A 106,527-nucleotide genomic window follows, 5' to 3' on the forward strand; every position below is an offset into this window, starting at 1 on the left:
TGGATCCAAATACATATTCTCTGCATACCCTGCTTCATGGGCTGCTTCTAGAGCATGCAAGCTCATAGCATAGTTCAAACCCGCTTTAATATGACCTGTACCATGTGGTGCTGCACGGTCAAAATCGGAGATTTGGATTTTCAGCGGTTTCACACCGCCTTTGAAATAATCCCCTACTGGAGTACCAAAAATACGGAATTGGAACTCATCTGCCGGTTTAACACCGATAACACTGTTCGTACCCATCAAGAATGGACGAAGATACAAACTACCACCCGTGCTGTATGGAGGAACAAAGTCTTGATTCGCTTTTACCACTTCTTTCACAGCCTCGATAAAACGATCCGTTGGAAATGGTTGCATCACAAGATATTTTGCAGAATCATGCAAACGCTGTGCATTTAAATCTGGACGGAAACACACAATATGAGCATCCTTCGTGTAATAGGCTTTCAAACCTTCAAAAATTGTTTGCGCATATTGGAATACACCAGCACATTCATTGAGGACAATATTCGCCTCATCCGTCAAACCGCCTTCATCCCATTGACCATCCTTGAAATTAGACACATAACGGAATGGCGTTTCTTTATAACTAAAATCTAAATTGTTCATATCAATCTTTGCCATACTGTCCTCCTACTATTCCATACCTGTGAAAGCCGTGAACGTGTACGTATATCTATCCTTCTAGCCCTTCACATCATATGAATATTCACTGATTTGTATTTTAGATAAAAACTATTATACACCCAACACGGAAAATGTACAAGAGTATATATAGAATAGAAAAGACTCTCGAGGGAATGTCCCCAGAGAGTCTTTTCGTCTTGCAGTATGTTGTCATCCTTAGATGACTATATAATAACTTCGTTCAGCAGCAAACCAACTTACACATTCGCTGACTCACCGGAGTTGAAGTTACTAACTAAATTATTCCGGCTTTTTAAATTTTGGAGATGTTGGACATGTTTCAGGAGTCACGTCTTTACGAGCTCCTAAGTCACTGCTGCGATCTACATAGGTAGTATGTAACAATTCATGCGCAATATGTCCCAATGGTTTTTCCAAGAAATTAGCGTATGCATCTTTAATTTCAGGGTTTTCATAGGAAGAACGAAGCTTCATGTTGGAGTCCCAATTATAAAGACCTTCAATACGTTCACCTTTTACTTTATTAGCCACTGGTAATTTAGCACGTGGTTGTCCACCACCGCCGATACAGCCGCCTGGGCATGCCATCATTTCGATGAAATCATATGTTTTACCAGATTCTTTCAATTCGTTCAAGAATTCACGGATGTTTTTACCACCATGACACACAGCCACGTTGATGGTATGTCCACCGATTTCTACGCTTGCTTCTTTCACACCGTCCATACCACGCACATCTGTTAAGTTAAGAAGTGGAGCTGGAGATGGTTCATCACCAGTGATGAATTTGTAGGATGCACGCATCGCTGCTTCCATAACACCACCAGTATTACCGAAGATAACACCGCCACCAGTAGCAGCACCGATGAATTTATCGTATGCAGAGTCTTCTACTGCGGCAAAATCTAATTCTGCTTCACGAATCCATTGTGCAAACTCACGTGTAGTGATACAGATATCTGTATCTGGGCCTAAGTCTTCGCCAGTGTAACGAGACGCATTGTTTTGCTCAGGACGACGAATTTCCGCTTTTTTAGCAGTACAAGGAGCGACAGACACGGATACAATTTTCTTAGGATCAATGTTCATATTTTTTGCAAAATATGTTTTTACCATAGCAGATTCCATAGCAATACAACTACGAGCGGAAGAAATATGGGATACGTATTCTGGGAAGAATGTTTCACAGAATTTTACCCATGCTGGACAACAGCTAGTGAATTGTGGCAATGGACCTGTGCCATGTAATTTACGTTCTAATAGTTCATTTGCTTCTTCCATGATGGTTAAGTCCGCACCAAAGTTAGTATCTACTACATAGTCAGCACCTAACGCACGAAGAGCACCTACCATTTTGCCTTCTTGGTATGTACCAGGCTCGAATCCAAATTCTTCACCGATAGATACACGAACAGCTGGCGCTGTTTGGATAACCACAATTTTCTCTGGATCTGCAATGGCTTCTTTTACTTTATCTAATTCTGTACGTTCGTACATTGCACCAAATGGGCAAATTACCGCACATTGACCACATTGGATACAAATAGGATTATCTCCTGTTGCTTCCAAATCATAGTAATCAAGTACGCTCATAGTGTCAGCACATGCTTTACGACAAAGAGTACAGTTCTTACATTTTTCTAAATCATGAATAATCGCCACATTATCCTCAGCAATCGGGGCACGGCGATCAAGATGTTGGAATCGACTTTCGAAACTCATTATTATGCACCTCACATAGTGTAAACAATACTATTTATGTATTCATTAACTTTCCGTCATATTATAACAAATATTCAGGCTTGTGAAAAGAAAGGTATATGCCATTTATCTTTCTATTCTTTTAAGTTCTAATAAAATTTTACACATCCATATAGAATATACATTTATATTGTTTTTATGTTACTTTTGTCACACATGTAGATTTTTATCAAATATTTTTCATTATGTATCTTTCAAAATTCATATACCCTAAAATCTACTAGGATTTAGCCCTCAGTAGCACAAAACAGGAGAGTTCCCCCTCCTGTTTCTATTTTATTTCAGCTCAAATAATGGGGTGTTCTTTGCTTGATCCCCCAAAGCTGTTTGTGTAAATGTATTAATGAATTGTTGCACCGCCAATGTTGGTGTTAAGCGGCCCTCGATGACAGCATCTTCGATGCCACCCCGACACGCTACAATTTCTGGTGCACGATAGAACAAGTTTTGTAAATGTTCTTCTACCATAGAATATACCCACGATAAAGTTTGGTCACGGCGACGTGCTTGTAGCACTCCATTACCTTTACATTGTTCCATGAATTTTTCAATGACACCTTGCCACAATTCCATGATGCCATCCCCAGTGTAGGCAGAACATGTGTAGGCATGGGTTGTCCATTGTTCCGTGGCATCACGAATAAACCATAGAATACGTTCGTATTCTTGGCGTGTCACTTTTGCCCGTTGTAAATTGTCACCATCAGCTTTATTAACCACTATAGCATCGGCTAATTCCATAACACCTTTTTTCATGCCTTGCAATTCATCACCAGCGCCAGTAAGCACTACGAGCAAGAAAAAATCTACCATGGAACGTACTGTCGTTTCACTTTGTCCGACCCCTACGGTTTCTACTAGGATTGTATCGTACCCTGCCGCTTCACATAACAGCAAAGTTTCTCTACTTTTACGAGTCAACCCGCCCAAAGTGCCACCTGATGGGGATGGGCGAATGAATGCATTCGGCTCCCGTGAAAGTTGTTCCATTCGAGTTTTATCCCCCAGGATAGAGCCACCTGTCACTGTACTAGATGGATCCACCGCAAGAACCGCTACTTTATGACCGTTTTGACATAGCTTTGTGCCTAGCGCTTCAATTAAAGTAGATTTACCAGCCCCAGGCACCCCTGTAATCCCTACACGGGTGGACTTACCTGTGTACGGCAACAAACGTTGAATCACTTGCTGTGCCATTTCAAAATGAGCTGCTGCATTACTTTCAATTAATGTGATGGCACGGGATAAAATCATCCGATTACCAGCCAGTACCCCCTCCACATAGTCATCGACTGTCAGTTTTTTTCGTTTTACTACTTTAGGAGCTACCGGCTTTTGTGGTGCATGGGTATGTACATCCATCCCATCATGACCACCATCCACACCACGCATAACGCGGCATGCAAATTTATCATCTTTCTCCTCAGGAACCCAAGAAGGCTTATAGGTATCATCACTCATAAGACACCCTCCTTTCACCGATTCGAATATGACAAACACGCAATCAGTAGCCAGCTACAAAGTAGCACGAGGCACTGACTACGTGTCATGTCTTACCTATTTACGAGTTTAGAATCGTCTAATCAGATTATTCTTCCTCTTCTAAGCGTTCGTCTAATAATTCGAGAACTTTTTTAGCACAAACTGGAATGATTGTACCAGGTCCAAAGATCGCTGCTGCACCATGCTCATAGAGATAATCATAATCTTGAGCTGGAATAACGCCACCGATAACAACCATAATATCTTCACGGCCTAATTTTTTAAGTTCTTCACACAATTGAGGCATCAATGTTTTATGACCTGCTGCTAAGGAACTCATACCTACGATATGTACGTCATTATCTACTGCATCTTTTGCTGCTTCTTCTGGAGTTTGGAATAAAGGTCCGATATCTACGTCATAGCCCATATCTGCGAAGGCTGTAGAAATTACCTTAGCTCCGCGGTCATGACCATCTTGACCCATTTTCGCTACGAAAATACGTGGACGGCGACCATGTTTTTCTTCAAATTTTTCAGTCATGCTGCGTACTTCTGTGATTACATCGTCATCGCTGAATTCGCTGCTGTATACACCGGAAATAGAGCGAATGATCGCTTTATGACGGCCACATACTTTTTCTACCGCATCAGAGATTTCACCTTTAGAGGCACGAGCACGAGCTGCTTCTACGGCTAATTCAAGCAAGTTTCCTTCTCCTGTTTCCATCGCTTTTGTAATCGCATCCAAACAGCTGCGTACTTTGTCATTATCACGATTAGCACGCAATGTTTTTAATCGTTCGATCTGTGCCAAACGTACAGCTGTATTGTCTACTTCCAAGATATCTAACGGATCTTCTTTATCAAGGCGTAAGTAGTTGACACCGACGATTTTTTCACTACCAGAGTCAATGTGCGCTTGGCGACGAGCTGCCGCTTCTTCGATACGCATTTTTGGAAGACCTGTATCAATCGCTTTAGACATACCACCCAAAGCTTCAACTTCTTGAATATGAGCCCAAGCTTTACGGATCAATTGATTTGTCAAGAATTCTACGTAGTAAGAACCGCCCCATGGGTCGATAACTTTACATACATTCGTTTCATCTTGGATATACAATTGCGTATTACGAGCGATACGCGCCGAGAAATCTGTAGGCAACGCAATCGCTTCGTCAAGAGCATTCGTATGTAAGGATTGGGTATGACCCAAGGCTGCTGCCATCGCTTCGATACAAGTACGAGTGATGTTATTGAATGGATCTTGTTCTGTTAAAGACCAACCAGATGTTTGGGAGTGAGTACGCAATGCCATAGATTTAACATTTTTTGGGCCAAAGGATTTAACAATTTTAGCCCATAACATACGACCTGCACGCATTTTAGCGATTTCCATGAAGTAGTTTTTACCCATTGCCCAGAAGAAGGATAAGCGCGGTGCGAATTGGTCAACTGTAAGACCCGCTGCCACACCTGTACGCAAGTATTCCAAACCATCGGCCAAGGTGTAACCTAATTCGATATCCGCTGTAGCACCTGCTTCTTGCATGTGGTAACCAGAAATGGAAATACTGTTGAATTTAGGCATGTATTTGGATGTATACGCAAAGATATCACCAATAATACGCATAGAAGCTGCTGGTGGATAAATATAAGTATTACGCACCATGAATTCTTTCAAAATATCATTTTGGATCGTACCTGCCATAACGGATTTATCTACGCCTTGTTCTTCACCGGCTAAGATATAGAAGGCCATAACTGGTAATACGGCGCCATTCATTGTCATAGATACAGACATTTGATCCAATGGAATACCAGAGAACAAGATTTCCATATCTAGAATGGAGTCTACCGCAACGCCGGCTTTACCAACGTCACCGACTACACGAGGGTGGTCAGAGTCGTAACCACGGTGAGTCGCCAAGTCGAAGGCGATAGATAAACCTTTTTGACCTGCCGCTAAGTTACGGCGGTAAAAGGCATTGGATTCTTCCGCTGTGGAGAAACCTGCATACTGACGTACTGTCCAAGGACGTTGTACATACATTGTGCCATATGGTCCACGAAGATACGGAGGAATACCCGCTACATATTGTAAATGGTTACATTGATCATAAATGGAGGCATCATACACAGGACCCACATCGATTTGTTCCATAGTACGAATGAAGTTGTCATCATAGGACTTGCCAGTTTCAGCCTGTAATTGCTCTTTCCATGCATCGAAATCGGATGCTTTTGGGCTAGCAGCTGTAAAAGGAATATTTCTAAAATCCGGAATCATCTACATCATTCCTTTCTCGCGTTGCATTGCTAATAATGTTTGATAGCAATTGGAGCGTACACTAATATAATCATCCATGCCTGCTGCATCGCAAAGTTCTTTCAACTCTGGAGATGGAGCCCCTGCCAAGAATACTTTCATAGCTGGGCGAGCGGCTTTGATTGCTTTTGTCACTGCTGGTGCCAATTCTGGATATGTATCGTCAGTGGAACATACAATTGTCACATCTGCATTCGATGCTAAGGCAGCTGCTACTGCTTCGTCCACAGTTGGGAATCCATCATTTGTAAGCACATCAAATTCAGCTACTTGCATGAAAGAAGTAACGAAATCGGCTCTCGCTTTATGTTGAGGAATTGGACCCATGTTAGCCAAGAAGATTTTAACATTATCCCCATTATGTGTTTCTTTGAAGTTTTCAGTGCGCATACGCAATTCTTCGTATTGTTCTGTCCAACGATGAGATAGAATTGCTTTCACAGTGATACCTTCACTACCATCTGCTAAGGCTTCAAAAACTTGTCCAAAGCTAGCGCCCGCTACTAATGCAGTATACGCAGCACTTACCAAAGAACCAATTTCACTGAAGTCGGATTCTTGTAATTTTTTTAGAGCTAATTCAGCTGCATCAGTTGTACCCACATTAGCTAATGCTGCTACACGAGCTTGGCGTAAGCCCTCAAAATCTACCACTGGTACTTCTAGTAATTCTTCCGTCATATTTGGATACATGTTACTACCAACGGCACGATCTTTACGGGTTGCCAAGTTTTTAAAGCGGCTTTGTAAAATAGCATCCACGGCTTCTTGCGTTTCACCAGATACTAATGTTTCTAAGATGCCACCTTTACCTTCTAATTCTTGGAACAATGCCCAAGATTTTTCAGTCAACTCTTGTGTCAATGGTTCTAAGTACCAGCTACCACCGGCAGGGTCAACTGGTTGAATGAAGTTGAACTCTTGTTGCTCCATGATTTGAATATTACGGGCAATACGGCGAGAGAATTCATCACTTGGACGAATGCAGCCATCAAGAGGTCGTACAAACATACCATCCATACCACCTACTACTGCGGAGAAGGATTGAGAACCAGCACGTAATAAGTTTACATATGGATCAAATACAGTTTGTGTAAAGTGAGATGTACTTACGAACAAGTTAATTTTCTTCGCTTCTTCATCACCGCCACAATGTTCAATAATTTGAGCCCATACCATTTTTATAGCACGTAGTTTAGCTATTTCCATGAAGAAATTAGCTCCTACACTGACATGAAAACGAATTTGTTTTGCAAATGTATTCACATCGATACCACGGCGTTCCATCTCACGTAAATATGTCACAGCCGTAGACATAGCAAAACCCAATTCTTGTACGTCATTGCCACCGCCATTATGGTATACATCTGTATCTACCAAAACTGTGCGCAATTGTGGTGCATGTGCAGATGCCCAAGCAATGGTATGTGCCATATCATCGAAATATTCGTCCATAGGGCGTGATAAATGACCATCTTGTGCCAAAGTACCGATTGGATCTGCCCCAATCATACCGGACAAGGATTTTACATCCACCCCTTGAGATTCGCAAAGCGCATGTAATGCAGCCGCCCAGCATACGCTACTAGCACCTGTACGAATATCTAATTCTTTTGTAGTTAAGTCCATGCCTTTTAATAAAGCTTCCACTTCTTCTACAGTAGACAAAGACACCCCTGCGTCAGCCACATCTTTAGCTTCAGCTTTCGTAGCATCTTGTCCTTTCCGTGTAGCACTGTCCAGTGTGAAACTGATAGCTGTGCTACCTTTATCTAATTCAAATTGTAACATGTCATGCATGTCAGCAATTGTTTTTCCGTCACAACGTTGTGCAATTGTCCAAGGTGTATGGATATATCCACTAGCTTTCGCACCCCGTAAATTGCTATCACGACCAGGATATGTCAAGTTTTGAGTCAATCCCTCTTGGTCGCTCAACCAATACATTGGTTGTAAAGTAATTCCTTCGTATGTTTTTGTATACATACTTTTTTGGAAATCTTTCCCTTTCAAGATACCTTCTACCGTCGTTTTCCACTCCTCGTAGGTAGGGATAGAAAACTCATCAAACGATACATCTGGTAGCTCAAACTGTTCTTCGTGAACTTGTGGTTCATGATGCTTGTCTTGTCCCATAGTCTAGCTTCCTTTCTCTGACCACATAGGCATACGTTCCCTTACTCAAACCACTTTTCTAGTGAGATTTGCCTCATCATAGAGATTCTAATAGCTTATGTAATCGTTGCAGCTCTCATAAAATAAAATAAACAATTAGAAACTGGGTATACCCTACCCATCCCTATAACTCATCACCCTACCTAGTCTCTTACTGAAAGATATAACTATCATTCATAAAAGAAAAACCGTTTTCGATTGAAAACGGTAGGTTATGATTTAGCGTATGCACTTAGCGCAAAACCATCTCTACCCGTCTCTCGCGGATCTAACGACATGCTTCTTACGGCAGTTCTTCTGACTCAGGATCTTCGCTACGCTTCGCCTTCCCAGTTTCCCAGTGACGCTACATGAAGTTTCGCTCCCCTTTACAGCGGCGGGACCGTGTTGGCTTTTCACCAAGCTTCCCTATTAAGCCTCGCGGCACCAGTAAGGCGAATATAAAGTTATACCTTGATTATAAACTGTTTTCTGAAAGAATAGAACGGTCTTTATGAACTATAACAATATTTCACATTTACATAATTTTCAGTTATCACAAGATACTTATAACGCATTTTACAGTCTTACTAACGCAATGATTAGCATCTATCTCATAATAGACCACCTATTCATTACTAATAGTTATTTAATGTATAATCTATATTTATTCTCAATAGACTCGTTACATTCTAACATATGCACATCTCTCTATATCCCTAAGTCTCTCTACACACTGTCTACTAACTCGCCTCTCTTTCATCTTCTTACAGGCCTTCACTCTTCTACCATCACTCACTCCTTTTTCAAAAGAACTTCCCATTCTATGCAATAGCACCTACTAGATATGCAAAAACAGAGATACGCCTACAGTAGCATACCTCTGTTCTATCGCTTATATTCTATTACAAAAGCTTATTTCTTTTTCCATTCCATGACTTCAAAACCATAGTTACGAATATGTTCTTTCAAGAGTTTTAAATATTTTTTCGCAATGGGACTTGGCTCTAGCATATGTGGCATTAAGTAACCCATAGTCATCGTATCTTCTACATCTAGAGGAATGGCGATGATCTTATCATCGTTTAATTCACGGCTCAAAATACCAGAACTAATAGTATATCCATTCAAACCAACCATTAAATTGAAAATAGTAGCACGGTCAGATACTTTAATAGTCATTTTTCTGTCCAAAGTACTTAAAATTTCCTCTGAAAAATAGAAGGAATTATCTTCTCCCTGATCATAGCATAAATAAGGGAAATCCTCTAGTTCTTCCAAGGTAATTTTATCTTGGTTTGCCAAGGGATGTTCTCGGCACAGAAATACATGCGGTTCCGCTTCAAATAATGGGTAGAATGTCAATTTATACTCTTTAAATAACTTTTCCATTACTTGACGATTAAAACTATTCAAATACAAAATACCCAATTCGCTTTTAAAAGTAGCTAAATCTTCAAAAATATTTTGTGTTTCTGTTTCCCGCAAACCAAATTGATATTCATCAGTATCTACACTTTTTATAAGCTCTACGAAAGCATGCACCACAAAGGCATAATGTTGAGCAGAAATAAAGAAATGTTCTTTTCGTTTGGTATTCGATTTATATCGCTCTTCTAATAATTGAATTTGATCTAGTACTTGTCGAGCATAAATCATAAATTCACGTCCATCATGGGTTAAGGTTACCCCTGACTTAGTGCGCAACAATAGTTGAACACCCATTTCGTGTTCTAGTTCTTTTACCGCATTGGATAAGCTAGGTTGGGATAAATATAATTCCTTAGCCGCTTCATTAATAGATCCTTTTTCTGCAATTTTTTCTAAATATTGTAATTGTTGTATTCTCATCTGTTTTGGCCTTTTCTATATCTATCATGAAGTATATCCTTTTTCATTACTTTCATAGGAATGAAAAACCTAACGAGTAAGCTACAAATACTTACACGTTAGGTACTTCATGTTGTTAACGATTCCATTATTCACCCTCAGGGGGTAATAGTCTTGTACAACTATAATACATAAAAGACCACTCATCGTCAACATTTAATTTCTATCAAATCCTTAGGAATTATAATCAATCCCTATCTTATGCATCTTTCACTCATTAATGGAAAATTAAAATACAAATCGTAGAGGTAATGAATGTAATCAATACTGGCACTGCAGTTCGTTTTACTAAATCAAAACTAGAAATATTTGCCACACCAGCTACTGCAATCATAACCGCACTAATTGGGCTCAACAAACGTCCAACAGAGGCCGCATTTTGCATACCTAGTAGCATGGTAATCGCATTACCACCTAATTCTTTAGCAAAATTTGGCACTAATGGTGAGAATGCAAACATAGATGCTACACCAGAGCCCATAACAATGCTCAATACTAAGATAATCACAGATACGATAACACCCACCATATCTGCTTGGATAGAGAAGGTTTTAATGAATGCTACAAACTCATTCACAATCCCTAAGGATGTCAAACCGAATGCAAAGGTTTCCCCTGCTACAATCAACGTTACCGTATTGGTAAATTGGTCCCCCATACCTTTAAAGAAAGTTTGAATAGACGCAGCTACTTTTCGGAAATCACGCAAGCGAATCAATTCAAATATCATGGCGATGAATAAGCTTAGGAACATAGCCAAGTTAACATTCATCTTAATGCCTGCAATACCATATTTACTAAATCCTAACATAAATACAAGTGGCAAGAATGGCAATATTAAATACGCAAGAGGTCCTACTGCTACTTCTTCTTGTAGTTCTGTATGTACAACTTCGGAAGGAACATGACCGGATTTTTTATCCATGTATTGTTGCCATATGTAATGCGCAATAGCTGTCACAATACCACAAATAATGTATACTTTCAATTGATAGCCTACGAAGTATTCTTCTACTCCTAAGCCCACTGTTTTAGACACTAATAAGCTTGTAGCAGAGGCTGGTCCAATGTCCAACAAATGGCCAGTAGCTACCGCTGCCGCTGCCCCTACTGGGCTTACGCCTAAACGCACCAAAATAGGGAAGATGGTCACCATCATCAACATAGCTAGACCAGATGCGCTTGGGATTACCAAGGACATGAACATATTTAATAAGAATGTTAAAGATAATACTACATAAGGAGCTTTCATCGCTTGCAAAGGTTTTATCGCAGTTGTAACCAAGCGAGAGCTAGCACCAATGTGATCCATGTATTTAGCAAAGCCAGTACATGTCATAATCATGAGACCCAACCCTGCTGCATCCTTTGCAGTAGTATTATTAATCCACTCAAAAGCATCAAAGAACATCATGCCTGTTCCTTTTTTCGCATCTACAAACTCCGTTGTATAGCCAAGGAAATACGCCCCTAGCATCATGATTAAACCGCCTAACAACAATACTGTTTGTGCTTTAAACTTTTTAATCACCAATGTACCTGCGCATAAAATTACGATAGCGCACAACAATAAATTCATAACTACTTCTCCTTTACCTATGAAGATAGGCTAATTAATAATTTGCTTTCGACTGTTGAAAGTCTTCTTGAATCTGAGCCAATAAGCCCGGTGTGGTGAGAATTTCCTCTACTGTAAGAGCAACCCCCTTGGCTCCGTACATAATAGCATCCTCTGCTAATTGAGTTTTCCCATTATCTAGCCATTCTTGAGAATGACTAGTCACTCCTCTACCTACAAATTTAACCCGTAAACAAGCTCCTGGTACGCGGAACGTAACACTGGAAAAGTCAGTAGAACCAGTTACCTTTCTCGGTTCTGAAATATCTGGAGCGCCTACGATTTCCGCATTCTTTAAGAGTAAATCATTTAAACTTTGTACATTGACCTTGTTATCATAGGCTTTTACTTCGTCCCATTCCATAGTAGCTCCCACTTGCAAAGCTGCCCCTTGAGCCACTTGTTTCACGCGCTCCACCACTTCATCTAAGCGAATACGACTAGAGGAACGAATATACCACTGTGTACACGCATAATCTGGTACGATATTCGCTGCCTTACCACCATCTGTAATAATCCCATGCATACGTACTTCTGTAGGCACGTGTTCTCGAAGATATTCCATGCCATTAAAGAATAACAACACTGCATCCAAAGCACTGATGCCTTTTTCTGGAGCAATCGCTGCATGAGCCGATTTGCCATGGAACTTAATATTCACTAAATTAAGGGCCAAGGACTTGCCATCTACCGTTGTAGAATCACTACCGTGCATCATGAAAGCTACGTCTAAATCGTCAAAAACGCCTTCTTTTGCCATCACCAATTTACCAGATGCCGTTTCCTCTGCTGGCGTCCCATACACCACCAATGTAGCTGGCACTTGCAAGGTACGACGTAAACCAATAGCTGCTGCACAGATGGAAGGCCCTTGCAGATTATGCCCACAAGCATGACCCAAACCTTCTAAGGCATCATATTCGCAGAGAAGCCCAATTTTCGGTCCTCCTCCTTGCACATGGTACACAGCACGAAATGCGGTTTGTAAACCACTCACTTCACGGTCTACAGTAAACCCTTCACTTTCCAGTAAATCTGTTAATTTACCATGGGCTAAAAACTCTTCATTCCCTAGTTCTGGATGGTCGAAAAAAAAATCATTTAATGTCTTCATGGATCCTCGCAAGGATTCAATTTCTTCTAGTAATTGACTCATCACTTTCTCCTTTCTTGCACAATAGACATGCACAACTCTATGACTACAGGAATTACATTCCCTCATTTTTCTCTTCTTCTGAAAGTCCTACTATAACTAACTAGCAATAGCGGTATTCCGAATACTTTTATTATATAGATTTCTACTGAAAGTTCCAATACATATAGCATACGATTCTCCTATTTTCTCTATGCTAATTTCATATGCATATCCCTAAATTCTAACTTTTATTACATTTTTATAGTTTTTACCTATAACAAACTATATATTTTAAGAATTGGTCTATATAGAAAAAAATTGGTATCATAAGAACATGTTTTACAGATATGAAAGGAACCAGCCATGAGCGAAACTATACAGCAAAAACGACCAACATTATCTTACGAAATATTCCCTCCTAACACGCAAGTAGGCGATGAAAAAATCATTACTGTATTAGATGAATTAAAAAGCCTAAAACCAGAGTTTATCTCTGTTACCTGCAGTAATAAACAACGCAATATTGAAGAAACAACCATAAAGTTATCCAACTATGTACAAAATACATTGCATATCCCTACAAAAGCCCATTTACCAGCTATTTATTTATCTAAAGAGCAGGTGCGCTCCGTTATTGATCAATTAGATCAACTAGGTATCCACAAGCTACTAGCACTTCGCGGTGATATTTTAGAAGACCTACCACCAGTAGGAGACTTTAAATATGCTTCAGAACTCGTACATTTTGTAAAAGACTATGCTCCGCATTTCCAAATTTCTGGTGCTTGCTATCCAGAAGTGCATCCAGACTCACCCAATCAATTACAGGACATTAAATTTCTAAAAGAAAAAGTAGATGCCGGCTCTGAACTATTAGTCACACAATTTTTCTTAGATAACAATGTATTCTACGATTTCCAAGAAAAATGCGCCTTAGCAGGCATTGATGTACCAATCTTAGCCGGAGTAATGCCTATCATCAACCGCAACCAAGCTTTGCGTCTATTAACAAGCAATGCTACCGCTATTCCACGCAAATTTAAAGCTATTTTAGACAAATATGAGCATGATCCAATCGCCCTTCGTGATGCTGGCCTTGCTTACGCCTTAAATCAAATCGTAGACCTTGTAACAGAAGGCGTATCTGGTATTCATCTATACACAATGAACCAATCTAATACAGCCTTATATATCGAAAATGCAGCACGTTCTTTATTTAGCTCTCCCATATATGAAAACCAATAAATAAGAAACTCTATATAGCCTACAATACGTATAGTATACATACAAATTACAATAAAAATGCTCTACCTAGTGCCTCTCTCAAAGAGAACCTAAGTAGAGCATTCTTTGTATTCATCTTAATCTTATCATTGTAGTTACATTTATAGTTATATTGCTCAAAGGAGAGTGTAACAACATATCTCTAGTAAAAGGGGGTGTAACAAGATAGCCTCTAAATATAATGTCTTGGCACCCGTTCTGAGAAATTACAGAATATTTCATAAGGAATGGTCCCAACCAAATAAGCCAATTCAAGCGCTGTAATACTCTCTTGTCCTTGTTGTCCTAATAGCACAACAGCATCTCCTGGAGCTACGGTAATATGACTTGGTACTTTCACCATAAATTGGTCCATACAGATACGCCCTACTATAGGACAGCGTGTACCATGGATAAGCACAGATCCTTTATTAGACAACGCCCTAGGATATCCATCGGCATAACCCACAGGTATAGTAGCGATCGTTTCCTCAGCCATCGTTGTATAGGTACTTCCATAGCCGATAGATGACCCTTTGGGTAAATGTTGTACATGTACTACCTTACTATATAAACTCAAAGCTGGTTTCAATCCCAATCGATTAGGCACATCCATGGAAGGCATAATGCCATATTGAATAATACCTGGTCGAGCATCGTTAAATAAACTATCTCTTACTGCTAACAATCCAGCACTATTGGCTAAAGAAAAGCGATAATCCTCAGTACGATTGGCACGAATTAACTCCACCACATCTCGAAATTGTTGTACTTGTTGATTGGCATGAGTTTGATCCGCAGCATCCCCATTGGCTAGGTGTGTAAAAAATCCATCTACTCGTAAATATTCATAAGACTCTACTGTTTCTAAAAATGCTAATACATCATCTGGCTTACTACCGATACGATGCATACCTGTATCTACAGCAATAGCACACTCTACAATTGTTTCATGTCGACGAGCACATTCATCCAACGCTTCTAAATCAGTAGATTCACAAATGGCAGGTCTAGAATGCCCTTCTATCACTAAATCAAAGGATTGTGGCAACGTCAGACCTAATAGATAAATAGGTACCGTTATACCCGCCTCACGCAAAGGAATCGCCTCTTCTGGAAAAGCTACGGCTAGCGACTCATACCCTTCCTCTACGGCAATACGTCCTACCATAACACTACCATGTCCATACGCATTTGCTTTCACCACCGCAGTACTCGTGCACCACTCTGGTAAACAATCCTTAATTTTTCGTAAATTACTTCGTATTTGTGCTGTATCAATTTCTACATATGTAGGTCTCACACATTCACCTTCTTATTATTAGTATATAAAACCTAGTATTAACTACTATTTATTAAACTATTATAATAGCTCCTAACTATTCTAAATGATTATTTGCATTACTAATGTACCATGCTATAAAAGTATATGCAATCCTTTTAGAATATTTCTTTTAATACCTTTCATAAAAAGGACTGACTACAAAATCTTACAAACAAGATTCTGCGTCAGTCCTTATCTATTACCTATTTAATTTTGCATTATACCTAAGTAAAGTATGTTACATTATGGCATATTGAAAGGCCATACCATTGGAATCACGATAAGACTTACGATGAAGCAAACCAGGATTAATGGAGTACCTGCTTTCACATAGTCCATAAATTTGTAATTACCAGGTGTTAATACGATTGTATTAGGTGGTGTACCTACTGGTGTAGCAAATGCGCAAGATGCGGCAACGCCAATCGCCATAAGTACTGCATGAGGGCTTGGGTTATCACCCATAATGCTTACTACTGCATGAGCAATCATTTTACCAGCCCCAGAATCATTCATAGCCGCTGCTACTGGCATCATACCAGCAAATAAGAAAATAGTTACCCAGTCTATAGATTGATACGCTTGTTTTTCTTTCAAGCAACCAGCTAGTACGGCTAAGATAGCACCAACGATAGCTGCTAAGTGAAGTGGAACATTAATACCAATACTTTTCAATGGATCAGACAATGCCATGAATAATACAACACCTAATAAAATGATACCAGAGTACCACATTTTTTTAGGATCATTAGAAATTTCACTAGCATCTACTTCTTGTTCTACTTCAGCATCTGCATTACCATCATGTTTAGGTAAAAAATGTTTACCAATTGTTACCATGTAGATCATAAATGCAACTGTTAAAGGAATACCAATCCATGCAAATTCAAAGAAACCGAATTGAGGTAGTTTAGCTTGGCCTAATGCACCATTGATGATGATATTAGGAGGTGTACCCACTAAAGTGATGATACCACCAATCCCTGCAGCAAATGCCATAGGCATCAATTGACGGGATGCTGGAATTTTAGCAGATGCACAAATACCAATAACTACTGGCAATAACGCTGCTGCAGTACCTGTGTTAGAAAGCACAGAGGACATACCTGCTGTTACAAGCATCAAAGCAATCATAAGACCGTTTTCACTTTTACCTGCTTTATTAACAACGGAAATACCAATTTTTTGTGCTAAACCAGTATGGAATAATGCAGCACCAATAATAAACATACCTGCGAATAAAACTACTGTACTATCAGATAAACCACTAAATACTTGTTTCATAGGAATTACACCTAATAAACCAAGTGCCATAGCACCACCGATAGACGTAATTGCAAGTGGAATAATTTCTGTTACAAATAATAACGCCATTACACCAAGGACAATTAAGGTTTGTACAGCCGGATCCATAAGAATCAACTCCTCCCTAAGGGATACATTCCTTATTAGCCGCAAAACGCTTTAAAAAAAAGCGTATATAATATAGGAAGATAGGCCAATAAGAAATAACATAATCGCCGCTACTCCATACCCTTCTGCTGTACAAGGGTATCCAAAATGTAGCCACTCTCCAAGTAGGCCACGGCGGAGAAAAAAGCTATATGTTTTTCGTTTTTGAAACCATTTAGATTTTCGCTCTTCACCTAATAGGAGTGCGGTAATGATAAAAATAAAAAGCGCAATACAAATACAAGCAAAAACCTTTCCTTCGTCTGATAATATCATAGGCGTCACCTCATACATAATAAAAGTGAAAAAAGTCTGAGTATTTCTAAAGCGCTTTAAGACAAACTATATAGTTCATCATAAAAGTATCTGTAATAGCCTAGGCAACCCTTTTTGGCGGATTGCCTAGACACTGTTACAAATTATTTCATCATAGCAAGCATCGTACCAGCTGCTACAGCTGTACCGATAACACCTGCTACATTTGGCCCCATCGCATGCATTAATAGGAAGTTCGAAGGGTTTGCCTGTGAACCCACTACTTGCGATACGCGGGCTGCCATTGGCACCGCAGATACACCAGCAGAACCGATCAATGGGTTTGTTTTACCACCGTCTGCCCAGCACATTAATTTACCGAAGATGACACCACCAGCGGTACCACCGATGAAGGCAACTAAACCTAATACGATAATTTTAATGGTTTCTAAATTTAAGAAACTGTCTGCTGTCATTGTAAGACCTGTACCAGTAGCTAAGAAGATTGTTACTGTGTTAATTAAAGCGTTTTCAGAAGTATCTGCCAAACGAGCTGTTACACCAGATTCACGGAATAAGTTACCAAGCATCAACATGCCTAATAAAGAAGTGATCGGTGGTAACAACAAGGAAATGGAAATTGTCGCTACTACTGGGAAAACAACTTTTTCAAAACGAGTTACTTCACGCAATTGTTCCATTACGATTTCACGGTCTTTTTGAGTTGTAAATAACTTCATAACCGGAGGTTGAATCAATGGTACAAGAGACATATAGGAATATGCCGCTACTGCGATAGCACCTAATAACTCAGGAGCTAATTTTGAAGCTAAGTAAATGGATGTAGGACCGTCAGCACCACCGATGATACCGATAGCTGCTGCTTGTTTCGCAGTAAATCCAACCATCATCGCTCCACCAAGAGCCACGAATACGCCGATTTGAGCTGCTGCGCCTAATAATAATGTTTTAGGATTTGCAATGAGTGGACCGAAGTCAGTCATAGCACCTACCCCTAGGAAGATAAGAGGTGGGAAAATTTCGTATTTAATCCCTAATCCAATAAGGTTCATAACACCTTCATGGAAACCATTATTAGGAATATTAGCCAAAATACATCCAAATGCGATTGGACTCAACAATAGAGGTTCAAAGCCTTTCGCAAAAGCTAAATACAATAAGATAATTCCTACAAGGATCATGATACCATGACCCATTGTGAAACTAATAAAACCACTATCCACCCAAACAGAGTTGAGTGCAACAAGAAAAGCGTCCATATGGAGTTCCTCCTTAAGAAATAGAAGGGTTTAGTTTAAGCAGTATAAAGTTATGATTAGCCTAAAACAACTAAAGCGTCGCCAGTTGCTACAGTTTGGTTAGCTGCTACGCGAACTTCAGCTACTGTTGCATCATGTGGAGCATAGATTTCGTTTTGCATTTTCATAGCTTCTAAGATGCAAAGAAGATCGCCTTTTTTAACTGCTTGACCAGCTGTAACTGCTACGGATAAGATTTTACCTGGCATTGGGCATTTTACTGTTTCTGCGCCTGCTGGAACTGGAGCCGCTGCCGCTGCTGGAGCTGGAGCTGCTGCTGGAGCTGCTTTAGGAGCTGGAGCTGCTGCTTTAGGAGCTGCTGCTACTGGAGCTGCACCGCCAACTTCATTAACTTCTACTTCATAAACTGTACCGTTTACTGTAACATTGAACTTTTTCATTATAACTTCCTCCTGAATTACCTATTTGTAATGAAACTTTTTCATAAGCTTAGATTAGCTTATAGGGCCTGTAAACGACTAGCTAGTCGCCAAGAATTAGACACTACTGGGCGAATGGATGCAATTTGATTTTGCGAATAGCCCATAGCAACGATAGCACTGACAATAGCTGCTACAACTTCTGTTTCTTTGTTTGCAGCTTGTGCGTTGGTAGTCTTATTCATTAAGTTCTCCTCCAAACTATCTGGTTACATTCCTACCTAGCAGTCTACCGTCCAATTTCCAACCTGTGCTCACAATCGGTCTTACGGAAGCAATTTGTGATTTGGAATATCCCATCGCACATACTGCTGCCACAATGGCTGCAACCACTTCATCATGTTTTGTTGTGGTACTTGCCACACTAGGAGCTGTGGCTGATGGTACCTCTGCTACCTCAGCCTTAGTTGACTTTTTTTTTGTAGGATCTACTAGATAAATAATATGCATAAGCACGCCTAACAAAATTAGAACGGCGAATACAATTGTCATATTGATGGCCATAATTAGCCACGGATTATCTGTCATACTTTCACCTCATTAATAGAGAACCATGATAGTAGAATCATGCAAGAAGCAAAGTGTGTAGTATGCCTCTAGGAAATAGTTTATAGAGGGATATTACCGTGTTTTTTCGGAGCACGGGTTTCGCGTTTACTTGCCAACATTGCTAATGCATTGATGATAGCAGGACGAGTATGTTTAGGTTCAATTACCACGTCAACGAATCCACGTTCAGCAGCTTTGTATGGAGTTGCGAACTCTTCTACGTATTTAGCTGTTTTTTCATCTTTATCTTCATCGCGTTTGAAAATGATGTTCGCTGCACCAGCAGGTCCCATTACAGCAATTTCAGATGTAGGCCATGCATACACTTGGTCTGCACCCAAATCTTGGGAACACATTGCAAGGTAAGATCCACCATATGCTTTACGAGTGATAACAGTAATTTTAGGTACTGTTGCTTCAGAGTAAGCATATAACATTTTCGCACCGTGACGAATGATGCCGCCCCATTCTTGGTTTGTGCCCGGTAGGAAGCCCGGTACGTCAACGAAGTTTACAACAGGGATATTGAAAGCATCGCAGAAACGGATAAAGCGGGAAGATTTGTCGGATGCATTGATATCTAAGCAACCTGCCATTACGCGTGGTTGGTTAGCAATGATACCTACGCTTTGTCCAGCAAAACGTGCGAAACAGGTAATAATATTTTGTGCGTAGTGTGGTTGTACTTCATAGTATTCACCATTATCTACTGTTGCACGAATCACATCAAACATGTCGTAAGGCATATTTGGATTATCTGGAAGTAAAGTATTTAAACCTTCATCTTCACGAGCTGGGTCATCACCAGTATCAACTAATGGAGTATCTTCCATATTGTTGCTTGGTAAGAAGCTCAACAAGTAACGAATTTGTGCTAAGCAATCATCTTCGTTTTCTGTTGCAAAGTGAGCTACACCAGATACACTGTTATGAGCCATTGCACCACCAAGGTCTTCTGCTGTTACTTCTTCTGCTGTTACAGATTTGATAACTGCTGGACCAGTGATGAACATTTGAGATGTATGTTTAACCATGTAAATGAAGTCAGTTAATGCTGGAGAGTATACCGCACCACCTGCACATGGTCCCATGATAACGGAAATTTGTGGGATAACGCCAGAAGCGTTTGTGTTTTCAAAGAAGATTTTACCGTAGCCAGCTAATGCGTCTACTGCTTCTTGAATACGAGCTCCACCGGAGTCATTGATGCCGATAATAGGAGCACCCATTTTCATTGCCATACGTTGTGCTTTAACGATTTTAGCAGCATGCATTTCCCCAAGGGAGCCACCTTCTACTGTAAAGTCTTGAGCAAAAGCAAATACCAAACGTCCATCGATAGTACCGTAACCAGTCACTACGCCTTCACCTGGTAATTCTTTTTTCTCTTGACCGAAGTTCACACAACGATGTTTAACGAATTGATCTAATTCAACAAAGCTGTTTTCGTCGAATAATTTTTCAATACGTTCACGAGCTGTATATTTACCGCTCGCATGTTGTTTTTCTACGCGTTTTTCACCGCCACCTTGTTTAACAGTGGACAGCTTTTTGTGCAATAATTCAATTTTTTCCTGAACCGTTGCCATTTTACACCTCCATAGAATAATTACGGATATAGTTTATTATTTCATACGTTGGCAAAGTTCTAATAAAACACCGCCAGTAGCTTTTGGATGAAGGAATGCAATTGCAGATCCACCAGCACCATAGCGAGGTTCTTCGTCGATTAATTGAACACCTTTTGCTTTTAAGTCAGCAATCGCTGCTTTGATGTCATCAACGCGAAGCGCTACGTGTTGGATACCATTACGGCCACCATTTTTTTCGATGAAACGACCGATAGGGCCATCTGGAGTTGTAGATTCTAAGAACTCAAGTTCAGCATCACCGCAAGGGAAGAAGCTTACTTTTACTTTTTGCTCTTCAACTACTTCATCTTCTGGTAGATGTTCCATACCAAGTGCGTTTTTATAAAACTCTTTTGTTGCTGCCAAGTCAGATACACCGATACCGATGTGGTCTACTTGTAATACTTTGAATGCCATAATAACTCTCCTTTCAAATGAGCTGCAACTCGAAAGTGATTTTTGTCATCTTTCGATTACTTATATGATACCACGATATTAGATTTTTATCATTCTTTTTATTATCTTTTTAAGGACTTTTCTAATACCGCGTTAACAACACTATAAGGGTCATTAGTTCTATTATTAACAGCTGCTACATCTTGTTTGAAAGCGTCACTTTCAACCACATGTTCATGAACATAACGCATAATTTGCTCATTGATCATCGCTACAAGTTCATCATGCGTACGTTCTGCACGGCGAGCTGCTAATTCTCCACTATCTTCAAGATATTCAAAGTGTTCATCTAGTGCTTCCACTAATTCATCAACACCTTCATCTTTACTAGCGATAGTTCTCTTAATTGGTGGTCTCCAATCAAGTTCACGAGAATCTAAGTCTAGCATCATTTCAATTTCAACATTAAGCTTATCACAGCCATCGCGATCTGCTTTATTGATAGCGAATACGTCGCCAATCTCTAAAATACCCGCTTTGATTGCTTGGATATCATCACCTAAACCTGGTACCAATACAACCAATGTAGTATCTGCATTTTTAACGATATCTACTTCGGATTGTCCAACACCTACGGTTTCGATGATAACAAGATCCATACCAAATGCATCCATTAATTTAACAACATCTGCTGTTTTTTTAGATAATCCACCTAGGCTACCACGTGTACCCATACTACGGATAAACACATTTTCATTTAATGTCAAATCATTCATCCGAATACGGTCACCTAAAATAGCGCCGCCTGAGAATGGACTGGTCGGGTCAACAGCAACGATGCCGATTCTCTTACCTTGTTCTAGATAATGCTTAACCACTTTATCTGTCAATGTACTTTTACCAGCTCCTGGAGCACCTGTGATACCCAAGATACGAGCCTTACCAGTACGTGGATAAATAGATTTCATAATGTCGATCGCATTATCGTATTCATTTTCTACAGCCGTTATGGACCGAGCCAATGCAAGACGAGAACCTTCTAATAGTTCTTTGATTAAATCCATATTGTCACCGTCCCAATTATATATACGTCTAGGCTCGAACATACATGCCCGAGCCTAGCTCAAGTATATTATTTTACGTTAGCTTTGATGAATTCAATTACATCAGCTGTTGGAGTGCCTGGTGTGAATACTGCGGATACGCCAGCTTCTTTTAAGCCAGGAATATCAGCGTCAGGAATAACGCCACCACCAACTACTAATACATCGCCCATGCCTTTTTCTTTAAGCATTTCAACGATTTTAGGGAACAATGTGTTGTGCGCGCCAGAAAGAAGAGATAACGCAACTACGTTAACGTCCTCAGAAAGAGCAGCTTCAACGATTTGTTCTGGTGTTTGACGAAGACCTGTGTAGATAACTTCGAAACCAGCATCGCGAAGTGCGCGTGCTACTACTTTTGCACCACGGTCATGACCATCAAGACCTGGTTTTGCTACGATTACTCTGATACGTTTTTCTGCCATGATGTTATACCTCCAAATAGGTTCGATTAATTATAGTGTGGAATGAGCTTGGTATTCACCGAATACGCCGCGCAATACGTTACAAATTTCACCTAATGTAGCATATGTTTTAACGGCAGCCAAGATTAATGGCATCAAGTTTACAGATTCATCTTCTGCACCAGCTTTTAATGCTGCTAATGCTGCATCAACTGCTGCTTGATCACGGTCTGCACGAACTTGTTGTGTTTTCTTGGATTGGTTGATACCTACAGAAGCATCGATGCGAAGAAGACCTTCAACTGGTTTTTCCTCAACTTGGAATTTGTTAACACCTACGATTGTACGAAGGCCAGATTCCACTTCCATTTGCCATTTATAAGCAGACTCTTGGATTTCTTTTTGGATGTAACCTTTTTCGATAGCTTCAACAGCGCCACCCATTTCATCGATTTTTTGGATGTATGCTTTAGCTTCTTCATAGATAGCATTAGTCATAGCTTCTACATAGTAAGAACCACCCAATGGGTCAACTACGTCAGCTAAACCGGATTCGTAAGCAACGATTTGTTGAGTACGAAGAGCGATTTGTACAGATGCTTCAGTTGGAAGAGCTAATGCTTCGTCACGAGAGTTAGTATGTAAGGATTGAGTACCACCCATTACAGCAGCTGCAGTTTGAAGAGCAACACGAACGATGTTGTTGTCAACTTGTTGTGCAGTCAACATAGAACCAGCTGTTTGAGTATGTACACGTAACATCATAGATTTAGGTTTTTTAGCACCAAAACGTTCTTTCAAGATATGTGCCCATAGACGACGGGATGCACGGAATTTCGCAACTTCTTCTAATACGTTGTTGTGTGCGTTCCAGAAGAAGGATAAACGACCTGCAAAATCGTCAACTTCCAAGCCAGCTTTAAGAGCTGCTTCGATGTATGCAATACCATCAGCAATTGTGAAAGCGATTTCTTGCGCAGCAGTGGAACCAGCTTCACGAATATGGTAACCGGAGATGGAGATAGTATTCCATTTTGGCACATATTGAGAGCAATATTCGAAAATATTAGTGATTAAACGCATGGATGGTTTTGGAGGGAAGATGTAAGTTCCGCGAGCTGCGTATTCTTTCAAAATATCATTTTGAATTGTACCGCGAAGTTCAGTGGAAGGTACACCTTGTTTTTCAGCAACTGCAATGTACATAGCAAGAAGTACAGATGCAGGAGCGTTGATTGTCATAGAAGTGGAAACTTTACCTAAGTCGATACCTTGGAACAAGATTTCCATATCTTTTAAGGAGTCAATCGCAACACCTACTTTACCAACTTCGCCTTCAGCCATAGCGTCGTCAGAGTCATAACCGATTTGTGTTGGTAAGTCGAATGCGCAAGAAAGACCTGTTGCACCGGACTCGATTAAGTAACGATAACGTTTGTTGGACTCTTCAGCAGTTGCGAAACCAGCATACATACGCATTGTCCAGAAACGGCCACGGTACATAGTAGGTTGCACACCACGAGTGTAAGGATAGAATCCTGGGAATCCAAGATCACGTTCATAATCAAAACCTTCTAAATCAAGCGGTGTGTATACCGGTTGTTCTGGTAAGTTTTGACGAGCAGGTACTTTCTCACAGTTTTTAGCGTACGCTGCATCATATTCAGCAAGTTTGGCTTTTAAGTTGTCATTAGCCATGTTCATCATCCTCCTATAAAATTAACCTTGTTTTTTCATGCTTCCTGTTTCAGTGAAGCGTTTATGCCAAGAAAGAGCTTCATCTAATAAGATAGGTGTATGGGCGCCATTTGTCTTTTCAATAGCTCTTTCGAGGTAGTTAAGTAATTCTTGTTTGTAGTCTGGGTGAGCACAGTTTTCAATGATTTTGTATGCTCTTTCAATTGGAGCCAAACCACGAACATCGGCAATACCTTGTTCTGTACAGAATACTTGTACATCATGTTCTGTATGGTCAATGTGAGATACAAAAGGAACGATGGAGCTAATATCTCCGCCTTTTGCTACAGAGTTCGTACAGAAAATGGAGATATAACCATTTCGAGTGAAGTCCCCGGAACCACCGATACCATTCATCATTTTGCTACCCATGATATGAGTAGAGTTTACATTACCGAAGATATCGAATTCAATCGCTGTATTCATAGTGATAACACCAAGTCTACGAGCTAAGCCAGGGTTATTGGAAATCTCTTGTGGACGCAAGAGAATATGTTTGCTGTATTTTTCAATATTGTCATAGAAGCGTTTCAATCCATCTGGGGATGGGGATAATGCTGTACCAGAGCAATCTGTTACTTTACCTGCATCGATTAAGTCCAACATACCATCTTGGATAACTTCTGTGAAAATGGATAAGTTTGTGAAAGGACCTTCCGCCAAGCCAGACACAACAGCATTTGCTACGGAACCTACGCCAGATTGTAATGGCAATAAGTTTTCAGGTAAGCGACCTGCTTTTACCTCTTCTAAGAAGAAGTTAATCAAATGTTGACTCATCGCTTTTGCATCATCATCGATTGGTGCTAGTGGACGAGTTGTGTCAGGTACATCACATGGAACGATAGCTACGATTTTCGCAGGATCACATGGGATGTAATCTGTTCCGATACGATCGCCAGCCGCTTTGATTGGGAATGGCTCACGGTATGGAGGATCTTGTGGTTCATAGATATCGTGCATACCTACCAAAGACATTGGTTGAGATACGTTCACTTCTACGATAACTTTTTTAGCTTGGCTAACAAATGTTGGAGAGTTACCAACGGATGTACTAGGAACGATACCACCATCTTCACGGATGCAAACCGCTTCAATGATAGCTACGTCAGTGTCACCGAAGAAACCATACCGGATTTGTTGAGCCATTTGGCTAAGGTGCATATCAATATAACGAATTTTTTGGCTATTTAAAGCTTTACGAGTATCGTTATTTGTTTGATATGGGAAACGACGACGAATACCGTTTACACGAGTTAACGCTCCGTCTGCTTCATCACCAACTGATGCACCAGTCCAAAGATCAATTTGGAAAGGATCTGATTCCATGCGTTTTGCTAGAGCCAATGGCACTGCTTTAGGGTAACCAGATGGTGTAAAACCACTGATACCTACATGGTCTCCTGGATTAATCAATTTAGCTGCTTCTTCTGCTGTAGTAATTTTTGCTTGCAACGCTGCGCCTTGCACGCGATCTAAAATGTCGATCATACTACCATCTCCTTTAGTTTGAATGACTTATTCAGCTATCTAACAATCACACTATACATTCAATTCTTTTATTTCTATTATGAAAGAAATTTCTTACTTACAAAACTGTTATAGAAATATAAGATTAAATATCTACTCAAAGTGTGACATTTGTTAATTCTCATAAATACTACTCATTTTTCTTATTATTGTCAACCATATATGCAAATATATGCATAATAGGCATACAGAACAGATAAATCCAATGCGAGTATAACTTTTTGTTATACCCTTTAACTACCTATATCTATAAATGTTGGTGTAGTACAACTTTTTTCGATATTTCAACTCTTATGCATACACTCTATTTATGTTTATGCATTTCTACGTGTTATATTATTCATAACTAACAGTTATTTGCTTTTATTCTTTTTTGTTATTTCCCAAGTTATAGTTTTTTACTTTACTGTGTTAGTCCACTCAAAGCTATATAATTGATGATTCCTTTAACTTCAAAACAACAGTATCATTTTTCATATTTCTTAATTCAATATTCATACTCTTCTATAACAATTGATGTATGCAAATATTGTTATAGACAATATACAATCTAAATACAATGATTACTACATATAAAAAGTATAGAGATAGTCATAAGACCTTCTCTATACTTTTTAAGTTTTATATTATTTTTTTATTTCGTATGACACTCATAGAAAAGCCTAATAGTTGCCATAAGACCATACTTACTTGCTGGCTATATAAAGCATGATCAAAGAGACCGCTTACCAAAACAACTACGGTAATCAAGGTCATACTATAGCGATATGGAATGGCAAGGTGCTTTTGTTTTTGTATATTTCTACTATGCCCTAATAAAATTGCTAACAACAAGCACAAGGAAATCGGACCCGTTTCTGCAGCCACTTGCAAATACAAATTATGGGCATGATAGATTATGACCGTTGGATCTTGGATAAAATAATTATAGTCTGGATAGGTCATCCAAAATGCATCCCAACCAATACCAAAGATAGGAAAATCTTCTATCATGTACATAGTGCTATCCCATAATGCCCACCGGAGCATGACCGATGTATCTTGCCCACTAAAAAGCGACCATAATCGACTGGATACTTCCCCATGGTAAAAGAATAACACTAACGGCACTACTAGAAGAGCATATAATAGTCTTCGCTCTACACAAATACCTGCCACAAATACAACAATAGCCAAACTAAGCCACATGCCTCTCGAATAAGTAAGAACAAGGCATAGTAGCATACATATGACTGCTAATGCCATGCAGGTAAAGCGTTTCCAATCTTTAGCTTTCAATACCTGTATCGTTCCTAATCCACCAACGGATAGGACAAACAATAAATACTCACCCAATAAATTAGGGTTCTGTAACGTCCCATACATGCGTCGCATGAGTCCTGGAAAATGAACATTATCCACCCATTCATGAATATGTTCCGGAGTCATATAAAAATACTGATACCCCGCACCTAAGCACACGAGAACTCCAGTCATACAAAATAAGGACAAAAACGTTTTCTGCCGTAATTCATTATCTATATAATATGTCATCAACCAATAGATACTGCCATACATACCTATATGGTAAAACCAGCTCATAGCCGACCATTGTATATTCATGGAATTAACGATAGAAAATCCCGTCCAAAGAATAAACCCCAGAACTGCCCATTGTAGCCAATGTAAGGCCCCAGAAAATCGTTGCCTATCAAATAGCAATGCTAGTATCCCCGCCACAAGGACAAGAATATTGCCACCTATGGGTACTAAGGGAATGCACACGGTGGCTCCATAGAGGAGGTAGACTATCCATTGGTCCACAGATAGTCTACGTAGGGCATCCATTAGTGCCCCATTTCTTGGGCGAGCCATTGTTGCACGTCCCCAAGAATGTATAAGGATCCCACCACAGCGATGATATCGCCTTCCTTAGTTATTTTCATAGCATGGACTAAGCCCTCTTGGATTGTCTCCATAGGATCTGCTTGGACGGGCATTTGTTTTGCTAACTGTTGCGGTGCAATGCCTCGTGGTGTTGGTGCTGGCACCGTAATAACACGGTCTTTTTGTCCCACTAAATAACTAACCATAGTGGATACATCTTTATCTTCCAAAATTGATAAAACCACAGTTTTCGCTTTTTCTGGATACAGTTCATTGAAAGTCATAGAAAAGGCTTCTGCTCCGCTCGCATTATGAGCCCCATCTAAAATGATTGTCCTGCCATGGACTTTGAAGGTTTCAAACCGTCCTGGCCAAGTAGCACGAGCTAAGCCTTCACGGTACGTTTCTTCGCTCACTGCTTGTTCTTTGTCTTTCAGGATTTGCAATACCCTTGCTGCACACGCTAAATTCAGGGCTTGATGGATACCATGCATAGAAGTAAAGAGCATGTCTTTATGTTCTTCTTTATCTTTTACAGTAATCATTTGTCCCATCGCCATCGCACTGCGACTATCGATGGTAAAGTCTTCATTGAACACATGGTAGGTCACGCCTAGAGAACGAGCCGTTTCCTTGATCACATCTAGAGCGCTCCCTTGAGCTGCTGTTACAAGAGGCACTCCTTGTTTGATGATACCTGCTTTATGGCGGGCAATCTCCTCTACGGTATCTCCACAGTACGCTTGATGGTCAATGGTCACATTTGTAATTACTGCCACTTCTGGAGTGATGACATTCGTAGAGTCTAGTAATCCACCTAAGCCTACCTCGATAACGGCATAGTCCACACCTTGTTCTTGGAAGAATAAGAATGCTGCTGCCGTCAAGATTTCAAATTGTGTGGGTGCTTCCACACCGCGATCCATAATAGTTTTCACAGCATGACTTACACGTTCAATCAAATCAGCAAAGGCCTCTTCTGTAATACAGGCCGTATTCACACGCATGCGCTCCGTGTAGGATTGCAGATGCGGGGACGTAAATGTCCCCACTCGAAGCCCGCTCATATACAAGCCATAGGTAATATAGGTAGATACAGATCCTTTCCCATTCGTTCCTGTGACATGGATCGTTTTATATGTATGTTGTGGATTTCCTAGCTCTTCTAATAGCGCTGTAATCCGTTCTAATCCTGGATGAATCCCAAAGGAGGCTACCTCTTCTAGGTAGGCAATCGCTTCCGTATAATTCATGATGGATCTCCTTATGCTAATGTTTTTAAGAACTCTTCACGTTCGTTCAAGGCTTGTTGTTTTTGTTTGTATTCTTCCAATTTTTCTTTTTCTTTCGCTACTACTGCTTCAGGAGCTTTCGCTAAGAATCCTTGGTTGTTCAATTTACCTTCTAAACGAGCGATTTCTTTCAATACTGTGGCTTGTTCTTTGGCGATACGTTCTTTTTCTTTGTCTGCGTCAATTAAATCTTTCAGCAACAAGTACACTTCTAAGCCGTTCACCACAGTTACTGTAGCGTTTTCTGGTTTTGGCGAATCTGGTGAAAGTACTGTCACTTTTTCTGCCCAACCTAAGGTATGGAAGTAATCACCATGGGTTTCTAAGATACCTTTCAATTCTTCTGTAGCAGGCACCAAGATAACTTCAGAACGTTTGCCCATTGGTACATTCATTTCTGCACGCATGTTACGAATACCTTTGATGCCGTCCATCATCACATTCATATGTGCCGCTGCAGAACCGAAACCTTCCATGGATAATGTACTTGGCCATGGAGCGACCATGATACTCTCCCCTTCATGTGGTAAGTGTTGCCAAATATGTTCTGTTACGAATGGCATGAATGGGTGCAACAATTCCATCATATGACGAAGAATGGATACCAATAGGTATTGAGCTGTTTGACGGTCACGACCACCTTCTTTGTTGTATAAACGAGGTTTTGCTAATTCAATATACCAGTCGCAGTACGTATTCCAAATGAAATCGTATACAGCGCTCGCTGCTTCCCCTAATTCAAATTTATCAAGGTTATTCGTAATGTTTGCGACTGTTTTATTGTATTCTTCTAGAATCCATTTATCTGCCAATGTGTAATCTTCTGCGCTTGGTACGAAGCTTTCATCAAAACCTTCTAAGTTCATCAACACAAATTTAGAGGCATTCCAAATTTTGTTGGCGAAATTACGATTTGCTTCCACACGTTCCATGTAGAAACGCATATCGTTCCCCGGTGTATTGCCTGTTACCAAGGTAAAGCGCAACGCATCGGCACCGTATTCTTCGATCACTTCTAATGGATTGATACCATTGCCCAAGGATTTACTCATTTTGCGGCCTTGGCTATCACGTACTAGGCCATGAATGAATACGTGTTTGAAAGGAATTTCTTCTTTAAATTCTAAACCCATAAAAATCATACGAGCTACCCAGAAGAAGATAATGTCATACCCTGTTACCATGACGCTAGTTGGATACCAATGTTTCACTTCCTCTGTATTGTCCGGCCAACCCATTGTGGCAAATGGCCATAAAGCGGAGCTGAACCATGTATCTAGTACGTCTGGATCTTGTTCTACTTTGCCATGGCAATGTGGACATTCTGTCAATGTTTCTGTCGTTACAATCGTTTCCCCACAATCTTGGCAGTACCACGCTGGGATACGATGTCCCCACCACAATTGACGAGAAATACACCAATCACGAATAGACTCTAACCAGTTGGTATATGTTTTAGTAAAACGTTCTGGTACAAATTCAATAGATTTATCACGTACCACTTCTAAGGCAGGTTTTGCCAATGGCTCCATAGATACAAACCACTGTTTCGACACCATAGGTTCTACTGTCGTGTTACAACGAGAACAATGACCTACACTATGCCCATGTTCTTCCACTTTTTCTAATAAACCTTGAGCCTCTAATTCTGTCACTACTTGTTTACGCGCTAATTCACGAGGCATGTTCACAAAGTGACCTGCTCCTGCATTCATGGTACCATCTGGGTTCATCACCACGATACTTTCTAAGTTATGGCGTTGTCCCATTTCAAAGTCATTAGGGTCATGAGCTGGAGTGATTTTTACGCAACCAGTACCGAAAGATTGGTCTACGTATTCATCGGCAATGATTGGGATATGACGATTCACAAATGGAAGCAATAATTCTTTGCCTACTAAATGGGCATAGCGCTCATCGTTAGGGTTCACCGCTACGGCTACGTCACCAAACATCGTTTCAGGGCGTGTGGTAGCTACTGTTAAAAATACATCTTCTTCCCCGATCACAGGATATTTAATATGCCATAAATGACCATTTTCATCTTCGTGTTCTACTTCGATATCAGATAAAGCTGTCAAACAATTAGGGCACCAGTTAGTGATGCGTTCACCACGATAGATTAACCCTTTTTCATACAATGCTACGAAAACTTTTAATACTGCTTCATGATAGCCTTCATCCAAGGTAAAACGCTCTCTCGTCCAGTCACAAGAAGCACCTAAACTACGGATTTGTTTTACGATGGTGCTACCGTACTCTTGTTTCCACTCCCATACACGTTTCAAGAACTCTTCACGACCTAAATCATGACGAGATTTTCCCTCTGTTTTCATGATATTTTCTTCTACTTTTACTTGCGTTGCAATCCCTGCATGGTCTGTACCAGGCATCCACAACACGTTGTAGCCTTGCATACGTTTCGTACGAATCAAAATATCTTGCAAGGTGTTATCAAGGGCATGACCCATGTGCAATTGACCTGTTACATTTGGTGGCGGTAACACAATGCTGAAAGGCTCTTTATTTGTGTCCACTTCCTCATGAAAGTACCCTTTCTCTTCCCAATATGTATACCATTGTTGTTCAATCTCTTTTGGATTGTAAGTTGTGAGATTTTTATATTCCTTCATATGTCCTCCTAGTTCAAATATATCTTTACATTCCTACCCTTCAATTAGCATATTTCTATGGTAAACTTGCAAAGTCGCAAAAATGATAGATATTCTTTCTATATACAAAAAGACCCCTTCGTCCATTAGGACGAAAGGGTCTATACTTCCGCGGTACCACCTAGATTATTGCCGTAGCAATCACTCATTATCGTTAACGCTGATCAGCGGGCATACTTACTCTAGTTCACCATGCCAACTCCGAGACTACCCTCTTTCTATTACATACATTGTTCCACCAACCCAATGCTCTCTGTGATGCGTTCAAAAGATTTTTCCTCTTCTTAGTCATTATCTATATAATATTAGTATACGTGAAAGCATGTAACACCGTCAATATATCCGTCCATAAATCTATCTATATTTTTACAACAATCATCTATCTATAACATAAATTATTTTGCAAAGGATACATTCATTTCGTCCAAGGACTTTGTCAAGCTCGGAACATACACTTTCAAAAATAAATTCACCTCTGGTAAATTCATATCCTGCAAACGCTTATAAATACTGTCATAGGCTGCATTAAACTCATCATTACCAGCAGCTTTTTCTGTGACGCATTTCATAAATGCTGACATCGTATCTGCTGCTTTAATTAAGACTGCATATTCATCAGAGCTACCTAATAAAGCTTCCTCATAGCACGGTTGAACCTCTTCTGGTAATGTATGCCACAAAGTTTTATTTGCCAACTGTTCTACTTCTCCATAGAGAGCACGCAACTTAGGGTTAAAATATTTTACCGGTGTCGGCATATCTCCTGTAAAAACTTCACTCACATCGTGATACATAGCCAATACCGCTAATCGGTTCACATCTACAGCCCCATCAAAATAGGTATTCCGTAACACCCCTAATTGGTGCGCAATCATAGCTGTTTCCAAACTATGGCCTTGTAAGTTTTCTACTTCTGTATTGCGCATTAAGCTCCAGCGTTGAATATATTTCATACGCTGCAATAGCGCAAAAAAATGACTCTCTTCCATGATAGACTCCTCCTCAATGATTATATAATCTATTATACTATCCTAGTTCTTTTTATGGTACTATAACTATATAAAATAACATGTTACTTACTAGGAGGATATATGCCCAATTACAATCAATACAAGGTTCCTACTACACTACGTAGTGGTGGTTACGTGGACATCCATAGTTCAGCCATTACCATTACCTATGATATGCCCTATTATGCCATCAGCACAAGCCCTTTCAACGGTGGCCTACACCATGTCATGGCAGTACGCAATCAGCAATTAACTTTTTTTGTCAATAATGAAAGTGAATTACCTGGTGGGTCCACCTCTGCCTATTTAGCAAAAGAATGCGTACAGTTAGACTTACCCATCCATTTTTGTACAGCCTTATTGACTAGTGCCTCTATGAATCGACATGCCTATGTATGTTACCAAGAAGGAACTATCATCGTAGAAGTCATTGCCACCGCCGGTGTTGAAAAAACAGCGCATCGAGCAGGCGATGGCTACACATACTACGAAAAAGATGGAGTTTTTCACGCTGGAGGCACCATCAATCTCTTAGTCTTTACTAATTGTGCACTTACTGATGGAGCACTTACAAAATCACTTCTCACAATTACCGAAGCCAAAACAGTGGCACTTCAATCTATAGGAATCACTAGCGTTCTATCTAATCAGCCTGCCACTGGTACATCCACAGATGGCGTCATCATGACCATCGATCCAAATGGAGCGCTCCTGACAGATACAGGAACCTTCTCCCAATTTGGTGACACCTTAGCTAAAGCCGTGCGAAGTGCTATAGAAAAAGCATTAGAAAACACAGCTACCTTGGATCTGTAAATATTATGGACTTATTTGCTACCATTTCGTTAACCTAGACCTCTATAGAATGCATAGCAAGACAAGAGATGCCTTAATAGAGTGCAAATAAGTTCTCTAAATCTTCTCGACTTCGTTCTTGTTGTAAAGCCAACATCAAAAGAATTCTAGCTTTCACAGGTGACAAGGAATCGCTAACGATAAAGCCTTCTTTTACATCTGATGAATTACTGGACACAATACCATTTCCAATGCGAGATGATCGTACTTTGGGAATGGTAATTTTTTTGAGCGTATCTCGTACAGCCTGTGGCAATGTGCCATGCCCAAAACCACCCACAATTAACCCTTGTGATCGACTTGCTACCATAGTTAGTATTTCTGTATCCATACCTCCATAGAGATTCACAATTCCCACTTGTGGCAATTCCACTTCTTCACGCAAAATAAATTCGCTGTCACTTGTATGCTTACGACATGGAGTATAGTAAAAATAAGCCTTTCCATTTTGTATACACCCCATATGGCCTAATTGGGTATTTCCAAAGGTAGCCACATCGGTGGTATGTAATTTTGCTACTTCTCTAGCGCTATCAATGTATCCATTCATCACTACAAGAACACCTTGGTGGATAGCACTTTCACTGCGCGCCACTTGCACTGCTTGCAGCAAATTCACCGGACCATCAGCACTGAGTGCTGTAGCAGGACGCATGGAACCAGTCATCACAACCGGTTTCTTCGTATGTACCGTCAATTGCAAGAAATACGCAGTTTCTTCCATCGTATCTGTGCCGTGGGTAATAACAATACCACCTATATCATCTCGCTCAGCCACTTCATTCACAAGTAGTGCTAACCGTACCCACCGATAAGGGCTCATTTCAGAACTATCTATGTTAGAGAATTGCACACTTTCAAAAGGACCATACTCATTCAAAGCAGGCACAGCCTGTATCAAATCATACACGCCTATGGATCCCGCTCTATATTCCGTTAATGCACTAGACCCATTTCCTGTACCTGCAATGGTACCTCCTGTGCCTATAATCATAATCTTTGTATCCTTCATGTGATAACCTCCTTTGAAATCACTATTCTTATTATAGCATTCCTTGGCACACCATTGACATAGACTTTCATCATAAAAGAATCATTTATTCTTATATTGACCCCTTACGGCTAATAGAGTATAGTTATTTTATTGAATATTTCATCCATCCTAAGAAAGGGTTTATTATGACACATACTAACTATACAACTAATGTATTACACTGGTTCCGTGAAATCAGTCAAATCCCTCGTGAATCTGGTAATGAGCAGGGTATTAGCGATTTTCTAATGCAATTTGCCAAAGATAGAGGTTTAGAAGCAGAACAAGACGAAGAATTAAATGTAATCATTCGTGCTAATGCAACTGCTGGCTATGAAAATCATCCATCTATCATTTTACAAGGTCATATCGATATGGTGGCAGAAAAATCTGACACATCCACTCACGATTTTTCCAAGGACCCCATCGAGCTGATTGAAGAAGGTGAATGGTTGCACGCCAACGAAACTACTCTAGGTGCCGATAATGGCATCGCTGTAGCGATGGCACTGGCCGTGCTAGATGATCCAACCATCCCGCATGGACCTTTAGAATGCCTATTTACCACTAATGAAGAAACAGGTATGAATGGTGCCATGGCTGTGAAAGGTGACCGCCTACACGGACAATATTTGCTCAATATCGATACAGAACAAGAACATGAATTCATTGTAGCCTGTGCTGGGGGCTGTCGTTTGGACCTTACCTTGCCAACGAACGCTGTACCAACACCAGCTGGATTAACTGCTTTGAAAGTCTCCGTAGATGGACTCCATGGTGGTCACTCCGGCATTGAAATTGGTGAACAACTTGGTAATGCTGTGACAATCCTAGCTCGCTTATTAGTGGAAGCACAACAAGAATCCCCTATTTCTTTAAGCCATTTTACAGGTGGTTCTAAACATAACGCGATTCCTCGCTTTGCAGAGGCAACTATTCTTTGCCAACCTTCTGATGCAGATGCATTACAAGCTCATATTCAAGGCAACGCTGAGATCATTCGTCACGAATTATCTCCACAAGATCCAAATCTACAAGTGAAAGTCACTCCTTGTGACACACCTGCTACAATCTATAGTGATGCACAAGCACACACCTTCTTGCAATTCTTATACTTAGCACCTCATGGTGTATTTGGTATGAGTAAAAAGTTAGAGGGCTTAGTAGATACCAGCAACAATATCGCTATCGTAGAAGATAATGACACACAATTAGATATTCTTATCTCCGTACGTAGCTTGACTATGAGTCAACTAGCATACCTACGTGACCGCATCATGACATTGGCAAAAGCACATGGCTTCACGGCTTCCGAGCAAGGTCGTTACCCAGCTTGGGAATACGAACGTGGTAGCCGTTTAGAAGAACAAGCGATTGCTCTATACAAAGAGGTAATCGGTGTAGAACCTCATGTAACAGCCGTGCATGCAGGCCTTGAATGTGGCTTATTAAAAGCACAATTACCGAATACACAAATGATTAGCTTTGGTCCTACTATCTTAGGCGCTCATACTCCAAAAGAACGGTTACACTTGCCAGCAGTAGATACAGTATCTAAATTCTTATTAACCTTATTAGAAAAATTACAATAACACCATACACAAGGGGGATCGCTACGCGATTCCCCCTGTTGTATACACATCATTATGAATGTCCTGTCCTTTGTATATTCTCTAGCACAACAAAAGAGCTGTACTTACATGTCACATAGACATGCTAGTACAGCTCTTTTTAATAGGAAAAGCTACATCTACCATCTAGGCAGACATACATCCATCTACTTATTACACAGGAATCCAAGACGTCCCAAATCATCTAAAACACCATCTACAACGGTACGACCAGCTATTTCTACCACTTTTCCAGATGATTCTGTTTCATTTACTTTTAATTTTTCATCTGCCAGTACATAGAGTTCTTCTAATGTCTTTGGTGTTTCTAATTCTTTCATCATCAGCACATGTCCAGAGTTAAATCCAGTGATGCTGTCGTTGTATAAGTCGGAGATATTGATGAACTTATGACCGCCTCTATCCACAACAGTTTGTACATAATTAGCCATCTCTTTTGGCACTGTGGACATACCTTCTTGGAATGTAGTAATTTCTTTTTTCTCCGTCACAGGTACAATGAATCCACATAACAAGAAACGAATGAGCATACTGTATAATTCTATTTCATTGTATTCTGCACCATTCTGCAATCGTTCCAGTTCTGCTTTACAATCTGCGACATTAAAGAATTCTCCTTTTCGGCATTGATTTACAATGGCTTGCTCTATAGAATTGTCAGTATCCTTCAACTCTTTACCTTTATTAACCATACCAAAATACAAAGAATCTAAAGTTTCAATTAAAAACTCTTCAGTATGACGTAGTAAATGCGCTTGCGACTCGTGGCATAATAGGGAACGACGGAATTGTGTGTCATAATAAAAATCTAGAATTTGTTCCTTTGTATTCCAATCTCCGTCTGACATAGTATTAATTAATTTCCTACGTTCTTGTTTCATCCAAGTAATCGCCGACAATTGGAAATCTGTATCTGCTACATATACCATGTTATAGTTTTTAGCTCTCTTAATGAAATCACTCACATATACCGGATCATTGATAGGTTCTAAATATTCATGAGCAATATAATAGGTTTTATGATCCAATGCCGAATCAAAGCTATTTGTTTTCCACTCCAAGGTAGGAACAAGATCTTTAGACTCTTTAATAAGCTCATTCATATGATGTACAAAGGAAATTCCTTTTTCTGTACGTTCTAATAAATCCATACCTTGATCATTTTGTGTGGCAAATATCATCATTTCACGAACTTGATTCAATCGATGCCAACCTGGGTATACGTTATAAGAAATATAGGCTACCCCACGTTCGGACAAGTTTACATTACAGATTTCTAAAATTTTATCTTTTACCACATCTGGCACCCAAGACCAAATCCCATGAACGATAATATAATCAAAGGTTCCAAAGTCTTTGTCAATTTTTAGAATATCTTGTTCTACTAATTTTACATTTTTTAGCTTCATAGCGTTGATGATTTCGTTACCAATTTCAATTTGAGATTCGCTAAGATCAACCCCTACAAAAGTAGCCCCTTGGTGATACACAGCCTGCCCAATGATATTCCCACCCATAGAACAACCTAGTTCTAACACGCGAGCCTCTTTAGCTGGAACTGGATTTAACCCCCACAATTTTGCCTTTGCTTCTAAACTATTAATGGAGGTAACCCCAAAAGATTTAGATGGATACACTAATTCATTATAGGAATTTTTTAAGTGTTCGATTACCTCTGTTTCTTCTTTTGTAATCGATGTGTTTTGGTTTAACTTCATTTATAATTCCTCTCTTATATTTTCTGCATAGAACAATCTAATCTATAAGGTCATAACATTTCTTATATTCAATGTGATCAATTTAATTATAGCAAAGTATCCTAATTTTTGCGAATGTTCTATGGACTTAGTTTATGATACCTCGTATTCATTACCCATACTATGAAGACTACTAATACAGGTACCAAGTATCCTATACATAATACTACTTAGCTATTAAAACTCTATCCATAGAAGCAAAAAAATACCTAACCCAAAACTTAGGTTAGGTATTCTTAATGCATCCAATGATATTCTATATCATAAGAATCTGTCACTAGGTATTATTCTGCAATTTGTACTGGCACAACAGTAGTCGCTTCCAATACATTGCCTACTCGTTTCGGTACCACAGTGTTATCTTGTGCACGGTACACCGGTTGGTTCACTTGTACAGGTACTACAGTCGTTGTTTGTTTGAACTCTGTATTGCCTGTACGTTTCGGTACTACTGTATCACTTTGCGCCGCTTGTGCAGATACTTTCATAGTCGATGTTGATCCTGTATGTTGTACGCGGTCTTGGGACCAAACGGCACCCATCACGCTAGATGTACTGATAATTGCCACTAATATTGCCATAATAAATCGTTTCATTGTATTCTCCTTGTATAACTTATATATCTTATTCCATCACTTAATCTATATCTATATCTATATCCTTCGATATACTTATATAGTAACATACGCCTAATGATACTACAAGGGAATTTACAAACCATAATCATTCTTTATTATGATAGATGTGTTGCAATTATGATATAGTTCCATATTATAATTCATCACTATGTAAAGTTATGTGCTTGCATATAAAGTGAGACTATCGTATTTAAAATAAAAACTATTAATGCCCTTCTTTAACTTGGAAGATCTCCCCAGTAATAGCATCGATTTTAATTTCTACTTCCCGTGTTAAGGTTTCCCCATCGATTTCATAATGAGCACGACCATGATCTGTATCGAACTTAACTTTTTCAATTCGATAGTCAGGGTATGCTGTTTTGAAGATTTCCATCGCTTTTTCTTGCGTAATTTGTACTTGTTGCTGCGTTGCTTGTGGCACTACAGCTCCAGTTTGTTGTACAGCATTATTTGTCGTTCCTGCTAGTGTCCCATTCACCACTGGCGCTACTTGGGCTGATCCTTTTACAGCTGGAATGGCACGTGTATACTGTTCACGATCGTGATACCAAAACCACCCCATTGCACAACCTGTCACGATTACGCCTACTAAAAAAGAAATAATGCTTCGTTTCATACTATGTCTCCTTACTCAAATTTCACATTCTTAATACTCACATAGAAATTGGCGACCGCCTATACTAGATTTGCATAGTACATTAGTATAATATGTCTGCATAATACATCTACATAGTATATCTACATATTTCTATATGGTTTATAGTAATATAGTATCATACCTCTATTTCTGTGGGCAAGGGGGGTAAATCCAAACTTCATCAAACTTTTAAATTACTCCTCTTATACTATCCATCATTACAACATCTAGAAATCGCAAAACATTATGTCTCTATATTAGCATTCTATGATATCAGAGTTCTGATTGAACCCTCACAGTACATCATAGATTTTATAATGTCCTAACACTTGCAAGTAATTAGATAGTTCTCGCACTTCTGTTAAAGCTTGTTGTACTACTTCTTCACGGCCTTCCCCTTCTATATCAATGTAGAAAAAGTACTCCCACGGCGTGTGCATACATGGTCGTGACTTGATATTCACCATGTTCAGCTGATGATTTTCAAAGACTCGTAATACTTTCACCAGTGCCCCTGGCGTATTCGATGTTTGTACAATGATACTTAACTTATGGGCATCATGAATCACTACATCCTTGTGGGTAATAATGAAGAATCGTGTAAAGTTTTCCTTGAAGTTCGCAATGTCTGATGCCAATAATGTGAGTCCATATAGTTCTTTAGCAGATGCATTAGCAATGCATGCTTTCGTGATATCCTGTGTTTCGTTTACGTATTTTGCGCTCATGGCTGTATTGTTCATAGGTGCTAATTGCCATGAACTATGAGTTGCCAAAAATTGCGAACATTGCATGAGTGCTTGCTCGTGGGAGTACACTTCTTGAATCGTGTCAAGGCTGGCTCCCGGTATCCCCAGCAAACTATGGCTAATACGATGTCGCACTTCTCCTACGATGTGGATATTCTTATCTTTGATTAAATCCGTACTATCTCGCACTTCTCCGACAATGGAGTTTTCAATAGGCAATATAGCATAATCGATGCGCCCTTCGTGAACAGCCTGTACGAGCTCACGATGACTTTGACAGCGCTCAATCCGTTGTCCTTCCACGGATCCGCCCTTTTCTATATATTTTGAAAGTACATTCTGTAACACTTCATAGGCATAGGCCCCAGGTACGCCTGTATAGCCTAGCACAGAGTGTGCCAACTGTAGATCCGTAACTCGTTCATCTGGCATAGTAACTCCTCCTATATTCCGTTCCTAACATTGACATATGTACTCTATTATACACAAAAGTACACTAAACCTTAACCAGTATATATATTTCTTGTGAGATAGGTCTGTACAGACCTTCCTCTTTTCCCTAAAATTATACATAGCTACTTTTCTCTAATCCCCTCATAGCGCCCCTAGGCGATGTTAGTGGTATCTAGACAACAATATATGAAAAAAGCGCGGCATGCTCCGGAGCAAACCTAACGATAGTATCAGTTTGTGGAGGAGTGTGCCGCGATTTTTTATACCTTATATACTCTTACATCTTATCCTAAGTGCGCTATGACAGCATCAGTCATGCCTTGTGTATTCACTTTCGTGAATCCTTCACGGTACATATCACCTGTGCGATAGCCCGCATCAAGAACGGCTGTCACTGCTTGTTCGATGGAATCTGCTACTTCTGGCAAGTCCAAGGAGTAACGACACATCATAGCAGCAGACAAAATCGTACCTAATGGATTGGCAATGCCTTGTCCTGCAATATCCGGTGCCGATCCATGGATTGGTTCATACAAGGAAGTACCTGTACCAATGGAAGCAGATGGCAATAAACCAAGAGATCCAGAGATAACAGCCCCTTCATCGCTCAAGATATCTCCAAATAAGTTCGTTGTCACTAACACATCAAATTGACCTGGGTTTGTTACCAATTGCATAGCTGTGTTATCTACATAGTAGTAATCCATGTTGATATCTGGATTCGCTTCTGCTTTTTCTTTCGCAATTTTTCTCCATAAACGAGAAGACGCCAATACATTAGCTTTATCTACGCTCACCACTTTGCCAGATCGTTTACGAGCTGTTTCCACAGCTACATCCATGATGCGTTCTACTTCATAACGAGCATAGGTCTCTTTGTCCCAAGCAAACTCTGTTGGGCCTTCTCCTTGTGCTTCTTCCCGTTCCCCAAAGTAGATGCCGCCTGTTAATTCACGAACGATGACAAAGTCAACGCTTTCTACCAATTCTGGTTTCAACGGAGAAAATTCACGCAATGCTGGATAGATTTTCACTGGGCGCAAGTTACAGAACAAGCCCAATGCTTTGCGTAAACCAAGGATGGCTTTTTCTGGACGGATGGACGGATCTACGTCATCCCATTTAGGGCCGCCTACAGCACCTAATAATACAGCATCTGCTGCTTGGCATGTATCGATGGTATCTTGTGGCAATGGTTCACCGAAGGCATCAATAGCCGCACCACCTGCTTTTTTCTCAATCCAGTTTGCTGTTACACCAGCTTTGGCAAAGGCTGCATCCACCACAGCGCGCGCCGAATTTGTTATCTCTTCCCCAATGCCGTCACCAGCAATTAGGACAATTTGTTTTTCACTCATAGTATTACTCCTGTCTTGTTTTTGCAAAATTCACCAGGCCACCTGCTTTGGCAATATTTTGCACAAATTGTGGTAGTGCCGTTCCCTGGTAGCTTTCACCAGTTGTCACATTATGGACAACACCTGTGGCCATTTCCACAGCGATTTCGTGACCTTCTTGAATGCGGTCCACAGCTTCGCCAATTTCGATCACTGGTAAACCGATGTTGATAGCATTGCGGAAAAAGATACGAGCAAAGCTATCTGCTACGATGCAAGAAATACCTTTTTCTTTAATCACTGCTGGTGCATGTTCACGAGAGGAACCACAACCAAAGTTTTTGCCAGCTACCATAATTTCACCAGCTTTCACATTCGGTGCAAAAGTCGTATCAATGTCTTCCATAGCATGTTCTGCTAATTCCGCCATATCCGCGATTGCCAAATAGCGTGCTGGGATGATTACGTCTGTATCTACATTGTCGCCGTAGCGCCAAATTGTTCCTTGAAAGTCTGCCATATTATACCTCCTCAGGGCTTGCTAAATACCCTGCTACTGCACTTGCTGCCGCCACATAGGGACTTGCCAAATATACTTCACTGTCCACGTGTCCCATACGACCACGGAAGTTACGGTTTGTCGTAGACACGGTACGTTCTCCCTCTGCCATGATACCCATGTAACCACCTAAGCAAGGACCACATGTTGGCGTACTTACAGCACAGCCTGCTTCGATGAAGATATCCATTAAGCCTGCTTTCACAGCTTGGTTATATACATCTTGGGACCCTGGGATCACGATGCAACGCACGAAGTCCGCTACCTTGCGACCTTTAAAAATTTCTGCGCACATTTCTAAATCTTCAAAGCGTCCATTCGTACAAGAACCGATGATAACTTGGTCGATTTGAATGCGGTCTTCTTTCACAATGTCTTTCATGTAATGTGTATTGGAAGGAAGATGTGGGTATGCTACCACTGGTGTTAATTCGTCCAATTGGATGGTCACTACTTGGCAATAGTCTGCATCTTCGTCTGCTGCAATCGGTTCGATAGGGCGTGTGATGCGACCTTGGATATACTCCTCTGTCACTGCATCGTATGGGAATACGCCACATTTACCGCCTGCTTCGATGGCCATGTTACAGATGGTCAAACGGTCTGCCATCGTCATGTACTGCACACCAGAACCATGGAACTCTAGAGCTTTATAACGAGCTCCATCCACACCGATTTTACCGATTAAGTCCAACACAATATCTTTACCGGAAATCCATTTGGCAGGTTTCCCTTCTAACACGACTTTGATCGTTTCTGGCACTTTGAACCAAGTTTTACCTTCTGCCATAGCAACCCCAGCATCTGTAGAACCAACGCCGGTAGCAAAAGCATTCAATGCACCGTACGTACAAGTGTGAGAGTCGGCGCCGATGATCATTTCCCCTGGTCCAATCAAACCTTGTTCTGGTAATAATACGTGCTCGATACCCATACGACCTACTTCAAAATAGTGCGTAATCTTATGTTGTCGCACAAAATCACGCATCACTTTGGCTTGTGTAGCGGATTTAATATCTTTATTCGGTGTAAAATGGTCCGGTACTAAGTAGATACGGTCTGCATCGAATACAGGCTTACCGATTTTTTCAAACTCTTTTTTCGCTGGCGGAAATGTAATATCGTTCATTAAGATGAAATCTAATTGACACTCGATCATTTGACCTGCTTTTACTTCTGCTAGCCCTGCGTGACGAGCCATATTTTTTTCTGTTATGGTCATACCCATGACATTAACCCTCCTGGTTTCCAAACTCTTGTTCTAATTCTTTTGCTAAATAAATGGCATTCACTGCGTTGATATAGGCGTTTACACTAGATTTTACGATATCTGTGCTCACCCCACGGCCTTGGAATCTGCGGCCATTGTAGTTAACTTTCACAACCGCCTCACCAAGGGCATCCTTACCCACTGTTACGGAACGGATTTGGAAATCTTCCAATACAAATGGTGTGTTCACTAACCGTTCGATAGCTCTGAAAGAAGCATCTACTGGACCATCACCAACAGCGGCATCCATGCGTTCCCCACTCGGTGTTAATACACGAATGCTAGCAAGAACGTATCCATTTTGATCGGAATGGTAATCGTGTTGTACCACGTGAAATGCTTGTTCGTGATGCATAGTATCCATCACCAAAGCGTAGATATCTTCATCGTAAACTTGTTTTTTCTTATCTGCTAAGGCTTTAAACTGCACAAATAGCTCATTCACTCGTTCTTCTTCTAACTGAAAGCCTAAATTCACTAGATGATCTTCAAAGGCATGACGACCAGAATGTTTACCTAATACGATAGACGTTTTTTCTGCCCCTACACTAGCTGGTGTCATGATTTCATAGGTAGTTGGATTATTCAACATACCATGTTGATGAATACCAGACTCATGAGCGAAGGCATTCGCTCCGACGATAGCTTTATTAGGAGATACGGCAACTCCGCAAAGTTTGCTCACCAATTTACTAGTACGAGTAAATAGTGGTGTGTTGATATGTACATCAAATGGATAGTGGTCATGACGTGTTTTAATGGCCATTACTACTTCTTCGATAGCCACATTACCAGCTCGTTCTCCTAAGCCATTCATAGTACATTCTACTTGACGAGCCCCAGCTTCGATAGCTGCCAACGTATTGGCATTCGCAAGACCTAAGTCATTGTGACAATGTACACTGATGATTGCTTTTTCGATGCCTTTCGTATTTTCTTTAATGTAGTGAATACGATTGCCAAACTCTTCTGGAGTCATATACCCTACTGTATCTGGCACATTCAAGATAGAAGCTCCACCTTCGATAGCCACTTCAAAGACACGGCATAGATAGTCTAAATCTGTACGAGATGCATCTTCTGCGGAGAACTCGATTTCATCAAATTTACCTTTGGCAAACTCAAGGATGTGTTTCACAATGTCTAACACTTCTTCACGAGTTTTCTTTAATTTGTATTCTAGGTGAATATCGCTTGTAGCGATAAACACATGAAGACGACTGCGCTCTGCACTAGCTAGCGCCTCTGCTGCTTTTGTCACGTCATTTTCGTTGGATCGAGCAAGGGCTGCGATTGTACATCCACGCACTTCTCTAGCAATCGTAGATACCGCCTCAAAGTCACCTTCCGATGCAGCTGGGAACCCCGCTTCTATAACATCTAATCCAAGGCGTACAAGAGCTTGTGCAATTTCTACTTTTTCTGGTGTTTGAAGGGACACACCTGGTGTTTGTTCCCCATCACGTAGTGTAGTATCAAAAAAATAAATTCTGTTGTCCATGATGATTCCTCTTTCTAAAAATAAAAAATCGCCCCCAGAGATGACTATGCATCCCTAGGGGCGTTATATGTAGCGTATTGGTTTCATAGAGGTTTTTACATTTTACATACTATAGTTCTAGTAGTACTACATCGCAGATTTTTCTCTATCTTGTGTAGCGGTTTGTTCACAACCAACCGCATATTCTACTGCTAGTAAGCTATACTTACAACTATCAGAACATTCTAATAGAGTCTACTTGTACTGTATACCTTATACAGATCTCATCGTAAAATGTAAGAAACACTAATCAACCTATGATACAAAAAAGCCCCTCAATGTGCAGTGCACATCAAGGGGCATTATCATTTCAATAACACGGTCCCACCCTAGTTGGTTCTCACAGTTATAACGGAACTACCGTCGATGACTACTTGATTTCACCATCGCTGCTCACAGGGGAGTTTCAATATAACCGTTCTACTACTTCACACCAACCAGTAGCTCTCTGAAAGCAACTAACTATATCTTTATACCTGTTCATCGCATTTGCTTTATGTAACTGAAGACTATTCTATAGTATTTCGAGTCGCTTGTCAATAGACTAATGTGTTTTTTATTTTCGGCATATACACAATACGAATAACTTCTGCTATAATGAAATTGCAGAAGAGTCTTCAACGTGCGTTGGGCTCATCTCTTCCTACTCTATAGGAGGAGGTGGTACTATGAAAAAGTTTTTTAGAAAAATCAATGTATTGATTTTGATTTTAAAGCTAATAGTACAAATCATTGATTTGTTTAAATAATTAATGATGAAGCCTAACGAAAGAGGTTCGCACCCTCTATACGTTAGGCATCATTTTTTCTAGCTTGAGATGAGCCTAACGCCTGCACACGTTGACGGCTCTTCTTATTTATGTCTTAAGTATAGCATTGTTTGAGATAAAAAACAATAGAGTGACTATATCATGTACTCCATAAGTAATACTTTTAATCACCTATTTCTTTCCTCAAAAATATCATGTATTCTAAACTCAGCAATTTCTAAATTTGATACTTTCCTATACCAAAATATAGCTTTTTCATAATCAATAGGCACAACCGTTCCATCCCCATGATAATAAAATTCACCTATTTGAAACTGTGCCATCTCATCTCCTTGTTCAGCCGCCTTCATATACCATTGAAACGCAATATCTAAACTTTCTTCCACGCCTTCACCGTAATGATATCTTTCTGCCAATTCATATTAAGCATCTATATCACCATTTTCAGCAGCTGTTAGCAACCATGTATATCCTAAATCTGTATCTACTGATGGACCATATCCATGATAGTAAAGTCCTGACAAACGATATTGTGCTTTTGCTTCACCACTATTAGCTTTACTATTATAGTACTCAAACATTTCTACAAAAGAAGTAAATTCAGACTTTATATTTTTACTTTTACCTTCTAAAAATATATGCCCTTTTATTCGATTTGTACTATCAAAAAAGGCTCGTTCATACCAATCTAAGGCCTTTTTTTCATCAGCCTTAACTCCAATACCATGATAGTAAATATCTGCAAGTCTATATTCTGCTTCACCATCCTCAAACTCACTCATTTCCTCGTATAAAGGGATATATTTCTCCGCTTGTCTCGGAACTTCTATCCCTTCATAATACATATCTGCAATATATTTTTTCTCAGAATGATGACCGCAATTAGCATATATTTCATGATAAAACAATGCTTTTTCTACATCTTTTTTAACACCTAGCCCCTTATAATATATTTCCATTATTTTTTCAAGAGCACTACTTTGATAACAATCGTCTTCTTTACTATCAATTATACCAATATACCAATGTAAAGCTTCGCGATAATCTTGTTCTACACCTTCACCATAAAAAAATATATTACCAATTATATATCGAGAATATGCATCTCCCAAAGTAGCTGCCGGAATATACCATTGTAAAGCTCTATATATATCCATCTCATAGTTTGTATTCATATACAATAAATCACCCAAGCATGACATAGCCGTAATATGATTTTTTTCTGCAGCGGATACATACCACTTATAAGCTAAATCAATATTCTCATCTACATCATCTCCATATTCATAACTTTGCCCTAATAAAAATTGTGCCTGTGCATCTCCTTGTTGAGCCATTAATTGTATTTCTGAAATATTGATACAAAATAAATCAATAGAATTGTCCTCTAATCTATACTCACTAGCCTTTTCTTCCCATCTACACTTCAATTCTTTTAATTCTTCCATTTGAACCAAAGTTAATTTAGGGATTTCATTGATCGCATCTATATCTATTTCTTTCCTATCTCGTAAAATCGGATAATCATGTTTTCTGAATTTTTTCATATTATATCACTCTTTTCTCTTATATTTATATATGCTTTTAGAAATAAGTACACATATAAAATACGGTGATTCTTCCTTATTTATGAATAGAAGAATCTATTTAACATTCATCATTCCGATAAAAATCTTCTAAGATATATGTTGTAACAGGCGTCACAAATAATTCATATTTTATAATTAGTTCTACAAGATCATCGCCATCTATTAGCGTAATAGGACTACCTTCACGTGCTGCTTCTCTAGCCTTTGTTGTGAATCGACTACTTGTAATAAATACACCATAATCTGCTTGGAATTTATTCATAGCTCCTAAAAATTGATTGATATCTGGTTCTCCCACCGGATTTACAGTATAGCGTTTACATTGAATCACAACACGAGTGGTTCTGAAATCATCGCTCATATGATAGCCATATCCATCGATACCACCATCATTTGAAATCGAAATTCCTTTATTGGTAAAAGTAATTCCCATCTTGGTTAACAATAATCTAGAAAATTGTTCAAACTTAGCTGGAGACATATTTTTAATAGCCTCTTGCAACTTTACGTTTACATCATCAAGAATATTTCCTTCATTAATATCTCCAATAGACTCTTCATCATCATGATTATCTTCTATATCAATAGATAGTTCAGAGTTAGTAGCCCCTTTTTTATCAATTCCTTTTTGCTCTTTTAACTTTGCTCTTTCTCGTGCTTTTTCTTCCCAATACATACTTGCAGGAATACGAACTTCTTGGTATATATCAAATAAATCTAAATTGATTTGCACTCCTTTTTCTGTTAATTGTATTTCTTTTTTTGATTTTCCATATATAATAATACCTACTAATATAAGTTCTGTTATAGCAAAGTTAAATTTAAAATTAAATGGTTTATAGGTATTTCCTGTTTTCTTAGAACTGCGTATAATTTCTGCATAAGCAGCAATATCATCATCTTTTTCACAAATACTATCTTTCAATTGTGTTCGTGTTAAGCTACCACCAGCCTCTTGTAAAGAAGCTATGATCGGCTTTAATAATATAGAAAGTTGTTCATCTGTAGATAAATCAATAATATCCATATCTTCTCTCCCTCATCTCACACTAACTAAAAAGGACTGCACCCAGAATCTATTGTATTCTGTTACAGTCCTTTCTATGTTACATACTCACTATGTCTTATTTTTTATTCTCAATGGCCGCTTTCACAAATCCTTTGAACAATGGATGTGCATTGTTTGGACGAGATTTCAATTCTGGGTGGAATTGTACGCCTACGAACCAAGGATGATCAGCTACTTCAACGCATTCTACTAGACGATTATCAGGGGATGTACCAGAGATAATCAAGCCTGCATCTGTCAATTGTTGACGATAGGCATTGTTGAATTCCCAACGATGACGATGGCGCTCGTAAATCAAGTCTTCGCCGTATGCTTCATGTACTTTTGTACCAGGTACTGTTTTACATGGATATACGCCAAGACGCATTGTACCGCCTTTTTCATCTACATCTACTTGGTCATCCATTAAGTCGATGACAGGGAACTGGCAACTTTCATCAAATTCTGTGGAAGTAGCGCCTTTCATATCTAAAACGGAACGAGCAAATTCCATCACAGATGTTTGCATGCCCAAGCAAATGCCAAGGAACGGCACTTTGTGCTCACGAGCATATTGGATGGTCGAAATTTTACCTTCTACACCACGGCAACCAAAACCGCCTGGTACTAAGATACCATCTACATCTTTATATACTTCGGCTAAATCAGTACCTTCAGCTTCTACCGCTTCAGAATCAACCCATTTAATGTTCACTTTTGTATCTTCTACGATACCTGCATGACCCAATGCTTCGGCTACAGAAATGTACGCATCATGTAATGCTACGTATTTACCAACAAGAGCGATGGTAATTTCTTGTTTAGGATGTAAGATTTTATGAACCATTTCTTTCCATTCTGTCATATCTGCAGGACGATCTTCTAGGTTCAATTTGCGTACAACAATGCTGTCTAATCCTTCATCTTGCATCATCAAAGGCACTTCATAGATCGTGCTGCAAGTGCGGTTTTCCACGATAGCATCTGGATCCACGTCACAGAATAATGCCAATTTATCTTTCATTTCACGGGAAATTTCTTTTTCCGTACGGCATACAATGATATCTGGTTGAATACCGATGCCACGAAGTTCTTTTACGCTATGTTGTGTTGGTTTTGTTTTCAACTCACCAGCTGCACTAATGTATGGTACCAATGTTACGTGGATATATAACACATCATCACGGTTCACTTCTTTTTTCACTTGGCGGATAGCTTCCAAGAACGGTAAGCTTTCAATATCACCTACAGTACCGCCGATTTCTGTAATCACCACATCAGCATTGTCTTCTTTACCTACACGGAACACAGCATTTTTGATTTCATTCGTAATGTGAGGGATAACTTGCACAGTAGAGCCAAGATATTCACCTTTACGTTCTTTATTGATCACAGACCAATACACTTTACCAGCTGTAATATTGGATGTTTTACCTAAGTTAATGTCGATGAAACGTTCATAGTGGCCTAAATCTAGGTCAGTTTCTGCACCGTCGTCAGTGACGAACACTTCACCATGTTGATAGGGACTCATTGTACCTGGGTCAATATTAATATATGGATCAAATTTTTGAATTGTCACCTTATATCCACGGTTTTTCAACAAACGTCCCAAGGATGCTGCAGTAATGCCTTTACCTAATGATGATACGACGCCACCTGTTACGAAAATATACTTTGTTGACATGATGCCTCCCTAATAAATTATGCGCTTCTGATTACATTTTTTCAGGAGCAGAAATACCTAAGATACCAAGACCATGTTGTAATACATGTGCTGTTGCCGTAATCAAGCCTAATCGAGCTTGTTGCAATTCTGGTTCAACGCCCATGATACGACCTTGTTTATAGAAGGAATGGAATAGACTTGCTACATCGTACAAGTATTTAGCGATACGATGTGGCGCTTTATTATTAGCAGATAGTTGAATTTCTTCTGGATAAGCCGCTAATTTTTTAATCAATTCCACTTCTTGTTCACTTTGCAATGCTGTGAAAGATGTATTTGCCCAGTCACCATAGGCAATACCTGCTTCTTTTACTTGCCCAAAAATACTATGAATACGAGCATGTGCATACTGGATATAGTACACTGGATTGTCGTTAGATTTAGAGGATGCCAAGTTGATATCGAAGTCCAATTGACTATCTAAGGAGCGCATCAAGAAGAAGTATCTTGCTGCATCCACTCCTACGTCTTCAATCAATTCATCCAAAGTTATGGTTTCACCAGTACGTTTGGACATTTTTACAAGTTCCCCATCACGGTATAAAAATACCATTTGTAATAACAGAACTTCTAACTTATCTGGATTGAACCCAAGCGCTTCCATCGCTGCTTTTACACGAGCAATATAACCATGATGGTCAGCACCCCAAATGTTAATTAATTGTTTGTAACCACGTTCGTATTTATCTTTGTGGTACGCAATATCTGCGGCTAAGTATGTTGGCTCTCCATTATCACGGATAACTACACGGTCTTTGTCATCTCCATATTGCATAGATGCCAACCAGTAAGCCCCATCTTTTTCATACATTCCGCCAGATTCTAATAACTGATTCACCAATGTGCGAATCTCACCGCTTTTATGCAAACTACGTTCGCTAAACCAACGATCAAACCCTACGCGGAAATTACGTAATGTTTTGCGTAATCCATTTAATTTTTCTGTTAAAGCAAATTCTTTAAAGAATGGAACACGCTCTTCTTCTGGAAGTACTGCAAAGAAATCGCCTCTCCAGTTAATCAATTCCTGCGCTGTATCGATGACATCTTGACCACGATAGCCAGACTCAGGGAACTCATGTTTCATATCTAATAGTTCTAAATAACGAGCATTCACAGAGGCCGCTAAGTTATCGATTTGCTTACCTGCATCATTAATGTAATATTCAGCAAACACATTATATCCAGCTGCACGCATTAAATTTACCAAGGCACTACCATAGGCAGCACCACGACCATGGCCTACATGTAACAAACCAGTTGGGTTTGCACTAACATACTCGATTTGCACAGTATCTTCTTCACGAAGTGGTGCATTACCGTATGTTTCACCAGCTGTTAATATATTTTTTAAAGTATCGTAAATCACATCAGAGGCTAGGAAGAAATTAATAAATCCCGCACCTGCTACTTCTGCGCGCGTTAACCAATCATAATTCATATGGGAAATGATCGTTTCCGCAATAGCACGTGGGTTGGATTTCGCTATCCGTGCAGATTGCATAGCAATATTCGTAGAAAAATCGCCAAATTCTTTCTGCGGTGGCACTTCCAAATGTGCTTCTGGATAGGCACCTTCTGGTAATTCTCCTTGTTCTAGAGCTATCTGCAAAGCATCCTTAATGGCTGCTTTCAAAACTTCTTTCATGTCCATAATGTACATCCTCCCGAATCTCTACATACAATTGGTTGTAAAATTGCCATTCACCACCAACAGAGATATCATATCCTAAACAAATATGGCCCTTGCCATCTTTCAAATCTATGTCTAATTCATGGGTTAACATAGCTAGTTCTACCGCCCCATATGGGGTTTCTAAGCTAGCAATATTAGTTTTTCCTAATTGATATTCATGGCGCATAGAAAATTCACCAGTTCTTAGGAGTACCACCGAATCCTTATAGGCTTTAATGGTTGTTTTTGTATTCCCCAAACCAGTGACTTCACTTTCATCATAAATGATATGTTTCGCCAAGGCTGTTTCATAATACTTACCAGAGGATACTAATTCCACCACCGTATCTTCTCCATCCGCATCACGTTGCGTACTTTTCACGGACACAATGACTCGTTTCATTAGCATTCCTCCTCTCGTATTCACGCACTATCTGTATCATTTCATTATATCACAATTTGCCGCAATGAGGGCATCTTTTTGGGCCCGTTCCATGCGCTTTACTTGCTGTTCCATGGATTGAGCATCTTGCTTTCTACTGAAAGCTGTACTCCATACTAAAGTGACTGGTCTTCGACTTCGTGTATACTTGGCGCCCCCTTTAATTTCACCATTATGAGCTCGTATACGTTTTTCTAAATCCGTAGTCCATCCCGTATATAGAGAGCCATCTGCACAGCGTACCATATAGGTGTAAAATTTTTCTTCCATCTTATTCACCAGCTGGAATTGGTGCTAAATCAACAGACTGAATCACCACTGGTTCTTTTGGAGTATCCCGTTTATCTCTCGGCACACGACTGATCGCTTCTACCACATCCATACCCTGTACAACCACTCCAAAGATAGTGTGTTTGTTATCTAGCCATGGGGTTGGTGCCACTGTAATAAAGAACTGAGCATTCCCTGTATTAGGGCCTGCATTAGCCATCGCCAAGATCCCCATTTTATTAAAGTGTAAATCATTGCTTACTTCATCAGGAATTGTATATCCAGGACCACCTTTTTTATTATCTCCACCTTGGATCATGAATCCATCGATAACACGGTGAAAAGTTAAATTATTGTAATATCCTTGCTCAAATAAACTTTTAAAGTTTTTCACAGTAATAGGGGCCTTACTACCATACAGACGCACTTTGATATCGCCTTTATTCGTATGAATCGTAGCATATTCATCAGCGATTGGCGTCGCATCAAAGCTAGGCATTTTTGTTTCTACTTTCACTTCTTTCCCTACTTCAGATTTTGCTTGCTGAGCTGCGTCAGTACCACAAGCAGCCGTCACTACTAACGTTGCTCCTAATAGCGCACTCAGTAAGATACGTTGTATATTCATTAATTGTTGTCTCCATTTCTAAAATAAAGACCGCCGTTAGATGAAACCTCTAACGGCGGTCTTTATTTATTATATCATACTTGACGCAGATGTGCAAAAAGAATCTACCCTATCTCGCCAAGACTTGGCGAATATAATAGCCACGTGCTCGCAAAGAACCATTCAAGTAAACAATCTCATTCGATTTCACACGAATCAAATACAATGCATCATCACGGTCTAATAATTTTTCCATACCAATTTCTGTTAGTACCTTAGCATACTCTTCATCATCAGGGCCTAGCACCGTTGCTACACCTTGAATCTGAACACTCTTTGCCGTACCCGGACCCTCATAAGGATCGAACACAGTAAGAGATACGTTTTTATCTTCTTCTAAGTGAAAGAATTTCTCACCACCTTCAGAGAAAATATCAATGTATCCACCATGCACAGTATACGATAATGGAGTGCAACGGACACCAGTTTCACTATGCGTCGACAAAGCACACGTATGATGGGCTTTCAAAAAATCAACAATCTCAACATGCAATTCACGTGGGTCCATCTTTCTTGCAGTTTTATCCTTCTCTGTCCAAAAAGAAGCTGCTACTTTATAATCCATCAATTCTCCTTTCAACCCCTGCACGAACTTACCTCATTCTATTATAGCACTAACAGCCATGTCCATTTCAAGTACTTGCAGAATAATTTTGAAAGTTATTATTAAAAACTTAGCTCAACCAAAGTAAATGCGACATTTCCTAAGCAACCCCAGTAAAATGCAAATTTATATATGCCACCACCAGAAACTGTATAACCAAGCTCAAAACGATTGTCATATATTCTAAATATATGATATACTATAGATAACAAAAGAAGAGTCATCAACGTGTAGTGGCGTTAGACTCATCTCAAATAAGCAAAACTGATGTGCCTAACGTGTTGAGGTCGGCGAAACCTCTTTGCGTTAGGCGTTTTCATTACCTATTTATATAAGGCAATGATATCAACTACTAGACTTAAAATAGAAATAATCAAAGCGATTTTTTCATACTTAGTCATAGTATCACCTCCTCCTACAATAGGAAGAGATGAGCCCAACTCACGTTGTTGACCCTTCATATTTACATTATAGCATAATATATTCGTATTGTTTTATTTATGTTAGTGCCACACAAAAAAACAAACTAAGCAAAGCACAAATTTACAAATGATCCCTCCCTTGAGGAACGCAGTTAAGCGTAGCATCCTTGTGGCATTCTTATTACCTAAATCATACAAACACAAGAAGACCGTAACATACCCCTGAACAAACATAACCACTGTATAGTTTGAGAAGGGGGGTGTTACGGTCTTCCCTTTATCTTATTCAATTACGAACGGCACAGGCTGCATAGCAAAACAAGAGACGACTTAGTCACGATCATATTTCACGCGATAAATCTCACCTGTAGCCGCATCAATTTTTACATCAACTTCTTCATATCCACGGAAGCCTTCAATTTCATAATGAGGGCGATCATAGTCCACATCAAAATCAACATCTTTAATTTGATAATCTGGATATTGTGCCTTAAAAATTTCCACCGCACGATCATAGCTAATTGCTGCTTGCGCTTGTACCGGTGTATATTTACTGAAATCCGCTTGTGTTGGCACAGCCACTGCAAATAAACCTGCACCTACCACAACTGCTAACGCTAATTGTTTCATTACTTTATTCATAGTATGCTCCTCAATAAACGAAACTTATCTTTTATATCGATATATTTCTATATCCTATAATATTAGTATATCTTAGATGCAAATAGGACGTCAAATATAACCATAGATCTCTCTATGCTAAATTTGCATAGTTATAAACTATAACAAAATAAACAGCCCTCTTTTTCCCTAAGGAATGCAGTTACGAGTAGTAGCCTTGTGGCGTTCCCTTAACTACCTAAATCACACAAACGCAAGAAGAGCACGGTGTACCCCCGAACAAACATTATAAAATACCGTTTGAGAGGGGGTATACCGTGCTCTTCCCTTTGCCCTATTCAGTTAAGAACGCCACAGGCTATATAGCGGAACTAGTGACGCCCCACAAGGTGTATAGCGTCACAAGGGTCGCTCCCAACATAACAAGAACTGCCACATAATCCACTGCTTGCAAGCTAACTTTCCGCATAAATGTATGTTGCTGATTTCCAAAACCTCGAAGTTCCAAGGACAATGCCATTGTCTCCGAACGGCTCAATGATTTCAGCATCAACGGTTGAATGACCGTCATGTAAGATTTTATCTTCGTCAGCCAATTCCCTTCTAACGACATGCCCCGACAGGCCTGTGCTTCTTGCACCGCTTTACTTTCACGTAAAAAATCTGGTACAAAGCGTAGGGCCGCTGTAAACATAAAGGCATACGCATAGGGGATGCGACATTGTTGCACAAGAGCCACTGTTAAATCTTGTGTTTTTGTGGTTACGATGAGCATCATAAAGATAGTGGTCATTGTCAACATGCGCAATGCTGTCACAATCGCAGAGTCCACGGACCAGCTACCCAAATACTGTACAATACCTAAGAACGCAGAAAACCCGATTAAGGCGAATAATGCTTTCCATTGACGCAACAAGATACCACCAATCAGCATTACCAGCAATTCTACTCCAAATAATGCTAACAATAGTTCCGGAGTTTTCATAGCAATGGCTAAGATGGACACGAAGATTGTTGCCCAAATTTTTGTTAATGGTACAAATTTCATCGGTCTCCTCCTATCCTTTCACATACTCTGCATAGCGCAGTTCAAACTCTTTCATCGATTTGCAATACCCTAAGTCTGGTACCGTTTCACTAAGCACTACACTCGGTGGTTTTGTCAAACCAAGTTCCAACAAGTCCTCACGGCTTGTAAATAATTCTTCCGGGGATCCATCGAAGGCTTTTGTGCCATATCCCATAATGATCACTCGTGTAGAATATTCTGCCATAATTTCCATATCATGGGTAATGAGTAATATGGTCAAACCTTGGGCTTGCAATTCTTGTAACAACACAAGTAAACCTTTTGTTTCTGTTCCATCTTGTCCACTAGTAGGTTCGTCAAGAATCAACAGTTTAGACTGCATCGCTAACGCTGAGGCAATCGCTACTCGTTGCTTTTCTCCACGGCGTAAGCCTAATGGATAGGATTCTGCTAAATGGGAAATACCTACTCGTTCTAGAGCATCTTGTACGATGCGGTCTACCGTTGCTTTGTCGTATCCCAATTGTTCAGGACCAAATGCCACCTCTTCTGCCACAGTCTGGCGGAACATTTGACGATCTGGCTGTTGAAATACATAGCCAATAAAACGTCCTCTTTCAGAGGTAGGCATATTCGTAATATCTTGGCCGTCGTAAGAAATCTTACCTTCTACGGGTGTTTCCAAACCCACTAATAAACGAGTTACCGTTGTTTTACCACACCCATTACGGCCACCTAATGTAATGAATTCTCCATCTCCTATGGTAAAAGTTACATCTTTCATAATATCTTGTCCCGGTACATAGGAAAAGCGCAAATTTTCAACTGTCAACATATTAGCGTTCTCCTTTCATAAGACTAGACTGCGCAGATGCTAAAGACAACCATGGTGTATCTAAATCAATCCCTTTTGCTGCTAAGGATTTATAGGTCACAAATAAGGATGGCAATGCATCTACGTATGTGTTCGTATCATACATATAAGACAATACATCTTCTACAGAGCTGTCGATTTTTAGCTCCCCACCATCGATTAATACCATACGATTTGCGTACGGTAAGACAGCGTGTAAATCGTGGTCAATAACCACAACAGTAATACCATGGTCACGATTCAAGGAACCTACTAAGCGATATAATTCTTCTGTGCCTTCTGGATCTAAAGAGCTAGTCGGTTCATCTAACACTAAAATAGATGGGTTTACAGCTAACACAGAGGCAATGGCCAACCGCTGACGTTGCCCCCCAGACAAGCTGTACACATTGCGGTCTTCCAATCCAGTTAAGCCTACTTGTTCTAACACGATGGCTGTACGCTCTTGAATCGCCTCCGCTGTATAGCCACGATTTTCAAGGGCAAAGGCTACTTCCTCTGCCACTGTCATGGTCACTAGTTGTGTATCATAGTCAGCTAAGACGATACCGATATCATCTGCTACATCTGGAATTTCTAATTGCGTCACTGCTTTTCCATTGATGAATACCATGCCTTCCATGGTACCACCATAGAACTTCGGTACAGCTCCTGCCATAGCCATGCAAATGGTAGATTTACCACAGCCTGCTGGGCCTGTAATGACAAGGAAATCTCCTTCGTTCACCACTAAGTTAATATCTTTCACGGCATACTGCGTTTGATTCCCATAGCGATAACTCATATGCTCGATTACAATCGGTGCTTTCACAGACGGTACAATATGTAAATCACTGTGATCACTGCTGTCCGTCAATTCTTGCCCTTTCACAGTTTGACGAGCCAATAATTTTTGCGCTGGAATGTACAAGAATGGTGCCACTACCGCATTACAAAGGGATACCATCAACACCAATGGCCACATAGCATTCCAATACACATTGCTAGGCAATCCTAACACGAGATATAAGCAAGTAATAAAAGCTCCACCAGATGCTACAGTACTGATGAAAGCACTTAAAATCGGCATTACATTTAGCCTACCAATTTTCAAATTAGAAATATAATGCACTAACACGGCACAAGTGAAAGCCCCCAAAGGCTCACTAATCAGGTTACCATATGGCAATGCCGATTTTGACGTGAATACATTAATCAAGGCCGCTACCAAACCAATACCTAAACTTTGTCTAAGGGTTGGACGCGTTAAGTTGATAGCTACACAATAAGTAGCTATAGTCCAGTTCGGTGTGACCCCTGCCACACTTGGGGATACAGCATGTAAAATCGTTCCCAAAGCTAGCATGATGGTACTCACCGTTATCCAACGAAACTGACCACCCTGCACATGGGTATAACTCAGTTTCGACACATCTTTGATTTCTTTCATTCGTTCCTCCCTATCTTCTTCTATATCACTTGTATCGTATATTCTAAAATACAATTATACTATTTTTTTACGATTCATGCTATCACTAACCACAATATTACATTCACACCCTGTAAGGATTCTTACGATTCACCCTATCAGCAAGGCAATTTTTATGTAGATGCAATTGGGTTAAACCCATACAACACAAAAAACCGCAACACTTTCTCCACTAAGAAACTGTTGCGGTCTTTCTTATGTCATGGACACAGCCATTTACCCACGGCTAGCTGCCAATAATTGTTTTGTATACGGATGCGTTGCCAATCCCAAATCTTTTGATGCCAAGGTTTCTACAATCGTACCTTCTTTCATCACAATAATACGATCCGTGAGAGTTTGCAAAACGCCTAGGTCATGGCTGACGAACACATAGGTAAACGGTTGCTCTTCGTAAACGTTTTGAATCAGTTCGATGACCCGTGCTTGATTGCACACATCGAGGGCGCTCGTCGGCTCATCAAATAAGACAAGCTCAGCGCCGACTGCCATCATGCGGGCTAAAACCAATCGCTGTAACTGGCCTCCGCTCAATTCATGACGGTATTTCTTCCACACCGATGCATCCAATCCCACCTTTGAAAGCCACCATTCACAGCGCTCTTTCGCCTCTTGTTTTGTGCCTATCCCAAAATTCACGCAAGGCTCTAGCATAAATTCACCTACTGCCATGCGAGGGCTAATGCTGTGAAAGGAGTTTTGGAACATCACTTGCAAGGAACGATAGAGCTCTCTCTCATTTCCTTTCCATTGGGAAACAGATTTTCCAAACAAAGAAAGGTTCCCTGAAGTTGGCTCTTCTTGCAAGGATAGCAATCGCAATAAGGTACTTTTACCAGATCCACTGCCACCTGCAATTCCGATGCGCTCTCGTTCTTGCACGGACAAACTCACATCTTGCAGTGCTGTCACCGTTTCCCCTTTGCGGGTATATAGTTTGCTGACGCCCTGAACTTCTAGTATCATACTTTCACCTCCTGCAAGGACTGTAAAAGTAGTTTCGTATATTCATGTTGCGGATTCGATAAAACCTCTTCGGTCTTACCGATTTCAACTAACACACCTTCATGCATAATACCTACGCGATCCGCCAATCTACGGGCGATCTGAATATTGTGTGTGATAAACAGCAACGTATTCTGCAACCGCTGTTGCACCTCTTCTAGGACTTTCACAATATCCTGTTGCACCAATACATCAAGAGCACTAGTCGGTTCATCTGCAATAAGTAGTTGTGGATGTATGAGTAAACTCATAACGATGGCCACACGCTGTTGCATGCCCCCACTCAGTTGAAATGGATAGGACTCAAGCAATGCCTTTCCTCGTGGTAAGGAAACAGCCTCTAGCAGGTTCAAAATATCACCTTCATCGTAGGCCTTTCCATGGGAGTCTAAGATTACTTTCATCTGCTCCCCAATGCGTTTGAATGGGTTTAAATAATTACCTGGATTTTGGTAAATCATGGCTATATGTACACCACGTACACCTTGCCATTCCTTAGGTCCATAAGTGAGCAAATTATCTCCCCCATAGTGGATGGCTCCCGTTAGGTCTGCCTGTTCTAACAAACCTAAGAGAGCTTTCGCTACAGTAGATTTTCCGGACCCACTTTCACCAATGATGGCAAAGGTTTCATTCTGTTTTAACGTGAAAGATACCTCTTTCACGACCTTTACTCCATCGTAAGAGACGGATAAATTGTCTACGCTTACTAAATCTGTATTAGTCAATGGTACTATCCTTTGTCATTACATAAGAATCAAATTGGGGCTAATATTTCGCCCTTTACACATGCCTACCATCTTGTAAGGCATCACTAATGTAATTTAATAACACAACAGTGATAAAAATTGCTAACCCTGGATAGATCAACAGCCAAGGCGCTGTTTGCAAGAAATCTCGAGCATTCAGCAAGATAGCACCCCATTCTGGTGTAGGCGGTTGTACGCCAATGCCGATCAAGGAAAAGCTTGCCACCGTAATAATCGTGTCCCCCATATGTTGAATGATGACCAATAATAGAGTCCCTCGAAGATTGGGAATCATGTAGCGACGGATAATGCGCCACAAGGAAGCCCCAGACATACGTGCTACAACCACATATTGTGCTTGTTTTTCCAAATTCACCAAGTTCCGCGTAATCTTTGCGTATTCTGCCCAACGAGTTAGGCACAGTGAAATAATAATATTTTCCACAGACGGCCCCAATATACCGATGCAGGCAATGGCCACGATCATGCTAGGAAACCCTAGTAACATATCGATACAACGTGATCCCAATTCATCAATATACCAAGGACTCATACTTAGCAAACCACCGATACAAATGCCAATGATACTGCTAATGGCAATGATGGATATGGCTATGAACAACGAATCTTGTCCGCCCCATAATATCCGTGAAAGTACATCACGCCCCAATTGGTCCGTGCCTAGTAAATGCGTTGCACTTATATCTTGTAATCTAGCCCCTAAATTTGTTTCATTAGGGTCAAAGGGAGCTAACTGAGAACCAAATAGAAAGAGTCCCATCCAAAGTATAGTCAGTAAAATGGCCCCTAAGAGTAGCTTATCTTGTTTCCATAAACGAATCATGGGCGCCCTCCATATCTTCTTTCAGGATGAAGTAAGTACATCCATATATCCACTGATGTATTGACCACCACATAGACTAGAGAAATCCATACGATATAACTTTGAATCACAATATAATCACGACTAATAATACCATGCACCATGAGTTGGCCCATCCCTTTGACAGAAAATACCGTTTCAATCACTGCAGAACCGCCCAACATAGCGCCGGTCGTAATCCCTAACATGGATAACAGCACAAGGCGCACTTGAGGAATGATGTAATCACGATAGATATATGCAGTACGTATACCCATCGTTTTTGCTCCTATCACCGGTAACGATGCATACGCCTGCACCACTGCATTGCGAACGCGACGAATGTATAAGCCACAAAACCAAATCGCCAAGGTAATACTCGGCAACACGTAAGCACTTAACCCCTTCGTATTTGTCACAGAGAAAATAGGAATCTTCACAGCTAGCGCATATAATAACAACAATCCTACCCAAAATGCTGGTACTGCCAATGCTAGAAAGGATACTATACGCACCACATAATCGATCCAAGTATCTTTATAATGCGCTGCCAGTCCTCCTAAACCTATCGATAGGATACTGCCTAAACCAATGGAAACCGCCACCAAGGATAGGGTCCTTGGCAAAGCACTTTGCAACAAATCTACAACGGGCACATTCAGGAAGATAGACTGCCCAAAATCTCCATGTAACATTTGCCACAACCAACGACCATATTGTATATACCAAGGATCATTAAGGCCTAACTCTTGTCGAATTTGTTCCACTATAGTGGGGTCTGGCGTCATACCTTGCAGATAAAACCGTGCCGACACTGGATCTACAGAAGACATTTGCATTAAGAGAAACGTTCCCAATGTGACTGCCAATAATACACCTACCATAGATGCCAATTTATATAATAATATTCGTACCATATCAATCCACCTTTCCTTTATATATTTTCTCTTAAAGTATATAGGATAGGGCCTTTCTTTGTAAATATCAAAATTTAATTTATCCGTGATATTATGATTAAATATATAATTACAAAGGCATTTAGCAACTTATACACTTCCAATATATATCCGCTTTTATGAGAATCATTGTCTTTTATAGAAAAATACAGTATAATATAGTTATTATTAAGTTTTTTATAAGGAGGATATATGAAAAAATGGGTTGCACTAGCAATGACGCTGTTTGTTGCTATCGGTTTAATTGCTGGCTGTGGTTCTAATGAATCAAGCAAAACTGGCAAGCATTTGAATCTTGGTTTATATTGGTTTGGTGAAACATTGAACCCTACACATGAATGGGATGCGTGGACATTGACACGAATCGGTGCGGGTGAAACGTTGGCAACGGTAAGTTCAGATATGAAATTCGAACCTCAGTTAGCCGATTCCTGGGAAGTGGTAGATCCTTTAACATGGAAATTCCATATTCGAGAAAATGTAAAATTCCATAATGGTTCTATGATGACACCTACGGCGGTAAAAGCATCTCTTGAACGCACAATCGCCGAAAGCAAGCGTTCCAAAGAAGCTGTAAAGATAGACTCTATTACAGTGGATGGTCAAAATCTAATTATTAAAACAACAGAGCCAAATGTTGATTTACTAGCTAGTTTAACTGAACCTGCTTTTGTCATCGTAGATGTACAAGGTACAACAGATATGGATAATGCGCCAATTTTGACTGGTCCTTACAAAATTGTAAAACATACAAAAAAAGAAGAAATTCAGTTGGCGCAGTTCAAAGAATACTGGGGTGGAACACCTGCTTTAGATTCTTTAACAGTTAAAGATCTAGAAGATAATAATAAACGTGCTATGGCTCTACAGTCTAAAGATGTAGATATGATCCAAAAGGTAGATAGTGCTAATCGAAGTTTATTTGAAAAGAGTGATTATAACATCATTGAGTCCGCAGGGGTTCGCACATATATGCTACAGTTGAATGTCCGAGAGGGCAATGTATTATCAAATCCGACCGTACGAGCAGCTATCGCAAATATGATCGATTATGATGCATTAGCAAAAGTAATCGGTAATGGTGCCGTTACTGGAGGTGCGCCATTCCCTCCAACAGCCAACCTAGGCTCTGACGAGCTAAAAAATAAACAACATAAAGATTTAGCTAAAGCAGATGAATTACTAAAACAAGCTGGTTACACAAAACAAGGTGATACCTACATGAAAGATGGCAAACCATTACACTTAGTGTTAGCTCTTTTTGGTAAAGATAGTAGCGTTTACGAAAAACTTCAAGATGATTTAAAACGAGCTGGTGTTGAAGTCGAATTAAAACGTGTACAAGGTCCTGATGAATTACTAACTTTAGCTCCTAATGGTTTTGATATGGGAGAAACAAACTGGGTAACAATGTCCACAAATGATCCATATTGGTTCCTTAGCCTAGCTTTCAAAAGTGGTGCCAAATCCAATCGTGGCGACTATTCGAATCCGAAGGTTGATGAGTTAATTAATAAAATGACAACCACATTTAACGAAGAAGAACGCACAGCGATTGTTAAGGATATTCAAAATATGTTGCTTGAAGATAGCGCTGGTTATTTCTTATACTATCCAAGTGCCAATGTAGTAACAACAAAACGAGTAAAAAATGTGAAAGTATTCCCTATTGACTACTATGTGATTACAAAAGACACCACTGTAGAATAAAGGTATACTATGTTCAGTTTCTTGCATATAAGAGCTGTCTAAAATGTAACTATAAGAAAATAAAAAGAAACATAAGTGAGATACATGATATATAACTGATTTCAGGTATAACAAAGTATCCTCACTTATGTTTCTTTTTTTATAGTTTTACGTTTCTCATCAAAAGGACATCATGAATAAAATTTGCTAAGATATTTAGTCAACAGTAATATCCTTCGTCATTAAATAATAATCAATTGGGAATGCTTGTGCATTGTGAACGCGTTTGCTTGTTACCACAGAGGATACTGGGTAGTACAAGAAGTAGAACGTAAAAAAGGACGGCAGCCACCGTCCTTTTTTTTGTTTGATAACATGTTGAAGTCAATGCTTAGTTTTACTATTCTAATTATATACCCGCATCCCTTATTATAATCCAAAGCGAGCCATAATGGTATCTACATGACGTAACAATGGTGTTGGATCAAAGCAGGCATCAATTTCTTCTGCACTTAGGTATTTTGCAATCTCTGGATCAGATTTTAATCCTGTTGCAAAGTCTTTACCTTCTAACCAACGAGCCATGGCGTGACGTTGTACCCAACGATAGGCTTCATCACGAACAGCCCCTTTATCCACCAAATGCGTTAAAATCGTTTGGCTAAATACAAGGCCACCTGTTAAGTTCAAGTTTTTCATCATATTTTCAGGATATACCAATAATTTATCTATCGTACGAGTGGCTAGATGAATCATATAATCTAATGTAATTGTCGCATCTGGCAAAATCACACGTTCTACAGAGCTGTGAGAAATATCGCGCTCATGCCACAAAGCTTGGTCTTCAAAGGCTGCTTGTGCATGCCCCCGCAAGATACGTGCTAGACCACAAATTCTTTCACAAGTAATAGGGTTCCGTTTATGCGGCATCGCAGAGGACCCTTTTTGTTTTGGACTGAAATACTCTTCCGCTTCACGCACTTCTGTACGTTGTAAGTGACGAATTTCCAAAGCGATACGATCCAAGGTACCGCCGATAACCGCAATCATAGACAACAATTCTGCATGACGGTCACGAGATACCACCTGTGTAGCTACTTTCACTGGTTCTAGGCCCAATTTTTCACATACATATTGTTCCACAAATGGATCAATATTAGAGTATGTTCCTACAGCTCCAGACAATTTACCTACCGCTACAGATTGACGAGCCTGTTCTAAACGAGCAATGTCACGATCAATTTCAGACATCCAGTTCACCAGTTTCACACCAAATGTAATCGGTTCCCCATGAATACCATGCGTACGTCCAATCATCGGCGTATACTTGAACTCTACCGCACGGCGAGCTAGGACCTCACGGAAATTACGCAAGCCTTTTAACAACAAGTCGCAAGCTTGTTTCATCATGTATCCCAAGGCCGTATCTTTTACATCTGTGGACGTTAAACCAAGATGAATGTATTTCGCAAACTCAGGTCCTACGTATTCGCCTACAGCAGTGACAAAGGAAATAATGTCATGATTCGTTTCTCGTTCAATCTCACGAATCCGTTCTACTTGAAAGTCCCCTTTTTCACGAATCGCTACGGCCGCTTCTTTTGGGATAATCCCCAATTCTGCCTGCGCTTCCGATGCCAAAATTTCAACTAATAACATCGTATCGAACTCATTGCGTTCGCTCCAAATATGTCCCATCTCTTCACGAGTGTAGCGATTAATCATACTATAACTCCTTTATCTAACCCATTTCCTTATAGAAATATTTTATTATCCATTGTACATCCCCTTAGGGCATTCTATATTACTTTATTATTATACAAAAATCAGGGCCAACTGTCAGCTATTAGTTCGTGATCCCACAAGTATAAAGTGGTTGTCAACTAATAGTTAACAACCACTTAGCAGCAGAAACCACTCTATCAACTCTCTTACTATATCAAACTAGCACATGGCAAGAACAGCCACATCACTTCTAAAAACTACCCTACGTGAAAGTTTTTAGAAACAACATGGCTGTTCTAATCAATCTCTATGCACTACTATTCGTTATCTCATGATGAAAAAACCATAATCAAGTACATTTGCATTATATACTCTTTTTATTCCATCCAGCAGGAATCGCCCCAACCAAGCAAATAATACCAAACACAACTAATGCAATAGTACTGTTATACTCCATCATTTGTAGCGCCGTTCTTCCTTCTATTGTATACGCAAGAATAATCCCTATAAGTGCCATACTCAATGTCTGCCCCAATAGCCGCACTGTGGAAATGGTAGACGATGCAAAACCAATGTACTCTTTCGGTACAGAACTCATAATTAGATTATTATTCGGCGGTGCAAAGCAACTAACTCCAATACCAACAACAGCTAAGCTCACCATAATGATTGTCATGCTTTCAGTGAAAGTGCCATACGCCATAGCTAGTAAACCTACACCGATGAGTACCATGCCCCAACGAGCAAATACTGCGGGATTATATCGATCAGACAAAGCTCCCATCCGTGGTGCTAAGAACACCATAATTCCGGTTTGTATGCACAAAATCAATCCTGTCATACGAGAATCAAATCCCATAATCATTTGTAAAAATAAAGATAATACAAAACCTACACCAAAGGTGGCACTAAAGTTCATCATCGCAGCTATACTGGACATCGTAAATACTATATTAGACAAGAACATTCTAACTGGTATGAGTGGATCTTTACTATTCCACTCCACATAACCTAATAGGCATAATGCTAGTATACCAGCTCCCACAGCATAGGCACTCCACCAAAATCGAACCCATTCCATAATACCAATCATTACTGCACTGATACCCAAGGCGTATAAAAGTAAACTTCTCGTAGAAATACTACTATCTGGTGTATGTACCCATTCCTCATGCAAAGAGCGAAAAGCCATCACATTTGCTACAACACCTAGTAAGGTAGTAAACACAAAAATACTGCGCCAACCATAATAATAATTTAGAAATCCACCTACGGCCGGCCCCAAGGATAACCCCAAATAGACCATACCTCCGATCATACCAAATGCGTAACCACGCCGTTCTAATGGTACCGATAAAGTCAAAATAGACATAGACGTAGTATATACAACCCCTAAGGCAATTCCTTGCAAGGCTCGATACACCGTCAGCATCTCTACTGAGCCAACAAAGCACATAAACCCAGATATCATCGTAAATACAATACTACCTACATAAAATAGCTTGCGCTTTCCATAGATGTCCGCTAGCTTACCAGCAGGAATCACCGCCACTGTACAGCACAGTAAAAAAGATTCCACCACCCATGCCATATCATTCGTAGTAGCCCCAAACTCTTGCATCATATCTGGAAAAGACATCGTGAGAGAACTCGATACAAAGGGATTTAAAAACGCCGCTATCATCATTGTATATAAAACAGATTTCATCTAATTATCACTCCTCATTTCAATATACTCTCATTATAACAATACAATTGAGGTTTTGAAAGCAACTAAACTTATAGACTATACTAATCTAAACCTTCGGCATATATTGTACATATACCTCAAAAAGAAGTTTAATATGTATATGACAGCCTTCTTGACTTGTGCTATACTACAGACATATAGGTTGAGTGTTTCCATCGAAACAAAGAACCCCCACAGCGGCTACTGTGGAGGTTCTACTTTTTTAGATGACAATTCTCTTTATTTATGATATACTATAACCAACAAGTTGATTAAGTTCCATTGGGACAACGAAACCCCACAGTTGCAGCTGTGGGGTTTCTGCTTTTTTTGGAGAGCTACCTCCATATTAGGCTAGTTACCCTTAAATCTCCTGTCTAGCCATTTGCAAAAATAATAACTAACTATTCCTGCCATAACAGAGATTGTAAAGCTGATTAAGAAGTCCATTGGTTCACCCCCTTCCTGTCACCAGTATCGGGGAGGTAACATCTACAGTATAGCAAAAATTCACAAACTATAAAATAAATATGGCAAACATATCACAGACTCTAACAACATCCCCCTCAAGAAAAGCCGTAATGCTTACTGAAAACTTTCACCCAGTTTTCAGAAGCGCTGCGGCTTTTCCCTCCCCCTCGAGTCCCCCCAGTAGAAACAACATATCTCGCCACACAATACGATAATGCAAAAAAAGCCGTATAACTTCAAGAAAACTTTCGCGTAGGGCAGTTTTCTGAAGTTGTACGGCTTTTCGCCACATTTCATATCCTCAAACGAGATATGTTGTTTCTATTTAAACTCGTTGCAAAGAGATGCAAACATCTCTGCATCTGGTTTCACCACATCATGTACTAATGCACGCGCATGTGGACCACCGTTGGCAGCATATAATGCTTGTTCAAAGGATGGTTTTGTTGTATCTTGATAAATCAAGCCTGTTACAAGACCATTGGTTTCACCTAACATAGCAAATGCTTCTGCACGGTTTGTTGGATCGTAACCTTCTGGCAAGTTTACCAGATTATCTTTGAAGTAATCATAGCCATTTTGTTTATTGTACGTTACGCAAGGGCTGAACACGTTAATGAAAGAGAATCCTTCGTGTTGCATACCTTGTTTAATTAAATCCACCAATTGTGCACGGTTTACCATGTAACTTTGTGCTACGAAAGTAGCACCAGAAGCAATGGCTGTTTCACAGATTGGCAATGGACTTTCAAAAGAACCATGTGGAGACGTTTTTGTCACAAAACCCACGTCAGAACGAGGAGATGTTTGACCTTTGGTTAAACCATATACATGGTTATCCATAACCACATACGTAATATTTACATTACGTTTGAACGCATGGATCGTATGACCCATACCGATAGCAAAGGCATCACCGTCACCACCACAAACCACAACGTTCATATCTTCATTTGCTAATTTCACACCTTGTGCATAAGGAAGTGCACGACCATGTGTAGTATGCGCACCATAGGCATAGAAGTAACCACCGATACGGCTAGAACAACCGATACCAGAGATAACAGCCAATTTTTCAGGCGCAATATCAAGAGCAGCTACTGCATCAGCGATGGCTGCTTGTACCCCATAATGACCACAACCTGGACACCAGTTAGGGCGGATATCATTTCTATATTCATTTGCTGTAGCCATTATAAAACCTCCTTAATTGCCGCTTTTACATAAGATGTTGTAAATGGATTACCATCATATTTTAAGCAACTAGAAAGTTTTTCTTTATTCGGCATGTTGATGCGGAATAAGTTAGTCAATTGACCTGTAGCATTTTGTTCGCAGATCACAACTTTTTTAGCACTGTTATAGAATGGTAGCAATTGTTCTTTCGGGAATGGTTTAATCAAGCGAAGTTGTAAATGGTTCACTTTATGGCCTTCTGCCTCTAATTCCACCACAGCTTCTTCAATAGCACCACGGCTAGAGTTAATACCGATGACAAGAACATCTGCTTCCTCATGTTTTGCATTGTTTAAGAATGGTTCATATACATCTGCTACTGTAGATAATTTACGGAAACGTTTATCTGTTTGTGCCACGTGCATAGAAGGTGCTTCTGCTGGTTTACCTTCTTCGTTATGCTCTAGACCAGTAGACAAGAATAGACCATTTTTCATACCTGGGATAGTACGAGGGGAAATACCACTTTCAGTAATTTCAAAACGTTTGAAATATTTAGGATTTTCCAATGCTGGCAACTCTTCTTCTTTCATCAAATTACCACGTTCAATACCAACACGGTTCAAATCGAATGTTGGTACAGATTGTTTATTCAAGCCTTGTTGTAAATCAGGCATGAAAATAACTGGACATTGGTATTGTTCTGCCAAGTTGAAGGCATGTTGAATTTCGTAGAAACATTCTTCAATGCTTGTAGGTGCGATAACGATATTGGAATAATCGCCATGCGCATTGTAGCAAGCTGCATCGATATCGGATGTTTCTACTTTTGTAGCCATGCCTGTAGATGGGCCAGAACGTTGTACATCGATGATAAGCATTGGCAATTCAGCCATAGATGCCATGGATAAAGACTCCGCCATCAAGCTCAAGCCAGGGCCAGATGTACATGTAAAGCCACGAACACCAGCGTATACACCACCCATAGCCATCATACATGCCGCAATCTCATCTTCTGTTTGTACCACAGTAGAACCAACTTTATCCATTTTCTTAATCATGTATTCCATTACTTCAGAAGCCGGTGTAATTGGGTAGGACGCCATAAAACGGGATCCCGCTGCAATCGCACCTAATGCTAAGGCTTCATTACCAAGTAAGAACATTTGATCTTTTGGTGTTGGTTTGTCCAATGTATCTACTTCTACATCACCCAATTGTTCTTTTACAAGATCATAACCCAATTGGAATGCTTGTAAGTTTTTGTTAATAATATCTTCGGATTTTTTCGCAAAGCGAGCTTTAATGGCTGTTAAGAATAATTCTGTTTCAAAGCCTAATAAGGCAACAGACATCCCCAATGCTACGATGTTACGCATCAACAAGGAACCTTGTTGTAATGCCGTTTCAGAAATTGGCAAGGCCAAACAAGTCACACCTGTGCCTGTGAAAGCTTCAAAATTAGGATTTACTTTGCTATCGCAAATGATAAAGCCACCTTCACGTACTTCTTTACCGTGCATATCTACAGTTTCTTGGTCAAGCGCTACCAAGAAATCGATATGCTCGCCTACTGTCATAATTTGTTCTAATGCGATACGTAATGCAAATGTTGTATGACCACCTTTGATACGAGATGCAAACAAACGTTGGCTGTACAAGGAATAACCTTCTTTGGCAAGAATAGTAGCTAAAATTTCGCCACAGCTTTCAATACCTTCACCTTGCTGACCGCCCATTTTCCAGATAAAATCTTTACGTTTTTGCAAGAGATTCACCCTCCTTAGGATTGTAATATAGGACCACAGAAAGACTGTTATTTATTAAGTGTTTTCGATACACATCAATCTCTCAAAGTTCATCTTTAATAATAGCATTTTTACCGTTTTTCATCAATCATATTCCCTATATTTATAAACTATTTTTGCGCCACTTAAAGACTATTTATACATCTATTTTCTAAACATATATAATGCTCTCTATATATAGACATTCCCTATAAGCAAAAAATACAAAAACCTCGGCCAAGAGAATACAGCCGAGGTCTTTGTATTTGAGAAAAAAGAGAGAGAACATTTGAAATAGCTTCAAATGTTTTGTTGGGGCAATGGGGGGCGCCCCTTCGGTAAAAGTAGGGTCTTTTACCTGGGAAGGTATAAGATAAACCCTTCCCTATTGTAAGTTAGGTAGATAAAGAGAGAGATCTTTATCTAGCAAAGGTAGTGTGAACCCTTTGCCTGAGTTATTATAGCAAATGATACTTTAAAAGTAAACACATGAACCATAAATTCAAAGCTTTTTTATATATTTTTTACATATAACATTATAAAATATTTATATTATAGCCTATTAATATTCTTTCAATAGGATATTTACTTCTCTTTCTGTTTTGCTAATAACTCTGCATGAGCCTTTTTAAATACAAACGCATTCCGTACATGAGCTCGCATTCGTTTTTCTGCCATCTGTCCATTGCGATCATGGATAGCTTCCATAATTTGTTGATGTTCTAGGTCACAAGAGATTGTTCGAGTTTTATCTGATGTACTGATGTACATATCGCGATTGACCATTTCCCGAAAATCTGCTAGATAATCTGCTACACGATCATTTCCAGAAAATTCTGCAATTAACGTATGAAAGCGACTATTAATAGCTACCCGTTCTTCTGGATCTTCCGTGTGAATCCCTGCATCGCACACTTCTTGTAACTCTACTAGTTGCTCCTCTGTGCATCGTTCTGCACAAAGTCTAGCACCCAAGCCTTCCATTACTTCACGACATTGATACATGGCTACAATCTCTTCTGGAGAATAACCTTTTACCGTCACACCTTTCCATGGCTTGATAACCACCAAATTATCTTTCGCTAATTTACGAAATGCTTCACGTACCGGTGTGGCACTCACATTTAATTGCTCTGCAATACGCACTTCACTTAATTTCATTTTTGGCTTTAAAGAACCCGTTAAAATAGCTTGCTTTAGCGACATATATACTTGCTCACTCAACGGCAGTCGCCCAATTGAGTCAATACTATGCAAACGATACTCTTCCGTCTTATCCATCGAATCCCCCTCCAGGATGTTACTTTTCTATATTTTCACCTAGTCTGGCATACGTAACACATTTCTTTCATTATACGTGAAGTAGGTCCTAAAAATCAATGAAATCTACAGAAACAACCCTTTCCCACAATTAAATTTCCTATGCTATAATAGTAATAACTACTATATTTATGTTTAACATAGGAATCAACCATGAGTCGTTGTCTAATTATTATAAACCCTGTATCAGGCGGAGGTCGGGCTCGCCGATACGTAATGGAACTACAATGGCAACTAAGCGCTCTCTTTGATCGCTTAGAAGTAAAATTTACCCGACAATCCGGCGATGCTACCCGCTTCGCCATCGAAGCCTCCAACGAAGGGTTCGATGCCATCTTTTGCATGGGCGGTGATGGCACCATCAATGAAACTGTCAACGGTATTGTGAAAGCTGGCTGTCGCTCCAAATTCGGTTTCATTCCCCTTGGCACTGTCAACGATATGAGTCGTGCTCTGGGTATTCCCTTACAACCATTAGAAGCTATTCACGGCTTAAAAAATAGTACCATCCGCCATGTCGATGTAGGTCGTTGTAACGATTCGTTTTTTTGCAACAATATCGCCATTGGGGTCATCCCTGAGGTTGTGGCCTCCGTCACTCCAAAAGAAAAACAATTACTGGGCCCCTTAGCCTACTTTGCCAAAGGTGGACAAGCTTTATTTACAACCAAGGATTATAAATTCCGCATCACTACTGAAGAAGGGACCCAAGAATTTATGTCCCCATTAGTCATCGCCTTATTGACCAATGTGGTATCTAGCTTTGAACATTTTATGCCTACTGCTTCCGTAGATGATGGGTATATGCGTATTATTATTTTCAAAGAATACTTCATCATGAACCTATTCTTCATCTTGCCACTCATTCTAAGTGGTTCTATTTATAATTCAAAATATGTAACCATATTAAAAGTCAAACAAGCTCGCATCGAAGTGTGTGACACCATGGATGCGTCCACCAACATGGATGGCGATATCGGACCTGATGCACCAGTAGACTTAGAAGTATTGCCTAAGTTTTTACAGGTCTACGTACCTAATAAGCGTCGCAAAAAAACACAGGGATTATTCTACAATCCATTACAAAAACAAATCTAATCTCAAGAAATAAAACACTTACAATAAAGGAGAGTTGATACATCAACTCTCCTTTATTATTTGTTAATTTAGGGGCTCTACAGTAGTATGAATCCATTCTGTAGGACTATTTCGTCTGTTTCCTATATCTATTTGTTGTGTAATCCCTCGCAGTTGAGTATCTCGTACCACAATATCACGAATGCCGCCTCCTATGGTTGTAGTCTCACGAACACGCATAGCAAGTAGTACATCTTCCATAGTCAATCCTTGTAAATACATATGTTGAATCCAAGTATTTCCTGTATTAGCAAAAACAATGCCTACACGACTATGACGAATCTGTAAATTGTACGCATTCCACTGCTCCGTTACACTGGATCCTACAGGGTGTCCTGCTAATACCACAATCCCTTGTTGCATACGTTCCATCACAAGATTCTGTATCAGTAACCCTACACCATCCCAATGTAAGCCATCACCACTGTGTCTACCTTCCATACGCACCTCTTGGATGCTTAGTTGATCCACTTGTGTGGCCTCCACCATATGAGCTGATGCATTTTTTAACACCGTATTTTTCAGAAAAATATCCTTACCATGATGGATAACCACTAAAGAAGACCGTGTAGAATTACCTTTTTCATAACTAGCCCCTCTACGCATAGCAGCTTGTACTTCCGACTTACTTAACAAACCAGTATGATCAAGCACATCTTGCGTCACTGCATCCGCTTCAGGTGTATTCTCCTCTTGTAAAAGGTCTTCTTTCCATCCATATCCATCAATAGTACCACCACGAATGACAACGTTTTCGATAGGTCCTTGCTCATCGCCTTCTAACTGTAAAAGTCCTAAATATGGCGTACCTCCTGTCACCACATAATTAGGTTTCACAAAGGCAGAGCTATTATTAACCGCCATCAGTACAGCATCCTCATCTAATTCTAAGGTCATATAACTGTGCAAGAATAGCGTTCCTGTGAGATATACACCTTTACTAATATGTAAGATACCTCCCGCTGGGGTATCACGTATCGCTTTTTGTAACGCTAACGTATTGTCCGTGATTCCATCTCCTACTGCGCCATAGGCGGTAGCCTCTAAACGCGGTTCTTGAGGTAATGTTTTGACTGGTATCTTGGAAGAATCAGACAAGGTAGAGCCCGTATCATCCACAGCTTTTACTTGCACTAAGTATACTGTATCAGATTCTAGTCCCTTCAACTCTATTCTAGGAATGATAGATACGTCCTTTGCACTAGGACGAATTTCTTTCACTTTTTCTTGATTAACGTAAATATCATATCCCACCAATCGTTCATCATTTACTGGATTCCAAGCTAAAGAGATAGTTGTACTAGTTGTGCCTAACTTAGGGATTTGCAATTCAAAATCGCCTGCTTCTACCACATATTTCGTCACCGGCGTTGTATATTTCACATACATATTCCAGCCTAACCCTAGCAAAGCCAAGATTAGACTCAATCCTATAGCCCACCACCCATAGGTTCTATATCGTTTTTGTTTCATTATGTCCATCCTGTTCTCATGTGTTCGCTATGGCTCGCATATCTAGCACATAGCTTATATGTACCATTCTACATGATTTACAAAAATGGTCAATACTCAACCGATGATGGTAACCCGCATAATATGAGACATAGGTACAAGCACATCTCCTACCGTCATCGTTCGATACACTGTATCAATCTGTTGTAATCGCCCTTGCACCGTATCATAAACTCGTCCATTGTAATAGACTACACTAACTACGTCCCCTATCACTAGCCCCTTACACTGTGTATCCAATACTTCCAATTGCTCCTCTGAAAGTTCTTTACGATTCTCTTTATATCGTGCAGTTTCCTCCAATAACTCTTGAAATCCTTTCAATGCAGCAAAGGGCATAAATTGTTTAGCCCTCTGTAACAATGTCATCTTCGGTCGTTTATGTTGCATTATGCCCTCCCACCAAGGTGTTACGAAACTGCATGGTCCCCTCTTCTTGCAAACTGCTAGCACGAAGTATGGAATTACCGCCAAACTTTTCCTTAATCGACAATACAGTCCGCTCCACTTGGTATGCTTTTTCTTCTCTATCCTGAGACGTAGAAAACAAATCTTCTTCCCAAGGTACCGCCTCACGACTAACCAAATCATCAAATCCCACCGATAACTGCCGAATCTCTTGATGAGGGTGAGTAGTTTTTTTATACAGTTCCAATACTGCCTGTGAAAGTCCCTCTAAGGAGCACGTATACTTCGATAATCGTCGTGATCCACCGGTACCTTTCACCATTCTATCTGCATACCGCACCCCTAAGGAAATATATTTTGTCAGCGCTTTCTCTGCAATCAGTTCCAACAATAAAGATTCCACCATCTCCCGAAGAGGCACAAAACACTCTTCGTAAGTATAATTCCTCAGTAAAATTTGCCCTCTCGACAAAGAGTGTTTCGCTGGTCGATAGGCATGAATCTCTTTCATAGTGCACGTCTCACGCCCCCAAGCATGGTCAATGAGTAGCTCCGCATTAATCCCAAATTCCTTATACCAGCGTTCCTCAGGCACAGTCGTAATACCATGTAAATCCACTACACCATACTTATGTAACCGGTTTGCGATTCCCCTTCCGATTTGCCAAATATCTGTAATCGGTTGATGATGCCATATTTTTTCTTTAAATAACTTCTCATTAAGAATACCAATTCCCTGTGGCGCATGCTTGGCCAACATATCGAGAGCTACCTTAGCTAAAAACAAATTAGTTCCTAATCCAACTGTAGCATGAATATGAGTCTGTTCTAATATCTTATATTTGAGGAGCAATGCTAGTTCTCGCCATGTTTTCTTATACAATCGGCTATATGGAGTCACATCAATAAAATACTCATCAATAGAGTATACATGAATATCTTCTGGTGCCACATAGTCCAATAAGACGCTATAAATAGAGGCAGATACTTCCATATATCGTCGCATCCTAGGCTTTACTGCCATATACTCAATAGTGGAGGGAATCTCAAACAACCGACATCGGTTCTTGACGCCTAATTGCTTTAATGCCGGAGAAATAGCTAGTGTAATCGCCCCTAGCCCACGTGATGCATCGGCCACAACTAATGGAGTTGTAAAGGGATCTACCCCCAAATCTGCACACTCCACAGAAGCATAAAAACTCTTCAAATCTAAACACATATACACTGCCATACTATCCCTCCTCCACACTAGTATGGTAGCATATTTGTTCTATATTTTCAATATATATGTTCGGTATATTAATCTTACAATAGTTATAGTAATTTACTATATTTTAAAAAGATTACTACACAATACCCCCTGTATTTGACTTGGTTTACCACTAGGAAATACATCTCATTATATCCGACCTCAACGTTTTTAAAACAACTTTAACATGCAACGAAGCCAGTATTTAAACAGGATCACCCCTATTAAAACCAACTCAGTTTGTCCTATAAGCCACAGTTAGACATGTACAATTACAATATAAGGCTTCCATGAGCACGAAAAAAACAGGTTGTCCCGAGGGACAACCTGTTGTAAGTTTGTGTAATACGATTGTATTTCTGATTATAAGAAACGGTTCAAGGAAGCAGTGCTTGCCAAGTGACGATCTGTCATACCCATTTCTGCTGGAGTGCAACCCAATGCAAGGCCAATTAATTGGCTCATGTGGATGATAGGCATATCACCATTCATTGGAACAGTTGCTTTTGCTTCTTTTTGGAACATATCCAATTGCATTTGGCAAAGTGGGCATGGTGTTACGACACAATCAGCACCTTCTTTTTGCGCATCAGCATTGATAGAACCAGTCATTTGCATTACAGAATCATGTGCAGGATATACTGCATGGAAACCACAGCAATCTAATTTACGGGAGAAATCGATTGGAGTAGCACCTAATGCTGTAATCAAATCTGCCAAGCTTGTTGGGATTTGCATATCTTCGAAGCCCATTTCTTCTTCTGGACGAAGGATATGGCAACCATAATATTCAGCAACACGAAGACCAGTCAATGGACGAACCACTTTTGCTTTCAAATTATCTAAACCATATTCGCGGATAAGTACCCACAAGAAATGTGTTACTTCGCTAGTACCTTTGTAGCTCATACCAGCTTCGCCAAGAATGTTATTAACTTTTTGGCGAGTTACTTCATGGTCATCAAGCTCTTTTTTAGCTTCACGAAGCATTAAAGTACAAGTGTTACAAACTGTAAGAATATCTAAGCCTTCTTTTTCAGCTAACGCAATGTTACGAGCATTAGTGGAAAGAGTCAATAATGGATCAATATCTTGAACATGAGATGCGCCGCAGCAAGTCCATCCATCTAATTCTTGGATTTCGATACCTAATTTTTTCGCTACTGCAACGGTTGCTAAGTAGTCTTCTTTAGATGCGCCTTCTAATACGCAACCTGGGAAAAATCCGTATTTCATTATTTTCCAGCCTCCTCTACTGCACGACCGATTGTACGAACACCTTCAATACCATTCACTGGTTTATGAGGAACTACCAATTCGAATGGATTGATTTTGCCATGTTTCCATAAACGAAGAGCGTATAGACCTTGTTTTGCGGAATCCAATAATCCGTCTGTTTTCAAGCTCATTGTTACTTCGTTTAGGCGACCAGTTTTTAACAAGTCTTGTTTGAACGCGATAGCATGACGAGTACCTTTATTGGACAAGCCTGCTTGTGTCGCTACACGGCGAAGGTTGGAAATATCTTTTTCTGGTTTCAAATGTTTTGGACAACGAGTGATACAGTTCATACAATGCACACATTTCCACAAGCCATGATTGAAAGCTGGTGTGGTATGTGCCATTGGGGACACATCACGGGAATCCATTACAAAACGATTAGCTTTTGTATATACATATGGATCCAAGAAGTCTTCACGGTTAGCAGACAATTTATTACATTCGGAAGCACAGCATCCGCAAAGGATACATTCTGTGTTCATAACGAATTTTTTGAAGTCTGCAGCAGATTGGCGTGTACCAGTTTTAGTAGTGAATTCTGGTTTTACGAAAATCCAAGGAGCTACTTCTTTCAAGCGGCTAACTTTTGCTTCCCAGTCAACTACTAAGTCACGGATTACATCAAAGTTACCGATTGGAGCTACTGTGATTTCATCAGAACCGAAACGTTCTGTAATTTCATCAATTTTAGCTTCACAACCAAGCATTGCTTGACCGTTAACTTTCACGGAGCAAGCGCCACATACTGCAGAACGGCAAGCTGCTACGAAAGTTAATGTTGGATCTAATGTATCTTTAATTTTTTGTAAGCCCCAAAGGATAGTACGGTCTGCTTCATAATCGAAAGTATAAGACTGTACATACGCGCGGCCTTCGTTAAAGCGGTGGATATGATAAGTAATTTGTCTCATCTTAGTACTTCCTTTCTTGTGGTTCGTATTTAGTGAACACTACATCGCGTTCGGACATTACGTATTCGCCATTTTCGCCAAGTTTCCAAATAGCGTGTTTTAAGTATTGGGAATCATCACGTTTAGGGAATTCTTCACGAACGTGAGCGCCACGAGATTCTTTACGATGTAAAGCGCCCAAAGCGATAGCTTTCGCAACTGTCAACATAGATTTGATTTCTACGTAGTTTACGAATGCCATATTATAAGTACGGTTAGAGTCACCTACATAGCAAGTTTCATATTCTTCTGTCAAACGATCGATCACTTCAAGAGCTTCTGTGATACCTGCTTCGTTACGGAAGATACCTACTTTATTCCACATCGCCACAGCTAATTCATCACGAATTTCAGCTACTGGACGACCAGATGTACGGGATGTAACTTCAACGAATTTAGCTTCCCACTCATCAGCTTTTGCTTTCAATTCAGCATCGCAATCTGCAAATGCACTAGCTTGTGCATAATCAGCAGCACCTGCACCAGATACTTTACCAAATACAACGCCGTCAGCTAAGGAGTTACCACCTAAACGGTTAGCACCATGGATAGAGATACAAGATGCTTCACCAGATGCGAAGATACCAGGGATTTCTGTTGCACAAGTTTTGTAGTCAACTACGTCGATACCGCCCATGATGTAATGGCAAGTAGGACGAATTGGCACTGGATCTGTTAAAGGATCGCAATGTTCAAAGCAAAGAGCCAAGTCACGGATACCATGAAGTTTTTCGATGATAACTTCAGGTCCTAAGTGACGAAGGTCAGCTACTACGTATGCATCAAGGCCAGAACCATTGAAACCACGACCAGCTGCGATTTCATCTTCGATTGCTTTTGCTACAACGTCACGAGACGCTAATTCCATTTTGTTAGGAGCGTATTTTTTCATGAAACGTTCGCCCTCAACGTTTAACAAGTATCCGCCTTCACCACGAACAGCTTCGGACATCAAGATACCAGTTTTACCAAGACCAGTTGGATGGAATTGGATCATTTCCATATCTTTTAAGCCTACACCAGCGCGGAAAGCTACTGCCATGCCGTCACCAGTAGAAAGGAATGGGTTAGTTGTACGAGTCCAGAATACACGGCCAGCACCACCAGTGGATAATACGATGGATTTAGCTTTGATAATTTCTACTTTACCTTTTTTCATATTCCAGATAATAGCACCACCAGCTTTACCGTCTTTTACAACGATATCTAATAGGTACCATTCTTGTAAGAAATGTACGCCTTCTTTAAGACATTGTTCATATGTTGTATGAAGAATTACGTGACCAGTTTTATCCGCACTGTAGCATGTACGTGGATAGGATTGTCCACCAAAGTTACGTTGTGCGATTTTACCTTCGTCTGTACGAGAGAAAGGAGTTCCCATGAAATCCATTTCTAATACGCCTTCTGGGCAACGTTGACAGAAGAATTCGATAGCATCTTGGTCGCCAAGATAGTCAGAACCTTTTACAGTATCGAATGTGTGAACTTCTGTGGAGTCTTCTTTTGCTACGTTATTTAACGCCGCATTAACACCACCTTGTGCCATTGCTGTGGCAGAACGTGTTGGGAAAATTTTTGTGATTAATGCTACACGCAAACCATCACGTCGTGCAGCTTCTAAAGCAGCTCGTTGGCCTGCTCCACCACTACCTACTACGAGAACATCATATTGTTCCATACGTACCTCCTCAAAAACACTTGTCTTATTTTGAACTATACCTCTTACATACTGTTCTTAAAATAAGGAACTATGTTTAACTGCATATATGACTGATATATGCATCAATCTATAGCCTTATTATATACGGTATTCCAAAGTGTTACAATTGTCACAGCAGCCCTTAAAAACCCCCTTTTTACAAGGGATTAAGCGGTTTTGATAACGTTTTTCACAGGGTGTAAGTAAGTATATAACAATATACTATTTTCAAGGTAATTCTCATTCAATTTATACTTATACAGTGTACTTTTATCTTTTCCCCCAACTATCTTGTTATTACACAATTTTTTAGGTTATATAATTTTTTGTCATTATTAAAAGTTTCTTTAGAAATAATTTCCTCTTACTATTTCTAAAATTACTCATTTTTATTATGTGATAGTTTTTCTCATAATTTATTTTCTTTCTTTTATATATTTATTTTGCATTATTAAGATTACCAAAACTCATATTACAATATATTGATTTTTATCACACCTCGAATACAAGTCATATCTATTTTTTTCCATTTTCTTTTTCTGAAAGTACCCATTACAAACTATCTTATACAAAAACGACGAAATTTTTCATTCTCTTTATTTTGTAAAGTATCTTTTCCTCATTATGGTATGCATTTTTGACATGCTGAGGGCGTTGTGAAAAAATGACTGATATAGTATAATTTTAGAAGATGTTGTGTCAAAGCACTTTATCTCTATACAATATATTGATATTGAGTCCGTGTGAAAACATATCTATGCACTCTCATTTGCGATTCGTAAATGGGAGTCCTTTTATGGTCAAGGCCTAATACATATGTCAAACGGATATGCTTTCACATATATTCAATATATGTGGATAATCTTTACAACAGGTACAAAAACTACATCGTCAGAAAAAGGAGACTCTCATGAGCATTATGATCAAGAAACGGGATGGCCATTATGAGCCATTGTCGGTAGAAAAAACAAAGAAAATGGTTGCCTTTGCTTGTTTAGGCTTAGACTCTTGTGATCCTATCGAACTAGAAATGGATTGTAAGTTACAATTCGTGGACGGCATGACTACGAAACAAATTCAACAAACTCTTGTTCAAACTGCCATCGAGAAAGTCATCCAAAAAGTAGACGATGGTTTTGGCAACATGGTAAACCGCATGAACCAAGATTGGCAATTCGTGGCTGCTCGTCTATACTTATTCGATTTATACAAAGAAGCTGCTATTAACCGTAAATACAAAGCCTTTGGGTATGGTAACTTCACTGATTTAGTAAAAACCTTAGTCGCTGCTGGTCGTTATGCAGACTTTTTCTTAACACAATATACAGAAGCTGAATTAGAAGAACTTGGCGACTATATCAAGCCAAAACGTGACTACTTGTTTAACTATGAAGGTATTAAACTATTGGCAGACCGCTATCTAGTGAAAGGCTTCAACAAAGAAATTTACGAACTTCCACAAGAGCGTTTCATGGCTATCGCTATGCATTTAGCTGTCATTGAAGGCGACAAAAAGGTACACTACGCGAAAAAATTCTATGACTTAATGAGCGAGTTAAAGATGACTACTGCTACTCCAACATTGGCTAATGCAGGCACACCATTCCATCAACTAAGCTCTTGTTTTATTTCTGGTGTAGAGGATAATCTATGGTCCATTTACGATGTGAACGCAAAGTTCTCCCGTGTATCTAAGCATGGTGGCGCTCTTGGTATTTATCTTGGTAAAGTACGGGCCTTGAACTCCGACATCCGTGGCTATAAAAATTCTTCTGGCGGTGTCATCCCTTGGATTCGTTTATACAACGATACAGCCGTTGCGGTAGACCAATTGGGGAAACGTAAAGGTGGTGCTACGGTAACACTTGATGTATGGCACAAAGACTTCTACGAATTTGTTGAACTTCGTACGAACAATGGTGACGATCGCCGTAAGGCACACGACATTTTCCCTGCTCTATCTGTACCAGATATTTTCATGGAACGTGTTATCAACCGTGAGCACTTCACTTTATTCGATCCACATGAAGTATCTCGTGTGATGGGCTTCCAATTAGAAGACTATTACGATGACGATACGAATAAAGCATTCACGGAAAAATATTTAGCTTGTGAAGCTAGCCCAGATTTACACGGCATCGAAGTCAGTGCTTTGGATATGATGAAAAAAATTATGCGTTCTGCTGTAGAAACTGGTACACCTTTCATCTTCTTCCGAGATACGACGAACCGTGCGAACCCTAATAAGCATGCAGGTATGATTTATGCGTCCAACTTGTGTCATGAAATCGCACAAAACGTTGGTTTCACCGATTTAGATGAAGAAATTATCCAAGACGATGGATCCATCGTGACTCGCACAAAAGCAGGTGACATGGTAACGTGTAACTTGAACTCTATCAACCTAGGTCAAACCTCTGATGAAGAATTGGAAGAAAATATCGCCTTACAAGTCCGTATGTTAGACAACGTTATTACTATCAACCAATTCCCTGTGCCTGAAACACGCGTAACTAGTGAAAAATATCGCGCTATCGGCTTAGGCACTAGCGGTTACCACCACTACTTGGTGAAACATAAAGTACAATGGGAAAGCGATGAGCATTTGGCTGTGGCTGATACATTGTTTGAAAATATTGCCTACGCTGCCATCAAGGCATCCATGGAATTGGCGAAAGAAAAAGGTGCTTACCCTGCTTTCAAAGGTTCTCAATGGGAAACGGGGGAATATTTTGAACGCCGTGGATATACCTCTGAAAGATGGCAACAACTGCGAGCAGATGTGGCAAAATACGGTATCCGTAACGGTTACTTAATGGCTATCGCTCCAACAGGCAGTACATCCAACATTGCTAATACCACAGCTGGTATCGATCCTATCTTCAAAAAATTCTTCATTGAAGAGAAAAAAGGTAGCTTTACACCTAAAACAGCACCTGATTTGAGCAACGAAACTATGTGGTTCTACAAAGAAGCCCACACGATTGATCAACAATGGTCTATCAAGGCTTGCGGTATCCGTCAACGCCATATCGACCAAGCACAGTCTTTCAATTTGTACATTACGCCACAAATGAAAGCAAAAGAAATTCTAGATTTATATGTGGAAGCGTATAAACAAGGCATTAAAACAATTTACTATATCCGTAACCAATCCTTAGAAATGGATGAATGCACTAGCTGTTCCTCCTAATCTTTGGTGGGGTTAACCCTTATACATATAAGAGCACGGCATGCTCCTCACAAACGGCATTTCATGATGTTTATTCGGGGCACACCGTGCTCTTTTCGTATATTTCGAATTAGGCAAATTCCCCACCAAAAGTCTAGTCGGAACGACGTCGTTTTGTCGGGGAAGGGCGGATTTGTATTCTGTAAGTAACTATGGTATACTTGACTTACAAACAAGAAGAGTCTTCAACGTGTGGTGGCGTTAGGCTCATCTCAAAAGTAGTGAAATGTGATTTGCCTAACGTGTTGAGGTGGTGAGATACCTCTTTACGTTAGGCGTTTTCATTATTTATATAAAGCAATAATGTTAACTACTAATGATAAAATAGAAATGATCAAGCTGATTGTTTCATATTTCGTCATAGTATCATCTCCTCCCATAGTAGGAAGAGATGAGCCCAACTCACGTTGATGACTCTTCTATGGATTTCGTTTATAATCAAAACCAAATTCTCTCCCACCCTTTCGAGTATAGTCGAATCGATATGTACAACCTGTAACACTTTCGACTATACTCGAAATCATTATTGGAATCTTTAATTATTTCGAGTATAATGGAATCAATGAAAGTGAGGTGTTAGCTATGGAATATATTAAACGTCCTAAGTACTTAACCCAAATAAAACCATTCATTGATAAGCCTGTAATTAAAATTCTCACAGGCATGCGCCGTGTTGGGAAGTCTACTTTATTAACAATCATCAAAGATAGCATCTTACAAGAAGTGCCTGATGAACGCAAAGTTTATATTAACTTTGAATCCTTAGAATTTTTAGAGATAAACAATGCCACATTATTGGCAAAATATCTCATAGAAACAACAAAACACTTGGATGGAAAACTTTACTATTTCTTTGACGAGATACAGTTAGTGGAAGATTGGGAAAAAGTTGTAAATGGTCTACGTGTTGGTAAAGATTGCGACATCTATATTACTGGTTCCAACTCCACCTTAATCTCTGGCGAACTTGCTACACTTCTTGCTGGCAGATATGTAGAGTTTGAAATACAGCCATTTACATTTGATGAGTTTGTAGAAGTATTCCAAGAAAAACAGCTTAGTAAAGAAGAGCTATTCACTAAGTTCATCCAATTAGGTGGTATGCCTACCTTAAAATACTTTAACTTAGAAGAAAATAGTAGTTATAAATATCTAAATGATGTGTATCATACGGTTTTGATCAAAGACGTATTGACACACAATAAAATTCGCGATGTGGATATTTTCAATCGAATCCTATCATTTACTATACAAAATATAGGGTCCCCCGTTTCTGCAACTAGTATTAAAAAATATTTAAAGAGCGAGCATCGGGATGTTTCCATTGATACTATACTGAATTATTTAGACTATTGTCAGCAAGCTTTCATCCTAAAAAAGGTGTCTAGATTTGATACGGTCGGTAAAAAGAATCTTAAAATTGATGAAAAATATTACCTTACGGATCATGGATTTCGGGCTGCCAAAGGGTATTCTAATACGAAAGATATTGAAAGAACCCTGGAAAATATCATATATATTGAGCTAATTTCTAGAGGATATACCGTACGAATCGGTAAAGTAAAAGATATGGAAATCGACTTTATTGCTACGAAGGATAAAGAACGAGTATACTATCAAGTGTCCTATCTTATGGAAACAGAAGCTACACGACAACGTGAATTTGGTGTGTATGCGCATGTACAAGATAATTACCCTAAATTTGTTCTCTCCATGGATACCGTTGACTTTAGCCAAGATGGAATCGTTCACAAACATGTGATTGATTTCTTGTTGGAAAACAGTTTATAAATGTATAAATGCTATCATAAGAATGTACAGAAATGATGATATAAGACTGTACTAAATGAATAGCCCCCACATTCTAATATAAAGTATACAAAAGCACAGGGCTCGCGTCCCTGTGCTTTTTATATACCATATTTCTTCATAAAAAATGCATCTACTTCATCTATACCATAGGTTTTATCATTCTTTAACGAATCTATTCCTTTTTGCAATTCCTTATCTAATTCTTCCTTCGATAAACTAGCTAAGGATACTAATGTATCCGGTTTATTTTCTTTTGGTACCGCATGTGTATTTTTAGATACACGACCTATATTCCCCATATTTATATACCTATCCTTTTTTATTTCATTAATGGCTTTATTTTTATAATACCGCTACTAAATACTAATACACTATTGTTTTAACTTTTATCTAATATCATTATACACTGCTGCATCAAAGCTCACAACACTCTACCTATTAATCATCTCTCCCCCTATCTTTTTAGTATGCATTTTTAGTATAATAAGAGGTAGTTTATAACTATATACCTATGAAAGCGTGCATTCTATCCAGGCTTTCATAATAATTCATAAATATATTGTTATTATAGATAAGGTAGGAGTTACTTTCATGGAAAAGAAACTGATTTTTAATGAACATGGTGACCGTGGCACGCAAAGTATGGTGGGCGGTAATACGACGAATTTACGGGAATGGAATCGTATTAAGTACGATTGGGCGAATACATTGTATCGCACGATGCTGAACAATTTCTGGATTCCTGAAGAAATTTCTTTGAACGAAGATATTAAGCAATTTCCTTATTTAACGGATAGCGAGCGCCGTGCCTTCGACAAAATTATTTCTTTCTTAAACTTCTTGGACTCCATTCAAAGCGAGAACTTGCCGAATTTAAGCCGTTATATTACGGCATCCGAAGTGGCTTCTTTATTAAACATCCAAGCCTTCCAAGAAGAAATTCACGCCCAATCCTATTCTTACATTTTGGATACGGTAACGAATCCAATTACTCGTGACCGCATTTATGATGAGTGGCGTACAGATGAACATTTACTAGCTCGTAACCGCTTCATCGCTGACATTTATCAGCGTTTTAGCGATGAACCATCAGAGCACAATTTAATCCGCACTATTATGGCAAACTATATTTTAGAAGGCATCTATTTCTACTCTGGATTTAGCTTCTTCTACACATTGGCTCGCCAAGGTAAAATGACTGCAACTTCCACGATTTTTAAATACATCAACCGTGATGAAGTGACTCACTTAGTATTGTTCCAAAACATTATCCGTGAGCTTCGCATCGAACGCCCTGAACTATTCACTCCTGAACTAGAAGCTGAATTGACACAAATGCTTCGCGAAGGTACAGAAAATGAAATTGCTTGGGGTCAATACATTACAGACGACAAAATCCTTGGCATCAACAACACATTGATCGAACGCTATATCAAATACTTAGCAAACCAACGTGCTGATTCCATCGGCTTGCAACTGTTATATCCAGAGATCAAGGAAAATCCTATGGCTTGGATTGAAAGTTTCTCCAACTTGAACAGCACGAAAACTGACTTCTTTGAGGCAAAAGTTACAAACTATACAAAAGCAGCGGCTTTCGACTTCGACGATTTGGAATAAGAATGCCTGTAAGATTATATACATAAAAGCTACACGTAGATATTATCTATGGTGTAGCTTTTTGTTTTCTCGATTGGTATGTAATTTAAAGAGCTTTATCATTTAACTATCCTAGAACCTAAAAATAGGCACAGCGATCGATACATCAAACCGTTATACCTATGTAATAAGAAAAAAATATTGGAACTACTCGTATATAAGTAGTCCCAACATATATAAAATAATCTTTTAGTTAGCTTTCACCAACGCCCGATGGATCAATCCAATCACGAATCCTACGCCGCCGAATACAAGCCAGTCCATACCGATGCCATGCATCGGTACTTGTGTAGCAAAGAATTGTCCTAAGCTACCTAAGTCTACGCTCGCTGTTTCTAAGCCAGATACAAGAGCTGTGATGAAGGTTGCCCCTACTGTCCAAGCATACACGCATTGGCGACCGTTGAACAACGGATGTAAGAATGCCAATACAATCAATGCGATGGATAATGGGTACAGGAACATCAACACAGGAATGGCTGCGGTAATGATGGTTTTCAATCCAAACATACCTACGCCGAAAGAAATCAATACGAATAGCACTGCATAAGCTTTATAGGATAAGCCACCAAATTGTGTGCTAAAATACTGTGCACAAGAGGTAACAAGTCCGATACTTGTCGTCAAACACGCCAACAATACGATGACTGCCAAGATCATGGCCCCTAAATCGCCAAACAATAAACGAGCAGATTCTGCCAATACAGGCGCCCCTGTATCTAAGATACCTAACTGCTCTACGCTGGTAGCGCCTAAGCTAGCAATAAAGATGTACACTACGCCTAAGCAACCTACGGCGATTAACCCAGCTTTCATAGTAGCGCGTGTAATCTCATCACGTGTTTGTGCCCCTGAAAGTGTCACGAATTCGATAACCAAAATACCAAATACGAAAGATGCTAAGGCATCTAATGTGTTATATCCATCTAAGAATCCTTGTAGGAATGCTGTACCGCTAGTAGCGTAGGACTCTGTCGGTGTACCATAGCTGCCTAATGGAGTAATCAAAGATTTAACAATCAATACCACGATGGTCAGTAGCAAGGCTGGTGTTAAGATTTTACCAATGCGATTCACCAATTTTTGCGGATTAATAGAGAGCCACAATGTGACTACAAAGAACCCCACAAGGAACAAGGATAGTGCTGTATCTGAGGCGGCTCCACCTAAGAATGGTTTCACTGCAATTTCATAGGATACAGTCCCCGTACGAGGGATGGCAAAAGCAGGGCCAATGGATAAGTATAATGCCAATGTAAATAGGACCCCAAACACTGGATGCACACGGCTTGCCAAACTTTGTACGTTACGGCTACCAGAGTATCCCATGGCCATAACCCCTAACAATGGTAAACCTACACCAGTTACGATAAACCCTAAGATGGCCCACCACACATTGGTACCTGCATGTTGACCTAAGGTAGCAGGGAAGATTAAGTTACCTGCCCCAAAGAATAAAGCGAACAGCATCAGGCCGATAGCAATATAGGCTCGCCCTGATAGTTGAGTATGATCTGACATAATATCTCCTTTCAAATACATCCCATAATAACAAATATACACTGTATAAAAACACTTCTTATGCTTATTTTTTTATTATATCTAATTATAAGTAAAATAAAAAGCCATTTTCTTTATAGAAAATGGCTTTGTCTATACCAATTATGCATATATATCCGAACTATAATTGATAGGCAAACTACATTTATTACCTATAACCAAGCATTACTCATTTTTACTCGCAAGACTCTACATGTACTTTCACATCATAAAAGGTACTACCCCAACCATAATCGGTAGATCGTGAGGCAGTTAATACATTCATTGTATATTCTGAATCATGGGACTGCGATTGCCACCAGACGCCACTACTCACAATAGTCCCCTTTGGCACCGCATCATCAATGACTAAGGCAATCCGCAAGGAACCTCGCTCATTATACATACGCACAAATTCACTGTGCCATACGCCCTTGCGCTGGGCATCATCAGGATGCATACGAGCAACCATCTTTGGTGTATCTTCTTGTATCTCACAAAAGGACGAATCTAGTATACGTGGATCAGCACCATTGATGAGGAAGAACTCCGCTGTATCTCCATACGCTTCACGATATACAGGATATGGCTCACGCTCTAATGGGTTGTATAATTCAATCTTACCAGATGGTGTACTGTACTCTAGCTTATACGTGCCAGATAGATCCATTTCCACCAATTCCCCTGCCAAGATTCTATCTTGCACTTCTCTTGGAATCGGAGCATGTCTCACAATATCTTCAATCATCTCCAATTCTGACATAGCAAATACAGGGTCATCGATACCCATAGCTCTGGCAATACTACAAATAGTATCCCAATTAGAGCGACTTTCACCTACAGGAGGAATGGCTTGATAGCCACAACCGATGGTGTAATGTCCATAGGAATTATAGATATCATTATGCTCTACAGACGTCGTTGCAGGGAGCACAATGTCTGCATATTTCGCCGTATCCGTCATAAATCGTTCATGTACCACCGTGAACAGGTCCTCTCGTGCCAATCCTTTGCGCACCACTGTTTGGTCTGGCGATGTCACAGCAGGGTTGCTGGAATATACATAGAGGGCCTTAATCGGTGGGTTGTTGACCTCTGTTAACATTGGACCTAAATGAATCATTGGGTTCAACCGTGTTTCTTTTATTTGAAAGCGCTCCCAACTGACACGCTTGCCCCCAACAAATTGACTACCCGAGGCACTCGACAAGAGTCCACCTCCTGTATGTAGGTACGCCCCCACCAAGGCAGGTAGTGCCACTACGCATCGCACTGTATTCGCTCCGTTCCCATAGCGAGATAGTCCACTGCCTAAGCGAATAAATGGCGCCATTGCCTGTCCATAAGCACGAGCAAACTGGATAATTCGTTCCTCTGGCACACCTGTGATTCGAGTCACTTTCGATGGTGGATACTGTGAAATAACAGCATCACGGAATCCTTCATAGCCTTGTACATACTGATGAATAAATTCCTCATGTACTAATCCTTCTTCCACAAGCACATAGGCCACACCCAACGCAAAGGCTCCATCTGTACCTGGTCGTATGATAATAACTTCATCTGCTAATTTCGTTGTCTCCGTATAGTACGTATCAATCACCCAAAGCTTGGCACCTCGCTGGCGAGCTATGGTCACATCATGTAGAACATGTACATCCGTAGCCACTGCATTGAGGCTCCACAGCACCACACAATCACTGTGTTGTATATCTTGTGGACGATTCCCTAGGGTATTCCCCATAAGACTAGCCCAACCATACCGTTTGGCAGGGGAACAAATCCCCTTATCTTGACGGGTGGCACCAAGTATGGCAAAGAGTGGATCACCTGCACTTTTTTGTAAGATTCCCATGGTCCCTGCATAGGAATAGGGCATAATACTTTCAGAACCGTATGTATGGATACAGTGCTGAAACTGCTGAGCAATTTCCTCTAGTGCTTCGTCCCAAGTAATCGGTTTAAATTGACCGCTTCCCTTAGGACCTATGCGTCGCAAAGGCGTTGTTAGACGTTCCCTATGGTGGACTGTTCGTTCGTAATGTTGCATTTTCTGGCACAGCGTTCCTCTCGTAAAGCTGTGATCTTTCATACCTTCTACCCGTTGTAACTGGTCTCCCTCAATGGTCAAGATCAATCCACAGGCATCTGGGCAATCATAAGGACATACTGATGTCCTTGTATGTATGGGCTTCGTCATCATTCATTCCTTACTAGTCATTATCAAAGTCATCAAACAAGTCAAAATCAACGTCAAAGTCGAAGTCAAAACTATCTCCAGAATTGTAATCATAAGAACTATCAGCCTCTTGTTGATCATACTCTAACTCATCTTCCATAATATCATTGTAGTTGTTATGGAAAAATTGATCCTGTTCTGTTTCGTTTGCACTAGAAAAACCATAATCTTCATCAGCATGCTCTGGCAATACATCCAATTGACTATAATCACGAATCGTCATTGCTTCATAAGGGTCCAAAGGTGCACGGTTTTCTTCTGACTCTTCAATCTCCACCATATCCATAGCTCGGTTCAAATCCTTTGACGTCCCCTCTTGTTGCACCATGTCCAAGAACTCATCCGAACTCACTTCACTCACCAGCGTATCCATGTCTTCTACCACAGATGTATCCTTCTGTGGTTCTATAGTTTGTAATTGTCCTCGTCGTAAAAATCGATTCATCCTCTATGCCCCTTTCTCAACCTCTCTTACATTACTTGTATTGTATCACCTGGCAATGAAATTTTACAATACATCGTTTTATCACCTTTCAAAGGTATGCCTTATATACTAAAAGAACCCCTGAGCAGGGGTCCTTTGGTATAGTTTATAGTATAGTTGTAAGTGTTGTCATATTCAGGATGTTATCACATATAAGGGAGTGTTATGTGATTGGTTCGATGTTACTGTCAGGAGGAATTAGCCTAAAGTAGCACGTAAGAACCACAATTGTTTTTCATAGTAAGCAATGTGGTCTTCCATGATAGCCACTAATCCGAAGTTACCTTCTTCATCAGCTGCTTCGCGGATAGCACGAGCTTCTTTGTTCAACAATTCGAAATCTCCTACTAAGAAGTTGTACACTTGTTCTACGGAGAATTTGTTGCCTGGTTCTTCTTTCAAAGAAGCAATTTCTAAATATTTTGCCACATGCACTACAGGTTCTTCACCTTGCATTTTTACATGCTCAGCTACTGCATCATAATAATCAAATGCTACATCGTAGACTTCTTCTAAATATTTGTGAGCTGGCACAAATTGAGATCCTACTACATTAAAATGGAAATTGTGAAGTTTAATGTTCCAAATTGCTAAGTTTGCAATATATTGATTGACTGCTTGTAAGTTTTTCATACCGGTTTCTCCTTTTCTTTAGTTATTTTGCTAATTATTCTAATTAGCAATTAATAATTATTATTTGTTATGTGTATATCTTAGCATAGTAAATCATAAAATGCAATAGCTTTTCATATAGTTTATCGAAATATTTAAATATACAAAGTTCCCATTACCTATAACGTAATGAGAACTTGTAGTATATATTATTCACTTTTTTTGATAAACCCTTGTGTAGCGCTATACAAACAAAACCACACAAAGAAACTAGCTCCTGTAATAATCAGATACATAGTATCCGTTAACTCCCCAGATCGATACATCGCCAAGGTATAAAAGAAAGCTGTCATCGTCATCAGAATATAGGACAATACATAGCGCATGCCACGCTCTACATCTTCATCGGTAAACATTTCCTTCTTAAAACGCATCCAGTAAATCCCGCAAAGGGCTAAGCCACCTAGCATATTAGCAGCTAGTAAACTCATATCAGCCCGACCATTAAAGAACCAGCACAAGGCTAAATGATTAATAAACAACATCCATTTAATCATAGTAGTCAAACGAGCTGTAGTAATCGTCTGTTGTGGCTGTGGTTGGTGTTGTTTTCGTTTCTTTCCCTTTCCCATAGAATCCTCTCCAATTAATCTATTCTCTATTTTTTAGAATAATACGTGGGATGTGTAAATCAAACGCAAGGCTAAGATACCAACCCCAATAGATAACCCAATCAAAATTGTTTTTGCACGCAAGCGTTTTGCAATATAGGCTCCTAATTGACCACCTAGTAAGGCACCAATACCACAAGGGATAGCCACTTCAAAATGGATATGCCCGCTCAAGAAGTGCGTCAATGTCCCTACTGATGTAGAGGTAACCAAGATAAAATGACTAGTAGCTGTGGCCATATGCGTAGGGAATCCCATAATGTAAATGAGGGCTGGCACGTGAATCAATCCACCGCCGATACCAAATAGACTGGATAGGAATCCGACTACCATACTAATTAGAATACCTACCACTTTATTATAGGTCAATTCTTCTAACTGCAAGGCTTCTTCTTTACGTTCTCCTTTTCTCATATTTTTATAGCCAATAAAGCCAGACATGATAAGCAAGAAAGAACCAAACCAGAATCGGAATCCATTACCATCAAAATATTCCGCCACATGAGCTCCAACGATAGATCCAGGGAAAGTAGCAATACTAAAAAGAATGGCTGCGCTATAGAGAATTTTTTTCTGTTTCACATAGGCAATCGTACCAGAAATGGCATTACAGGTTACCGTAAACAAGGATGTACCTACCACCATGGCTGGCGTCCACTCTGGAAAGAAATATAAAAATACAGGCACAAAGATAATACCACCACCGGCACCGATGATGGTACCTAACGTCGCTACGGCAACCCCTAATAATATAAAGCCTAAAATACTGATGATATCCATACCTTAGTCCTCCTTCGACAGTTTCGCAAATCGGTCTAACTTGTGTTTTTTGAAGACCGCTTTCATGCCGCGCTTTTCCGCTTTTTTCTCTGCCTTTTTTGCTACTTTTTGCAAGACTTTTTCTGTCCATGCATCGCCATGCTCTTCTGCATAGCGTTCCCATTTAGACAATTTTTTTGCCCACTTGTCTACAGAGGGAGTTTCTTTTTTATGTTTCGACTTATCTTTGCTTTTTTCCTTCTTTTTCTTTTTTTCTTGTTTCACAATGCAGCATTTATCTCGCTCTTCTGGTATAGGAGAATCTTCTGTGCAATGTTTACAACGCTTTTTATGATCTTTTTTTGTCTCTGTTGAGGACTCTATCTCAAACATATCATACAAGTTAGATTTTTTGTTAGTATATTTCGTTAACTCAATGACCGCATCCTCTTCATCGTCTTTAGAGTCGTTATCCTCCCCATCGTCATCATAGTCATGCTCATTAATACGCTTCGTTTCACTGGTATTGCTGAATAAATTCATAAAAGAACTCGATGTTGCTTTCGATTCAACCTTCTCTACAGGCGTTTCCCCTTGCCAACGCTCAGCCATCACAAAATCTACGCCTAATGCTACACCTACATCATAGCCTTCCACACCTTCATCCGCCATAGCTTCTACTGTTGGTGTCTCTTCTAAGGAAGATATCATATCATACAGATAATGATCTGTTACCATACGTTGGAGCCCACGTAATTCTTCCCATTGTTTTCCCAATAGAGCCAACATATGAGCAAAGTTTTCTAAGTCTTCTACCACTTCCATAGCCATTTCAGGGGACTCCATATGGTGCGCCTCTAAATTCGCCACATATTGCTGTTGCACTTTTTTGCAATGACCATATGCTATCTGCAAGCCTTGTAACAACTTTTCAATCTGTTCCTGGTCCAATATATATTGTTGCATACTATCCTCCTAGGACGATGTCGTGTCATCCTTCAATTTTCGTTTCCACATAGCTCCTGTGGTAACAATATCTTCTCCAAATCGTTCTTCCAAAGTATCTAGTACTTGTGCTAACCGATCTGGCTCTGTTTCTTCACTCTGAAAGAGCGAGTCTTGCTCCACCTCTTGGTGAAAGCCACTGACCGTAATCCCCAATAACCGGAACGGTCCCTGTACATTAAGTTTATTATATAATACACAGGCCGTCTCATACAATACATCTTCTCTATCCGTCTGATAGGATAATCGTTTTTGCCTTGTTTTGGTGGTAAAGTCTGGCAATCGTACTTTGATGGCTATCGTATGACCTTTAAGTCTTTTCTGGCGCAAACGCTTAGCTACATGGTGGGCAAAATATCGCCATTCGTTGTCGATTTCCTCTGGGTCCATTAAGTCCCTTTCATAGGTCAGTTCATTGCCTACGGATTGCAACTCACGATTCCACTCAATAGGACGATCATCAATGCCTTTAGACAACAAATACACACGTTCACTTTGATGACCGCAATAAGGTTCTAACTCATGATACGAATCTAACTGCGCAATATCTTGAATCCTATGAAAGCCGCCTCGCTGTAATGCTTGTTCCATATGAGCCCCTACGCCCCACAACCTGCGTACCGGTAAATGTTTAATATGAGCGCTTTCTTGACCATGAGGAATAATATATAAACCATCTGGCTTTCGTAAATCCGACGCTAGTTTTGCTAAAAACTTATTCGGTCCAATTCCCACAGATGCGACCAAACCCGTTAAGTCCTTAATTTGTTCTTTCACAGCACGGCCCACCGCCATAGGAGACTCATAGAGTTTTCCTAATCCTGAAATATCTAAAAAAGCCTCATCTAACGAAATGGGCTCTAAATAGGGACTAAACCGATGCAATACCTCATGAATTTGATCAGAAATTTCATGATATCGTTCCATCCGTGGCAATAGATAGATACCATCTGGACATAATTTTCTAGCCTTTTTAATAGGCATAGCAGAACGCACGCCAAACTTTCGCGCTTCATAACTGCACGTAGCCACCACACCACGTGAAGAAAGGCCACCCACGATAACTGGATGACCTTGTAGTTCTGGACGATCATGTTGTTCTACAGATGCAAAGAAAGCATCCATATCTACATGCATAATCCAACGTTTCATATTATTCTGCCACCGCTTGTGGAGCATCCTCAATACGGCAGTATTTGATTTGTGCACAAATGCACTCATCTTTTGTTTTATATAATTCAGGCAAGAATTTAACAAATTCATCAAATGCTTCTTCATTAATGGAATAGCGTGTCCACAAACCGCTACGCACAGAATTCACAATACCTGCATCAATTAAAATTTTCATGTGATAACTAAGAGTAGATTGAGATAACTCAAAACTAGCCAAAATATCACACGCACATAATTCATTACAAGACAACATGTCTACAATGTGCAATCTTGTTTCATCGCTAAGGGCTTTAAAAATCCCTGCCAATCGTTCGTATGTAACTTCTAACATTCTCATTCTCCTATATGCATTCTATTTGTAACCTTACCTCCTTATTATATACAAATTTCTAAACTAAATCTAATAATTTAAATGAATAAAGGATACTTTTTAGTAATACAACTATATAATTTGAGAAAGATAAAAACGACAAAGCATAGCTTTGTCGTCTTTATGGGAAGTAAAGGATCTAAGATGTGTTCTTAGGAAAGTTTACAAATATAGTCAACACACTCAATTAGTACATCATGTGTTGTTGAAGATTCGAGAGAGGGAGAGGAGCCTTCAACCACAAAACTACTAAAGGAGCTGTTTATTTACATTAGATTTTGCCAACTAAGCCAAGATCTGCTGGGTTCAACGTTTTTTCACCAGGAGTCCATTTCGCTGGGCACACTTCACCATGTTTTGCAACAAATTGGCAAGCTTGTACTTTACGTACTAACTCAGCAGCAGAACGACCTACACCCATGTCACAGATTTCTGCGGCACGAACGATACCTTCTGGGTCTACCACGAAAGAACCGCGATACGCTTGGCCAGACTCTTCAGAGAATGTCTCGAAGAAGTCAGCTAATTCATGTTTAATATCGGATACCATAGTGTATTCGATTTTATTGATTGTAGGAGATGCATCGGACCATGCTTTGTGAACGAACGCAGAGTCAACAGATACGGAGAATACTTCTACGCCCAAATTTTTCAATTCTGCGTATTGATCTTGTAAGTCTGCCAATTCTGTTGGACATACAAATGTGAAGTCTGCTGGATAGAATACAAACACGCTCCATTTACCTTCGATAGTTTTATTGCTCACTTTAATAATTTCTGGTTTACGGAATGCATCTAATTCAAAAGCTGGTAGTTGTTTACCGATGATTGCCATGCTAAATCTCCTTTATTGTTACAACCTATACATAGCACAAACTGAGTATGTGACTATGAAATCAATCTATGTATCTATCATACACTATACTTTTAGAAAAATCAATATAGAATTGTTCTCATTCTCTATACCAATAATGCATAGATTACTTTTCTAACATGGTTTCTAGGATGACAACATCGGTTTGCTTCATCCCTTCACGGGCAATGGTTGCTACCGTTTGCACCGTATGGTCAATGTCTTCTTTTACAATACCTTGGCCTGCTTTAAAGCTATTATCTGTCTTTGCTTGTGTATAGGCTAATAAGGAATTACCAAGGGACATACCAATTTTCATAGCACAAGATGCTTTTGCTCCATCGCAAACCACACCGGATGTGCCTGCTAATGCATTTGATAATGTTTCCCAAACTACTTCCTTGGATTCATTAAGCAAGAATGCTACACCAGCGGCTGTAGCAGAAGCAGCACTCACTACACCGCAATAAGCACTCAAACGACCAATATATTGTTTAATGTATAGAGCTAACACATTGGCTAAGGCTAAAGAACGCAACGTATGGTCACGATCGATACCGTATTCTTTAGCATACATCATAATAGGTACAGATAATGTAATCCCTTGGTTACCACTACCGCAGTTAATCATTACTGGCATAGAACAACCGTCCATGCGTGCATCAGAGCCAGCAGCTGCATAGGCACGAGCTTTATCCGCAATGGAAGAAGAATTGGAAATAATCAATTTACCAATGTTGGAACCATAATTGTTTTTCATACCTTCTTCGGCAATAGCCATATTCAAATCTAATTGTGGTCCTAAAATATCTTCCAACTCTTTCGCATCTACAGTACTAGCAAATTCATAGCAAGAGTCAAAGCACAATTCCATGGAGTGTTTAGCCACTTCTTCTGCAGATAAGGCAATCAATACTTCCCCATCTTTTTCTGCGTAAGAAATAGTGGTATGTGTATTTTGAACAATGACCTTAGATGTATGCTCACCAGCGACGGCAGTGACTTCGATGAATAAGTTTTCTACCCCTTCTGCTAGCTCAATATCACAGTAATCCGCTTCAAATAAACGGTCTGCTTCTACCACTTGTTCATGAGTAAGGTCTTCTAGCACTTCTAGTTCTTTCGCCGCTGTCCCTACTAAGGTGCCTAAAATAAGACTATAATAAATGCCCGTACGACCTTCTGAATTAGGAATGGTCACACTTTTTGCATTCTTAATAATATTGCCGCTTAACCGACCATGAATGTGATCTGGTCGAACTCCTAATAGTTCTGCCGCTTTCGCCGCTGCAAAAGCCAAGGCGATTGGCTCCGTACAACCAAAGGCCGGTTTTACCTCACGTTTTAATAATTCTATGTACTCTGTCATACAAACCTCCTACTTACCTATGTATAAGAACGATACTTTCCACCTCTACTTGAAATGCATCATATCTGTATATATCATATAGTTTCATACACTACTTGTATATTGTATCATACCACATCCACAACCTATACAAGTATATAAATCCGTTATAGGTGCCATAATTTCTTATGTATGCAATACGTCTCTAACGCCTCTATATCAACGTCTACACCCAATCCAGCACCATTAGGTACCTCCACAAACTGTGAAAGTCTCTCTATACTGCAGTTTTTTATTGTACTAATAATAGGCGGTCGAGTCAAATCTCGCTCAAAATAGCGCAACGAATCTGACAAATCTCCCGGCATATAACTATCTCCTAGAGCCGCTAATTGTACATGCATCCATTTGGAAATACTCGATTCCACCATGGATCCAATCCAGTACTGGATGCCATGGTCACGACAATACTGAATGACATTAGCCGTTTCTCGAAGACCACCTAAACGACCCACTTTTACATTGAGTACATCCAACAAGCCATGCGCATGGGCATAGACCAAATCGTCATATCCCAAAATCGATTCATCTAAACATATAGGAGTCGTAATCCCCCATTCGTGAGTTGACTTATATTGATGGTACATTTTTAAACTTTGTATTTGAAAGGGCTCTTCTATACAGGCCAAATGAAACCCCTGTAAGGCCCGCACCTTATCCACATCTTCATAGGTGTAACTTTGATTCGCATCCACCGCTAACATAAGGTCTGGATAGGCTGAACGCACTCGCTGTACTCGTTCATAACCATCCTTAGGGGATACTTTCAGTTTAATACGCTGACACCCTTGTGATACATAAGCAGATACAGTATCTACCAAGGTATCCAAAGGAACCTCACCAATGACAATGCCCGTAGGTACGGTCAGTAGTAAGGATTGCTGTAGCACGTATTCCACTGTATTGACCCCTAAGCGATGGCATTGTAGATGGAGCAAGGCATTTTCCACAGATGCCACAGTCATAGGCATTCCTTCCATCAGCCATTGTTGTGGCAATGTAGTTGTTGTTTCTTGCCCCAACAGGTTTGGTAAATACCTCGTACATAAGGTATCCCAACAAGATGCCGCCGTTTCTTTTGTATAAAAAGGGTCTACGAAGGCCACGCATTCGCCGTAACCTACATAGCCCGCTTCATCTTCCAAACGAACAATGAGAGTATCCCTGACACCGACTTCACCCTTTGCCGTTTTGAAAGTAAACTTCATCGGTAATTGCATATGGTACAGGGCAATATTTGTAATCATAGGACACCTCTCATTTCTATCATATCACTAGTATACACAGTCATTACAGAGACATTCGCTAGTAGTGACGGTTATAGGAAAAATTGTTTTAAAATTTGCCGATACGCCTCTGGTGCTTCCACATGCACATTATGACCCACCTGCGATACGATGCGATGAACATCACTAAAATATTTAGCCCCAATGGCTGTATATTTTGCATCTAGCTCACCGCTAATATAACAAATGGGCATGGTCAACTCCGACAAACGATGACCTACATAAGGCATACTCCCCTGTCCGCTTCCTTTCAAGGTGAACGCCAATGCATGAGGGCTATTGAGCAAGCGCCGCCCTCTAATCTGCTGTTGCACCTTTGTAGGCAAACCTTGTTGTGTCTTGAAAATCTCTAGCTGAGCCCAGGTCTCGCTAAACCACGTGATATCATGTGCACGAATCCGTTCAGCCAGCCCTTGATCGGCTACATAGCGGTCTTGTCGTTCTACTCTATCTTCTATCCCTACAGAGCCACTTTCCAAGACTAGATGCGACACTTCCTGAGGATACTCTAGCGCATATACTAAAGCTAGCCTAGCCCCCATGGAATACCCCATGAGAGCATATCTTTCACCGGCTACGGCATAGATAACCCGATGCAAATCACTGAGCATCTGAGGCAGTTCATAAGGTTTTAATTCCATAGGTCGAGCCGACCTACCATGACCCATACTATCGATACGTATCAGTCGATAACCTTGCACCTCAATGCCATCCCAGGTAGACCCGGATTCGGAAAATCCATGAAAACAAACTAACGGTTTTCCCGTACCCATTACAGTCACCCCATAGTAGTATTCTCCTATGTGGATCTGCATACGTTGCATATCTAAGGTTCGTATATCTTGAATCATCGGTCTCATATTATTGCACCCGATAGACCTTGTGTAACTCACGACTAATTTCTTTAGAGGTAGGCACTTCAATGAGGTGAATCCCCTCTGTACCGATATAGTGTTGCATCGCCTGTTCTAACTCTGCATTCGTAGTGACTTTTACATAGTCTAAGCCATACATGGTGGCTAACCCACTATAATCAATGCCTTGCGGTGTATTGAACAGGTAATCGAAATCATCCGTTCCTTTTTGTGGCAAATATTGGAAAATACCGCCTCCATCATTGTTATGTAAAATGATGGTCAAGTTCATCCCCTGCGTTTTTCCAATAGCTAAACCGTTCATATCGTGAAAGAAACTTAAATCTCCCGTCAGCATCACTGTTGGTTTTCCATTCGTGCTAAGCCCTAACGCCGTAGACACGGTCCCATCGATACCATTGGTGCCACGATTTCCGTACACCATGGCTTGCGATCGTCCAGTGGCCCAGAAATAGTCCATATCACGAATAGACATACTATTCGCCACCAGAAGTTGGCCTTCATCAGACATCATTTGTTGTAGCATATGAATGGTACGACCTTCAAATAGATTCGGTTCCTCTTGAACCTTGTCTAATTGTTCACGGCTGTTGGATTCGATTTGTTGCCATACTCTGACATACTCTATATCCGATACTGTATAGCAACTACATGCTGTGTTAGATTCCTCTAATCTATGTCGATGATTGATATCTGTGATATCCTGTTCCAGTCCAATTTTATAAGAGCTAGCGCCTTCCGCGTCACTCTTATCTAATAATCCCTGCACTGTATCGCCTATTCGACTACCTAGATCCAATATAGCAAATAAGCCACGATAGATCTCCTCTAAGAATACCTCTACACTCGCCATGACATGTATGGTAGTTGTCAAGCTAGGATTCACTACATCTGCATTAGGGCTAACGGTAATATAATCGATGTCCGTCAAGGTCCCCATCCATTGCTGAATCCGTTTTGACACAGGGATTTGTCCCAATTGGATGACCACATCAGGTCGCAACTCTTCCCATCGTTCATGATGAGCCAAGAACGCATCGTAGGTGCTAATCACGCCCTCGTATTGGCGCAAATTAGACAAGGGATCACCGATGACAACAGCGCCAATCCGATCGGCAAAGTCTACGACTGCTTTGGGATTCGTCACAGTAGGACCACCCAAGATGAGCACTTGCTTTCCATTGAGTAACGATGCCAAGGATGCTATCTCCTGATGTTTCACAAGTCGGAATGATTTCGCACTGCGACCTTGTTTAAAATACTCTTCCTCACGATTGGGCACCAAAGGCTCAAACAAAGGTACATTGATGTGTACCGGCCCCAATTTGTGGTCATTCGCTTTCAAATAGGCACGGCGTGCCACTTGACGAGGGTACGTGTAATAGTGACTTTCACTAGGCACAGACAATTCCTCATAATAGTTCACGGCGGTGCCAAAATATTTCTGTTGATCAATCGTCTGCGGTGCCCCCACCTGTTGCAAGGTGTACGGACGGTCGGCGGACAAAATAATCATAGGTACACCGCTGTGCTTGGCTTCCACTACAGCAGGGCCATAATGAGTCAACGCAGACCCCGATGTGCACACCAATACGGCTGGTTCGCCTTGTGCTTTGGCAATGCCCAATGCCATAAACCCAGCAGACCGTTCATCAATATTCATATATGTGTGAAAGCCTCCATGGCTTTGAAAGAGCATCGCTAATGTAGTGGACCGTGAACCAGGACTGAACACCGCATGGCGCACCCCTAATTGGTATAACTCATCTACCAAACTTGCTATATATTCATTCATATCGTATCTCCCATACCAATATGTGGTATTGTACTATATCTAATAGTGACTATCTACTATGTATTATACCATTGTTTTTAGATTCTGTACGTATCCATATGAGTTGCACTGGGTATCTATCTAACACCTAGACGCCCCTATCTCTTTCATAATTAACTGACATACATAGACATGGGTTCATAACAAAAAAAGGAATGCTGATTGCTCAACATTCCTGTTTAACTTCCTGTATCTGTTCAATACATCGGTACGGATTCATCATCCTACCCTATGGCATGCCTAATTGGATCTATACGTGGATGTATCATCCTACAAGGCATCCAATATAGTACCCATTTTGTTGATAGTTTCTTCGTACTCTTCATCGCTATTGGATTCGCTCACAATACCGCATCCTGCATAGGCATAGAGTCGGTTATCCATGATAAGGGCCGACCGAATGGCAACCACTAGAATGCCATCCCCCATGTCTTTCATAAATCCAAAGGGCGCCGCATACATACCGCGCTCATGGGCTTCATACTTTGCCAGTAAATCCATTGCCAACTCTCGTGGCTCGCCCCCTAGGGCTGGTGTAGGGTGTAATAATTGGCCCCATTCGATGAGGGATTTCGTGCGATCCTTAGCGGTGATGATGGTCCGCAAATGGTATAACCGTGAAAGCTCCATAATCCCTGTCTCTCCTACGGTCACATCCTCCGTCACTTGTCGCATCGTATGCACAATACGATCTCGCACAATATTGTGCTCCACCCGATTTTTATGGTCATTCAGGAATCGTTCTTTCGTCCACGCCTTAGGACCAAACTTTGGTGCTGTTCCTGCCAAAGCATAGCTTAAAATTTCATCCCCCCGATGACGTACGAGAATTTCAGGGGATGCCCCCACAAAGGTACGTCCCTCTTTTTCATAACCAAAAATAAAGCAATTTGGATTATTCTCCACCAAACGGTCTAATATGCTCACCACATCAAACTTTGTAGGGCTGGTAAACTCTACCTCACGAGAAGAAACCACCTTCGTCATGCGTCCTTTATGGATATTTGTCAAAATGGCATCCATCAAGGTATCCCAATCTTGTTTATCATCACTAGTTTCTGTGAACGTATGATTCACGCGCTCAATCTTATGGCGCTGTATGTCTACGCCCTCCCCTGCATGCAGGTAAAAGGACTCCCCATTTTCCACAATATAGTAATGGGTGAAAGCCACCATTTCATGGCCCATATTGCGCCATTTTTTATCTTTCACAGTAGGGAAAAACGTGCCTCCATAAAATACGTATGCATATTGTTCTCGGTCACGGTCGTCTTGTACCACCGCCAATCGTTTAGCGCCTACCACTACACGATTACTTTGACGATCCACCCAAAAGACCCGTTCTTCGCCCTCGAAGTTTAGCCAAAACTCCAACGGATTGTCTAATTGTAAAGGCTCCTTAATATATTTCATATGACACCTCATCATCCCTAATACCTAAATAGGGATATGCTATATAGATTCTATTACAATTATACCACACCTGTGAAACTCTAATGCAGTCTTAGTATGTCACTACATGTATCACTATTCTAGTCTAGTCATTGAACACTTAGAGAAAAACATATATTGATTCATATAAAAAATACATGTTAGGATACCCCAAAATAGAGTATACCTAACATGTATTCCTGTCATAATCTTAGTTTTCTATACACTAGGAGATACCCTAGTGATCTATTCTCTAAGTTATTTCTTATTTAGCTTGTAATTTTGCGTAGATATCGTACAATGCTGCTTTCACTTGTTCGTTTTCAGCTGTTAAACGATCTACTGCGCTTTGTAATTCAGCTACTTTAGAGGAGTTCATTTTTGCACCTTCGCCGCTGCCAAATCCAATTGTAACACCAGCATTAGCCATTGCGCCGTTGCCGTTACCGAAGCTTACGCCTGCATGGTACATTAAGTTTTCGCTAGCATAGTGAGCAGCACCTAATGCTACTGCAGTTTTACCACGGTATGTACCAACACCTGCCATTACTTGAGTAGTTTGACCAGGGTTGTATTGTAGAGGTTTCAATGCTGCTAACGCCGCTGCATTAGCGCCTACAGTTTTCACATCATTTTCAACAGTCGTTAAACGAGCTTCATGGTTTTTGTCTTTTTCTTGTAAAGATGCAATGTCTTTATCATATTTTTCTAGTTTAACAGTAGTAGTATCTAAATTACCAAGTTTTTGATCCAACGCTGCTTTAGCTTCATTTAATTTTTTATCTGCATTAGTACCAGCTGTGTTAATAGCTTCCTCTTTTGCAGTTTTAATATCCTCAGCAATGGCTTTTTTAGCTGTATCAATTTTTTCATCTGCTTTTGTACCAGCTTCTTTTACTGCCTCTTTTCTTGCTGTTGCAGATTTATCAGTAGCTGCTTTATCTGCCGCCATTTTAGCTTCTGTAATTTTTTCTGTTAATTCTGTTTTTGCAGCATCTACTTTTTTGCCAGCTTCAGCGATAGCTTCTGTTTTCGCTGTGGCAATATTTCCTTTTAACTCTGTTTTAGCTGCTGCTACTTTTTCGTCTGCTTTTGTACCAGCTTCTGTGATGGCTTCTGTTTTTGCTGTATCAATTTTGCCTTCTAATTCTGTTTTAGCTGCTGCTACTTTTTCATCTGCTTTTGTTCCAGCTTCTGTGATGGCTTCTGTTTTTGCTGTATCAATTTTGCCTTCTAGTTCTGTTTTAGCTGCTGCAACCTTTTCATCTGCTTTTGTACCAGCTTCTGCTACTGCATCGTCTTTGGCTTTTTTAGTATCCTCATCGATTTTTTTATCTAAATCGCCAATCGCTTCTGTAGTTGCTTTTAACCCTTCTCCTGCAGCTTGAATCTTATCTGCATTGTCTTTGATAGCCTCTGTCGTTGCTTTTAAAGCTTCACCGATTAATTTGACTTTTTCAGTATTTTTATCTACTTTAGCTTCTACATTTTTGAGTTTTTCAAGGCCTTCTTTTGTGCCTTTTACAGCTTCTAATGCAGTTGTGCGGTCATCCAAATTCGTAATAGAAGTTTCGTGAGCGGAGTGTTGTTTTTTCAACTCATCAATGTCTTGTTCATTTTTTTCTACAGCTTTTCCCATTGGATCAAGAATCTTCTCATTTAAGTCTGTCATAGCATCAGTAAGCGCGTTAGTTGTAAGTTCTTTTACTTTTGTAATACGCGTATCTGCTGCTTTAATTGCTTCTGCATTTTTAGCAATTTCTTGTTTATTGGCTTCGATATTCTCTTCATTTTTTGCTACTTCAGTAGCCAATGGATTAAGAACTTCCTCTCCTAACTTTTCCATAGCATTTGTAATTGCTTTAGCTGTAAGTTCTTTTACTTTTGTAATACGCGCATCTGTTGCTTTAATTGCTTCTGTGTTTTTAGCAATTTCTTGTTTATTAGTTTCAATATTAGTAGTATTTGCATCAATATCATTACGATTTGCTTCTACTGCTTTATCAACTACATCTAATTTTTCTTCATCTTTCTCTACAGACGCTTTAAGAGTTGTAATAGCCTCATTGTTAGCATTTACACTCTCAATAGCTTCTCCAATTTTTGTTGTATTGGCAGCAATCGCCTCTTTATTCGTAAGGATATCGCTAGCATTAGTATCGATTTTCTTGCCATTTTCTTCAACGTCTGTAGATATCTCACTTACTGCATCAACTACTTTATCAACTCGTGTAGCTTGCGCCTCAATTTCAGTTTTGTTTTTTTCGATATTTGCTTTGTTTTCTTCAATTTGCGCATTATTTGCTGCTGCACCTGGTGTACCAGCTGTTACCTTAGCATTAATTTTAGAGACTGTTGTTTCTAAAGAAGTTAATCGAGTATCTAAACTATCAACATCAGCCGCATTCACCGCACCTACGCCACTTGTTAATACCAATGCAGCTGCTACAACTGCTGCTTTTTTACCATTGGATTTAGCAAACTCAGATGTTACCACATAACATTGTTTTGCTGCACTGTACACAACTTTGAAAATCTGATTCATAATAATCATTCTCCTTTTACTCGCGATTAATTATTACACACATGCCTGATAAAGTGTAGGTGTCATCACAATTAACTTTCTCTACAATTTCA

Annotated in this window: 89 protein-coding genes, 1 riboswitch and 2 other annotated features (1 of these 92 cut by a window edge); of the genes, 9 read left to right on the plus strand and 80 right to left on the minus strand. The window is 39.9% G+C overall.

What is annotated here, in order from left to right; all coding sequences use genetic code 11:
* The 8 genes from EO113_RS04460 to EO113_RS04495 all read right to left on the minus strand — a co-directional run.
* Positions 1-630 carry the 5' portion of a branched-chain amino acid aminotransferase gene (locus tag EO113_RS04460; RefSeq protein ID WP_127135647.1) on the minus strand. Its footprint begins 390 nt before the window's first position, so only the first 630 of its 1,020 coding nucleotides appear in the window; it begins with the start codon at positions 628-630; its stop codon lies off the left edge, out of view.
* Between the two features lie 303 nt (positions 631-933).
* Positions 934-2,376 carry a [FeFe] hydrogenase, group A gene (locus tag EO113_RS04465; protein WP_126941062.1) on the minus strand — a complete coding sequence of 481 codons (1,443 nt, stop codon included), beginning with the start codon at positions 2,374-2,376 and terminating at the stop codon, positions 934-936.
* 315 nt (positions 2,377-2,691) lie between these two features.
* On the minus strand, positions 2,692-3,876 hold the full coding sequence (meaB, locus tag EO113_RS04470; protein WP_127010242.1) for a methylmalonyl Co-A mutase-associated GTPase MeaB: 1,185 nt from the start codon (positions 3,874-3,876) through the stop codon (positions 2,692-2,694).
* Between the two features lie 127 nt (positions 3,877-4,003).
* On the minus strand, positions 4,004-6,187 hold the full coding sequence (gene scpA, locus EO113_RS04475; protein WP_126941060.1) for a methylmalonyl-CoA mutase: 2,184 nt from the start codon (positions 6,185-6,187) through the stop codon (positions 4,004-4,006).
* The gene (locus EO113_RS04480) at positions 6,188-8,362 is read right to left on the minus strand and encodes a methylmalonyl-CoA mutase family protein (RefSeq protein ID WP_127135648.1); all 2,175 of its coding nucleotides are present in this window, start codon (positions 8,360-8,362) and stop codon (positions 6,188-6,190) included.
* A gap of 308 nt (positions 8,363-8,670) precedes the next feature.
* Positions 8,671-8,847: riboswitch (cobalamin riboswitch) on the minus strand.
* Positions 8,848-9,295: 448 nt separating this feature from the next.
* Positions 9,296-10,231 (minus strand): LysR family transcriptional regulator, encoded by a 936-nt coding sequence (locus tag EO113_RS04485; RefSeq protein ID WP_126941058.1) that lies wholly within the window; start codon positions 10,229-10,231, stop codon positions 9,296-9,298.
* 256 nt (positions 10,232-10,487) lie between these two features.
* Entirely contained in the window at positions 10,488-11,849 is a 1,362-nt protein-coding gene (dcuC, locus tag EO113_RS04490; RefSeq protein WP_127135649.1) for a C4-dicarboxylate transporter DcuC, read from the minus strand.
* Positions 11,850-11,883: 34 nt separating this feature from the next.
* Positions 11,884-13,044, minus strand: coding sequence for a M20 family metallopeptidase (locus EO113_RS04495; RefSeq protein ID WP_127135650.1), 1,161 nt, complete (start codon positions 13,042-13,044; stop codon positions 11,884-11,886).
* A gap of 342 nt (positions 13,045-13,386) precedes the next feature.
* On the opposite strand from EO113_RS04495, the gene metF reads away from it, so the two are divergent.
* The gene (gene metF, locus EO113_RS04500) at positions 13,387-14,268 is read left to right on the plus strand and encodes a methylenetetrahydrofolate reductase [NAD(P)H] (RefSeq protein ID WP_127135651.1); all 882 of its coding nucleotides are present in this window, start codon (positions 13,387-13,389) and stop codon (positions 14,266-14,268) included.
* Between the two features lie 211 nt (positions 14,269-14,479).
* Here metF and alr read toward each other — a convergent pair whose 3' ends face one another.
* From alr to yfbR, 17 genes are all read right to left on the minus strand, one after another.
* A complete protein-coding gene (alr, locus tag EO113_RS04505; RefSeq protein WP_062401058.1) occupies positions 14,480-15,589 on the minus strand; it encodes an alanine racemase in 1,110 nt (369 codons plus the stop codon).
* 264 nt (positions 15,590-15,853) lie between these two features.
* Positions 15,854-17,023: an SLC13 family permease gene (locus EO113_RS04510; protein ID WP_127135652.1), complete on the minus strand. Its 1,170-nt coding sequence runs from the start codon at positions 17,021-17,023 to the stop codon at positions 15,854-15,856.
* A 51-nt stretch (positions 17,024-17,074) separates the two neighbouring features.
* On the minus strand, positions 17,075-17,338 hold the full coding sequence (locus EO113_RS04515; RefSeq protein WP_009352887.1) for a hypothetical protein: 264 nt from the start codon (positions 17,336-17,338) through the stop codon (positions 17,075-17,077).
* Positions 17,339-17,481: 143 nt separating this feature from the next.
* A complete protein-coding gene (locus EO113_RS04520; RefSeq protein WP_009352994.1) occupies positions 17,482-18,597 on the minus strand; it encodes a sodium ion-translocating decarboxylase subunit beta in 1,116 nt (371 codons plus the stop codon).
* 56 nt (positions 18,598-18,653) lie between these two features.
* The gene (locus EO113_RS04525; protein WP_009352906.1) at positions 18,654-19,037 is read right to left on the minus strand and encodes a biotin/lipoyl-containing protein; all 384 of its coding nucleotides are present in this window, start codon (positions 19,035-19,037) and stop codon (positions 18,654-18,656) included.
* 59 nt (positions 19,038-19,096) lie between these two features.
* On the minus strand, positions 19,097-19,261 hold the full coding sequence (locus EO113_RS08150) for a hypothetical protein (protein ID WP_009352831.1): 165 nt from the start codon (positions 19,259-19,261) through the stop codon (positions 19,097-19,099).
* A gap of 16 nt (positions 19,262-19,277) precedes the next feature.
* Complete coding sequence (locus tag EO113_RS04530) at positions 19,278-19,604, minus strand: OadG family protein (RefSeq protein ID WP_062401065.1); 327 nt, start codon at positions 19,602-19,604, stop codon at positions 19,278-19,280.
* Positions 19,605-19,684: 80 nt separating this feature from the next.
* A complete protein-coding gene (locus EO113_RS04535; RefSeq protein ID WP_062401066.1) occupies positions 19,685-21,214 on the minus strand; it encodes a carboxyl transferase domain-containing protein in 1,530 nt (509 codons plus the stop codon).
* Positions 21,215-21,250: 36 nt separating this feature from the next.
* Positions 21,251-21,673, minus strand: a complete 423-nt coding sequence (gene mce, locus EO113_RS04540) for a methylmalonyl-CoA epimerase (protein WP_009352819.1) — start codon at positions 21,671-21,673, stop codon at positions 21,251-21,253.
* Between the two features lie 101 nt (positions 21,674-21,774).
* The gene (meaB, locus tag EO113_RS04545) at positions 21,775-22,716 is read right to left on the minus strand and encodes a methylmalonyl Co-A mutase-associated GTPase MeaB (RefSeq protein WP_127061811.1); all 942 of its coding nucleotides are present in this window, start codon (positions 22,714-22,716) and stop codon (positions 21,775-21,777) included.
* 68 nt (positions 22,717-22,784) lie between these two features.
* Entirely contained in the window at positions 22,785-23,180 is a 396-nt protein-coding gene (locus tag EO113_RS04550) for a cobalamin B12-binding domain-containing protein (protein WP_009352817.1), read from the minus strand.
* A 30-nt stretch (positions 23,181-23,210) separates the two neighbouring features.
* The gene (locus EO113_RS04555; RefSeq protein ID WP_126941051.1) at positions 23,211-24,857 is read right to left on the minus strand and encodes a methylmalonyl-CoA mutase; all 1,647 of its coding nucleotides are present in this window, start codon (positions 24,855-24,857) and stop codon (positions 23,211-23,213) included.
* Between the two features lie 21 nt (positions 24,858-24,878).
* Positions 24,879-26,387 carry an acetyl-CoA hydrolase/transferase family protein gene (locus EO113_RS04560; protein WP_009352985.1) on the minus strand — a complete coding sequence of 503 codons (1,509 nt, stop codon included), beginning with the start codon at positions 26,385-26,387 and terminating at the stop codon, positions 24,879-24,881.
* 660 nt (positions 26,388-27,047) lie between these two features.
* Positions 27,048-28,280, minus strand: coding sequence for an O-antigen ligase (locus tag EO113_RS04565; protein WP_082717762.1), 1,233 nt, complete (start codon positions 28,278-28,280; stop codon positions 27,048-27,050).
* The gene (locus EO113_RS04570; RefSeq protein WP_127135653.1) at positions 28,253-29,545 is read right to left on the minus strand and encodes a folylpolyglutamate synthase/dihydrofolate synthase family protein; all 1,293 of its coding nucleotides are present in this window, start codon (positions 29,543-29,545) and stop codon (positions 28,253-28,255) included. The genes EO113_RS04565 and EO113_RS04570 overlap by 28 nt, the downstream gene beginning before the upstream one ends.
* 11 nt (positions 29,546-29,556) lie before the next feature.
* A complete protein-coding gene (locus EO113_RS04575) occupies positions 29,557-32,217 on the minus strand; it encodes a valine--tRNA ligase (protein WP_127135654.1) in 2,661 nt (886 codons plus the stop codon).
* Positions 32,218-32,340: 123 nt separating this feature from the next.
* Positions 32,341-32,551, minus strand: a binding site (T-box leader).
* A gap of 100 nt (positions 32,552-32,651) precedes the next feature.
* Positions 32,652-33,245, minus strand: a complete 594-nt coding sequence (gene yfbR / locus EO113_RS04580) for a 5'-deoxynucleotidase (RefSeq protein WP_126940955.1) — start codon at positions 33,243-33,245, stop codon at positions 32,652-32,654.
* 102 nt (positions 33,246-33,347) lie between these two features.
* On the opposite strand from yfbR, the gene EO113_RS04585 reads away from it, so the two are divergent.
* A complete protein-coding gene (locus EO113_RS04585; RefSeq protein WP_126940954.1) occupies positions 33,348-34,082 on the plus strand; it encodes an adenosylcobinamide amidohydrolase in 735 nt (244 codons plus the stop codon).
* Positions 34,083-34,155: 73 nt separating this feature from the next.
* On the opposite strand, the gene EO113_RS04590 is transcribed toward EO113_RS04585, so the two are convergent.
* Positions 34,156-35,133 (minus strand): asparaginase, encoded by a 978-nt coding sequence (locus EO113_RS04590; protein ID WP_126940953.1) that lies wholly within the window; start codon positions 35,131-35,133, stop codon positions 34,156-34,158.
* Positions 35,134-35,300: 167 nt separating this feature from the next.
* Between EO113_RS04590 and EO113_RS04595 the strand changes: the two genes are divergently transcribed.
* Complete coding sequence (locus EO113_RS04595; RefSeq protein ID WP_127010251.1) at positions 35,301-36,746, plus strand: aminoacyl-histidine dipeptidase; 1,446 nt, start codon at positions 35,301-35,303, stop codon at positions 36,744-36,746.
* Positions 36,747-36,931: 185 nt separating this feature from the next.
* Here EO113_RS04595 and EO113_RS04600 read toward each other — a convergent pair whose 3' ends face one another.
* From EO113_RS04600 to EO113_RS04720, 26 genes are all read right to left on the minus strand, one after another.
* A complete protein-coding gene (locus EO113_RS04600; RefSeq protein WP_127135655.1) occupies positions 36,932-38,503 on the minus strand; it encodes a methyltransferase regulatory domain-containing protein in 1,572 nt (523 codons plus the stop codon).
* Between the two features lie 323 nt (positions 38,504-38,826).
* Positions 38,827-39,138 (minus strand): hypothetical protein, encoded by a 312-nt coding sequence (locus tag EO113_RS04605; protein ID WP_127135656.1) that lies wholly within the window; start codon positions 39,136-39,138, stop codon positions 38,827-38,829.
* A 247-nt stretch (positions 39,139-39,385) separates the two neighbouring features.
* The gene (locus EO113_RS04610; protein WP_127135657.1) at positions 39,386-39,799 is read right to left on the minus strand and encodes a PepSY domain-containing protein; all 414 of its coding nucleotides are present in this window, start codon (positions 39,797-39,799) and stop codon (positions 39,386-39,388) included.
* Between the two features lie 314 nt (positions 39,800-40,113).
* A complete protein-coding gene (pheA, locus tag EO113_RS04615; protein WP_127010253.1) occupies positions 40,114-41,001 on the minus strand; it encodes a prephenate dehydratase in 888 nt (295 codons plus the stop codon).
* A gap of 305 nt (positions 41,002-41,306) precedes the next feature.
* The gene (gene leuB, locus EO113_RS04620; RefSeq protein ID WP_127135658.1) at positions 41,307-42,380 is read right to left on the minus strand and encodes a 3-isopropylmalate dehydrogenase; all 1,074 of its coding nucleotides are present in this window, start codon (positions 42,378-42,380) and stop codon (positions 41,307-41,309) included.
* A 4-nt stretch (positions 42,381-42,384) separates the two neighbouring features.
* Positions 42,385-42,879: a 3-isopropylmalate dehydratase small subunit gene (locus EO113_RS04625; RefSeq protein WP_127010013.1), complete on the minus strand. Its 495-nt coding sequence runs from the start codon at positions 42,877-42,879 to the stop codon at positions 42,385-42,387.
* Position 42,880: 1 nt separating this feature from the next.
* Complete coding sequence (gene leuC, locus EO113_RS04630) at positions 42,881-44,146, minus strand: 3-isopropylmalate dehydratase large subunit (RefSeq protein ID WP_127135659.1); 1,266 nt, start codon at positions 44,144-44,146, stop codon at positions 42,881-42,883.
* Between the two features lie 4 nt (positions 44,147-44,150).
* Positions 44,151-45,689, minus strand: coding sequence for a 2-isopropylmalate synthase (locus tag EO113_RS04635; RefSeq protein ID WP_127135660.1), 1,539 nt, complete (start codon positions 45,687-45,689; stop codon positions 44,151-44,153).
* A gap of 331 nt (positions 45,690-46,020) precedes the next feature.
* Positions 46,021-46,221 (minus strand) — a binding site (T-box leader).
* A 444-nt stretch (positions 46,222-46,665) separates the two neighbouring features.
* Entirely contained in the window at positions 46,666-46,914 is a 249-nt protein-coding gene (locus EO113_RS04640; RefSeq protein ID WP_127135661.1) for a tetratricopeptide repeat protein, read from the minus strand.
* Between the two features lie 6 nt (positions 46,915-46,920).
* Positions 46,921-48,045 (minus strand): SEL1-like repeat protein, encoded by a 1,125-nt coding sequence (locus EO113_RS04645; protein WP_127135662.1) that lies wholly within the window; start codon positions 48,043-48,045, stop codon positions 46,921-46,923.
* Between the two features lie 100 nt (positions 48,046-48,145).
* Positions 48,146-49,114, minus strand: coding sequence for a restriction endonuclease (locus EO113_RS04650; RefSeq protein WP_127135663.1), 969 nt, complete (start codon positions 49,112-49,114; stop codon positions 48,146-48,148).
* Positions 49,115-49,211: 97 nt separating this feature from the next.
* Complete coding sequence (locus tag EO113_RS04655; protein WP_009352983.1) at positions 49,212-50,822, minus strand: CTP synthase; 1,611 nt, start codon at positions 50,820-50,822, stop codon at positions 49,212-49,214.
* Between the two features lie 31 nt (positions 50,823-50,853).
* Positions 50,854-52,518: an arginine--tRNA ligase gene (gene argS, locus EO113_RS04660; RefSeq protein WP_127135664.1), complete on the minus strand. Its 1,665-nt coding sequence runs from the start codon at positions 52,516-52,518 to the stop codon at positions 50,854-50,856.
* Positions 52,484-52,942: a DUF1934 domain-containing protein gene (locus EO113_RS04665; protein ID WP_038144345.1), complete on the minus strand. Its 459-nt coding sequence runs from the start codon at positions 52,940-52,942 to the stop codon at positions 52,484-52,486. Before EO113_RS04665 ends, argS begins: the two co-directional genes overlap by 35 nt.
* Positions 52,943-52,978: 36 nt before the next feature.
* Positions 52,979-53,251, minus strand: a complete 273-nt coding sequence (locus EO113_RS04670; protein WP_009352827.1) for a GIY-YIG nuclease family protein — start codon at positions 53,249-53,251, stop codon at positions 52,979-52,981.
* Position 53,252: 1 nt separating this feature from the next.
* Positions 53,253-53,879: a peptidylprolyl isomerase gene (locus EO113_RS04675; RefSeq protein ID WP_127135665.1), complete on the minus strand. Its 627-nt coding sequence runs from the start codon at positions 53,877-53,879 to the stop codon at positions 53,253-53,255.
* A 109-nt stretch (positions 53,880-53,988) separates the two neighbouring features.
* A complete protein-coding gene (locus EO113_RS04680; protein WP_126940939.1) occupies positions 53,989-54,507 on the minus strand; it encodes a pyridoxamine 5'-phosphate oxidase family protein in 519 nt (172 codons plus the stop codon).
* 338 nt (positions 54,508-54,845) lie between these two features.
* The gene (locus EO113_RS08155; protein ID WP_164726323.1) at positions 54,846-54,983 is read right to left on the minus strand and encodes a hypothetical protein; all 138 of its coding nucleotides are present in this window, start codon (positions 54,981-54,983) and stop codon (positions 54,846-54,848) included.
* Positions 54,984-55,274: 291 nt separating this feature from the next.
* The gene (locus EO113_RS04685) at positions 55,275-55,586 is read right to left on the minus strand and encodes a PepSY domain-containing protein (protein WP_127135666.1); all 312 of its coding nucleotides are present in this window, start codon (positions 55,584-55,586) and stop codon (positions 55,275-55,277) included.
* 337 nt (positions 55,587-55,923) lie between these two features.
* Positions 55,924-56,613 (minus strand): energy-coupling factor transporter transmembrane protein EcfT, encoded by a 690-nt coding sequence (locus EO113_RS04690; RefSeq protein ID WP_127135667.1) that lies wholly within the window; start codon positions 56,611-56,613, stop codon positions 55,924-55,926.
* A gap of 10 nt (positions 56,614-56,623) precedes the next feature.
* Positions 56,624-57,430, minus strand: a complete 807-nt coding sequence (locus tag EO113_RS04695; RefSeq protein WP_127135668.1) for an energy-coupling factor ABC transporter ATP-binding protein — start codon at positions 57,428-57,430, stop codon at positions 56,624-56,626.
* 1 nt (position 57,431) lies between these two features.
* Positions 57,432-58,898, minus strand: a complete 1,467-nt coding sequence (locus EO113_RS04700) for an energy-coupling factor ABC transporter ATP-binding protein (RefSeq protein WP_127135669.1) — start codon at positions 58,896-58,898, stop codon at positions 57,432-57,434.
* Between the two features lie 255 nt (positions 58,899-59,153).
* Positions 59,154-59,900 carry an ATP-binding cassette domain-containing protein gene (locus EO113_RS04705; protein WP_164726331.1) on the minus strand — a complete coding sequence of 249 codons (747 nt, stop codon included), beginning with the start codon at positions 59,898-59,900 and terminating at the stop codon, positions 59,154-59,156.
* The gene (locus EO113_RS04710) at positions 59,900-60,607 is read right to left on the minus strand and encodes an ABC transporter ATP-binding protein (RefSeq protein ID WP_240633665.1); all 708 of its coding nucleotides are present in this window, start codon (positions 60,605-60,607) and stop codon (positions 59,900-59,902) included. Before EO113_RS04710 ends, EO113_RS04705 begins: the two co-directional genes overlap by 1 nt.
* Positions 60,608-60,725: 118 nt before the next feature.
* Positions 60,726-61,535 carry an ABC transporter permease gene (locus EO113_RS04715; RefSeq protein WP_009352911.1) on the minus strand — a complete coding sequence of 270 codons (810 nt, stop codon included), beginning with the start codon at positions 61,533-61,535 and terminating at the stop codon, positions 60,726-60,728.
* A complete protein-coding gene (locus tag EO113_RS04720) occupies positions 61,532-62,470 on the minus strand; it encodes an ABC transporter permease (RefSeq protein WP_127135672.1) in 939 nt (312 codons plus the stop codon). Before EO113_RS04720 ends, EO113_RS04715 begins: the two co-directional genes overlap by 4 nt.
* A 231-nt stretch (positions 62,471-62,701) precedes the next feature.
* On the opposite strand from EO113_RS04720, the gene EO113_RS04725 reads away from it, so the two are divergent.
* Positions 62,702-64,219: an ABC transporter substrate-binding protein gene (locus EO113_RS04725; RefSeq protein WP_127135673.1), complete on the plus strand. Its 1,518-nt coding sequence runs from the start codon at positions 62,702-62,704 to the stop codon at positions 64,217-64,219.
* Positions 64,220-64,627: 408 nt separating this feature from the next.
* On the opposite strand, the gene purB is transcribed toward EO113_RS04725, so the two are convergent.
* The 5 genes from purB to EO113_RS04750 form a co-directional block, all read right to left on the minus strand.
* On the minus strand, positions 64,628-65,923 hold the full coding sequence (purB, locus tag EO113_RS04730; RefSeq protein WP_127009602.1) for an adenylosuccinate lyase: 1,296 nt from the start codon (positions 65,921-65,923) through the stop codon (positions 64,628-64,630).
* A 364-nt stretch (positions 65,924-66,287) separates the two neighbouring features.
* Positions 66,288-67,631: an MFS transporter gene (locus tag EO113_RS04735; protein ID WP_127135674.1), complete on the minus strand. Its 1,344-nt coding sequence runs from the start codon at positions 67,629-67,631 to the stop codon at positions 66,288-66,290.
* 813 nt (positions 67,632-68,444) lie between these two features.
* The gene (locus EO113_RS04740; protein WP_009352915.1) at positions 68,445-69,317 is read right to left on the minus strand and encodes a 2-oxoacid:ferredoxin oxidoreductase subunit beta; all 873 of its coding nucleotides are present in this window, start codon (positions 69,315-69,317) and stop codon (positions 68,445-68,447) included.
* On the minus strand, positions 69,317-71,068 hold the full coding sequence (locus EO113_RS04745; RefSeq protein ID WP_009352980.1) for a 2-oxoacid:acceptor oxidoreductase subunit alpha: 1,752 nt from the start codon (positions 71,066-71,068) through the stop codon (positions 69,317-69,319). The genes EO113_RS04740 and EO113_RS04745 overlap by 1 nt, the downstream gene beginning before the upstream one ends.
* A 603-nt stretch (positions 71,069-71,671) precedes the next feature.
* Positions 71,672-72,367 (minus strand): GntR family transcriptional regulator, encoded by a 696-nt coding sequence (locus EO113_RS04750; RefSeq protein ID WP_127135675.1) that lies wholly within the window; start codon positions 72,365-72,367, stop codon positions 71,672-71,674.
* 192 nt (positions 72,368-72,559) lie between these two features.
* On the opposite strand from EO113_RS04750, the gene EO113_RS04755 reads away from it, so the two are divergent.
* Positions 72,560-73,504: a diacylglycerol kinase family protein gene (locus EO113_RS04755; protein WP_126940931.1), complete on the plus strand. Its 945-nt coding sequence runs from the start codon at positions 72,560-72,562 to the stop codon at positions 73,502-73,504.
* A gap of 63 nt (positions 73,505-73,567) precedes the next feature.
* Here EO113_RS04755 and EO113_RS04760 read toward each other — a convergent pair whose 3' ends face one another.
* The 6 genes from EO113_RS04760 to EO113_RS04785 all read right to left on the minus strand — a co-directional run bounded on the left by EO113_RS04760 (position 73,568) and on the right by EO113_RS04785 (position 80,627).
* Positions 73,568-75,016, minus strand: a complete 1,449-nt coding sequence (locus EO113_RS04760; protein ID WP_164726324.1) for a glycosyl hydrolase family 28-related protein — start codon at positions 75,014-75,016, stop codon at positions 73,568-73,570.
* A 96-nt stretch (positions 75,017-75,112) separates the two neighbouring features.
* Complete coding sequence (locus tag EO113_RS04765; RefSeq protein WP_240629062.1) at positions 75,113-75,445, minus strand: hypothetical protein; 333 nt, start codon at positions 75,443-75,445, stop codon at positions 75,113-75,115.
* Entirely contained in the window at positions 75,435-76,697 is a 1,263-nt protein-coding gene (locus EO113_RS04770) for a DNA repair protein (RefSeq protein WP_126940929.1), read from the minus strand. The genes EO113_RS04765 and EO113_RS04770 overlap by 11 nt, the downstream gene beginning before the upstream one ends.
* A 381-nt stretch (positions 76,698-77,078) precedes the next feature.
* Positions 77,079-77,951, minus strand: a complete 873-nt coding sequence (locus tag EO113_RS04775) for a CoB--CoM heterodisulfide reductase iron-sulfur subunit B family protein (RefSeq protein WP_062401127.1) — start codon at positions 77,949-77,951, stop codon at positions 77,079-77,081.
* Complete coding sequence (locus EO113_RS04780) at positions 77,951-78,907, minus strand: succinate dehydrogenase/fumarate reductase iron-sulfur subunit (protein WP_062401129.1); 957 nt, start codon at positions 78,905-78,907, stop codon at positions 77,951-77,953. The genes EO113_RS04775 and EO113_RS04780 overlap by 1 nt, the downstream gene beginning before the upstream one ends.
* Position 78,908: 1 nt before the next feature.
* Positions 78,909-80,627 carry an FAD-binding protein gene (locus EO113_RS04785; RefSeq protein ID WP_126940927.1) on the minus strand — a complete coding sequence of 573 codons (1,719 nt, stop codon included), beginning with the start codon at positions 80,625-80,627 and terminating at the stop codon, positions 78,909-78,911.
* A gap of 837 nt (positions 80,628-81,464) precedes the next feature.
* On the opposite strand from EO113_RS04785, the gene EO113_RS08290 reads away from it, so the two are divergent.
* From EO113_RS08290 to EO113_RS04795, 3 genes are all read left to right on the plus strand, one after another.
* Entirely contained in the window at positions 81,465-81,596 is a 132-nt protein-coding gene (locus EO113_RS08290; RefSeq protein WP_255416898.1) for a hypothetical protein, read from the plus strand.
* Entirely contained in the window at positions 81,559-83,841 is a 2,283-nt protein-coding gene (locus EO113_RS04790) for a ribonucleoside-diphosphate reductase subunit alpha (RefSeq protein ID WP_127061870.1), read from the plus strand. The genes EO113_RS08290 and EO113_RS04790 overlap by 38 nt, the downstream gene beginning before the upstream one ends.
* Positions 83,842-84,462: 621 nt before the next feature.
* Positions 84,463-85,671 (plus strand): ATP-binding protein, encoded by a 1,209-nt coding sequence (locus EO113_RS04795; RefSeq protein ID WP_127135677.1) that lies wholly within the window; start codon positions 84,463-84,465, stop codon positions 85,669-85,671.
* A 119-nt stretch (positions 85,672-85,790) separates the two neighbouring features.
* On the opposite strand, the gene EO113_RS04800 is transcribed toward EO113_RS04795, so the two are convergent.
* Complete coding sequence (locus tag EO113_RS04800; protein ID WP_126941176.1) at positions 85,791-85,991, minus strand: hypothetical protein; 201 nt, start codon at positions 85,989-85,991, stop codon at positions 85,791-85,793.
* Between the two features lie 292 nt (positions 85,992-86,283).
* Between EO113_RS04800 and EO113_RS04805 the strand changes: the two genes are divergently transcribed.
* A complete protein-coding gene (locus EO113_RS04805) occupies positions 86,284-87,312 on the plus strand; it encodes a ribonucleotide-diphosphate reductase subunit beta (RefSeq protein WP_126941178.1) in 1,029 nt (342 codons plus the stop codon).
* Positions 87,313-87,540: 228 nt separating this feature from the next.
* Here EO113_RS04805 and brnQ read toward each other — a convergent pair whose 3' ends face one another.
* The 16 genes from brnQ to EO113_RS04885 all read right to left on the minus strand — a co-directional run bounded on the left by brnQ (position 87,541) and on the right by EO113_RS04885 (position 106,435).
* Positions 87,541-88,872, minus strand: a complete 1,332-nt coding sequence (gene brnQ / locus EO113_RS04810) for a branched-chain amino acid transport system II carrier protein (RefSeq protein ID WP_126941180.1) — start codon at positions 88,870-88,872, stop codon at positions 87,541-87,543.
* Positions 88,873-89,086: 214 nt separating this feature from the next.
* Positions 89,087-91,090 (minus strand): molybdopterin-dependent oxidoreductase, encoded by a 2,004-nt coding sequence (locus EO113_RS04815; RefSeq protein ID WP_127135691.1) that lies wholly within the window; start codon positions 91,088-91,090, stop codon positions 89,087-89,089.
* Between the two features lie 13 nt (positions 91,091-91,103).
* Positions 91,104-91,574, minus strand: coding sequence for a hypothetical protein (locus EO113_RS04820; RefSeq protein WP_127010306.1), 471 nt, complete (start codon positions 91,572-91,574; stop codon positions 91,104-91,106).
* A 237-nt stretch (positions 91,575-91,811) separates the two neighbouring features.
* Positions 91,812-92,246: a DNA starvation/stationary phase protection protein gene (locus EO113_RS04825; RefSeq protein WP_009353871.1), complete on the minus strand. Its 435-nt coding sequence runs from the start codon at positions 92,244-92,246 to the stop codon at positions 91,812-91,814.
* A 188-nt stretch (positions 92,247-92,434) separates the two neighbouring features.
* Positions 92,435-92,857 (minus strand): hypothetical protein, encoded by a 423-nt coding sequence (locus EO113_RS04830; protein WP_009353899.1) that lies wholly within the window; start codon positions 92,855-92,857, stop codon positions 92,435-92,437.
* A 33-nt stretch (positions 92,858-92,890) separates the two neighbouring features.
* Positions 92,891-93,676 (minus strand): sulfite exporter TauE/SafE family protein, encoded by a 786-nt coding sequence (locus EO113_RS04835; RefSeq protein WP_127135678.1) that lies wholly within the window; start codon positions 93,674-93,676, stop codon positions 92,891-92,893.
* Positions 93,677-93,679: 3 nt separating this feature from the next.
* Complete coding sequence (locus tag EO113_RS04840) at positions 93,680-94,621, minus strand: hypothetical protein (protein WP_127135679.1); 942 nt, start codon at positions 94,619-94,621, stop codon at positions 93,680-93,682.
* 9 nt (positions 94,622-94,630) lie between these two features.
* A complete protein-coding gene (locus EO113_RS04845; RefSeq protein WP_127135680.1) occupies positions 94,631-95,812 on the minus strand; it encodes a DNA polymerase IV in 1,182 nt (393 codons plus the stop codon).
* 1 nt (position 95,813) lies between these two features.
* Entirely contained in the window at positions 95,814-96,164 is a 351-nt protein-coding gene (locus tag EO113_RS04850) for a helix-turn-helix transcriptional regulator (protein ID WP_009353907.1), read from the minus strand.
* 310 nt (positions 96,165-96,474) lie between these two features.
* The gene (locus EO113_RS04855; protein ID WP_062401150.1) at positions 96,475-97,038 is read right to left on the minus strand and encodes a redoxin domain-containing protein; all 564 of its coding nucleotides are present in this window, start codon (positions 97,036-97,038) and stop codon (positions 96,475-96,477) included.
* Positions 97,039-97,183: 145 nt separating this feature from the next.
* Positions 97,184-98,425, minus strand: a complete 1,242-nt coding sequence (locus EO113_RS04860; RefSeq protein ID WP_009353877.1) for a serine dehydratase subunit alpha family protein — start codon at positions 98,423-98,425, stop codon at positions 97,184-97,186.
* Between the two features lie 146 nt (positions 98,426-98,571).
* Positions 98,572-99,711: an o-succinylbenzoate synthase gene (gene menC / locus EO113_RS04865; protein WP_127135681.1), complete on the minus strand. Its 1,140-nt coding sequence runs from the start codon at positions 99,709-99,711 to the stop codon at positions 98,572-98,574.
* Between the two features lie 71 nt (positions 99,712-99,782).
* Entirely contained in the window at positions 99,783-100,610 is an 828-nt protein-coding gene (gene menH / locus EO113_RS04870) for a 2-succinyl-6-hydroxy-2,4-cyclohexadiene-1-carboxylate synthase (protein WP_240633666.1), read from the minus strand.
* A 1-nt stretch (position 100,611) separates the two neighbouring features.
* Positions 100,612-102,420: a 2-succinyl-5-enolpyruvyl-6-hydroxy-3-cyclohexene-1-carboxylic-acid synthase gene (menD, locus tag EO113_RS04875; RefSeq protein ID WP_127135682.1), complete on the minus strand. Its 1,809-nt coding sequence runs from the start codon at positions 102,418-102,420 to the stop codon at positions 100,612-100,614.
* Positions 102,421-102,729: 309 nt separating this feature from the next.
* A complete protein-coding gene (locus EO113_RS04880) occupies positions 102,730-103,872 on the minus strand; it encodes an isochorismate synthase (protein ID WP_127135683.1) in 1,143 nt (380 codons plus the stop codon).
* A 283-nt stretch (positions 103,873-104,155) separates the two neighbouring features.
* Positions 104,156-106,435, minus strand: a complete 2,280-nt coding sequence (locus EO113_RS04885) for a YadA-like family protein (RefSeq protein ID WP_164726325.1) — start codon at positions 106,433-106,435, stop codon at positions 104,156-104,158.
* Between the last annotated feature and the right edge of the window lie 92 nt (positions 106,436-106,527).

Source organism: Veillonella sp. 3913, assembly GCF_003992235.1.
Lineage (GTDB): Bacteria > Bacillota > Negativicutes > Veillonellales > Veillonellaceae > F0422.

What these genes read in the sequence shown, in the direction of transcription:
- EO113_RS04465 (WP_126941062.1), bottom strand. Translation starts at nt 2,376, where the DNA reads ATGAGTTTCGAAAGTCGATTCCAACATCTTGATCGCCGTGCCCCGATT.
- meaB (WP_127010242.1), bottom strand. Translation starts at nt 3,876, where the DNA reads ATGAGTGATGATACCTATAAGCCTTCTTGGGTTCCTGAGGAGAAAGAT.
- scpA (WP_126941060.1), bottom strand. Translation starts at nt 6,187, where the DNA reads ATGATTCCGGATTTTAGAAATATTCCTTTTACAGCTGCTAGCCCAAAA.
- EO113_RS04480 (WP_127135648.1), bottom strand. Translation starts at nt 8,362, where the DNA reads ATGGGACAAGACAAGCATCATGAACCACAAGTTCACGAAGAACAGTTT.
- EO113_RS04485 (WP_126941058.1), bottom strand. Translation starts at nt 10,231, where the DNA reads ATGAGAATACAACAATTACAATATTTAGAAAAAATTGCAGAAAAAGGA.
- dcuC (WP_127135649.1), bottom strand. Translation starts at nt 11,849, where the DNA reads ATGAATTTATTGTTGTGCGCTATCGTAATTTTATGCGCAGGTACATTG.
- EO113_RS04495 (WP_127135650.1), bottom strand. Translation starts at nt 13,044, where the DNA reads ATGAGTCAATTACTAGAAGAAATTGAATCCTTGCGAGGATCCATGAAG.
- metF (WP_127135651.1), top strand. Translation starts at nt 13,387, where the DNA reads ATGAGCGAAACTATACAGCAAAAACGACCAACATTATCTTACGAAATA.
- EO113_RS04510 (WP_127135652.1), bottom strand. Translation starts at nt 17,023, where the DNA reads ATGGATCCGGCTGTACAAACCTTAATTGTCCTTGGTGTAATGGCGTTA.
- EO113_RS04515 (WP_009352887.1), bottom strand. Translation starts at nt 17,338, where the DNA reads ATGATATTATCAGACGAAGGAAAGGTTTTTGCTTGTATTTGTATTGCG.
- EO113_RS04520 (WP_009352994.1), bottom strand. Translation starts at nt 18,597, where the DNA reads ATGGACGCTTTTCTTGTTGCACTCAACTCTGTTTGGGTGGATAGTGGT.
- EO113_RS04525 (WP_009352906.1), bottom strand. Translation starts at nt 19,037, where the DNA reads ATGAAAAAGTTCAATGTTACAGTAAACGGTACAGTTTATGAAGTAGAA.
- EO113_RS08150 (WP_009352831.1), bottom strand. Translation starts at nt 19,261, where the DNA reads ATGAATAAGACTACCAACGCACAAGCTGCAAACAAAGAAACAGAAGTT.
- EO113_RS04530 (WP_062401065.1), bottom strand. Translation starts at nt 19,604, where the DNA reads ATGACAGATAATCCGTGGCTAATTATGGCCATCAATATGACAATTGTA.
- EO113_RS04535 (WP_062401066.1), bottom strand. Translation starts at nt 21,214, where the DNA reads ATGGCAACGGTTCAGGAAAAAATTGAATTATTGCACAAAAAGCTGTCC.
- mce (WP_009352819.1), bottom strand. Translation starts at nt 21,673, where the DNA reads ATGGCATTCAAAGTATTACAAGTAGACCACATCGGTATCGGTGTATCT.
- meaB (WP_127061811.1), bottom strand. Translation starts at nt 22,716, where the DNA reads ATGGATTTAATCAAAGAACTATTAGAAGGTTCTCGTCTTGCATTGGCT.
- EO113_RS04550 (WP_009352817.1), bottom strand. Translation starts at nt 23,180, where the DNA reads ATGGCAGAAAAACGTATCAGAGTAATCGTAGCAAAACCAGGTCTTGAT.
- EO113_RS04555 (WP_126941051.1), bottom strand. Translation starts at nt 24,857, where the DNA reads ATGGCTAATGACAACTTAAAAGCCAAACTTGCTGAATATGATGCAGCG.
- EO113_RS04560 (WP_009352985.1), bottom strand. Translation starts at nt 26,387, where the DNA reads ATGATCGACATTTTAGATCGCGTGCAAGGCGCAGCGTTGCAAGCAAAA.
- EO113_RS04565 (WP_082717762.1), bottom strand. Translation starts at nt 28,280, where the DNA reads ATGGCTCGCCCAAGAAATGGGGCACTAATGGATGCCCTACGTAGACTA.
- EO113_RS04570 (WP_127135653.1), bottom strand. Translation starts at nt 29,545, where the DNA reads ATGAATTATACGGAAGCGATTGCCTACCTAGAAGAGGTAGCCTCCTTT.
- EO113_RS04575 (WP_127135654.1), bottom strand. Translation starts at nt 32,217, where the DNA reads ATGAAGGAATATAAAAATCTCACAACTTACAATCCAAAAGAGATTGAA.
- yfbR (WP_126940955.1), bottom strand. Translation starts at nt 33,245, where the DNA reads ATGGAAGAGAGTCATTTTTTTGCGCTATTGCAGCGTATGAAATATATT.
- EO113_RS04585 (WP_126940954.1), top strand. Translation starts at nt 33,348, where the DNA reads ATGCCCAATTACAATCAATACAAGGTTCCTACTACACTACGTAGTGGT.
- EO113_RS04590 (WP_126940953.1), bottom strand. Translation starts at nt 35,133, where the DNA reads ATGAAGGATACAAAGATTATGATTATAGGCACAGGAGGTACCATTGCA.
- EO113_RS04595 (WP_127010251.1), top strand. Translation starts at nt 35,301, where the DNA reads ATGACACATACTAACTATACAACTAATGTATTACACTGGTTCCGTGAA.
- EO113_RS04600 (WP_127135655.1), bottom strand. Translation starts at nt 38,503, where the DNA reads ATGAAGTTAAACCAAAACACATCGATTACAAAAGAAGAAACAGAGGTA.
- EO113_RS04605 (WP_127135656.1), bottom strand. Translation starts at nt 39,138, where the DNA reads ATGAAACGATTTATTATGGCAATATTAGTGGCAATTATCAGTACATCT.
- EO113_RS04610 (WP_127135657.1), bottom strand. Translation starts at nt 39,799, where the DNA reads ATGAAACGAAGCATTATTTCTTTTTTAGTAGGCGTAATCGTGACAGGT.
- pheA (WP_127010253.1), bottom strand. Translation starts at nt 41,001, where the DNA reads ATGCCAGATGAACGAGTTACGGATCTACAGTTGGCACACTCTGTGCTA.
- leuB (WP_127135658.1), bottom strand. Translation starts at nt 42,380, where the DNA reads ATGAGTGAAAAACAAATTGTCCTAATTGCTGGTGACGGCATTGGGGAA.
- EO113_RS04625 (WP_127010013.1), bottom strand. Translation starts at nt 42,879, where the DNA reads ATGGCAGACTTTCAAGGAACAATTTGGCGCTACGGCGACAATGTAGAT.
- leuC (WP_127135659.1), bottom strand. Translation starts at nt 44,146, where the DNA reads ATGGGTATGACCATAACAGAAAAAAATATGGCTCGTCACGCAGGGCTA.
- EO113_RS04635 (WP_127135660.1), bottom strand. Translation starts at nt 45,689, where the DNA reads ATGGACAACAGAATTTATTTTTTTGATACTACACTACGTGATGGGGAA.
- EO113_RS04645 (WP_127135662.1), bottom strand. Translation starts at nt 48,045, where the DNA reads ATGAAAAAATTCAGAAAACATGATTATCCGATTTTACGAGATAGGAAA.
- EO113_RS04650 (WP_127135663.1), bottom strand. Translation starts at nt 49,114, where the DNA reads ATGGATATTATTGATTTATCTACAGATGAACAACTTTCTATATTATTA.
- EO113_RS04655 (WP_009352983.1), bottom strand. Translation starts at nt 50,822, where the DNA reads ATGTCAACAAAGTATATTTTCGTAACAGGTGGCGTCGTATCATCATTA.
- argS (WP_127135664.1), bottom strand. Translation starts at nt 52,518, where the DNA reads ATGGACATGAAAGAAGTTTTGAAAGCAGCCATTAAGGATGCTTTGCAG.
- EO113_RS04665 (WP_038144345.1), bottom strand. Translation starts at nt 52,942, where the DNA reads ATGAAACGAGTCATTGTGTCCGTGAAAAGTACGCAACGTGATGCGGAT.
- EO113_RS04670 (WP_009352827.1), bottom strand. Translation starts at nt 53,251, where the DNA reads ATGGAAGAAAAATTTTACACCTATATGGTACGCTGTGCAGATGGCTCT.
- EO113_RS04675 (WP_127135665.1), bottom strand. Translation starts at nt 53,879, where the DNA reads ATGAATATACAACGTATCTTACTGAGTGCGCTATTAGGAGCAACGTTA.
- EO113_RS08155 (WP_164726323.1), bottom strand. Translation starts at nt 54,983, where the DNA reads ATGAAGGGTCAACAACGTGAGTTGGGCTCATCTCTTCCTATTGTAGGA.
- EO113_RS04685 (WP_127135666.1), bottom strand. Translation starts at nt 55,586, where the DNA reads ATGAATAAAGTAATGAAACAATTAGCGTTAGCAGTTGTGGTAGGTGCA.
- EO113_RS04690 (WP_127135667.1), bottom strand. Translation starts at nt 56,613, where the DNA reads ATGAAATTTGTACCATTAACAAAAATTTGGGCAACAATCTTCGTGTCC.
- EO113_RS04695 (WP_127135668.1), bottom strand. Translation starts at nt 57,430, where the DNA reads ATGTTGACAGTTGAAAATTTGCGCTTTTCCTATGTACCGGGACAAGAT.
- EO113_RS04700 (WP_127135669.1), bottom strand. Translation starts at nt 58,898, where the DNA reads ATGAAAGAAATCAAAGATGTGTCGAAACTGAGTTATACCCATGTGCAG.
- EO113_RS04715 (WP_009352911.1), bottom strand. Translation starts at nt 61,535, where the DNA reads ATGATTCGTTTATGGAAACAAGATAAGCTACTCTTAGGGGCCATTTTA.
- EO113_RS04720 (WP_127135672.1), bottom strand. Translation starts at nt 62,470, where the DNA reads ATGGTACGAATATTATTATATAAATTGGCATCTATGGTAGGTGTATTA.
- EO113_RS04725 (WP_127135673.1), top strand. Translation starts at nt 62,702, where the DNA reads ATGAAAAAATGGGTTGCACTAGCAATGACGCTGTTTGTTGCTATCGGT.
- purB (WP_127009602.1), bottom strand. Translation starts at nt 65,923, where the DNA reads ATGATTAATCGCTACACTCGTGAAGAGATGGGACATATTTGGAGCGAA.
- EO113_RS04735 (WP_127135674.1), bottom strand. Translation starts at nt 67,631, where the DNA reads ATGAAATCTGTTTTATATACAATGATGATAGCGGCGTTTTTAAATCCC.
- EO113_RS04740 (WP_009352915.1), bottom strand. Translation starts at nt 69,317, where the DNA reads ATGGCTACAGCAAATGAATATAGAAATGATATCCGCCCTAACTGGTGT.
- EO113_RS04750 (WP_127135675.1), bottom strand. Translation starts at nt 72,367, where the DNA reads ATGGATAAGACGGAAGAGTATCGTTTGCATAGTATTGACTCAATTGGG.
- EO113_RS04755 (WP_126940931.1), top strand. Translation starts at nt 72,560, where the DNA reads ATGAGTCGTTGTCTAATTATTATAAACCCTGTATCAGGCGGAGGTCGG.
- EO113_RS04760 (WP_164726324.1), bottom strand. Translation starts at nt 75,016, where the DNA reads ATGAAACAAAAACGATATAGAACCTATGGGTGGTGGGCTATAGGATTG.
- EO113_RS04765 (WP_240629062.1), bottom strand. Translation starts at nt 75,445, where the DNA reads ATGCAACATAAACGACCGAAGATGACATTGTTACAGAGGGCTAAACAA.
- EO113_RS04770 (WP_126940929.1), bottom strand. Translation starts at nt 76,697, where the DNA reads ATGGCAGTGTATATGTGTTTAGATTTGAAGAGTTTTTATGCTTCTGTG.
- EO113_RS04775 (WP_062401127.1), bottom strand. Translation starts at nt 77,951, where the DNA reads ATGAAATACGGATTTTTCCCAGGTTGCGTATTAGAAGGCGCATCTAAA.
- EO113_RS04780 (WP_062401129.1), bottom strand. Translation starts at nt 78,907, where the DNA reads ATGAGACAAATTACTTATCATATCCACCGCTTTAACGAAGGCCGCGCG.
- EO113_RS04785 (WP_126940927.1), bottom strand. Translation starts at nt 80,627, where the DNA reads ATGGAACAATATGATGTTCTCGTAGTAGGTAGTGGTGGAGCAGGCCAA.
- EO113_RS08290 (WP_255416898.1), top strand. Translation starts at nt 81,465, where the DNA reads ATGTCAAACGGATATGCTTTCACATATATTCAATATATGTGGATAATC.
- EO113_RS04790 (WP_127061870.1), top strand. Translation starts at nt 81,559, where the DNA reads ATGAGCATTATGATCAAGAAACGGGATGGCCATTATGAGCCATTGTCG.
- EO113_RS04795 (WP_127135677.1), top strand. Translation starts at nt 84,463, where the DNA reads ATGGAATATATTAAACGTCCTAAGTACTTAACCCAAATAAAACCATTC.
- EO113_RS04800 (WP_126941176.1), bottom strand. Translation starts at nt 85,991, where the DNA reads ATGGGGAATATAGGTCGTGTATCTAAAAATACACATGCGGTACCAAAA.
- EO113_RS04805 (WP_126941178.1), top strand. Translation starts at nt 86,284, where the DNA reads ATGGAAAAGAAACTGATTTTTAATGAACATGGTGACCGTGGCACGCAA.
- brnQ (WP_126941180.1), bottom strand. Translation starts at nt 88,872, where the DNA reads ATGTCAGATCATACTCAACTATCAGGGCGAGCCTATATTGCTATCGGC.
- EO113_RS04815 (WP_127135691.1), bottom strand. Translation starts at nt 91,090, where the DNA reads ATGACGAAGCCCATACATACAAGGACATCAGTATGTCCTTATGATTGC.
- EO113_RS04820 (WP_127010306.1), bottom strand. Translation starts at nt 91,574, where the DNA reads ATGAATCGATTTTTACGACGAGGACAATTACAAACTATAGAACCACAG.
- EO113_RS04825 (WP_009353871.1), bottom strand. Translation starts at nt 92,246, where the DNA reads ATGAAAAACTTACAAGCAGTCAATCAATATATTGCAAACTTAGCAATT.
- EO113_RS04830 (WP_009353899.1), bottom strand. Translation starts at nt 92,857, where the DNA reads ATGGGAAAGGGAAAGAAACGAAAACAACACCAACCACAGCCACAACAG.
- EO113_RS04835 (WP_127135678.1), bottom strand. Translation starts at nt 93,676, where the DNA reads ATGGATATCATCAGTATTTTAGGCTTTATATTATTAGGGGTTGCCGTA.
- EO113_RS04840 (WP_127135679.1), bottom strand. Translation starts at nt 94,621, where the DNA reads ATGCAACAATATATATTGGACCAGGAACAGATTGAAAAGTTGTTACAA.
- EO113_RS04845 (WP_127135680.1), bottom strand. Translation starts at nt 95,812, where the DNA reads ATGAAACGTTGGATTATGCATGTAGATATGGATGCTTTCTTTGCATCT.
- EO113_RS04850 (WP_009353907.1), bottom strand. Translation starts at nt 96,164, where the DNA reads ATGTTAGAAGTTACATACGAACGATTGGCAGGGATTTTTAAAGCCCTT.
- EO113_RS04855 (WP_062401150.1), bottom strand. Translation starts at nt 97,038, where the DNA reads ATGGCAATCATCGGTAAACAACTACCAGCTTTTGAATTAGATGCATTC.
- EO113_RS04860 (WP_009353877.1), bottom strand. Translation starts at nt 98,425, where the DNA reads ATGACAGAGTACATAGAATTATTAAAACGTGAGGTAAAACCGGCCTTT.
- menC (WP_127135681.1), bottom strand. Translation starts at nt 99,711, where the DNA reads ATGATTACAAATATTGCCCTGTACCATATGCAATTACCGATGAAGTTT.
- menH (WP_240633666.1), bottom strand. Translation starts at nt 100,610, where the DNA reads ATGAGACCGATGATTCAAGATATACGAACCTTAGATATGCAACGTATG.
- menD (WP_127135682.1), bottom strand. Translation starts at nt 102,420, where the DNA reads ATGAATGAATATATAGCAAGTTTGGTAGATGAGTTATACCAATTAGGG.
- EO113_RS04880 (WP_127135683.1), bottom strand. Translation starts at nt 103,872, where the DNA reads ATGAAATATATTAAGGAGCCTTTACAATTAGACAATCCGTTGGAGTTT.
- EO113_RS04885 (WP_164726325.1), bottom strand. Translation starts at nt 106,435, where the DNA reads ATGAATCAGATTTTCAAAGTTGTGTACAGTGCAGCAAAACAATGTTAT.